Genomic DNA, 97,939 nt, shown 5'->3' on the forward strand with positions numbered 1-97,939 from the left:
AGGGGGTCCCGTTTGCACGCCGATTGACAACGTTCGGCGGCTAGCCCGCGCGTTGCTCGGGTCACGACCCATTGATTTGAGGTAGCGATTATAATTCAGGCGACCACGAAGGAGCCTGAATTTGAGCGGTTTATTCTGATCGTAAGGTACGACAGGCGGCGCTACAAACGCCGCAACCGGATCGATATAGTGTTCGGGCATCTCAAGGACTGGACGCGCGTCGCCACACCCTAGGATCGATGTCCAAAAGCCTCCTTCTGCGCTGTCGCCCTCGTCGGGAACGTCATCTTCTGGCTCTGATCAATGAGTCCTCACCCTAGCGGGAGCTTTTTGGAGGAACGATTAGATCGCCGGCGTCCTGCTAGTGCATAAGCCGTGTCGGCCAGCGTAGTAAATTATCATTCCTCTCAATTCGAGCTGCATGCCACAGCGCGCCGAGCTCGAAATCGATCCAGTCGGCGGCGAACGGGTCGAGACCTGAGCCGGGATAGAGACAGAATTCCCCGAAATAGGGTCGCCCGCCGATGTCGTAGAAATCGATGCGCAGGAAGTCCTGGTCGCGGCCGAGCGCTGCGGCTGCATCGAGCATCGCGGCGAGCGACGGCGGGGGAGGCGGCCGGTCCGGTGCGGGCACCAGTTGCCGCCAATCGCGATCGTGCAGGATCCAGCGATGACGCTCGCCTCGGCCAAGATGCACCTGGACGTGTGTCGCCTCGCCGCCAAATACATAGATTTTGTAGTCGACCGGCAGCGGAAGCGCGCCCCCGAGAAGCGGTTCAGCAAGCATTCCGCGCGGAACGTCGCGATAGGCCCACTCGTCAAGCCAACGGCCATAGGGTCTGCTCAGCCAGCCCGTTGCGACGGACCGGACTTGCGACCATCGCGCAGGACCTGTGTCGGTCTCGAGCACGGCATATTGATTGCAGCCGTGGCGCGCCTTCACAATGGCCGGAAAGGGGAAGGGCGCCGCCTGGGGCAGTTCGGCACCCTCCCAGAGCGTTGGCACGGTCCAGTCACCGCCAAGACTTGCGGCGACCAGTCTTTTGGCGCCAACCTTGTCCATGAGCTGAGTGTGCAAAGCCGACCGGTCGCAGAGCTTGCGCCATTGGACCAGCTCGGTGAAGCGTTGCGGCGCATCGAGGTTCGGTAGTCGATGATGGCGCAAAGCATAAAGAAGTCCGATGCGTTGCCGAGCGAACGGAAGGCCAGGATCAGCCGTTATGGCGGACGGCGCAAATGTAAGAGCAGGCATCAGCGTTGCTCGATGGCGTATTGGATCGGTTTGAAGCTCCCGCCGCAGCTGTCATAGGCCGAGCAGGCGGTGAGGCCGATGATGAGATCCTCCAGTGCCTCGATGCGGATGAAATCGCCCGGCCGTGTGGGTGGCGGCATGACCTTGATCTTTCCCTCAGCTCCTACTGGTACATTCATGAAGAGGTTGAAGGCGACGGGAATGGCGTCGGGCTCAATGCCATGCGGTGCGAGCGCTTCGGCAAGATTGCCGAAGCAGCCCCGATGCACAGGCCGGTCGGGGTAGAAATGGCGGAAGGTCGCTTCGCTGCACGGCGTCAGCAGGAAATCGTGGCAGCCTACGCTGTCCTCGACGATCGCGAGCAGCGGTCGCGAACGGTTCGACCACAGCCGGTTGCCTGCCGTAAGCCGGATCGTCTCCTCATAATCGAATGTCCGGCCGTTCGAGAGTGCCTCGCGCGGGTCGGCCGCGGCGAAAGCCAGCAAATCACCGACCTGTCCGCCTTCGGGATCGACAACACGCAGAACCTCACCTTTGCGCAGGAGGAAGGCGGTGCCGCTGCGCGGTGGTATTGTCTCTGTCATGCGCTCGCTCGCGGATCGCGGAAGGGGCAGCGCCAATCGGGCTCAACCGCCCGCCCGCTATATTGGGCGGCTTCGCTCGTCTCGCCATGCTGGGCCAGCATCGGATTGGTGAATCCCGCGAACGTTTTGTCACGCGCCAGAATCCGCGCCCGCATAGGCTCATACCGGCCGTCGGCGCGCAGTCGCTCAAACTGGTCGTGCAGGTTGAAGATGAGGGCGGGGCGCTCGAAACGCCGCGCCGGCCGCGATGCGTGCGGATGCAGCCCCACCACGAAATAGGCTTCGCCGCCGAAGCTCAGCGAGAAATGGGGATTGTCCGGATCGGCGCAAACGCGCGGATCATAAGCCATGCCTTTCCAGGCGTCCTTGTCGGCGAGCGACTGGAGTCGCGCCCACAGCGCTGCCTCAAAGCCCACCTCGTCGAGATCGCCGGGCCCTTCGAATATCACGGCGAGACTCCGAAGGCCGCTCGGGTCGCTGCGATACGCCCTCGCCCAGTCGGCAAGCGCGCAGTGGATATCGAGATCGTTCCAGCCACTGGTCAGGTCGCGCGCGGCCAGAATTTTGAGATTTTGCCCCGCCATTGCCGACTTCGCCCCGACGCAGGGAAAGTCCGGCGCGGCGATGAAATCCGAGAGGCGATCGGCCAGTGTTGCGTGCAAATTTTGTCGGTCGCCGATGGTCATGGGCTGCAAACGGACGCGTCGCGAAAAGGCTCCGCTTGATCATTTCCAACGCCATCCTGGCCGAGGATCGAGAAAGCCGCCAGCCCGATGCCTCTGTGACCTGAATGCTTGCGCCGTACCTTCTCTGCGCTGTATGCGAAGCTATGGCATCGCCATGGCTTTCGAACTGGCTCCCCTGGGCCCTTCTCTCGGCTTGTTTCGCTGCGCTCACCGCCGTCTTCGCCAAGCTCGGGGTCGAGAAGATCGATCCAAATTATGCCACCTTCATCCGCACGCTGGTGATTGCGGTCTTTATCGCCGCGTTGCTGCTTGTAAGCGGCGGCTTCCAGTCGCCTGCGTCAGTGCCACGACACGCATGGCTTTTTCTTGTCCTCTCGGGGCTGGCGACCGGAGCCTCTTGGCTCTGCTACTTCCGGGCGATGAGCCTCGGCCAGGCGGCCGAAGTCGCGCCGGTCGAAAAAATCAGCGTCGTGCTTGTCGCCCTGTTCGGCGTGTGGTTTCTCGGCGAGCAGCTTTCGCTTCGCGCCTGGCTCGGCGTCGGCTTGATCACTGCAGGGGTCGTTCTGATCGCGTTCCGGCCCGCATGACCGGATGGGCGGTTGACGATGAGCGATTTCTGTATCCTGTGCGGGATTGCTCAATCAGCGGCGTCAACAGCCCAATGTCCAGACCGCCCGCCCCTGAAATACCGAATATTGTCGCGGCGTTAGTGATGGGCAGCAACGGACGAAGGAGTTATCGTTCGAGCATGACCAAGCGGTTCCGGATGTCATCGACCCTGTTGCTGTTCCTGCCGCTGGCAGCTTGCGCCCATTATGAACCGCGGCCCCTCGCGGCCGATCCGCTGAGTGCATCGGTATTGCAGGCACCGCTGAACGATATCGTGTCGCGCGACGCTGCGACCATCGCACGGCCCTATCTGAAACCCGTCGCGCTCGATCTGTCGGCGCCGCTCGATCCGAACGGCATCGCGATCCTTGCCGTTATCGCCAATCCCGATCTCAAGGCGCAGCGCGCGCGCGCCGGGGTAAGCGATGCGCAGGTCTTTGCCGCGGGGCTGCTTCCCGATCCCAGTTTCAGCTTTGGCGTCGATCATATTCTCTCAGGCCCCGACCCGCTCGACAATATCGCCGGCGCACTTGGTTTCAGCCTCAATGCGCTGCGCACCCAGAAGGTACAGCGCGCGCAGGCCGTCGCCGAGGCGCGGCAGATACGCCTCGATCTTGCCTGGGCCGAATGGCAGACCGCGTGCAACGCGCGCCTCCAAGCGGTGCGCGTACTAGCGCTCGAGCAGGCGCTCGCGAATGCCGCGACGAGCGCCGATGCCAGCGAGGCGCTCTTTGGCCGCTATCTGAAGGCGGCGGGGCGCGGCGACATCTCCCCCGATCAGGTTCAATCGTCGCGTATCGCTACGCTCGACGCCCAGAGCAATTTTCGCAGCGCGCAAACGAACCTTGCGACGGCGCGCTCCGAACTTCACCGCCTGCTCGGCCTGCCGCCGGGCTATCCGCTTCAGCTGGCGCCCGCGTCTCTCCCGGCCCCCGTTCCCGATGCCGACCGCCTCTTCGCAATCGCGCTGGCGGGCCGCGATGATCTTGCAGCGTTGCGCGCAGGCTATGACGCGCAAGAATCCGGCGTTCGCCGCGCGATCCTCGACCAGTTCCCGAACCTCGATCTCACGCTCAACGGTGCGCGCGATACCGGCGGCAACAAGCTGGTCGGACCCTCGATCGCCTTCACCCTGCCGCTGTGGAACCGCAACCGCGGCGGCATTGCGATCGCCGAAGCGACCCGCGAGGCGCTCCGCCAGGAATATGATGTGCGTCTGTTCCAGACCCGCGCCGATATCGCCGCCGCCGCATCGGGACTCGCGATCGCGCGTCAGCAATTTGCGCTGCTGCGCGACGGTATGCCGGCACTTGCAACCTTTGCGCTGGCAAGCCGCCGCGCGGCGCAGCGCGGCGATCTGGCACTCGCGACCGCCGAAGTCGCCGAGCAGAGTCTCCGCGACCGCCAATTGCTGCTCCTTCAATCCGAACAGGCGATCGCCGAACAGACCATCGCGCTCGAGCTGCTTGTCGGCGCCCCCCAGGAAGCTTGGACCCTATGATCATCCGCAAATTCCTTATCCTTCCGCTCACTTGCGGCCTTATGCTCAGCAGCTGCCAGTCCCCTGCCGACACCGCAGCGCCCGACCCGGTCGCGACGATCGATGTCGCTCTCGTGACCACAGGCAACATTGACGAGAAAATCACGCTTTACGGCGCCGCCGAGGCGAATGGCGCTGGCAAATATACGCTGTCGGCACCGATGGAAGCGCTAGTCCAAGCGGTCGACGCGCCCGTCGGAACTCAGGTGCGGCGCGGCCAGATATTGGTGCGCCTAAGCCCCAGCCCGACCGCGCGTCTCGATCTCGTCACGGCCTCGGCGAATGCCAGTGCCGCCGACTTGGCGCACGCGCGGGCGCGGCGGCTGCGCGCCGACGGGCTTGTCAGCGATGCCGATGTCGAGACCGCGCGCGCCGCCAAGCAGACGGCCGACGCGGCCCGCGCGAGCCTTGCCACCCGCAATGGCGCGCTGGTTCTCCGCGCGCCCGCGAGTGGCACCGTTGAAATCGTCGGTGCGAGTGCGGGCGAGCTCGTCGCTCCCGGCACGACGATCGTCTCGCTCGTCAAGGAGGGCGACCTGCGCGCGCGCTTCGGTGTCGATCCGGCGATCGCCCGGCGCATTCCCCAGGGCAGCTATGTCGAAATCACCGCCGCAGGCAGCAAAACGCCTTTCAACGTTCCGGTGCTGTCGGTCGATAGCGTCGTCGACCCGGTCACCAAATTGGCATCTGTCTATGTCCAGATCCCCGATGAAAGCGGGGTCGGCGCGGGTGAGAGCCTGACCGGCCGCGTGCTGCTCGGCAATATCCCCGGCGGCATGACCATCCCCTATGCCGCGCTGCTCGACGATGGCGGCCAGCCTTACGTCTTCGTCATCGCCCAGAACGTCGCCAAGCGGCGCGATATCGTCGCCGGTCCGCGCACCGGTGACCGGATCAGCGTTGCGTCAGGGCTGAAACCGGGCGAGCGTGTGGCGACGGCCGGCGTCACCGCGCTTGAGGATGGCATGAAGGTCCGCATTCAGAGCGCGAAGAAGTGACCGACATCATCAGCAAGCACGCTCGGTCGATCTGGCTTGCGGTGATCCTGCTCACGCTCGCTGGCGTCGTATCGGCAACGCGTGTCCCGGTCGGGCTTTTTCCCAATATCGATTATCCGCGCGTCGTGGTGTCGGTCGATGCTGGCGACCGCGATGCCGCGCAAATGGAAGCCGAGATCACCCGCCCGGTCGAGATCGGGCTGCGCGCCGTGCCGGGCGTGACCGGCGTACGCTCGGTCACGAGCCGGGGCAGCGCCGAGGTCGCGCTCAATTTCCAATGGGGCGACGATATGGTCGCCGCCGCCCAATCGACGCAGGGCGCGCTGGCGACATTGTTACCCACTCTCCCGGCGGGAACACGCTTCAACGTCCGCCGCTCCGACCCGACGATCTTTCCGGTAACGGGTTTTGCGCTGACGTCCGACAGCCTTGCGCCCGAGGCGCTGCGGACCCTCGCGGAACTCAAGATCCTGCCGGCGCTGACCTCGGTCGAAGGCGTTGCCGGCGTCGATATCCTGGGAAGCAGCCCCCGCGAGTTCGCGGTCGATGTCGATCCGTCGCGGCTGCAATCGCTCGGCATCAGCCTGAGCGATGTCGTGGCGACGCTTGGCAAGGCCAATATGGTGCAGGGACTTGGCAAGATCGAAGACCGGCATCGTCTCTATCTCGTCCTGCTCGAAAACCGCGTCGCGGACGCAAGCGATCTCGCCGCGGTCCCTGTTAAGGCGGCAGCCGGCGGTTCCGGTGTTGTCACCTTGGGGCAGATCGCGACGATCACGCCCTCGACGGCGCCCGCGTTCAGCCGCGTGACATCGGACGGCAAGCAGGCGGTGCTGGTCAACGTCCGTCAGGCGCTCAAGGGTGACACGGTCGCGATCGTCAAGGCGGTCGACGCGCGCCTCGCCGAGCTCCATCTGCCGCCATCGGTCAAGGTCACGACCTTCTATGACCAGTCCGAGCTGGTCGTCGGCGCGGCCAATGCTGTGCGCGATGCAATCCTCATGGGAGCGGTTCTTGCCGGAATTGTGCTCTTCGTCTTCCTGCGCTCGGGGCGCCTGATGGTCATCACCGGCCTGATGCTCCCCGCCGTGCTTGCGGCAACCTGCCTGCTGCTGTTCGCGCTGGGCATGAGTTTCAACATGATGACGCTGGGCGGCATGGCCGCTGCCGTCGGGCTGGTCGTCGATGATGCGGTGGTGATGCTCGAACATATGATGCGGCGAATGCAGGAGCAGCGTCTGAGCGAACCCCATTCGCTACTCGGCGCCGCGGCCGAAATGGGGATGCCTCTGCTTGGCTCGACGATGGCGACCATTGTCGTTTTCCTGCCGCTCGCGTTCATCAGCGGAGTGACCGGCGGCTTCTTCAAGGCCCTTGCGGTCACCATGGTCGCGGCCCTGCTCATCTCCTTGCTATTCGCTCGCTTCGTCATCCCCCTCGTCGCCGCTCATTGGCTGCGCGACAAGGATGCCGAGTCCGCCGACCGCGCCAATGCCATTCTCGATCCCCTGCTCGATCGCTACGGCCGGGCAAGCGGGCGCGCTTTCCGCCGGCCCGTCCTGTTCGCGGCCATCGTCGCGGCGCTGCTCGCGGTCAGCGGCTATGTCGCATGGCGAAACGTCCCCTCGGGTTTCATGCCGAAGATGGACGAAGGCGGTTTCGTCCTCGACTATAAAGCGCAATCGGGCGCATCGCTCGAAGACACCGATGCGCTATTGCGGCGTGTCGAGACGATCATCAGTGCAACGCCCGAGGTCGCGAGCTATTCGCGGCGAACCGGGGTGCAACTCGGCGGCGGCCTGACCGAGGCTGATGAGGGCGACTATTTCATCCGGCTGAAAGGCGGCTCGCGGCGGAGCATCGAAGCGGTGATGACCGGCATGCGCGAAAAGATCGCCGCCGAGGTGCCAGGACTCGAAGTCGAGCTGATCCAACTGATGGAAGATCTGATCGGCGATCTGACGGCGGTCCCGCAGCCGATCGAGGTGAAGTTGTTCGGCGACGATACGGCGGCGCTTGAAGCGTCGGCAAAGAAGATCGGCGAGCGGATCGGCAAGATATCGGGCGTTGTCGAAGTGATCGACGGCCTGCGCGTCGCCGGTGACGCGATCAGTATCGCGGTCGATCCCGGCGCGGCGGCGCAATATGGGCTCGATCCCGACAGTATCGCCGCGCAGCTCGAAACCGCGATCGGCGGCACCGCCGCGACGCAGGTGCGCATCGGCGCACAGCTAATCGACGTGCGCGTGCGCGCGCCGCAGGACCTGCGAAGTGACGTTGCGCGGATTGAAAATCTCCCGCTCATCGCACCCGGAGGGAGCAGTGTGCGTTTGGCGGCGGTCGCAACAGTGTCGATCCAGAGCGGGCAAAAGCAGCTCACGCGCGAAAATCTTGCGCCTTTTATTGCCGTCACCGCACGGCTTGAGGGCCGCGACCTTGGCTCGGCGATGACCGAAATCAAAGGCGCGGTCACCGGGCTCAAGCTCCCCACCTCGGTTCGCGTCGATTATGGCGGGCTATACGCCGAGCAGCAGAAGAGTTTTACCGATCTGTCGCTGGTGTTCGGTGCCGCGCTGCTGCTCAGCGCGCTGCTGATCACCCTCCTGTTCGAACGCGCCGGGTGGACCGTCGCCGCGATCTCGACGGTGCTGCTCACCGCGGCTGCGGTGATGATCGGGCTGTGGATTATGGGCATCGAGCTCAATATCTCAGCGCTCATGGGATTGACGATGGTCGTCGGCATGGTCGCCGAACTCGTGATCTTCTTCCTCGCCGAGATGGAGCGCGACAAGCCGGTCACCGCGGCGGCGCTGCTCGAAGCTGGCAAGAAGAGATTGCGCCCGATCCTGATGTCGGCGCTTATTGCAGTGCTGACGCTGGCGCCGCTCGCGCTCGGGATCAGTCGCGGCGCCGGCCTCCAGCAGCCGCTCGCTACCGCGATCATCTTCGGTCTGATTGCTGCGGTGCCGCTGGTGCTCTTTTTCCTGCCGGCGGTTATGCTGGCGCTGGCGCCGCGCGAGCCGGCACCTGCGGATTAAGGGACACGCCAGCTCGGATCAGATGATCGCGCGGCGTCGAGGGGTGTGGGGGATGAGCGCCTGCGTCAAGCGGTAGGTCACGCGATAGCCGACGTGGTCCGACAGCATCGTTCCGTCGCGCTCGCGCCCGAACGGCACCGCCATTGCGATCGCTTGAATCGAGGCGCGATAGCCAGGCGAAAAGAACTGCCAATCGCGGCCCTTCTGGAACACTGTGGCGGCGATGGCCGGGACGGCGCGCCCGCAAGGCGCGCCCGACTTGAGGCAGTGCTGCAGCGCATTATCGATGGGCAGGCGGCGCTTGGTGGTCCAGTTCGCCGCGCTGTGGGCTGTCAGGAACGAGCGCCGCTCGGCCGAGCTGGCGTTGAAATCGCCGGCCAATATGACAGGCAGATCGGGATTACGGTAGCGGGCGAGGAAAGCGTCTATAAACTCGACTTGCCGCCGATAGGCGAAAAGCGAACGCGTCTGGCTGACGCCCGAGGATTTTTTGCTGTTCATATGGGTGGTGACCACCGTCACCGGCGTCGCGTTGCCCGGCACCTTGATCGTCACCATCAACAGACCCTTGTTGGCGAGACAATCATAGCCTGCACAGGCAAAGGCGGGGAAAGCCTCACGATGAACTGACAGGATCGGATAGTCCGACGCCAGGACCAATCCCGAGCCGACCTGCTTGCCCGATCGCTCGCCCTTGAAGAAGCTCGCGCCATCGATGAAGGGGCGATCGCTGGCGCGCGGTGCGACTGGGCTCTGGAGATCGCGGGACGGGCCCTCGACAATATAGCGATAGCCGCTGCGCCGCGCTATAGCTTTGGCAGGAGAGGTGAACGCTTCCTGCAGGATGATCACATGCGGCTGCGCGTGCCGGGCGCGCATCGCGAGCAGCCGTGCCTCGATCCGCGTGAAGTCTGCCGTGCGATCGGAGGTGATCGGCCAGGGCAGGCCTTTCACATTATAGGCCATGATCGAGAGTGCGGTCGCTGCGGGAGTTGCCGCGCGGCGCGGCGCGGTCGCTGCGGCTGCGTGCGGGACGACCGCGCCGAGCAGTAGCGGCGCCATTGCCATCAACCCGTGCAGGCGCACCATATTCGTCTCCATCCAGGTCACTCCTTCCGCATCAAGAATTGCTGGTTGACGCCGCGGGAGGCGGCGATCCGCACTTTGCGCGGTCGGTGCGGAAATCGCGGCGCCACGGCGTCAGACTTCCCGGATGCCTGGCTGGCAGGCGGATGAGCTTATCCAGGGGATATGCGATGACGGCGATTGCGACCCGTGCTGCAGCGATTGTGGCGCTGCTGTTTCCCTTTGCTTCGCTGGCACAGGAGGCGTCGCCAAGCGTAGCAGTGACCCATGCCGCGCTCACCGCCACCGAGCGGTCGGCCGGCAGGACGCCAGCCCTCATACTGCCGGCCCCCGCCTCGTCGTCTTCGATACCCGTCGGCTTAGGCGTGCCAGCCGTCGATATGGCAGCGCTCGGGTCAGTGAAGCACCGATCTGCCGGCACCGAGTGGCCGGGCGGGGGCTTCAAGCTGACGGCAATGCGCGGCCGGTCGGTGCCCGCGAACTCCGCCGCGCAGACTTTCGAATATCGGCGTTTCGGGTTGATGGCGCTTGGCTTGGGTGCGACCCAAGAGGTCTCGGCGCGTGACTTGCTAACGCTGGGCGCGACTTATGCGGTCGAGCGCCGGCGCGCGGCCTTCATCGTCGCGCCGCGCAGAAATTATCGCACCGATGAGCGCGCCGTCGCGTTTCACTGGATCCGCGACGATCGCTTCGACGTCGGAGCCACCCTGTTCGACACTGGTCCGGCAAAACGTCGAAGCCCGGTCGAGCGCATCGCCGAACTCGCCGGCGGCGCGCCCCGTGCGGTGCGAGGTTGGGGGCTGATCGCAAGCGTACATCCTGCCGGCGACCCCGAACGCCTGTCGGTCGGCATCGATTTTCGCGCGCAGCAGGACCGCGACATTCAGCACAAGGACGCGCGCGTCCAGATTTTCCTGAGGCAGAAATTTTGACCATGACCAAGGCCCGCCACATCGCGATCATCCTCCACGATTTCTCGACCGGCGGAAGCGAACGCATTGCCATTCGCCTGGCGAACCGCTGGGCCGAGATGGGCCGCCGGGTCACGATCATCTGCGGCACCGAGAAGGGCGCGGCCCGCGCGTTGGTCGGGGCAGGGGTCGCCGTCAGACCCTGTTCGCCCGAGACGATACGTAGCCCCTGGTCGCGGGCGCAACTCGGCTGGCGCATGGCGCGGCTCGTCCGAGCCGAAGCACCCGACATCATTTTCTCGCCGGGTAATTTCCACCTCATCATTCTCGCCTTCCTCGCCCGCCAGCGCTTCGCGAAACGGCCGGTTTTCGTCAGCAAACTCAGCAATCCGATTCGCCGGGGCGGATTCCGGCGCCTCGTAAGCGGGCTCGCCGACGCCGCAATCCGGCTCGCTGCAGCGTCGACGGATGTGCTGGTGGCGATGTCGCCATCGTTGCTCGCGGAGGCGCGGTCGGTGTTTCCCCGCCACAGGCTTGCTGAAATTGCCGAGCCTATCCTTGAAGATCAGTTGATGGAGCCGCACAGTCGGGCAAGCTATGAGCCCGCGCCGCTCATTCTATGCGCTGCGCGCCTCGCGCCGCAAAAGGATCTGCTAACGGCGATCCGGGCCTTTGCCGAACTGCCTCCAGCCCTGAAAGCGCGGCTGCTCATTCTTGGTGAGGGGCCTTTGCGCGGCCGGCTCGAACGTGAGGCGCAGGTTCTGGGTGTTGCCTCGCGTGTCCAGATGCCCGGCCATGTGCCCGACATCACGCCCTATCTGGCGAAGGCCCATCTCTATTTAATGAGCTCGCACTATGAAGGCTATCCTGCCGTTCTCGTCGAGGCGATTGCAGCTGGCGTGCCGATCGTCACAACCGATTGTTCGCTCGCTTTGCCCGAAATCTTTCGCTCGCCCGAGCTGGGGGCGGTTGTCCGCCAGCGTCAACCCGAAGCGATTGCCGCAGCGATCGTTGCGCGCCTGCGCCGATCTCCCCCGTCGCCCGGGGCTGCCCGCGAGGTGACCGATCGGCATAGGCTGGGTGCCTCGGCTGCGGACTATTTGGCGCTCTTCGACCGGCTCGCCGCATGAGCGTGCCGCGCCGCCTGCTGGCCTCGATCCATGACGTCGCGCCGGTCCACGCAGCGCGCCTTGACCGGCTCGTACCGCTTGTCGAGGAGGCAGTAGGGCCGGGACGCTATGCTTTGCTCGTCGTTCCCGATTTCCACCGGCAAGGCTTGCTGACCGCCGACCCGCGGTTCGGGCGGCGCTTGCGCGACTGGTCGGATGCGGGGTGCGAGATCTTCCTGCATGGCTTCACCCATCTCGACGAGAGTGAGCATGTCGGCGCCACCGCGCGGTGGAAGGCAACGCGCATGACCGCGGGCGAAGGAGAGTTTCTGGGACTGTCGACCCGCGATGCCGAGGCAAGGATCGCCGAGGGGCGCGACATGATCGAGCAGCTCATAGGACGGCCTGTTGCGGGGTTCGTCGCGCCCGCCTGGCTTTACGGCGAGGACAGCATTGCTGCTCTCGCGGCGCAGAACATCCGGATGATCGAGGATCATTTTCGTGTCTGGAACCCGCAGAACTCGGCCGTTCTCGCAACGGGCCCCGTGGTCACTTATGCCAGCCGTTCGCCTGCTCGCATCGCGAGTTCGATTCTCTGGTCCCGCCTCGCGACGAAATTGCTGGCGCGGGCGCGCACCGTCCGCCTCGCGGTCCATCCGCACGATGTCGATTCGCCGCGTCTCATGCGCGAAATTACGAGGGCGCTCGCCGCCTTCGCGCTTTCGCATCGGCCGTCCGCCTACCGCGATCTGGTGCCCAGCTGATTTTCAAAATTCCGGATGCGGATTTTGCGCACGCTTGGCGTCACTCCCCCAGGAACCGCTGCCAAAAGGTGATTGATGGCCTCTCAAGCATTGCGTGCAACTCCGGGCACATGGGCCGAGCGCCTCCGTCCCCTGCTTCGGGAGCAGCATCCGTGGCAGAAATTTCTCTCACTTGGCCTGTCGCTCGCGCTGCTGGCGGCACTAGGGTCCAAGCTGGCGACTATCGGCTTCTCCGAGCTTTTGCGGGGCATTCCCGCCTCGCCAATCTTCTGGATTGCCTTTGCCGCCTATTATCTGGCCCTGCCGGCTTCCGAATGGCTGATCTTTCGGCGATTGTGGAACATTCCGCCTGCTGGCTTCGCCGCGCTGCTGCGCAAGCTCGTCAGCAACGAAATCCTGTTCGGCTATAGCGGCGAGGCCTATTTCTACGGCTGGGCGCGGCGTCACGCGAAGATGGCGGCGGCGCCCTTCGGCGCCATCAAGGATGTCAGCATCCTGTCGGCGGTCGCCGGCAATCTCATGACCCTCGTGATGTTGGCGCTCGCATGGCCGGTCGTTGGACAAATCGCTCCTGAATTCCATGGTCGCACCGTGGCGTTGTCCGCAGCGGTGATTATCGGGCTCTCGCTTGCTCTTCTCGCTTTCCGGCAGCGCATCTTTTCGCTTCCCCGCACCGAACTGCGCATGATCTTCGGCATGCATATCGGCCGTTTGCTGCTGACGACATTCCTTTCGGGCGTCATGTGGCACAGTGCGTTGCCCTCGGTGTCGATGGGCTGGTTGCTCATCCTCGCAACGCTGCAACTGCTCGTGACCCGCCTGCCGTTCGTGCCCAACAAGGATATTGTCTTCGCCAGCGTCGCTCTGTTCCTGATTGGTCATGACGGAGCGATCGGAGCGCTGATTGCGATGATCGCCGGTCTGATCCTGCTTTTGCACCTGCTTCTCGGCGCAATTTTGACGATGGCCGAGCTTGCGACGGCTCATCGTTCGTGAAGGCCGCGATAACCCCCATCGCGCTGCTGTTCATTGCGGCTGCGCCCGTTTCGCCCGACCCGTCGCTGGGCAAGGCCGAAGCCGCGTGCCGGCCGAATGAGGCGGGTCCTGCGCTGCTCGTTGGCATAACCGGCCTCAAGGATCGCAAGGGTCTGCTGCGCGCAGAAGTCTATCCCGATAATGACAGAGATTTTCTGGCCGACGATGCGGTCTTGATCAACGCGCGCAAGACATTCCGCAGGGTGGATCTGGACCTCCCCGCATCGGGGCCAGTGACCCTTTGCCTGCGCCTACCCGGTCCCGGTCGCTACAGCCTGTCGGTCCTCCACGATCGCAACCGCAATCTCAAATGGGACAAATTGTCCGACGGCCTTGGCTTCGGCGGCAACCCGAGGCTCGGCTGGTCGAAGCCCAAGGCAGCGTCGGCCTCGGTGCTCGCGGGAGCGGGGCCGACGCGCACCGAAATCGTCATGAACTATCTGAGCGGTCTCAGATACCGGCCCCTGGAGCGCAAATGAAGATTGTCGATGTCTGTGCCTTTTATACGCCGCACGGCGGCGGTGTGAAAACCTATATCGACCGCAAACTCGCGATCGGTGCGGCTCTGGGCCATGAGATCGTCGTCATCGCGCCTGGCTCGCACGATCATGTCGAGCGGCGAACCGGCGGAGGCCGGATCATCCACGTCGCAAGCCCGCCGTTGATTGTCGATCGGCGCTACCGCTATTTCGACGATGCGGCCGCCGTTCATGCCCGGCTCGATGCCGAGCGCCCCGATCTCGTCGAAGCCTCCTCGCCCTGGCGCACCGCCAATATCGTTGCCGACTGGCAGGGAAGCGCGCCGCGCTCGCTGATCATGCATGCCGATCCTTTGGCCGCCTATGCCTATCGCTGGTTCGGCCGGTTTGGCAGCCGCGAAGCGATCGACAAGAGCTTCGACCTCTTCTGGCGCCATTTGCGCCGGCTCGGCGATCGCTTCGACTGTGTCGTCAGCGCTAACCGTCACCTCTCGTCGCGGCTGCAGACGGGCGGAGTGGCCGGCATCGTAACTATTCCGATGGGGGTCGATCCCTGCCTCTTTTCACCGGCGCATCGCGACGTCGATCTTCGCCGCGACCTTCTCGCGCGCTGCGCGCTTCCCGAAAATGCGAGCCTCCTCATCGGCGTCGGCCGCCACAGCGCCGAGAAGCGCTGGCCGTTGGTCATCGACGCCTGCCTTGCCGCATCGCAGCATCGCCCGATTGGCCTCGTGCTCGTCGGCGACGGCCGCGATCGAGGGCGGATCGTGCGTCATATCGGCAATAATCCGCATATTCATCTGCTCGCTCCCGTCGCCGATCGCCTCCTGCTCGCGAAGCTCATGGCCAGCGCCGACGCGCTGATCCATGGGTGCGAGGCCGAAACGTTCGGTCTCGTCGCGGCGGAAGCGGCGGCATCGGGGCTGCCGTTGATCGTGCCCGACGCGGGCGGGGCTTCCGATTTTGTAGCCGACGACAATGGCGAACTATATGCGGCGGGTGATGCGGGCGCCGCGGCCCGGGCGATCGGGCGGCTTCTGTCTCGCGACCGGCCACGGCTGGCCGCGGCAACGGCGCGGCGCGCTGCCGGCATCCCGCTTATCGACGATCATTTCGACGCGCTCTTCAGCCTCTATGGCGAGCGGGCGGCGCCGCTGCGCACGGCCGCCTGATGTCTGCGATCGATCTCTATATTGCGCGGCGGCTGGCGCGACCCTTTCTCGCTAGCGGTGCGACCGTCATATTGCTGCTGAGCCTCGAAAACAGTCGACGGTTGATGGGCTTGCTCGACAATGTCGAGAAGCCGGTCGCGGTGTTGATCAAGCTCATGGTCTATCTCGTTCCCGAATATCTCGGCATCGGCCTTCTGATTTCGGTGTTCGTGGCTGTTGCGGTCGCCTTTCGCGGTTTCGCGATCAGCGGCGAACTCGACATCTTCGCGTCAATCGGTCTCTCGCCCGCTCGGCTGCTACGCGTGCCGCTACTCTTCGGGCTAGCGATTGCCCTCTTACACGTTGGGCTGCGTGCCTATGCCGAACCGGCTGGGGAGCAGCGGCTCGATGCGCTGGGCACCTCGATCGCGATCGGCAACCTCGGGCTGTCGATCGCACCGGGCGAGTTTCTCAGCCCGCGCCCCGATACGGTTTTCCACGTCGACGCCGTCGATCGGCGCACGGGCGAATTCCGCGGTCTTTTCTTGCGCAATCATAATATGACCGTCGCCGCGCGGGACGGCAGGGTCATCAATGGCGGGCGCGACGGCGTGCTGCTGCGTCTCGCCGATGGCCATGTTATCGCCAGCAAACCGGGCGGGCGTCTCGAGATGGCGTCCTTCCAGACGATGGCGATGCCGATCCAACTGCTGGCTCCAAAGTCCGTCCGCGAGAATGCGCGCCACCGCAACGACCGGCTCATGCTGGGCGACCTGATTCGCACCGCCGTCGATGGACCGATCGCTGCCGAGCGCACGGCGGCACGCGCCGCACTCGGCAGCCGTTTTGTGACGGCCGCTTTCATCGTCCTGATTCCCTTCTTCGGCTTTGCGCTTGGGGTTCCGCCGAAGCGATCGACGTCAGCGCTCGGCCTCGGATGCGGGATCCTGCTCATCGTCGGGTTTGTTCAGGCGATCGTTGCCATCGAAGATAGCGCTCATTCGCTGGCGCCGCTGTTTCAATTGATGACCCTCATCGGCTTTGCCCTGGCGGCATTTGTCCTGTTTCGCTTTCAGCGCAGCCAAGGTCCGGGGGCGATCGAAGCGGCGCTCATGTCGGCCAGCCGTCCTGCACGCCAGATTTCGCGTTGGATACCGTTTGATCGCATGATGATGCGGTTGCCTCCCACCCAAAAGTCGATGCTCTCGGTCGGCCGATGACGTCCAATGCCCGCCGGTCCGGCCGATCGAATCCGGGTAAGAGATCGACAAGCAAGGTGCGCGACCGCCCTCACTTTACGTGGCAGGCGGGCGCGCCATTCTGGTGGAACCTGCTCCGCTTCGCCACGCGAAACGGCAGCGATTAAGGCGAGTTTAGTTCAGCTGCGGCGCTGTCTTTGCCGGCAGGGAGCGACCGCGTGCGGCCTTTGTCTGGCGCCAGTCGTAAACCGTCCAGCCGCGCCGCAGGGCGAGGTTAAGCAATTTTTTGGACGGATTGACCGCCACCGCCTCGTCTGCCCATTCGAAGGTCGGAAGATCTGACAGATCGTCCGAAAAGAAACGGATATGGGCGTTGGCGCGGTCGATCTCCTGCCCGGCGAGCCAATGCTCGAGCATGCGTCGTTTGTTTGCGCCATAGCAATTCTCACCCGCAATCCGCGGCGTGAGGTCGCGCCCGCGCCACGTCGATGCGGTGCCCACGATATCTGCGACACCAAGCCGCTCGGCGAGCGCCTCGAGATAGAAGAGATGCGCGGCCGAGGCGATGACGACGCGACGCCCCGCCGCGCGCTCGGCGGCAATGCTCGCGATGGCGTCGGCGTGAATATTATTCGCAATGCTATGCTCGGCATAGGCATCCACGAGGTCGGTCACGAGGTCGAGATCGACCGCGCTTCCGAGCATGAGCCGCTGCATTGCCTGCTTGAGTTGTTTGCGCGTCAGGAGGCGGGCCTTGTAGGCTGCCATGAGACCGACCACCAGCGGGGCGAAGACGAGCCGCCACGGCGCGCGTCGCCGCGCCGCAAAAAGCAGGAACGGCGACCAGGTGCCGTATATGGTGAGCGTCCGGTCGAGATCGAAGACCGACAGCGGGCAGGATGATGACATGAGCGATTTCCTCCGCAGGTAGGACGCCGCCCGAATTATTTTCCGCACTTGCTGCGGATATCACGACGCTGCGGCGTCGTTCGTCCCATGCGGATCGGTTTTCTTTTCAATCATGACCAGATTCACCAGATGGCCCACAGCATGCCGGTCGCGCTTGCCCTTGCGCGGGCGGGCACAGACGCCGAGATCATTGTCGCAACCACCAACGAGCTTCTGGAGCGTGAGGCCGTGCGGCTGATGGGCGGGGCTGTGCCGTCAGGCATCCAATTCGTTGCTCTGCGTCTGCATTCGGCGGCGTCGCGGAGCGTCGATGCGATGTTTGGACCCATTCTCCCCGCCGCCAAATTGCTGGTCTACCGCGACAATCTCGCCTTCTTTCGCTCGCTCGACCTGCTCGTCGTGACCGAGCGAACCTCGCTGATCCTCAAAACGCGCTACGGTCTATCATCGCTCCGTATGATCCTGACCGACCATGGTGCCGGAGACCGGGCGATCGGCTTCGGCAAATCGGCGGCGCTATTCGACCATATATTGGCGGCGGGCCCGAAAATCTGCGATCGCCTCACCCGCGAGGCGGGCGTCTGTCCCGACCGGCTGACGATGACCGGCTATCCCAAATTCGATATCGCGACGGGGGAAGGGCGACCAATCAAGTTTCGCGGCAGCAATCGGCCTGTCGTCCTCTACAATCCACACGTCTCGCCGCATCTCTCGTCCTGGTATAAGCAGGGACGCGCGGTGCTCGACTATTTCCTCGCCACTGACCGCTACAATCTCATTTTCGCGCCGCATATCATGATGTTCGAGCGGCGGATGGCGGTCACGATCGACAAGCTTCGGTTCGGCCTTCCCGGAAAGCTGCGCACCCGCTACGCAGCGGCGCCGAACATTCACATCGATCTTGGCAGCACAGCGTTGACCGACATGAGCTACACGAACGGGGCGGACATCTATCTCGGCGACGTCAGCAGTCAGATTTATGAGTTTCTCAGGACCCCGCGACCCTGCCTCTTTCTGAACTGCCACGGCATCGACGCGGACCACGATCCCAACTTCGCCCACTGGCAGTCCGGGCCGGTGATCTCGGACGCTCGCCATCTCGATCGCGGCCTGGAGGAAGCCGTGAAGGATCATCCGGCACGATATATGGGGGTGCAGCGGCGGCTCTTCGACCACACGTTCGATCTCACCTCCGAGCCATCGTCGGTGCGAGCCGCTCGCGCAATCGCTTCACTCGCGCGCGGCCGTGAAATTGAAGGCCGATCCATCGATGCCGGCCTTGCCCACTGACGCGGCGGAAAAATCGCCGGGACCGGTCCGCCGCATCTACCAGAATCTCGGGCTGCTGCTCGGCGGCAAGGCGGCTGCGGGGCTGATCAGCCTCGTCTATGTCATTGCGGCCGCCCGTATCCTCGGCCCCGAGCAATATGGTGTCCTTGTCCTCGTGAACTATTTCGCGATGCTCGTGGGCGGACTCGTCGCCTTTCCCGGCTGGCACGCGATCGTCCGTTACGGCGTCCAGCCCGCTGAAAATGATCACGCTAAGCTTATCCGCTTGTTGCGCTTTGTCGGCGCGGTCGAGCTTCTGGCCGGGCTGGTCGCGGTGATCGTAGCGGCGCTCGCAGTGCCGATCGTCGGCCCCCTCCTCGGATGGTCGGCGGATGCGCAGGCTCTCGCCATACCCTATTGTTTTGCGGTCCTTGCGACCGTGCGCGCGACCCCCGGCGGGTATCTGCAAATCCTGCGGCGCTTCGACCTTCTTGCACTCCATAATATTGTGACACCGGTGATGCGGCTGCTCGGCACGCTCGTGGTCATCGTCTTCGATCTGGGGCTCACGGCCTTCCTGATTGCCTGGCTTGTCGCTGCGCTGGTTGAGGGCGTGTCGCTTTGGATCGCGGCGATCTGTCTCGCGCGCCGCCATATGCTCGACCAGCCCCTGCTCGGAGCGGTTGCAGACGCTCGGTGCGAGCATGACGGACTTGGCCGCTTCATGCTGACCGCCAACGCCGACATAATGTTGGGCGACCTGACCGGTCGTCTTACCCCGCTGATCGTTGGCGCGATGCTTGGCCCGGCTGCGGCGGGCCTATATTCGATCGCGCACCGCGCAACGATCGTCATTTCCCAGCCCGCGCAGATATTGGGCCAGGCGGCTTATGCCGAGCTAGCCCGGCTGGCAGCCGCAGACGGTGCGAAAACAGCCATTCGCCATGCGCTCGCGCGCTGTGTCGGCATTGCGCTTGCAACGGCGCTGCCTCTGGTCGTCGTCTTGGCGTTCTTCTCGCATGAGGTTGCGGTGCTGATCGCCGGTCCGGCCTTTGCCGGCGCCGCGGCGATCATGATTTGGCTAACGCTGGCCAGGGTCGTGGCGATGGCCGGACCGCCAACAAGTGCAGCTCTAATAGCACTTGGACATCCCGGTTTATCGGTGGCGGCAAATCTGGTTGCCGGGCTGGGCCTTTTGCCGCTGCTGCCGCTATTCACCAGTTCCGCCGGGCTGGTAGGCGCAGGCTATCTCGCATTGCTGCAGGCTGTGATCGCTGCAGGGCTGCTCGGTTTCGCGCTGTGGCGTGTCACCGCCCATTCCGCATGATGCCGCTGCTCTCCACAAGCGCGACGCGCGGTCACACGCCTTTCCTATTTCGCGCATATCGGGCAGACGCTAAGTCTTGCCGCGAGAGCGAAAACGGAAGAGCGCAGGATCTGATGACCGAAGCCTCTGGGCTAGAAGCGATATTCCTGGCCAACCGGCCGGCCTTGTCGCGCTATCTGCGCGTTCGTCTCCGCGGCGACGGCGATGGCGAAGATATATTGCAGGACCTGTGGCTGAAACTCGCGGATATCGATGCCAGCGTAATCGCCGAGCCGCTCGCTTATCTTTACCGCGCCGCCGAGAATCTGGTGCTTGATCGCCGCCGCTCTGCGCAGCGCCGCACCGCGCGCGAGCAGGAGTGGACGAAGGGCCATATCGAGGGCAGCATGGCAGCTCCCCGCGACGCCCAGCCATCGGCGGATCGCCTGCTGGTTGCTCGCGACCAGCTTCGGCGAGTCGATGCGGTTCTTGATACATTGCCCGAACGCACCGCCTTTGCCTTTCGCGCCGTGCGGATTGATGGTGTCCCGCAAAAGCAGATTGCCGCCGAAATGGGGATCAGCCTCAGCGCGGTCGAAAAACATCTGCAACGGGGTTATCGAGCGGTTCTGGAGCTCAAGCAGCAATTGGATGTGGATATCGACGCGCCGCAACGTCAATGGGCCGAAGGAATTGATGATGGCGTCCGGTAGCATTGTTGACGAGGCCATTGCATGGCATGTGCGGCTGCAGAGTCCTGCGGCTGACGGCACATTGTGGGCTGAGTTCACGGCTTGGATGGAAGCCGACCCCGCGCATGCCGATGCGTATGACGCGGTCGCGTTCGCCGACGACCGGCTTTCGGAAGAGCTTGCAGGTGCCGGAACGATCGCGACCCCTTCGCCCCCGGCAAATAATGACAATGAACCTGGCGCGTTGCCATGGTATCGCGGCCGCGCTTTTCTGGCGATCGCCGCCAGTCTCGTTCTGGCCCTTTTCCTGTCGCCTATGCTGCTGAAGTCGCCAGGGATGGAATCGATCGCAGCCCAGCCGGGCGAGACGCGCGAAATCGCGCTGGCCGACGGATCAAAAATCGCGCTCAATGGCGGCACGACGATCGCGCTCGACCGCAAGGCCGAGCGCTTCGCCCGCCTCGAAAGCGGCGAGGCGATCTTCATGATCAAACATGACAGCGCGCGTCCGTTCATCGTTGAAACCGGTGATGGCACACTTCGCGACGTCGGCACGATCTTCAACGTGCGGCAATCCGCCGACGGGCTGGAAGTCGCGGTGTCCGAAGGCAGTGTGCAATACCAGCCGGGCTCCGAGGCCGTGACGCTCACCGCAGGCAAGCAGCTCCGCGTCAAACGCGGAACCTCGAAAGCCATCGTCTCGGCAATCGATCCGGCCACGGTGGGAGGATGGCAACAGGGAAGGCTGAGCTATCGCGATGCGCCGCTCACGACGATCGCTATGGATTTGTCGCGATCTCTCGGCACCCCGGTGACCGTGTCGCCGGACCTCGCAAGTCGCCGTTTCTCGGGCGTTATTCGCATCGATCGTGACGAAGCGCGGCTCTTCCGGCAATTGGAATCCTTGCTTGGCGTCCGTGCGCGTCATAGTGCCAAAGGATGGCAATTGACGCGCTGATCCGGTGACTTGGACCTACTTCCTCCCTGTCGTCGCGATCTCGATCTCGACTGCGAGTCCGGTGTCCGCTGCCGAAAGCCAGCGCTTCGATATTCCGGCCCAACGCCTCGACAATGCCTTGATCACGCTTGGCAACGCGGCGCAGATCTCGATCGGAGGGATCGATCAGCGCCTCGCTGGCGCGCGCAGCAAACCCGTTCGCGGCCGAATGACGATCGCGCAGGCGCTAACCACGATGCTGCGGGGCACCGGTTTCACCTATCAGATCGTCGATTCGCAGACAGTGCGTATCGTCGCAGTCCCGCCGCGCGCGAATCCCAGGCCGGCAGTGCGGAGACCCGTTTTACCCGCAACGCCGCGGCCCGAGGCCGCTGCGCCGCCCACCGAAATCGTCGTTACCGCAACCAAGCAGGGTCAGGCGCTCGACAGCTATCCGGGCACCGCGCACATTCAGTCGGTCGGCAGCGCGGGCCTCGGTGAAAGTCAGGGTACGGCCGCTTTCGTCGCCCGGATTCCGACGCTGACCTCGACAAATCTTGGCCCGGGCCGCAACAAATTGTTCGTGCGCGGTATCGCCGACAGCAGCTTTTCGGGACCAACCCAATCGACGGTAGGTCTCTATCTTGGCGATCTGCGCCTTACCTATAATGCGCCCGAGCCGGATTTGCGCCTATATGACATCGACCGCATCGAAGTGATCGAAGGGCCACAAGGCACGCTATACGGCGCGGGCGCGCTCGGCGGCATCGTCCGGATCGTTCCCAAGATGGCGGACGATGGCGGACTTCATGCGTCGGCGACGGCCGGGCGATCGGCCACGCGCGATGCCGAACCCGGCTATGATCTTGGCGGCATGATCAACATACCGATCGTTGCCGATCGCATCGCCCTGCGGCTCGTCGGCTACAAGCAAGTCGAAGGCGGCTATATCGACAATGCGACGCTGGGCGCGAGAAATACAAATCGGACGCGTATCGACGGCGCACGCGCGAACCTGCGCATCGAGCCCGGAGACAATTGGACGATCGACATCAATGCGCTGCTCCAGAATATCGATACGCGCGATGGCCAATATGCCGAAACCGATCAGCCAATCCGGACTCACGCGGCCAGTATCGCCCAACCGCATGACAATGATTTCAAGGCAGCCAGCGTTGAAATCGCAAAGAACTGGGGTGATCTTAAGCTCATCTCATCGACGGGGATCGTCGACCATGACTTGTCGGAGACCTTCGATGCCACCGGATATGGCGGTAATCCCGACATACAGATATTCGAGGGCCATGAGGCGATCCGCCTGCTGACACACGAGACGCGCCTTTCGCACCGTGCATCTTTGGGCGACAGTTGGGTCGCGGGGTTCAGTCTCGTCCGCAACATCGATCGCATCGACCGTCGCCTCGGTCCGCTCGACGCACCCGTTACGCTGGCGAGGCTGCGCAACCAGAAGACCGAGGTCGCCGTCTTCGGCGAAGCAACGCAGCGGATTGCTCCGCGCCTGTCGGGTACGCTCGGCGGGCGTGTCGTCTTTGCGGAGACGATCGGCGAGTTAATCGGGGGATCGGGCGAGGATTTCGAACCGAAGCGTCGGCAGGTCCGGTTCCTGCCCACCGCGGCGCTGTCTTGGAAACCCAATTCCGATCTTCTGACCTTCCTCCGGTATCAAAGCGGATTCCGCAGCGGAGGGATCGCTATCACTGCTGGACAAGTCAATGCCGCGCAGCGTTTCGATTCGGATTCCATCCACACCGCCGAACTCGGCATCAGGCTCGGGAACGAAAGCGACACGACAGGCCCCCGCTTTTCGGGAGGCATCACGACCTTCTATTCGATCTGGACCGATATCCAGGCTGACCTCATCGGATCCGACGGACTACCCTTTACCGAAAATATCGGACGCGGAACCGTCTATGGCGCGGAGATCAATGCGCGCTGGCGCGCTAGCGATCAGCTGTTCTTCGACGGAGCGCTGTTTGTCAATCGCAGCGCGCTGACCAACCCTTCCGAGGGGCTCGAAGAAGCCGACGAACGGCCGCTGCCGAATATCGCGCGGACAGGCGCGCGTTTCAGCGCTGCTTGGGAAATGCCATTATCCTCCGGCCTGACATTCAAGCTCGACGGCACGGCCCGCCTGATCGGCGCGTCGAGCCTCGGGACGACGGCGCCGCTCATCCTGGAGCATGGCGAAACGACCCAGGTCGACCTGTCCGCGTCGCTCATCACATCGCGAGGCTGGTCCCTTTCGCTTGACGCCACGAACCTGCTCAACGCCAGCGGCAACACCTTCTCCTATGGCAACCCATTCACCGTCGCTGAGGGCAAGCAGATCACGCCGCTGCGACCGCTGACGGTCCGATTGGGCATTCGAGCCGGATTTTGACGTGCGCACCCTCTTGTCAAAGGACAGGCCGATGTTTGAACGACCCATGCCGCGAGAGTTGCGAAATTGAAGAAGATCCTGAAACTGCTGAACTCGGAGCGATTGCTGGCGCGTCGGCCGGATATTCTCCTCACGGCGGCGATAGCGCTCGCGGCGTTCGTCGCGCTCGGTATTTTCAAGCTGGCATCGGAAATCACCGAGGGTGAACTCAATGCCTATGATGCCCCCGGGCTGCATTGGGTGCGCGCCTTATTCGGCGAGAGCAGCGGCATGCGCGCGGCGATGCTCGATCTGACCGCATTGGGCGATGTCACCACCCTGACGCTGGTCGTCATTTTTTCCTCCGGCTTGCTCATGACGCTCAAGCGAGGACAACTCGCCCTGTTCCTCGTCGCCCAATGCGTATCGGGAGCGCTGGTGATGAGCTTGCTGAAGGCATGGTTTGGAAGGGCGAGGCCGACTGTCGTCGAGCATTGGGCCTCATATGGAACTGCGAGCTTCCCGAGCGGCCACGCGGCGAATTCCGCCATCGTCTATTTGTCCATTGCCGTACTCGTCGCCGGATTGGCGCCGAGCCGGTCGAGCCGCATCTATGTCGCTGGAGCGGCGGGATTGCTCGTAGCGTCGATCGGCATTTCGCGTCTGTATCTCGGCGTTCATTGGCCGAGCGACGTCCTCGCCGGTTGGGCTTTCGGCGGTGGATGGGCTCTTCTGTGCTGGAGTATCATGTGGAGGATTGCGCCCCTCAAGGCCCGCGCGGACACCTGATTTATCGATTTCGGGCAATCCCTGATGCTGATGTGAGCGGGGTACCGGCAGGAAACGCTACGATGACGCTCGCGCCTGTACTGGCATCCGCTGTCGCTATCGTCGCGTGGCAGCGATCGAAGATCGCCTTGACGATGGCCAGCCCGAGACCGGATCCATCGGAGTCCAAATTCAGGCGATGAAGGGCTGCAGAATCGCTTTGCGCTCGCTTGCTGGAATGCCAGGGGCATCATCGCGCACCTCGATCTGCGTCCGGCCTCCAAGCTGGCTGACTACCTCGTTGATAAAGAGAGTTCTCGATCAGGTTCCGCAGCAAGAGCGACAGCTCGAAATTGCGCATGGGCACATCAATATCGACATCGCCTACGACGCCCAGATCAACCGAACGCGTTTCGGCGAGTGGCATGAACAGCGCAATGACCGACCGTAATACGGTGCCTAGTTGGGCGGAAGCGTCAGCGTCAGCCGCAGCGTCCAGCATCCTTGCAAGCGCCAGCAATTGCTCGAGCAATATGCGCGCGCGATCCAGCCCGCTCCGCAAGAAAGCAAGGCGTTCGCGCGCCTCGACCGGGAGATCGGTCGTCCCAATTCGTTCGGCTTGTAGGGTCAGTGCGCTCAAAGGCGTGCGAAGTTCATGAGCGGCGTCGGCGACGAAGCGACGCTGCGCAGTCATTGCCCCGCCTAGCCGGGCTGCATTGCGGCCCCTTTACCATAGGACCGTCGGCCGGCCCTTTTCTCCACAGTTTAAAAGGTTGGGACATACCCTGACCGTCCTTGACCGGAAATTTAAGGCGGCACGCACGGGGCTCTCAGGCCGGACGTGGCTAGTGAAAGATCTGGCGCCCCAATTCGATATTCGTCGCTATCGGCAATCATGCCGAGGTGCGGTCCGCGCCTTTCCATCCGACTGGCGGCGCGCTAGAGACGGCACAGGGAACTCTTGTCCCCCCCCCCCTCGCACATGGCGTCACAATTACCGTCGCGGCCAGTTCGTATGTAACTCGTCAATTACATAAACGTGGTTCGCTTGGCCTTGGGCATGATCGTCCGCGATATGCGGATGACTCGCCGGCAGATCGTCATGGCGGTGCGCGACGATGTCCGGATCCTCGCGCGGCCAGATCGCGATCGCGATGAGCGCGCCAACTAAGGCCAGGACCGCGCTGGCGCCCAGCGCCGCGCCCATGCCGGCGCGCGCACCGACCTGTCCGGCGAGCGGATAGGCGAGGAGCCAGCAGACGTGGCTGAGCGCGAATTGCGCCGCGAACAGCGCGGGACGATCGTCGGCCCCCGAGGAGCGGCGCAACAGCCGTCCGCCCGGTGTGATGCTCGCCGCATAGCTAAGGCCGAGCGCGAACCAGCCGCCGAGGATGATGGGCCAATGACTCGTCTCGTCGGAAAACGACCAGGCGATCGCGAGGATCGCGAGGACGATGGTCATGGAGAGCGCCGCCGCAATCATGATGCTGCGGTCGGCGATGCGGTCGAGTAAGCGGGGCAGCAACAGCGCCGCGATCATCGAGCCGCCGCCGAAGGCTGCGAGCGTGATCGCGACCTCGCTCTGGCCAAGCCCGAGCGCGCCGCGCACGAGAACCGGCGTGTTGACGATGACCATCGCGCTCGCCGCCGCTGCCGCGAGCGTCACCGCCAGCAGGCCACGCAGCCGTGGCGTCTTCAGATACTGGCGTGTGCCGCGAGTGGTCTTGTCGTAAATGCCGCCGTTCAGGGCGGTGCCGGACGTGCGCGGCAGCACGACCGACAGGACGAGCAGCGCCGAGCAGGCAAACCCGATCGCGGTGCCCGAGAAGAGCCAATGGAAGTTCATGATGCCGAGGAGAGCGGCGGCGAGCACCGGGCTTGCGAGGCTCTCCATGTCATAGGCCAGCCGCGACAGCGAGAGAGCCCTGGTATAATCCTTCTCGTCGGGAAGAACGTCGGGGATCGTCGCCTGGAAGGTCGGCGTGAAGCCGGCCGAGGCCGACTGGAGAATGAAGATAAGCAGGTAAATCTGCCAGACCTGGTCGACGAAGGGGAGAGTGAGCGCGACAAGGCCGCGTACCACGTCCATCGCAACGAGGAACGCCTTGCGCGGCAGCCGATTGGCATAGGCGCCGACGACGGGTGCCACACCGATATAGGCGACCATCTTGATCGCCATCGCGGTGCCGAGGACGGCGCCGGCATCGGCGCCCGCAATCTCGAAGGCGAGGAGGCCGAGGGCGACGGTCGCAAGGCCGGTGCCGACGAGCGCGATGATCTGCGCCAGGAAAAGATGGCGGTAGGTCCGGTTGGCGAGAACGGCGAGCATGGGCTTGACTCCGCGAGCGGCGATCTTCTGTCTATCCGTCCCCGACCCGATCGCAAGACCGGGCCGGAGTCTGTGGATGCGAGGCGGCCGCGTCAGACGATGCGGCGGATGTCGGTATAGGCGCCTTCGGTGCGCAGCGTAATCGTCACCGGCGCACCCGAGCGGTTGCGCCAGAACCAGCCATGCTTGCCGTCGAAGGCCGCGACGAGTTCGCCGGTCTCGCCGGTCGTTTCCTTGCCCTTGCCATAGCCATGATAGGCGATGCCGGGGGCGTCAGCATGGGTGTCGAAATTGACATGGCCACCCGCGACCGACCAGGTGAAGGCGAGCTTTGCATTCTTCGCCATCGTCGCCTTGATTTCGGCGCCTTGGCCCGGTGCAAGAATGATCTTGGTCGTGTCGGAGCGCTGCGGCGCGCCCGTGGCAGGCGCGGCGGCTGAGGAAGAAGCTGTGGTGGGCACGAGAGGCGCGGCAGCAGCGCCCATTGCGGCGTCCGCGGCCGCTTCTTCGGCGAGCTGGGTCTTGATCTCGCCCATCTGCGTCAGGCCGAGCTGGCGCCCGATGCCCGTCGGGTCGATCGCATATTCGCTGGGAAGGACGATCGCGACGAGGATCGCGCCGGCTGCAGCGGCGGCGATGACGGTCGCGCGCAGGAGCTGGCGGGTGGTCGGCAGGTCTTCGAGGCGGGGCTTTTGACTGTTGAACATGAGGAATTTCCTTTGGATTAGCTGACGGCGTAGCCGGCGAGCTGGTAGCCGACGAGCACGAAGCCCGCGGTCATCAGCAGCACATTGGCGGCGAAGGCATGGCGCATGAAGCTCGGGGTCCGGCGCCAATAGCCCATCAGGATGAGAATGGCGGCGAGCGCGAGCAGCTGCCCGATCTCGACCCCGATGTTGAAGGCGAGCAGGTTCGGGATCAGCCCCTCCTTCGCGATCTCGAATTCGAGGATCTTGGTCGCCAGGCCGAAACCGTGGAAGAAACCAAAGATCAGGGTGGCTGCCTTGGTGTTCGGCTGGAACCCGAACCAGCGTTGATAGGCGCCCAGATTGTCGAGCGCCTTGTAGACGACCGACAGGCCGATGATCGCGTCGATGAGATAGGCGATGGCGCTGATGCCGGTGAGGACGCCGAACAGCATCGTCGTGGAATGACCGATCGCGAACAGCGTCACATACAGGCCGATATCCTTCATCCGGTAGAGGAAGAAGATGACACCGAACAGGAAGAGCAGATGATCGTAGCCGGTGACCATATGCTTGGCACCGAGATAGACGAAGGGCCAGAACAGGACACCGCTGCTTTCCTGGATATAGCCCTTGTCGCCCTCGGCGACGCCATGTGCCCAGGCGTCGGCGCCCGCCGCGAGGGCGAGCAGCAACAGGGCGGCGGCGAGAATGAGGTTTCGGATCGTCGTCCCCGGCGGGGCGATCGTGCGCGTGAACATGCGATAAACTCCTGAAATGGCTATGGCCCCGCGCGCCGGGCAGCGCGCGGGGCATGAGAGTCAGACCGGTTGCGGCGCGGCGGCCTCGGCCGGCGGGGGGGCGTCCATCTTGGCCGCACGTCCGTGGACGAGCCGATAGAGCGCCGGCAGTATGAGCAAGGTCAGGATCGTCGAAGAAACGATCCCGCCGATCACCACTGTCGCCAGCGGCCGTTGCACCTCGGCGCCGGCCCCGACGTTGAACGCCATCGGGACGAAGCCGAGGCTCGCCACCAGCGCGGTCATCAGCACCGGCCGCAATCGGGTCAGCGCGCCCTCGCGGATCGCGTCTTCAAGGCCTGCACCGCTTTCGCGTAGCTGGCGGATGAAGCTCAGCATCACGACGCCATTGAGCACTGCGACCCCCGACAGGGCGATGAACCCGACACCCGCCGAGATCGAGAGCGGCATGCCGCGGATGAGGAGCGCCGCGACGCCCCCGGTGAGCGCGAGCGGCACCCCCGAGAAGACGATCGCGGCATCCTTGCCCGAGCGGAACAGCGCATAGAGCAGCCCGAAGATCAGCAGCAGCGCGGCCGGCACCACGAGCTGGAGCCGTTTTGCCGCCGAGATCAGCTGCTCGAAGGTGCCGCCATAGCTGATCCAATAGCCCGTCTGGACCTCGACCTCGGCATCGACCCTGGTTCTGAGCTCATCGATGAAGGAACCAAGATCGCGGCCGCGCACATTCGCGGTCACCACGACGCGGCGCTTGCCATCCTCGCGGCTGATCTGGTTGGGCCCGATGACGACCTCGACCTTCGCGACGTCGGCGAGCGGCACGAAACCCCGCAGTCCGGCGTCGGGCGCGCCGCCCATCGTCACATCGGCCGAGGGCCCGATTGCGGGCAGCGGGATGCGCAACCGGCCGATCTCGTCGACCCGCTCGCGCATCGCCTCGGGCAGGCGCACGATGATCGGGAAACGCCGGTCGCCCTCGAAAATTTGCCCCGCCTCGACCCCGCCGATCGAGACCCCGACGACATTCTGGACGTCGCCGACGTTGAGCCCGAAGCGCGCCAGCGCGGCACGGTCGGGCGTGATCTGCAGCACCGGCAGGCCGGTGACCTGTTCGACGTTGACATCCTGCGCGCCATCGATCCCCGACGTGACGCTCTCGATCTGCTTGCCGACTTCGAGCAGCGCGTCGAGATCGTCGCCGAAGACCTTGACCGCGACATCGGCGCGGACCCCCGACAGCAGTTCGTTGAACCGCATCTGGATCGGCTGGGTGAACTCGTAATTATTGCCGGGAATCTTCGCGACCGCCGCCTGCATCTCGCGGACGAGCTCGGTCTTGGGTTTTCGGGGATCGGGCCAGTCCTTGCGGTCCTTGAGCATGACGAAGGTATCGGCGACCGAAGGCGGCATCGGATCGGTCGCGACTTCCGCCGTGCCGATCTTCGCCACCACCCGTTCGACCTCGGGAAACTGCTTGATCCGCGCCTCAAGCGCCGTCTGCATCTGCACCGCCTGCGAAAGGCTGGTGCCCGGGATACGAAGCGCATGAAGCGCAATATCGCCCTCATCGAGATTGGGGACGAACTCCGAGCCCATCCGGCTCGCCGCGAAGCCCGAGACGAGAACGAGGCCGACGGCCACGGCAATGAAGGCCGTGCGAAGACGGATCGCCTTGTCGAGCGCCGGGGCATAAGCCTTGCGGGCCCAGAGCATCAGCCGGCTTTCCTTCTCCTCGACCTTGCCGGTGACGAACAGCGCAATTGCTGCCGGCACGAAGGTCAGCGATAGGATCAGCGCCGCGGTCAGCGCCATCACGACGGTGATCGCCATCGGATGGAACATCTTGCCCTCGACGCCGGTGAGCGCGAAGATCGGCACATAGACGAGCGCGATGATCAGCATCCCGAACAGCGACGGGCGGATGACCTCCGATGTGGCCGTTGCGGCGAGCTTGAAGCGTTCATTCCGATCGAGCAGCCGCCCGAGCTGGTGCTGCGCTTCGCCGAACCGCCTGAGGCAATTCTCGACGATGATGACGGCGCCATCGACGATCAGGCCGAAGTCGAGCGCGCCGAGGCTCATCAGATTGCCCGACACTCCGCCGCGCACCATACCGGTGATCGTCATCAGCATGGTGATCGGAATGACCGCCGCGGTGATCAGCGCTGCCCGGACGTTCCCGAGCAGCAGGAAGAGCACGAAGATGACGAGCAAGGCGCCTTCGAGAAGATTTTTCTCGACGGTCCAGACTGCCCGTTCGACAAGGTCGGTGCGGTCGTAGATCGGCACGGCCTTGACGCCGGGGGGCAGCGCCTTGGCGGCAACCTCGAGCCGCTCGGCCGCGGCCCGCGCGACGACGCGGCTGTTCTCGCCCGCCAGCATCAGGACGGTGGCGAGCACGACCTCCTTGCCATTTTCGGTCGCAGCACCGGTGCGAAGCTCTTCGCCAAGGCCGATATCGGCAACATCGGCGACGCGGATCGGAATGCCGTTGCGGTTGCTGACGATGATCGACTTCAGATCGTCGATGCCCGCGGCCTGTCCCGGCGTGCGAACCAGATACTGCTCGCCATAGCGCTCGACATAGCCCGCGCCGCGATTGTCATTGTTGCGATTGAGCGCCTGCACGACGTCGTCGAGCGTGAGCCCATAGGCCGACAGCCGCGCCGGGATCGGGGTCACATGATATTGGCGCTCATAGCCGCCGATGCTGTTGACCTCGGTCACCCCCGGGGTGTTGCGCAGCTGCGGCCGAATGACCCAATCCTGCAGCGTGCGGAGATCCTCGGGCGTGTAAGCGCTGCCGTCGGGCTTTTTCGCGCCCGGTTCGGCCTCCAGCGTGTACATGAAGATCTCGCCGAGACCGGTCGCGATCGGCCCCATTTCGGGCGAAACGCCCGGCGGAAGCTGCTCGCGCGCCGATTGCAGCCGCTCGTTGATCAGCTGACGCGCGAAGTAGATGCTCGTGCCATCCTCGAACACGACGGTGACCTGGCTGAGGCCGTAGCGCGAGATCGAGCGCGTATATTTGAGCCCCGGCAGCCCGGCGATCGCGGTCTCGACGGGATAGGTCACACGCTGTTCGGCCTCGAGCGGTGAAAAGCCCGGCGCCGACGAATTGATCTGGACCTGGACGTTGGTGATGTCGGGGGTCGCATCGATAGGCAGCCGCTGGAAACTCCAGACGCCGATTGCGCAAAGGAGCAGGACGATCGAAAGGACGGCCCAGCGGAACTGGATCGCTCCGGCAATCAGCCGTTCGAGCAGATGCGCCCTGCCGGGCGGCGTGGCGGTGTCAATGGTCATGGCTGGCCCCCGGCTTCTCGATATCGGCGCGGATCAGGAAGGCGCCATCGACGACATAGACGTCGCCGGGCGCCAGCCCGCCGAGCACTTCGGTCCATTCGGGCGTGCGGCGGCCGATCTCCAGCATCCGCACTTCATAGGTGTTGCCGACCTTGGCAAATACGACTTCGAAATCGCGGAAGCGCTGGATCGCCTTTGTCCGGACGGCCAGCGGGACATTGGCCTGCGCGACGGCAAAGCTACCCTCCACCCCCATGCCGGGCCGGAATTCGCGCGACGCGGCGGGTGGCAGATGGACATGCGCCATCATGGTCTGGCTCGCGACGTCGGCCGTCGGCAGGACCGCCTCGACCGCACCCTCGAAGCGTCCTTCACCCGACAGGCTCTTGAGATTGACCGATTGGCCGACCCGCACCCGTTCGGCGTCGCGCGGATAGACGAAGAATTCGGCGTGAAGCTTGGTCGGGTCGGCGATCGTGAACAGCGCGCGGTCCCCGGTGGTGTCGCCGACGTTGACATTCTTCTCGATGATCGTGCCGCTGATCGGCGCCGTCACCGTGTAGATTTGCAGCGAATGGCTCGATTCGACGCGCGCCAGCACCTGGCCGCGCGACACCTGCTGGCCGAGCTTGCCGTTCAGCGAAACGATGAGACCCGGAAGGCGGGCACGAACCTCGGCCTTGCCTTCGGGGGTGATCTCGATCCGTCCCCCCATGTCGATCAGGTCGCTGACCGTCGCAGCTCCCGCCGCCTCGGTCGTGACGCCGCCGGCCTTCGCCGCCTCGGCGTCGATGACGGTCCGCCCTTCATAGGATTGATAGGCCCATTTATGGTTCCTCCCCGCCTCCGATGCGGCCACGCGAACGTCGAAACTGTGCGGCTCGGCGACGACGCCGCTGCCGCGCAAGAAATCTTCCTGCGGGGTGAAGCTGAACCGGTCGACCTTGCCGCCGAGGCGGCCGAGCTCGACCGTCAGTTTCACGTCGGATGGCTTGATCGGCTTGTCGTCGCGAAAGGCATAGACGCGAAACTCGGGCTCGACCCCATCTTCGAAAATGGTGATCTCGAGCGCGAAATAGCCGCTGCGGAGCATCCGCCCGCGATGCGGGCCGCGCTCATATTCACCGGCCGCCGTCGCGGCTTCACCGCTGGCCTCCTTTTTCACCGCGCTGTCGCCGCATGCGGCGAGCATGGCCAGGGCGATGACCGATGCCGCCCCGTACAGATATTTGGTCATCGGATCGTCTCCATTTGGGCAAGAAGGGGCGTATGGCGACCGGTCAGCCGGTCGAGCCGCACGCCGAGCAGGTGAAAGCGCCGGAGCAATTCGACGCGGCGCGAGCGGACGTCGCTCAATGCCGTTTGCGCCTGGCTGTATTCGAGGAAGGTGAAGGCGGTGCCGCCGCGCACCAGCCCGTCGCGGATCAACCGCACCGCCCGCGTCGCGCTCGGCAGGACTTCGGCATCGATGCGCTTTATTTCGGCGGCAATCAGCCCGCGATCGGCCAGGATCCGGTCGATCTCGCGCTCGATCTCGACCCGCGCTACAGCCATATCCGCTGCGATGGCGCGCTGATCGGCCTGGGCGCGGACGACATTGCCGCGGTTGGCGCCTTTGCTCCCGAGCGGGATCGAGCCGCCGACCATGACTGCCAGGTCGTTGCCGTCGCCGAAGTGCCGCAGGCCGACGCGCGCGCTCGGATCGGCGATATTGCCGGTTTCCGCGAGCCGCACCTTCGCCTCGGCGGCTGCGAGTTCGGCGGTCAGGACAGCGACGTCGGCAGCGTCCGCGCGCGGTGGGACTGTGACGTCGAACGCTTGAAAGGCCGCGGGGTCAAGTTTGAAATCGCCGCTGCCACCCCACCAGACGGCAAGGCTGGTGCGCGCAATGCGGGCGGCTTCGCGCGCCTGCTCGACCGCAATTTCGGCCTGAGCGACATTGGTCCGCGCCCGTTCGGCCGTAAACCAGGGATCGAGCGCCCCCGCGACCCGCTTCACGACGTCGAGTTCGACCTGACGGAGATCGGCTAGCCGTGTTTCGGCGACCGGGATCGCCGCTTCCGCAGCGAGCGCCTCGACCCATGCGGCCTGGACGCGCGCGAGGCGGTCGAGCAGGCGGATGCGATTCTGCGCGCCCACGACAGCGACCTCGGCGCGCGCAGCGCCGATCCGCGCTTCGCGCTTGCCGCCGCGTTCCCACGTCCGTTCATACCAGCCCGTCGTCTGTGCCCGGCCGAGCGGCGAATAGGGGCCGGTTCCCGCGAAATCCTCGAAGTCGGCGCCGAGGACGTCGCGGGGCCGGACATCGGCTTGCAGGATGGCGGCATCCGCAGCGTCGAGCCGCGCGGAATTGGCGGCAAGTGCGGGGTCACTCGTCGCGACGCGCGACAGCGCCTCGTCGAGATTTAGCGTCTGGGCCCAGGCAGGCTGCGCGGCGGCAGCCAGCAGGGCGCCTCCGCAGAGCATGACTCGGCGGACGGCACGCGCGCCGGAGCGCGCTCGGTGAAAGCAAAACATCGTATGACAGCCTCGCTGAAAGGCGTGGAAACACCCCGCGCCCCCTTGAGAGCGCCGGAACTCAGGCGTTCAGCGAAGAGAGTCTTGGGGGGCGCTCGGGCTCGATCGCGCGAAGGCCGGCAATGGCGCGTTCCGTGCCGAGCCCCTCGAGGCGTGTCGACGGAGCCAGCTCGGGCGTCGTCGCGGCAGCGGGAAGCAGGATGTTGGATCCGCTGTCGCCATGATGGTGATGCTCGCCATTGGCATCGCCGCCCGATCGATCATGGTCGGAGGGGTCCGGCGCGCCATGATCGGCCTGAACGGCGTCATGATCGTGATCCACATCGACCGGGACCGCGGCGAGCACGCTATGCTGATGTGCGACGGTGGCCGGCATCATGTGCTGAATCTGGTTGCTCGCCTTGACCGGCATCGTCGCCGCATAAACGAAGGTGAGCAAGACGCACAGCGTCGCCACCAATCTGTTCAGGGCAGAGGAGATAGGTCTGTTCAGGGCAGAGGAGATAGGACCAGGCACATTGCGGCGCTTAAAGGGGGGCGGGCCAGTTGACAAGCTAGACGGACAAAAAGCAGGTGCTCGGCGTATCTGTCCGATGGCCGTGTTGGCGCCCGCGCGATTCCATGGACCTCGCAACCCCATCAACAGGTCCTTGACCCTGTAGCTGCTACAGGGTGTAGATGTCGCGCCGACTCGAACGCGAGAGGAAAGCATGACCGAGCCCAGCCCAGCCTTGACGCTGCTCCGCGGTCGCGGAGACGAGGACCGGCGCACGGCCTATGCGGCCGAACGGGAACACCATCGCCGCGCGCGGGACGGCGGCCAATGGGCAGCGGCCTGGAGCCATCTGGAACGCGCGCATATCCTTGCGCAACCCGACTTCCGGCTGCATCTGGTATCGCATGTCGACATGTTGAGGTTTGCGCTCGCGCGCCGTGATGGCCGCGAGGTGGTCGGACAGTTGCTTCGCATCGCGTTGGTGCCGCTCGGGTCGCTTACGGGCCGACTGCCCACGGGGAACATCGGCCGCGCGCGGGTCAGCGCATTCGCACCGATGCCGGTGCCCGACGATCTGCAGTCTTATCTCCAGCAGGATGCGTCATGAACGGCGACTTGCCTGCACCACGCCCGGCTGCTAACCGGCGGGTGATGCGAAATGGCCTCATCCAGTTCTTGTTGCTCATTGCGGCGCTCTTTGCAGGTGTGGATACGCCTGCCATGGCCTTCGACAATGTGCCGGGAACGATGGTCGAGGCGCACTATCAGACATGCGTCGAAGTCTCGAACGACGGCTCCCCGGACGATAACTCGCCGACCGGGAGCGGCAGCGAGCTGATCCATCATCATCACTGTCCTGCCGGCCTGATCGCGGAAGACTCCGCGCTGTCCGCCTCCGCCGTGCTCGCGCGCGACAGCCATTTGTCTCGTGCATCGGCGGCGCTTCTATGTCGGCTTCCGCACAGCGTTCTGAGGGCAACGGCATGGCGATCCGTTGGCCGCTGTTCGTCCGGCGAACGCATAAATGGCTGGCCCTCGTAGTCGGCGTCCAGGCTTTGCTCTGGACGCTGACGGGCTTCTACATGGTGGTCGTCCATATCGACACCATTCATGGCGACCATCTGGTGCGCGCCCCGGCGTCCCAGCCCTTCGACCTCGGCGGCCTGGCAGCGCCGTCGCAGGTCGTCGCGGCGGCGCCAGGGGTATCCGAACTCAGGCTCCAGCGCTTCGCGGGCCGACCGGTCTGGCGCGCCGAGACGCCCGACGGCGCGAGGCTCTACGATGCCCGCTCGGGCGCGCCGCTGCCTGACCTGACAGAGTCCCAGGTTCGGACACAGGCGCGGCGCATCTACACCGGCGACGGCAAGATCGTTTCGGTGCGGCTCCTGACCCACGCGCCGCAGGAAATGCAGTCGCGCAAACCACCCTATTGGCAGGTCGAGTTCGAGGGCTGGAACCGCCCAACACTCTATCTCTCGCCACAGACCGGCGAGCTGATCTCGCGGCGGCATGCACTGTGGCGGATCTTCGATTTCGCCTGGATGCTTCACATCATGGACTATGACGAGCGCAGCGACGTCAACAACCCGCTGCTCCGCGTCGCAACATGGAGCGCCTTCGCGATGGCGCTGACGGGGGCATGGCTGCTGATCTGGTCTTTCAAGCGCCGTAAAAGGAACAAGGCATGAAACGCATTCGGCTGACGCCGCTGTTTTTCCGGCGCGTTCACAAATGGGTCGGCCTGATCCTCGGTCTGCAATTCCTGCTCTGGGCGCTCAGCGGCTCGGTGATGGCGCTGCTCGACAAGGATAAGGTCGGCGGCCACGGCGGCGGAATGTCGCACGCGCATCCGCTGCCTGCCGGGGAGTATTTCAATATCGCGGCCTTGCCGCAGCGCGAGCCGGTCACCGGCGTGATCTTGCGCGATCTCGGGTCGCGGCCGGTTTACGAGCTTCATTCTGCAAAGGGCGTCCGTCTCGTCGATGCGACCAGCGGCGAGCTTGTCCATGTCGACGAACAAATGGCGCGCGACGTTGCCGCGATGATGAACGACGCGCCGATCCGCAAGGTCAGCGTGCTGGCGAAAGCCAATCTCGAATCGCGCGATCATGCCGGCGCGATGTGGCGCGTCGATTTTGCCGATGCCGAGAACAGCAGCGCCTACGTCTCGCTCGACACCGCGCGCTTCCTCGTGATGCGTGGCGACACCTGGCGGACGTGGGACTTCTTCTGGATGCTTCACAATATGGATTATGTGAACCGAAAGAGCTTCAACCACCCGCTCATCATCTTCGTCGCCTTCGGAGCGCTGTGGCTATCGGGAACGGGCTTCTACCTGCTCTTCAAGAGTTTCAGCCGCGCCGATTTCCGCTGGCTGCGCCGGAAGCGCAAGCCCGTCGTCACGCGCAGCCCGGCCTGAACCCCGGCCGTCAATCGTCGATCGAAAAGGCCGCCGAAAGTTCGAACCGCGAGCCGGGATGCGTGAGCCAGGCGTGGCTGACGAGGCGCGAATGACTCCAGGTACGGCGGGTCATTCGCAAGACCGGCTCCCCGTCCGACAGGCCGAGCATGCTATGCGTCCGCGCGTCGGCGATCTCGGCGCGGACCCGGTGCTCGACCCGCTCGAGCGGCGCGGTGCGCGTCAGATACTCGTTCGGCGTCATCCGGGTGAAGTCCATCTTGCCATAGTCGGGGGCGGCCGATGCGAGCACATAGCGTTCCTCGAGCTGGATCGGGAACTCGGCCTCGTGATGGACGATGATCGAGTGGAACAGCTTGGTGCCCACGGGCACCTCGAGCAGTGGCGCCGTCTCGGCATTGGCCCTGATCTCTTCATTTTGCACCACGCGCGCGCGATAGACATGGCCGCGGGCGCGGATTTCTTCGGCGATATTCCGGATCTCGATCATCTGGCCGATCGGCTTCGGCTCGGCGATGAACGACCCGCTGCCTGCTCGGCGGACAAGAACCCCCGCGGCCTGGAGTTCGCGAAGTGCCCGGTTCGCCGTCATCCGCGACACATCGAACTGCTGAACGATCTCGGCCTCCGAGGGCACGCGGTCGCCGGGCTTGAGGAGGCCGTCTCGGACGGCATCGCAAATGCTTTGCTTGATCGCGGCATAGCGCGGGGGGGAGCGGTCTCCACTCTCGTCCGGATCGCCGCGCTGCGCGCCTGTGGAATTGTTTGAAAGCCGAGAGCCGCTGGCAGGCCTGCGAGAGGGAAAATCCATAACTCGTCTATACAGGTTTGACGCACTGAATTCCAAGCGCCCGGGCGGAATTTTTATCGTCTGCCGAGGGAGGCTCTCTCACCACCCATCGGGACAAAGGCTTGGTGCCTTCGCCGAGCCGCCAATCAGTTCGATGATGCTCCGCGCCCCAATCGCGCGATCGCACGCACATAGACGAGCTCGGATATGAGCTCGACCAGCGTCTGCGTCACGATGATGGCGGGCAGCACCGGGAGCGCTCCGGGGACGGCCATCGCCAGCGGCAGCACCACCAGCGAATTGCGCGTGCCGGCGCTGAAAGCGACAGCACGGCCACCAGCCGCGTCCAGCCCTGCGACGCGCGCGACCAGCCAGCCGGCGATCGGGGCGAGCACCGCAAAGGCGATATAAAGAGGCAGCACGCTTGTCGCGGCGGGGATCGCGGCCCCGAGCTGTGGCACGACGGCGGCAATAACGATGAAAAGCACCAGCGCGGTCGCCGGAACGGGAAGGAGGCCGAGCGAGGCGGTTATCCGTTCGCCCGCCGGGCTCCGCCTCGCCCAAAGCTGGCACAGGATGGCCAGGATCAGCGGCAGCGCGATCAGCCACAGGAAGGCGTGGACGAAGGGCCCGGCCTGGACGACGTCGGCCGCGTCGTCACCGAGGAACGCCGCAAGATAGACGGGCAGCAACAGCATCTGCACGATCAGAAGCGCGGGCGTCGAGGCTAGGAGCAGCCGTGCGTCGGCGCGGCCGAGATGCGCGAAGGTCACGACATAATCGATGCAGGGGCACAGCAGAACGATGAGGATCCCGAGGCGAATGAGCGGGTCGTCGGGTGCGAAGGGCATCAATCCGGCAACCAGCAGCGGCACGACGATGAAATTGACCCCAAGCAGCGCTGCCAGAAAACGGACGTCGCGAAGCGCCTGTCCGAGCGCGGCGATCGGAACTTGCAGGAAGGTCACGAACAACATGAAGGCGAGCGCGGGGTTGATCGCCGGCTCGAGCGCCGTCGCGCCCGGAACGAACGCGCCCGCCGATGCGCCGAGTAGAACGACGGCGAAATATATTGCGACCTGATGGGTTTCCAAACGGTCGCGCAGCTCGCTTTGCGTCATATATTAAACGGTCCTCGCGCGGTCGGGCTGAAGTTCGATGCTATGCTTGTCGCGCCTCGTTTCGTTCGAGCCGTTCGGGCGATCATGGCGCGCATCTCAAGCGACCGCGAGATCGTCGTAGATCGTGCAGCAGGATGACGCACCGCCCGCACAATCCGCCTCACAGCGCGCGACGATCAGCGCGAGGGCGCGGTCGAGGGCTTTGAGGTCGGCTATCCGGGCGTTCAACTGCTCGCGATGAAGAGTCACGGCCTCGAGTGCATTGTCGCACGACGACGGGCTCTCGCGGATCGCGATCAGCGTCTTGACCTGGTTGATCGACATGCCGAAGTCACGGCAGCGACGGATGAGCGTGAGGCGCTCGACATCCTGCCGTCGGTAGGAGCGGTGCCCCGCGGCGGTACGGGCGGCTTCGGCAAGCAATCCCACACTCTCATAGTAGCGGATCGTCGGAACCGAGCAGCCCGCCGCTTTGGCGGCATCGCCGATCATCATTTCACGCGTCATGGGAAAGGCCATTCATTTATCGCTTGCACCTCAAGCTACTTGAGGCCGCATAGGCATAATCCTGAGCCGGAAATCTGGGAAGGAAAATGTGATGAAGTGGAAAATGGCTATCGGGCTGGGCGCCGCCTGCGCGGCATGCTGCGCTTTTCCGCTGCTTTTCGGGGCCAGCGCCCTAGGCGCACTCGGAATCGCGAGCGGGAACGGGATCGCCATCCTCATCGGCAGCCTCTTGCTCGCCGCGGTCGCCGCCGCCTATGTCGCACAGCGTCGGCGCCAGCAGGCTCCGGCGACCTGCAAAATCGACGGATCGTGCGGCTGCAAGCCGGAAGGGGCAAATTGATGGCCACGCGCATGGAAATGCCGGAGCAGACTGGCTCGGCCGAAACGGGCGCCGGGGTCGCAGCGACAATGACGTCGTCGGCGGCGGTGCTGAGCTGCGCGGCCTGCTGCGTGCTTCCGCTCGCCCTGCCGGCTGCGGCGCTCGCGGGCGCGGGAGCCGCATTGAGCTGGCTCGAAGGGGCAGCGCCATGGCTGCGCGCGCTCTCGGTGATTGTCGTCGCCGCCGCATGGTTCATCGTCTGGCGGCAGTCCAGGGCAACCGGGCGGAAGGCGGCCGCGTCGACCCTCATCCTGCTCGGCGTTTCGACCTTGCTGACGGCAATTGCGCTCTTGTGGGAACCGCTGATCGAAGCGCCCTTGATCGGCCTGCTGCGCTGATTGGACCGCAGCGCAAACCGCTAGGCCCTGGGCAGGTCCGCCAGGTCGGCGGGCGTCGCGACCGGTTCGTTGCGGTCCTTGCGCTCCGAATAGCGGTCGACGAGCTGGTCGGCATGCCTGCGCGTGAGCACGGTGAAGCGCACCAGCTCTTCCGCGACATCGACGATGCGATCATAATAACTCGACGGTAACATGCGCCCCGCCTCGTCAAACTCCTGCCAGGCCTTGGCGACGCTCGACTGGTTGGGGATTGTGATCATCCGCATCCAGCGACCCAGGATGCGGAGCGTATTGACGCTGTTGAACGACTGCGAGCCCGCCGACACCTGCATCACCGCGAGCGTGCGGCCCTGCGTCGGGCGAACGCCCTTGTAGGCGAGCGGCAGATGATCGACCTGCGCCTTCATGATGCCGGTGATCTGGCCGTGGCGCTCGGGGCTGCACCAGACCTGACCTTCGGACCAGATCGAATGCTGTCTGAGTTCCTCGACCGCCGGGTGATCGTCATCGGCAACCTGGTCGGGAAGGGGCAGGTCGGACGGGTCGAAAATGCGGGTTTCGCAGCCAAAGAGCTGGAGCAGGCGCGCGGTCTCCTCGACGACGAGGCGTGAAAAGGATCGTTCGCGCAGACTTCCGTACAGCAGGAGGATGCGCGGCGCCGGATCGAGCGGCCCGAGGCCGAGTGCGGGTTGCGAGCGAGTATATTCGGGGCTTAGAGCCGGGAGATGGTCTGCGTCGGCGAGGACGCGCAGACGCGTGAAATTTTGTTCGGTCATGAGTGTCAGGCTTCCGAAGGCGTGCTTGCCGGGAACCAGCGCCGTCCGAGACGGAATGCGACGCTGACGAGCAGGATGAGGACGGGGACTTCGACGAGCGGGCCGATGACGGCTGCAAACGCGACTGGCGAGGCGAGGCCGAAGGCGGCGATCGCGACCGCGATTGCGAGCTCGAAATTATTGCCTGCGGCCGTGAAGGCGACCGCAGTGGTTCGAGGGTAATCGGCGTCGATGACCTTGCCCATCCAGAAGCTGATGAGGAACTGCACCACGAAATAGATGGTGAGCGGGATTGCGATCCGGACGACGTCGCCGGGTATACGCAATGTGCGAAGCGCCGCACGGATCAGATTTTCACCAGGCGCAGTCGCAACGAATTGCCGATCACGCTGACCGAAGAGAGCGCCATCGCGGTGGCGGCGATAATCGGCGACAGCAGCAAGCCGAAAACCGGATAGAGCGCGCCAGCCGCGATCGGAATCCCGGCGACATTATATGCGAAGGCGAAGAAGAGATTCTGGCGAATATTCCGCATCGTGGCATGGCTGAGATGCCGCGCCCGGACGATACCCATCAGGTCGCCATGGAGCAGCGTCACTCCGGCGCTCTCGATCGCGACATCGGTGCCCGATCCCATCGCGATCCCGACATCGGCAGCAGCGAGCGCGGGCGCGTCGTTGACGCCGTCGCCGGCCATTGCGACAATTCTCCCTTCCTCGCGAAGGCGCGTTACCACGGCACTCTTCTGTCCGTCGTCAGAACATTCGGCACAACTCGCGGCGTAGATTAGCGGAGTGCGGACCTCGTCAGGGGGTTGATGTTAGGCGGCGAACTTGCGGTGCTGCAAGCGCCGATGTTCGATGGTCTGTCGCTTGATCCTTTCGCGCAGTTTGATGATTGCCGGAGCCCTGCCGAAGTAGGCGTCGGCAGGCGTCACGTTGGCCAGGCTCTCGTGGTATCGCTGGTGATTGTAGTGCTCGACGAAGGTCTCGATGTGGGCTTCGAGGTCGCCGGGCAGGAAGTAGTTTTCCAGCAAGATGCGGTTTTTCAGGGTCTGGTGCCAGCGCTCGATCTTGCCCTGGGTTTGGGGATGACACGGGGCGCCGCGGACATGGCTCATCTTCCGGGCCTCGATGTATTCCGCCAGCTCACCCGCGATGTAGCTGGGGCCATTATCGCTGAGTATCCGGGGTTTGTGCAGCACCGTGGCGCTGTCGCAACCAGAAGCCGCCAGGGCGAGGTCCAGCGTGTCGGTGACGTCCTCGGCTCGCATGTTGGTGCACAGCTTCCAGGCGATGATGTAGCGTGAGAAGTCGTCGAGCACGGTCGACAGATACATCCAGCCCCACCCGATGATCTTGAAGTAGGTGAAGTCGGTCTGCCACATCTCGTTCGGCCGCGTGGTTTTCGTGTGGAACTGATCGGCAGCCTTGATCACGACATAGGCCGGGCTGGTGATCAGGTCGTGGGCCTTCAACAGGCGGTAAACCGTGGATTCCGACACGAAGTAGCGCTGCCCTTCGGTGAAGCGCACGGCCAGTTCCCGGGGGCTCAGCTCAGACTGTTCCAGCGCCAGCTCGATGATCTGGTCGTGGATGCCCGCCGGGATGCGGTTCCACACCCGGCTCGGCGCCGATGGCCGATCTTCCAACGCCTCCGGCCCGCCTTCGAGGTAGCGATCATACCAGCGGTAGAATGTCCGACGAGGGATGCCGAGTTGGTCCAGCGTGCGCTTGGCCGACAGGTGCGACTGCTCGACGGTTCTGATGATCTCGAGCTTCTCGGATGCGGGATATCTCATTCGTCGTTGCCCCCATCCGCGACCATGCTTTTTTTGAGCAGACGGTTTTCCAGTGTCAGATCGGCCACGCATTCCTTCAGGGCCCGGGCTTCGCGGCGCAGGTCCTGGACCTCTCCGGTGGTCGCGGCACGGGCGGTGTCGCCGGCCAGGCGGCGCTTGCCAGCTTCCATGAACTCCTTCGACCAGGTGTAATACAGGCTCTGGGCAATGCCTTCCTTGCGGCATAGCTCGGCGATCGAGGGTTCGAATCCCTTCGCCCGCTCCAGTTTTCCTAGTAATTCCAGTCACTTACGCCAAAAGGCGGCGTAATATGCCGCGTTACGTCGAGCCGCATTTCGTCTCGCGTAATAAGGACGTAATATGATGACGGCGAGCCGACGGGTGTGTCTAGGAAAGGATTGGCGCTTAGCGTGCTGCAACTACCGGATCGGGGCCCAAGCGCGCAGTAGAATGAGTCGGTCCCTCCGATCGGCTGGGTTGCGTCAAAATTGCTGGAGTGGAACGCCAACGGCGTGACCCCTTCGGAAACGGCTGCCCGGCCGAGGCGGAAGAGGACGTTGTCATGTTCTCCGGCAGCGATTTCCACCCACTCCAGCCAAGCGGTTGCGGAGCAGATAGATGTTCAAATCGGTATAGATACGCCGAACCGGGCGGAATATCTAACGCACGGGGAAATCGGACAGGTCTAGCGCGCGTCTGCGATGATCGACTCGCTTCCACCGACGATGTCGGCGGAAGCGTGAAGATGCCCGCGGTTTACGACTCTGCTCGTCCCGGCTCGTTGGGCGCTTCCGGTGACGAGCACCTCATCCGTTCCGGGCTGGACCTGGATCCAGATTTTTAGAATTCTGATCCCTTACGATGTGAATCGCCGGGCAATGTGGCAACCTGTTCACGAAGTCGTCGAGAATCGGCGCCCGGGCGCCAGCGAGCAGCATGGTCGCCCGCCGGTTCAACAGAACCGCAGCCTTGCGTGCCGCGCGTCTTGTCGTGCTGATCATTAGGGGGTGCTCGCAGATAGGCTGTCGTCGTACTGCAAATGATCTTCCCGCAGGTCGGCTTCCCGGCTGCCATAGCGGGCATAGAGGGTCGGAAGTACGAAGAGCGTGAGCAGGGTCGCCGAGATCAGTCCCCCAATCACCACCGTCGCGAGCGGCTTCTGCACTTCGGCGCCCGCGCCGGTCGCGAGCGCCATCGGCACGAACCCGAGGCTGGCGACGAGCGCGGTCATCACGACGGGGCGAAGGCGCATGAGCGCGCCTTGCCTTGCGGCTTCGGCCCGCGCCATGCCCGAGCGCATCAGTTCCTGGATCGACGACACCATCACGAGGCCGTTGAGCACCGCGATACCCGAGAGCGCGATGAACCCGACTGCTGCCGAGATGGAGAAGTCCATCCCGCGCAGGAACAGTGCTAGCACGCCGCCGATCAGTGCCAGCGGAACCCCGGTGAACACGATCGCCGCATCGCGCGACGATCGAAGCGCGCCATAGAGCAGCAGCAGGATCAGGATGAAGCAGGCCGGGACGACGAGCTGAAGCCGGTCGCGTGCGGAGGCGAGATTCTCGAACTGGCCGCCCCATTCAAGGTAGCTGCCGGCGGGGAGGCGAACATCCTTAGCGATGCCGGCCTTGGCGTCGGCCACGACGTCGGAGATCGCGCGGCCGCGGACGTTGGCCTGGACGACGACGCGCCTCTTCCCGTTTTCGCGGCTGATCTGGTTCGGTCCCTCGACGATACGGATATCGGCGACGCTCGCAAGCGGCACGAAGGCGCCGCCCGCCACCGGGACCTGTACCTGTTCGAGCACCGACAGGTCAGCGCGCTGCGCGTCGGACAGCCGGATGACGATCGGGAAGCGCCGGTCGCCTTCGAAGATCGTGCCGGCCTCGCGGCCGCCGATCGTTGCGGTGACGACATCCTGCACGTCACGCGCGCTGACGCCGAGCCGCGCCATCGCGTCGCGGTTCGCCCGAATGTCGAGCATCGAGAGACCTTCGGTTTCTTCGACGCGCACGTCGCTCGCGCCTTCGGTCTTCCGCAAGATTGCGGCGACTTGCTGCGCGGTCGCGTTCATCGCGTCGAAGTCGTCGCCATAGACCTTGATCGCAATGTCACCGCGCACGCCCGCAATCAGCTCGTTGAAGCGCATCTGGATCGGCTGAGTGATCTCATAGGCATTGCCCGGGATCTTGTTCAGTTCCTTCTCCAGCCGCTCGACGAGTTCGGCCTTGGGGAGGCTTGGGTCGGGCCATTCTTTGCGAGGCTTGAGGATCACGAAATTGTCGGTCGCGTTGGGCGGCATCGGATCGGACGCGAGGTCCGCCGTGCCGGTCTTCGAGAAGACGATCGCGACCTCGGGCTGCCTTGCGAGCATCCGCTCGATCGGCACTTGCATGGCCTGGCTCTGTTCGACGGACGTCGAGGGCACGCGAAACGCCTGGATCAGGAGATCTCCCTCGTCGAGCTGCGGCAGGAAGACCTGGCCGAGTGAGAAGAAGGCGAGGATCGCGATGACGAACCCCCCGATGCCCGCGCCGAGGGTGATCTTGGGCTTGCTAATCGCGCGGTCGAGACCCGGCTCGTAGCGTTGCTTCAGCCACGCCATGATGCGGCCCTCTTTTTCTTCGACCCGCTTCGAAAGCCAGATCGCGATCGCGGCGGGGACGAATGTGAGCGAGAGGATGAAGGCGAAAGCGAGCGCGATGATCACGGTCAGCGCCATCGGGATGAAGGTCTTGCCCTCGACCCCGCTCAAGGTGAGCAAGGGCACATAGACGAGGATGATGATCGCCTGCCCGTAGACAGACGGTCGCACCATCTCGCGCGCGGCCGATGCAACGGTCGCGAGACGTTCCTGGACGGTCAGGATGCGGCCGTGGCGATGCTGGAGGTCGGCCATGCGCCGCAGCGCATTCTCGACGATGATGACGGCGCCATCGACGATGAGGCCGAAGTCGAGTGCGCCGAGGCTCATCAGGTTCGCCGAGACGCCGGCGCGCAGCATGCCGAAGCTGGTGAGCAGCATCGTGATCGGGATGACGAGCGCCGCGATCAGCGCTGCGCGGAAATTGCCGAGCAGCAGGAAAAGCACGACAATGACGAGCAGCGCACCCTCGGTCAGGTTCTTGCCGACCGTCCAGATCGTCGAATTGACGAGCTTGGTACGATCGAGCGCCGGCTCGATAACGACATCGGGCGGCAGCGAGGCGTTTACCTCCTTCAGCCGGTCTGCGACCGCGGTCGCGACCGTCCGGCTGTTCTCGCCGATGCGCATGACCGCGGTGCCGACGACGACTTCGGTGCCATTTTCAGAGGCTGAACCCATGCGAACCGCCTGTCCGGTGCGGACCGTCGCCACCTGGTCGAGCGTGATCGGAACGCCCGCGCGCGTTGCGACGACGGTGCGTGCCAGCTCGGCGGTGTCGCGGACCAACGCGTCCGAACGAACGGCGAGCCCTTCGCCATTGCGCTCGACGACGCCGCCGCCGACCGCACTATTGTTGCGTTCGAGGGCTTCGGCGAGCTCGGTGAGGCTGAGGTCGAGCGCGGCGAGGCGCTGCACGTCGGGAACGACCAGATACTGCTTCGAATAGCCGCCGATCGCATCGACGCCCGCGACGCCGGGAACCGTCCGGACGAGCGGCGTGACGATCCAGTCCTGCGTCGTGCGAAGATAGGTCGACTTGTCGGCCTCGGTGACGAGCCGTTCGCCTTCGGGGGTCACATAGCTGCCGTCAGGCTGGAGGCCGGGCTCGCCGGCCTTGTGCGCATCGTCTTTGCGGTGCGCGAGGCGGACCGTCCACATATAGACGTCGCCGAGACCCGTCGCGATCGGCCCCATCTCCGGGCGAACCCCGTCGGGTATATTCTCGGTTGCCTCGTTGAGGCGTTCGCCGACCTGCTGGCGCGCGAAATAAATGTCGGTCGAATCGTCGAAGACCGCGGTGACCTGCGCGAAGCCGTTGCGGCTCAGCGACCTTGTGTGATCGAGGCCGGGGATCCCCGCGAGCGCGGTCTCGATCGGGAAGGCGACCTGCTTCTCGACGAGTTCGGGCGAGAGCGCGGGGGCGCGGACGTTGATCTGGATCTGGTTGTTGGTGATGTCGGGAACCGCGTCGATCGGCAGGCGCGACAATGCTGTCGCCCCGATTATGGCGGCGATGGCGGTGAGCAGGACGACAAGCCAGCGCTTTTCGACCGCCCAGGTAACGATACGAGCGATCATGGCTTAGTCCTCATCGCCTGCTTCGCCCTTGCCGATCTCGGCCTTGAGCGAAAAGCTGTTGGTGATGGCGATCTGCTCGGTGCCCTTGAGCCCGGAGCGGACGATGACATTGGCTCCCGCGCGGTCGCCGAGCACCACGGGGACAGCCTCGAACCCGTCCTTGATACGCACGAACACGACGCTCTTGCCCTCGACGGTCTGGATCGCGGTCGCGGGAACGCTGATCGAGCCGACGCCGCCGCTCGCAGCCAGCGCGACCGAGGCGGTCACGGCTTCGCCGACGCGCCATTGGCCGGCGCGATTGTCGAGGATCGCGATTGCGGGCACGAGCTTCGTGGCCGGATCGAGCGCGGGCGAGACGAAGCTGATCTTGCCGGTCGCCTGGCGTCCAGGCGCGCTCACCGAGACGACGGCGCCGGGCCGGATACGACCGGCGTCGGCGGGCTGGAGGTTCAGCGAGAGCGAAACGCTCGAGAGGTTGGCGATGCGATAGAGTTCTGCATCGGCGGGAACCGTCTGACCGAGCACCACGCTGCGCGCGATTACCTGGCCCGAAATCGGCGCGGTAATGGCAATCCGGTTGAGCTGGCCGCCGCCGCCCCCTGCGGCGGATACCTGCTGCTGCGCGAGTTGATAGGCGATCCTGGCTTCGGTCGCGGCCGTGCGTGCCGCAATCACATCCTGCTCGGGCGACACGCGCTGTGCGAACAGCCGCTCCTCGCGTGCGAGATTGGAGTTGGCAAGCGCTAATCGGGCACGCGTGGCCTGCACCTCGCCCTGGAGCTGCGCGGCCTCGCGGCTCTCGACAATCGCAAGCGTCTGCCCACGGCCGACGCTCTGTCCGAGATTGCGGTTGAGCGCGACGATCCGCCCGCCGATCGCGGCCGACACGGCCTGCGTTCCTTGCGGATCGCCTTCGATCGTTGCGGGCAATTGCAGCGCGCCGGCGCTGCCGATGGTCGGGCTGCCGAGCGCGATCCCCGCGATCTTGATCTGCTCGTTGGTGAGGGTGATCTTGCCCTCGTCGGCATGGCCGGCCTCTTCCTCGCCATGCTCGTCGGCGGGTTTGGCGGTCTCGCCGCCACCGCAGGCGGCGAGGAACAGCGGCAGCGTCGCGGCGAGCAGCAGCTTTCGGTTGATAGTGATAGTCATCGGGTCAATTTCCTTCGAGCGGCGCGGGAGCCGTCAGGCGTTCCAACCGGGCCTTGGCGAGTTGATAGGAGGCGAGGGCTTCGATCGACGCGGAGCGCATCTCGGTCAGCGTCCGTTCGGCATCGAGCAGTTCGAGCTGTCCGAACTTGCCCTCGCGGTAGCCGATGCGCGCAATGCGCGCGGCTTCCATGGCCGAGGACAGAGCGGGGCCGCTCGCGACGCGCGCCGCCGCGGCCGCATTGGCAGCCTCGACTTCGGCGTCGCTGATCTTCTGCTCGATATCGAGCGCGGTGACGCGGCGCTGCGCGTCGGCACGCCGCCGTTCGGCATTCGCCTGGTCGACCGCGGCGCGTCCGTTGTTGAACAGCGGCAGCGGCACCGAGACGCTGAACACCGCAGCGACATCGTTGGTGGCTTCGAGCCGGCGAACGCCCGGCCCGACGGTAAGATCGGGCACGCGCTGCGAACGCGCCAGTTCGACGCCGGCATCCGCGGTGGCGAGGTCGGCATCGGCCGCCGCCAGCGCGAGCGTGCCAGCCGCCGATACAGGGCGGGGCGGACCCATGGTGCCGCTTCCGGGGCCGCCGAGTACCGCGACATCGAGCGGGCCGGTGACCGGGCGGCCAATGCGGCGCGCGAGACTGGCGCGCGCGGCATCGGCGAGGCGGCGCGCTTTCTCGGCCTCGGTTTCGGCGGTCAGGCGCGCGACTTCGGCGCGTTCTTGTTCGAGCGGCGAGGCGCGCCCCGCTTGCACTCTTATGGTCGCGGCGCGCGCCGTGTCGCCGGCGATACGATATTGGTCCTCGGCAATCGCGACACGCACTTCGGCGGCCGAGGCCTGGATATAGAGTTCGGTGACCTGGAACCGGATATCGGCCTGCGCAATCGCCTGCGCGATTTGCGCGCGGTGCGCCGCCGCATCGGCAACCGCGATCCGGGCCTGCCGCTTGCCGCCGAGTTCGAGCGGGATCGCGACGCTTGCCGTGATATCGGCGCCATTGACGCCATTATAGGGCCCGGTGCCGACGAAATTCTCGACTTCGACCGAAAGCGCTGGGTTGGGGCGCAGCCCCGCGACTCGGCGGGCTGCGCTTGCGGCATCAACGTCCGCCGCTGCGGCTTCCGCCGCGGGCGCGCTGCCGCCCGCGAGCGCAACCGCCTCGTCGAGCGTCAGGAGCGGTCCTGATATCTGCCGGCTTTCGGTGCCGACCTCCTGTGCCTGCGCTATCGCAACGCACGATGTGGCTGCCACGAGGGCAACAACGATCCTGTACATAATTCCATCCTCGATTGAGCCGATAGATCGCCGCGCGAATGCGCGAGCGCGTCAAGACGTCAGGCGAGGGGCGGGTCGAGAAGGGGCGGCAGGACGCGCGATGGTCGCTGCACGACCGGCGCGGCAAATAGTGGCCCACGCGCCGGGGCCAGCGGGGCTTCGCTGACCGTCTGATGCTGGTCCGGCGCCATGGGGCAATGATGATGGCCGCTATGGGCGAATTTCTTTGCCGGTTCGCCCGGCACTTGCTTGCCGCCGTCCCTGTCCAGCGAATAGGCGGTGCCTTGATCGGCAATATGCGCGGACGCGGGCTCACAGAATTGCAGGGTGCAAAGCAGCACGCCCACAATCACCAGCAGTCGCATCATCGCACCAGCCATAAAGCCCCCTATCGACCCGTCATCTGTTTGTCGCGGCGTGACATCGCGGCGGCCAGATCGGATGGAATCGCCATGGGTTGGAACGCGCTGACCCGCGCCCGCCCACTATTGCCTGCCGGGATCCGGCCCGTCAGCGATCCCAGAGGGACGAGGGCCAGCCGGAAAATCTGCCCCGCCGCTTCGCGCCAGTCGCCGAGCGCCATCGCGAAACCGAGCATGTGGCCATGCGACGACAGGTGAATGCCGAAGAAGGGCTGCGCAACGATGTGCGCGCGCTCGAGCGCGCGCCAGGCCGCGGGATAATCGCCGGCCCGCCGCGCGGCCCGGTAATGCGTCATCTCGGCGGCGATCAGGCCGGCAGCTTGACGTCGATCCAGCATGCTCGCGACATTTCCCTTTGCGTCGATTCGCCGGCCTTATGCACCCTGTAGCAACTACAGGGTCAAGCCTGACCACGAATCCCTTGTTCCGACAGTTGGCGCAGCTCGGTCCGCGCGCTGCGAAGAATTTCATAGGCCGAATGCAGGAAGAGCGCTGCAATGATGGCGGCCACTGCAAGGTCGGGCCAGGCCTGGCCGGTCCATGCGACGAGACCCGCAGCGATGATTACCGCGACATTGGCGACCGCGTCATTGCGGCTGAACAGCCAAACAGCGCGGACATTGGCGTCGCCTTCGCGAAACCGCGAGAGGACCGCCGCCGAGGTGAGATTGACGAGCAGTGCAACGAAGCCGATGCCGCCCATGAGCTCGGCTTCGGGCGGAACCGCTGTCAGGGCGCGCCACAGCGCGACGCCGATGACGCCGAGCCCGAGCGTCAGCAGGAACAGGCCTTGGGCAAGAGCGATGCGGGTGCGGGCGAGCGCCGTCCAGCCGATCGCGACGAGGCCGGCCAGCGTGATGGTGCCGTCGCCGATGAAGTCGAGCGAGTCGGCCTTCAGCGCCTGGCTGTTGGCGATGAATCCGCCGACGATCTCGATAGCGCCGAAGCCGAGATTTAGGATAACCACGATCCAAAGAGCACGGCGATAGGCCGGGTCCTTTTCCGCGCGCACCGGGTCTCCCGTGCAGCCGCAGCCGTCGCCGTTCTCGGATCCCTCCGCCATCGCGTCTTCACTCCATGGTGGTGGCGCGCTCTTCGCTTTGCCGCCTTCAACTTCGGACGAGGACCGCCTATACATCCTCCAGTCACTGGAGGATCAAGCATAATATGACCAAGCGGCTCGCGATCGGCGACCTTGCCCGGGAGACCGGGACCAAGGTCAACACCATCCGCTTCTATGAAGAGATCGGGCTGCTGCCCGAAGCCCTGCGCACCGCTTCGGGACGGCGAAGCTATGATGCGGCCGACCTTCGGCGGCTCGCCTTCGTCCGCCACGGCCGGCAGCTCGGTTTTTCGATCCCCGAAATCCGCTCGCTGCTGGCGCTTTCGGATCAGCCCGACCGCGATTGCGGCGAGGCTGCGGCGATCGCGCGCGCGCATCTTGCCGATATCGGCATCCGCATCGCGCGGCTCGAAACCTTGCGCTCGGCGCTGACCGAGGTCGCGACCTCCTGCGAGGGCGGCCGGGCCGCCGAATGCCGGGTGATCGAGGCGATCGCGGGCACCGAACTCGCGCTCCAGACCGATTGATCGATCCGACCGGACGCATCCGGGTTCGGGGAAGGAAGGGGCTGGCGCGCGCGACGACTGGCTTCGCCGCGCGCGCCGGCGGATATTATGGCGCCTTGTCGAGCTTGGTGATCGTCCCGGCCTTACCGTTCCAGTCGAGCTCGAACGCGACCTTGTCGCCGACCTTGATGTCCTTCAGCAGCTCGGGCTTTGCGGCGAAGCCCATCGTCATCGGCGGCCATTCGAGTTCGGCGATCGCGCCATGATCGAGCGTGACCTGTCCCTTCGCGCTATCGATTGCGGTCACGGTCGCCGTGCCCTTGCCATGTTTGGTTTCGGCGGGCATCGCCATGGTTCCGGCGTCATCGGCCATCGCGGCCTTTTCTTCGGTCTTCGGCGCTTCGCCCTGCTTGCCGCAGCCGGCAAGTCCTGCGCTGAGCGCGATGCCCAGTGCGATGGCGGTCAAATTCTTCATGTCATTTCTCCTTCGGGTTGAACGGGATGGGCCGCGCGCCTGCGCATCAGCAGATAGGCGGCGGGAATGATGAGCATCGAGAGCAGCGGCGCGGTCAGCATGCCGCCGATCATCGGCGCGGCGATGCGGCTCATCACTTCGGAGCCGGTGCCGGTCCCGACGAGGATCGGGAACAGGCCCGCGAGGATCACCGCGACGGTCATCGCCTTCGGCCGGACGCGAAGCAGCGCGCCCTCGCGAACCGCGGCCAATATGTCGCCATCGCCGCGATCGGCGAGCGCATGCTTGAGGTAGATGAGCATGACGACCCCGAACTCGGCGGCGACGCCGGCGAGCGCGATGAACCCGACCGCGCTCGCGACCGACTGGTTGTAACCGAGCAGATAGAGCAGCCAGAGCCCGCCGGTGAGTGCAAAGGGCAAGGTCGCCATGATGAGCAGCGCCTCGTCCCAGCGGCGGAAGGTGAGGTAGAGCAGGATGAAGATGATCGCGAGCGTGACCGGCACGACCACCTTCATCCGCTCGGTCGCACGAACGAGGAACTCGAACTGCCCGGTGTAGGAGATGCTGACGCCGGGGGGCAGCTCGACATCGCGCGCGATCGCCCGCTGGATGTCGTGCACCAGACCCTGCAAATCGCGGCCGCGGCTGTCGACATAGATCCAGGTCACCGGGCGGCCATTCTCGCTGCGCAGCATCGGCGGCCCGTCGCTGACCTTGACGCTCGCCACCGTCCCGAGCGTGATCTGCTGGCGCGACGGCGTCAGGATCGGAAGGGCCGCGAGCTCGCCGATGCTGTCGCGCATCTCGCGTGGATAGCGGACGCTGATCGGATAGCGCGCGAGCCCCTCGACCGTCTGGCCGATCGTCTCGCCGCCGATCGCGCCCGCGACGATCGCCTGCACGTCGGCGACGTTGAGACCATAGCGCCCCGCGGCGGCGCGATCGATGTCGACGTCGATATAACGGCCGCCAGTCAGGCGCTCGGCCAGCGCCGAGGCGACGCCGGGGACGGTCCTGACTACGCCCTCGATGCGCTTCGCGGTGCGGTCGATCTCGGCAAGATCCGAGCCCGCGACCTTGATGCCGACCGGGCTTTTGATCCCGGTCGCGAGCATGTCGATGCGGTTGCGGATCGGCGGGATCCAGAAATTGGCGAGCCCAGGGACCCGGACCCGCGCGTCGAGCTCCTCGATCAATTTCTCCTCGGTCATGCCGGGGCGCCACTGGTCCTTCGGCTTGAAGCGGATCGTCGTCTCGAACATCTCGAGCGGCGCGGGGTCGGTGGCGCTGTCGGCGCGGCCCGCCTTGCCGAACACGCTTTCGACCTCTGGCACCGTCTTGATCAGCCGATCGGTCTGCTGGAGCAGGCTCGACGCCCGCGCTGCTGAGATGCCGGGAAGCGCTGAGGGCATGTAGAGGAGATCGCCCTCATGCATCTGCGGCATGAACTCGCCGCCGATCTGGGTCATCGGCCAGAGGCTGGTGGCGAAGACGAGGCCGGCGATGAGGAGCGCCTTTTTCGGCCGTTCGAGCACCCAGTCGAGTGCCGGGCGATAGGCGCGGGTCAGCCAGCGGTTGACCGGATTGGCCTGTTCGGCCGGGATCTTTCCGCGGATCAGCCAGCCCATCAGCACCGGGATGAGCGTGATCGAGAGGATCGCAGCGGCCGCCATCGCATAGGTCTTGGTGAAGGCGAGCGGCGCGAAGAGCCGCCCTTCCTGGCCTTCGAGCGTGAAGATCGGCAAGAAGGAGAAGGTGATAATGAGAAGGCTGAGGAACAGCGCCGGGCCGACCTCGGCGGCGGCATCGGTGATGACGCGCCAGCGCTCGGCGCCCTTCAATTCCTCGCCCGGATGATCGCGCTCCCAATGTTCGAGATGCTTGTGGGCATTTTCGATCATCACCACCGCCGCATCGACCATCGCGCCGACCGCGATCGCGATGCCGCCGAGCGACAGGATATTGGCGTTGAGCCCCTGCAGCCGCATGACGATGAAGGCGATGAGGATGCCGAGCGGCAGGGTCAGGATGGCGACCAGCGCCGACCGGGCGTGCCACAGGAACAGCGCGCAGACGAGCCCGACGATGATGAATTCTTCGACGAGCTTCGAGGTGAGATTGTCGACCGCACGATCGATCAGCCCCGAACGGTCGTAGGTGGTGACGATCTCGACCCCCGGCGGCAGGCTGCGCTTGAGCTCGGCGAGCTTGGCGCGCACGCCGTCGATGACCTCGCGGGCATTCTTGCCCTCGCGCATGACGATCACGCCGCCCGCGACCTCGCCCTCGCCATTGAGTTCGGCGATGCCGCGCCGCGTGTCGGGGCCGATCTGGACCGTCGCAACATCGCCGACCGTCACCGGGATGCCGCCGCCGGCGGTGCGGATCGGGACGCTGCGGAAATCGTCGAGCGATTTCAGATAGCCGCCCGCGCGCACGATATATTCGGCCTCGGCGAGTTCGAGGCTGCCGCCGCCGCTTTCCTGGTTTGCGCGCTTGAGGGCGTCTGCCACGTCGGTTGCGGTCACGCCGAAGGCGGCAAGCTTCTGCGGATCGACGATGATCTGATATTGGCGCACCATGCCGCCGATGCTCGCGACCTCGGCGACGCCCGGCACTGACTTCAGTTCGAAGCGCAGGAACCAGTCCTGGAGGCTGCGGAGCTCGGCAAGATCGTGGCGGCCGCTCTTGTCGACGAGCGCATATTCATAGATCCACCCGACCCCGGTCGCGTCGGGGCCGAGGCTCGCCCGCGCGCCGTCGGGGAGCCGGCTCTGCACCTGGCTCAGATATTCGAGCACGCGGCTGCGCGCCCAATAGGGATCGGTGCCGTCGTCGAAGAGCACATAGACGAAGCTGTCGCCGACGAAGCTGTAGCCGCGCACGACGCGCGCGCCGGGCACCGAGAGCATTGTCGTCGTGATCGGATAGGTGACCTGATCCTCGACGATCCGCGGCGCCTGACCCGCATAGGTGGTGCGGATGATGACCTGGACGTCGGAGAGATCGGGCAGGGCATCGACCGGCGTCGTGCGCACCGCGGCGATCCCGAGCAGGGTCAGGATCAGCGCCGCCGCGACGACGAGCCCGCGCGCCGCGACCGAAGCGCGAATGATCTTCGCGATCATTGCGCGGGCTCCAGCGGACGGACGGTGAGGCCGGTCAGGCTCGCCTCGGAATCGAGCAGGAACTGGCCCGACGCGACGACCTTTTCGCCGGGAGCGAGCCCCTGCAATATCTCGGTCTTGCCACCACCTTCGCGTCCAGTGATCACTTCGGCGGGATGGTAGCGCCCGTCGCCCTTCTCGAGCATCACGATGCTGCGCGTGCCGGTGCGGATCACCGCTTCGCTCGGCACCAGCAGCGCCGGTTTGGCATCGCCCCCGAGCGCCACCACCGCGAACATGCCGGGGCGGAGACGCCCGCCGCGATTGGCGAGTTCGACGCGCACCGTCAGCGTCCGGCTGTCGGCCGATGCAGTGGGCAGGATCGCAATGATCCTGCCGGTGAATGCTTCGCCGGGAAAGGCGGTGAGCGTCGCGGTCGCGCGCTGGCCGACCTGTACGAGTCCCGCCTGCGCTTCGGGGAGCGCGGCGTTGAGCCACACCGTGCCGAGCCCCGAGATTTCGGCGAGCGTCTGCCCCGCGGCAAGCGTCACGCCCGCACGCGCGCCCAGCGTCTGGACTACGCCGCCGATCGGCGCGCGGACGGTCATCCGGCCGCCGGTGCGTCCGGTCCGGTCGACTTCGACAATCACGCCTTCGGGCATGCCCATCAACCGCAGCCGCTGCCGCGCCGCCGCAGTGAGGTCGGGACGTCCGAGTTTCTTGACGCTCAGATATTCGGTCTGCGCGCCGCCCCATTCGGGCAATTGCAGGTCGGCGATCGGCGTGCCGGCGCCGATGACGTCGCCGGGCGCGAGGCGATAGACGCGCTCGACGAATCCGCCCGAGCGCGCCTGGACGATCGTGACGTCGCGCTGGTTGAAATCGATGCTGCCGTTGACGTCGAAGGTCGCCGCGAGGCTGCCCATTTCGGCCACGACCACCCTTATGCCGAGGCTCTGCCGCGCGGCAGGATCGACCGACACGCCCGGTGCCGCGCCGCTGCCCTCGTCGGCATATTTGGGCTCGAGCTGCATGTCCATGAAGGGCGACTTGCCGGGCTTGTCGAATTTCTGGTTCGGGAACATCGGATCATAATAATAGAGGATCTTGCGCCCGCCGCTGCCTGCCGCTTCGCTTGGCGCATCGCTCTGACCGCTCTGTCCCAGCCAGTAACCGCTGCCGCCCGCGATCAGCACCGCGGCCAATATTCCGGCGCGCCAACGCGCCGCTGATGTTGCATCGGTCATCGACCTGCCTCCCCATAAATAGTGTTGATCCGGATCGCGTCGCGCGCGACCTCGGCTTCGCGAGCGAGCGCATCGACTTCGGCCTCGGCGAGCGCGAGTGTCGACAGGAGTGCGGTCCCGAGATCGAGCTTTCCGGCGGCGTAGCTGGCGAGATCGAGCTCGGCGCGCTTCTTCGCGAGCGGCACGAGCCGCGTGCGCGCATTGGCGAGTTGTTCATGATGCATGCGGTGATCGGCGAGATCGGCGTCGAGCCCCGCCGCGATGTCGCGCTTGGCGGCCTCACGGTCGAGCCGGGCGCGCGTCGCCTCGCTGGCGCGCGCGGCGATCTTGGGATCCTGCCGCCTTTTCGAGAAGAAGGGCAGATCTACGGTGACGCCAACCGTGACGAGGTCGCCAAAATTGGGCTCGCGCCGCCCATAGGCCGCGTTGACGCTCCAGTCGGGGCGCTTGTCTGCGCGGGCGAGACCGGTCTCGGCATCGGCGGCGAGGGCGCGGGCATCGAGCGCGCGCAGCCTTGGCAGGGCGTCGATTCCGGAGCGCAATCCTTGCTCGTCGATCATTTGCGGCGGCAAGTCTCCCAGCGTGTCGGCGGCTGCGTCGCCGGTAAAGCGCGCGAGCTGCGCGCGGGCGCGGGCAATCTCGGCGGCGAGTGCGCTGCGGCGATCATTGATCGCGGCGCGAAGCTGATCGGGTTCAAGCGCCTGTGCCGGGCGCGCAGCGCCGCTGGCCAGCCGCGCGGTCACCGTCGCTTGAAGGTCTTCAAGACCAGAATCGAGCAGGTCGAGTTCCTTGAGACGCTTCTTGGCGTAGTAAAGGTCGACCCAGGCAAGCGCGGTCGCGAGCCTGATATCCTGCGCGGTGACCGCCTCGTCGGCGCGGGCGATTCCGATGTCGGCCTGCGCACGCGTTGCGCGCGCGCGGCGCTTGGCGGGGTTCGGGAACTCCTGGCTGACGCCGACGACCTGCATCGTGAAGTCGTCGCGATTGAACCGGCCCGCGTCGGGCCCGGTCACCGGGAAATCCTGCAGGACGATATTGAGTTTCGGGTCGGGCAGCCGGTCGGCGGCGATCGCCGCCGATTGGGCAGCATCGATGCCGGCTTCGCGACCCTGCAATTCGGGCGCCTCTGATGCCGCGCGGTCGAGCGCCGTATCGAGCGTCATCGGCTCGGCATGTAGCGCCGCGGGCGTCGGGATAAGCAAAACTGCCGCAAGATATATGCGCATATGTCCCCCTCTTTCGAGTCAGGCGGAAATGTCCCCCGGCACGTCGGCCGGGGGACGGAAGCCGTCAGCCCTTGGAGGGCGACATGCGATGTCCGGGCATGTCGTGCATGCAGCCCGCTGCGTCGGTCTTCATCATGGTGCAGTCGCAGGCCGCCATATTCATTGATGCGTCTTTGACCCACACGCGAACGCGCGGGTTGATATTGGACTTGTTCGGTCCCGGCACCTGGCGGGTCTGCCATTCATAATGACCGCCGCTCGCGTCCTGCGCGGACACGGGAGCGGCAAGGGTTGCGGCCGCGAGCGCGGCAACGACAAAAATCGTCTTCATGGTGAAATTCCTCGGTTGAAAAGCTGGGAGACACGCGCCGGGGAGACCGGCGCGCATCGCGCGTTTCAGCCGCGGAATAGAGGCGGTTCGGGCTCGGGACCGACGATTCGGCCCGTCAAGCGAACGGCAGGCCGCGCGTCTACCGGCGCCGGCCGATAGGCGGCCGCCTCCAGCGAGGCGGCGGGCGCCGCGACCGCCAGCGGCAGCGCGCAGCCCATCTTGGCGATGCAATCGAGGGTCAGGCCCTTGCAGGGTGCGCTATCTTGGGACTTGTCGATTCCCATCATCTCGGCGCATTCGTCGCTCATCGCCGCGGTAGTCGTGGTTGCGGCTGCCGGGATCGCCGGCGCGGAGGCGAACGCGGCTTCCTGTGCCAGGAGGCCGAGGACGGCTCCGACAAGAAGCAGGAAGGTGAGCCAGCGTTTCACGGTAAAAGCATGATCCTTGTCAAACTTGGCGTCAATTCGAAACTGGAGGAAGATCCCGCCGACCTGTTCGCCGGCGGTCCCCTCACGGTTACACCGGGCCCGGTTAATTATGGCCCATCGTCATGGCAGCGGGCGCGAGCAGCATCCACAGCGCCATGGCGATCATCATCAGATTCTCGGTCAGCGATATGAAGCCCAGCGGCACATTGCTGTCGCCGCCGACGCAGGCGCATTTAAGTTCGCGCTTGTCGATATAGACCGCCTTGAAGACAGAGACGGCGCCGATGCTCCCTATGAAGAGCGCGACCGGGATCGAAATCCAGCTCAGCGCGCCGGAAATCATCAGGATGCCCGCGAGCGCCTCGGCGAACGGATAGATGGTGGCGTAGGGCACCCACCGCTTGGCGAGCAGGTCATAGTTCAGGAACATGCTCGAGAAGCTCTCGATGTCGCGGAGCTTGAGGAAGGCAAGCAACGCCATGCTGAACCCGATAAACCATTCGGCGGCACGGATTGTGAAGGGCGTGCCCGACACCGCTTGGCTGGCGGCCAGCGCCATCAGCGCGGTGATAGAGAAGAGCGCGATGACGGGCTTATAGGTAAGCGCCTTAGGATCGCGGACTTTCAGACCGAGATGGCGCCTCAGATCGTCAAGACCGCCGATCCGCTCGCCTTCGATGAAGGTCTGCGGCGTCGTCGCGACGCCATGTTTCGCCTTGAATGCGTCGGTTTCCTCGCGGGTCGTCAGCCAGACATCCTCGACGTCATAGCCGCGGCTGCGCAACAGATGCAGCGCCTTCAGGCCATAGGGGCAGATATGCTGCTCCATCACCATGCGATAGATGGTCGCCCGCGGCTTGCCCGAAACCGCCGCACCAGTGTGCGCTGGCGCGCTTTCGTTCGCGCGCTGAACCTGCATATTCATCGATTCGCCTTTCTTGATTCCCGATCGCTTCCCGCTATATAGGCTCCGTACCATAGTACGGAGTCAAGGCCTTGCGTGACATGACCATCGGCCAGCTTGCCCGGCAGGGCGGCGTCAATGTCGAGACGATCCGCTATTACCAACGCCGCGGCCTGTTGCCCGTTCCGCCTCAGTCGGCCAGCGCCCCGTCGGAAGGCCGAGTCCGGCGTTACGACGAGGCGGTTCTGCGCCGTCTGCGCTTCATCAAATCGGCACAGGCAGCGGGATTTACGCTCACCGAGATCGCCGAACTGCTCGAACTCGACGCGTCGAGCGATCGCGCGCGAGCGCGCGAACTGGCCGACGCGCGCATCGCGGCGATCGAAAAGACGATCGCCGAACTCGATGTGGCGCGGCGCGCGCTCATGGGCCTGTCGCGCCAATGCGCTGCCGCCGACACGCTCCACTGCCCGATCATAGCGGCGTTCGAGCAGATCTAGCCCGACTGGTCTTGGGGGCGGATGGTGCTGACGGCCCGTCTCACCTCCCTCAAACTGGTGTCAATCGGTCGCAAATGGTTCCAGCATCCCGGCTACAAGCGATGGGATGGTAACTCCGGCTGCGACATCGAGCTGAAGGCTAGCGCGGATCGCAGCCGCAGTGTCTCGCCGCTGCCGCGTCCGGAGTTGCGACGGCCGTCCGAAGTGCCTGGGTCAGGCGCCATCGAATCTCCGCGGCTAGGACCGGCATCAGAGCGAACAAATAGGCTTCCACGGGGAAGACCTGACCATAGGGTCAAGCGAGCGATTGCGTCACGTGCACGGCGCCGACCAAGGCTCCGACGAGGGGCAGAAGCGAAAAGCGCCGCTTCTGGATGAAGGTAGGAGCCTTTGGGCGTTCCGGATCAACTTCATCCTGGCGATCTGAACAAATCGGGGAGCCCAATTCCGATGGTTTTACGTCGCCCGAACCATTTTTGAGGGATGAGTCGTTCTGGTGCGTAATCAATGTCAGTAGGGGATGTTGGGTGCTTGAACCCGGAAGCCGTAAGCAGCGGTTTCCGGGCATGCATGTTTTTGTCCTCGACTTCCCCGAAACTCATTTGGGCTGCGCGAAAGGGCAGTTCTTCGAAACAGGGGAAGCATAATGAACAAATTATACTGTTATTCGTCGACGAAGCGCGCAATGCAGCGAAGCTCGATGGCGGCGATTGCGGTGGCGGTCGCGTTTCCCGCGCAGGCTCAGGAAGCCCAGTCGGACGGCCTCGCCGAGATCATCGTAACGGCGGAGAAGCGCGAGGAAAATCTGCAGTCCGTTCCCGTCTCGGTGACAGCGATGACCGGCGAGGCGCTTACGGCAACGGGCATATCAAACGTCGAAGACCTCCAATTTTTTGTGCCGGGCGTGTCGATCACCAACGATTCCATGGCGATCATCAATATTCGTGGAATTGGCACCTCGGCGTTCGGCGTTGCGACCGACCCCAGCACGACAGTCCATTATGACGGCGTCTACATCTCGCGCCCGACCACAAGCTATCAGGATTTGTTCGACGTCGAACGCATCGAGGTGCTGCGCGGACCGCAAGGCGTTCTCTTCGGTCGCAACTCCGCCGGCGGCACACTCAACATCATTTCCAAAATGCCTACGGAGGATTTGACTGGCGCGCTGGGACTCACCGTCGGAAATTACGAGAAGCGCTCGCTGAGCGGCACGATTTCTGGACCGCTTGGAGCGGGCGTCCGAGGCCGCCTCACCTTGCTTGCCAACCAGCGCGACGGCATCTACCGCGACGTCGTCTCGGGACGGCGATACCAAAACGAAGATAATCTCGCTGGACGACTGACGCTTGCGATTGACGCGAGCGACCGTCTTGAGATCGTGTTGCGGGCGGATGCCAGCCGTGATCGCGAGACCGGCGCGCGGTCTGTTCGGCCCTTTTATCCGCAAGGCTTCGTCGATGCGGGGGCGACGATCCCGGCCAATGACAAAGAGGCCGCACTCGACCGCCTGCCGCGTTACGATGTCGATGCCTGGGGCGTGTCCTCGACCATGAACTGGGACGGCGGCCCGGTCACGCTCCGCTCGATTACGGCGCTGCGCAAGAGCAAGGTCGTCCAGGCGCTCGACGTTGACTCGACTGACCTCTTCCTCCGCGATATCGAATTTTACGAACGTTCCCGCAGTTTCACGCAAGAGTTCCAACTTCTCAACAACGATGCGGACAAGCTGCGCTGGATCGTCGGAGCATTCTATCTGAATGAAAAGGGCAACGACGAAATACGGATCATCGAACCGGGTCGTCGGCTCGCGATCCCGGAAAACAATACGACGAATGCATTCGCGCTCTTCGGACAAGCAAGCTACGAACTCATCGACCGCCTGCGATTGACCGGAGGGCTTCGATACTCATACGAAAAAAAGGATTTCGGATATCGTGTCCTGCTGAACGGAAATCAGGTCGATGCCGGTCAGCCCAAATCATCCTGGACCGCCTGGACTCCGAAAATTGGGATCGATTACGACCTTGCCGATGACGTCATGGCTTATGCGTCGGCAACCCGCGGGTTCAAATCGGGTGGATTCCAGCTGGGAGACGGGCGGCCTTTCCTCCCGGAGTATGTCTGGAGCTACGAAGTCGGCTTGAAGTCGACGCTCCTCGATCGCCGGCTTCGAGCTAATTTTTCGGCCTTCTATTATGATTACACCAATCTTCAGGTGGTCGAGTATAATAATGGCGTTGCCAGTACCACCAACGCCGGCAAGGCGACGATCAAGGGCGTTGAAGCGGAACTGATGGCACGGCCGTTCGATCGCCTGACGCTTACATCCACGATCGCTTATCTCGATGCGCGCTACGATGTCTATTTTGACGACGTCGGCGCAAGCCTCAAGGGCAAGCGGCTGCCGAACGCGCCGAAGTGGAACATCACTCTCGGCGGAGAATATAAGGCCTCCCTGGGCGGCGGAATGCTGACATTACGGACCGATATCTCCTGGCGCGACAGCATCTTTTTCAAGCCCAGCAACAATCCGCTTTTTTCCGGAAACGCCACGACCCTTATAAATGGGCGTGTCGCATGGCAGCCGGCGAGCGAAGCGTGGGAAATTGCGCTTTATGGCCGAAATCTCACCAACGAGCGCTATGTGAGCTATAGTACGATCGGGACGGACGCGACGGGTGTCTCGAACCCTACTCTTCCGCTCTACATCTACGGCGAGCCGCGCCAGTACGGATTGCAGCTGCGCTACTTTTTCTGAGGTTCCTCGTCCTGCGAGGTCCCCCGGCGACTCCCCTACGGTCGTCGGTCCCCCTGGGCGCTTGCGCCCGGGGGGAATACTTCCTCTGAACGCAGGACATGATATGTCCCTGTTCTCACCGGCGCCGTTACTTGAACGGCCCTGCTGATGGCACGATGAGCCGGACAGTAAGATGGCACGAACAGATACGGGCTAGTCCCATCCTGAACGTCGGTAGCGCGCGCGATTTCGATGCCCGGCTTTCCCTGTGACGCCGCGAGGATGCAAAGACCAACTGCTTTCGGAGGCCTACGCGTCGTCGGCTGCCTCACGGCAATGGATGGGAGATCGCCTTGATCGCCTTCAGGCCCGTACCGAAGCGGGCAATGGCGACCCTGTTCTGTTCGAGCTCGGCGTAGGGCAGGTAGGAAATGTCGAGATCACCGATCCGGCTGAAAGCCGGGCGTCGGAGCTGAGCGCGGACATCGGCTTCTCGCGCATCGGGTGCAACCAGGAAAAGTGGCGTCGACAAATGAAGATTCTCGCTGCTCAGCGCGAGATCAAGCATGCGGACAATTCCGGAATAAATGGATGTCGAATGCTCGACTTCGAATGCCGCCGCGACCGTAGCCGTCGATTGCTCGAGCCATAAGATGTCGATCAGTCTTATGGCATCGCTTCCTTGAGCGGTTGCGATGGCATGCGGCAAGCTATCGAGGCATCGAGACCCGAGCGGTACACCCTCATGAAGGCGCCCCCGGTCATTTGCCGCTACCCAGACGTCATATCCAAGTGCAAGGCCGAGGTCCCGAAGCCAGGATTGGACTTCGCTATGCGTCCGGTCGCTCTCTTTCTGATTTGCAAGCCCCTTATCGAACTTGTCGGACTGTGAGCGCGTTTCATTCAGCAAGGCCATCCAATCGCGAGCATTTTCGCTCGAACCGCTGAGCGGTGGGGCTGGAAACCGTCCCGATCCGATATCGAACAGCAGCCCTCCTATCGCGCCCAAATCGTTGGAGAGAAGATCCCGGTAGCAATCGTTGAGATCCAGAATGCCCGCGCGCATCGCGAGAAAATGCTCCCAGCTGCCAAGCTTCACATTCGCACCCGTCAGCGCGTTGTAGCCCTTTACGATTGCCGTATTGAACGGAGGCACAAGGGTGGGATGCAGAAAATAGAGAATGTTGGCTACCGCAGGACCCAACCCCTTGATCTTCTGTCTGTCGATTGCGAGGATCCCGGCGACGACCTCCTCGGCGGTATCGCAACAGGAGCAATGGTGAAGAAGTCTGCCAAAAGCTCGTTGATTGTCGGCGTTCTCGTAGATGTCCGGGATTCGGAGTTTGGGCTTCCACAAGAAAGCATGATCCGCACCTTTGAAAATCTGTCGTTGCTCGGCGATTGAATGAACAATGATCTCCAATGACGAGCCCCGATATGCCGCTCCGAAGGTGCCGGCCTCAATTTCGGCGACGACCTGCGAGATTCCTCTTCTGATCGACCGAAAATTCTTCAGTCGTTCCTCCCACAGGAACCAGCTTTGATAGGTCGAGCCGGAATCGCCGCGCCAGCGCTCGATCAGTTCGCGAACAAGATCGCGCTTCATGTTTATAGCCCCCGCTTGATCCATTCCGAATTGCTGTTTTCCACCTGCGGCTTGCCGGCCAAGACAGTTCGCTCGATCCGGCCCTTAGCGAAAGGCGAAACCTTCCGTCCCACCGGCAAGGTGGGCGGGAATGGAAGGTCGAAACGAGCCCGTTCACGCCCGGCGCTGCATAATTGTCGACGACCTCAGTGCCCTGCGTGTTCGCCCGCTCCGCTTGGTTTCTGACTCGCGCCTTCCGCCTCTGTCATGCCCTTCATCATCGCGTCATGGTCCATTGGCGCATTCTGCGTAATAGCCTGATATTGTGCCGGCGACAGGCCAGGGAGTTTTCGGACAAACGCGACCATATCCCAGATGAGACGATCATCATGCGTTTTCCCCCAGGCCGGCATGGCGGTCATCTTGATGCCATGCTTGATGATCCAGAATTGCTCCGCAGCCGAACGTTCCGAACCTTTGAACAAGACGGGCGCTTGCGGATACAGCCCTTGACTCATTTCGGTCTTTTCCATCCCGGGCGCGAGATGGCAGCCGCTGCACATCTCGGTATAGAGACCTGCGCCCGACGCGATCCGCGCCGGAGCCGCCAAATCTGCCGGCACCGCGATCGATCCGGATCGCGCTGCGATGGACTTCTCCCTGAATGTTTCGATGACGCTGTAAGTCAGCCGGTTATGGGGGGCATCGGCCGCTATATTATATAGGCCGAGATAGACGGTGATCGCACCCGCGCCCGCTATCAGGGCAACCGCCAGCAGCGTGAACGTCACGCTCGGCATATGCTTTCGGAAATCGAAAGTTCGAAATCGCTCCATTATCTATCTCCCGCATAACAGGCCTTGAGCTTTGCAGCCGAACGCAATGCGGCGGCTGTGCAACAGATGATACGCACCCCAACAGCTTTGCCCTTGTCACAGACGAGGCAGGCGTTTCCGTACTTGCCGCGACGAGCCATTTCAGGGTGCCCACACCCGCTCGGGCTCATGCGTCCTGCTAGGTGTGGGTTCGGAGAGATCGTGAGGACTAGCCCCTTTTTTGCCCGCTCAGATGCCACCCGCCGGCCGCACCTTCGGCTTGCGTGAGGAGCTGTGGAGATTGAAGATCTGCCACTTTCCGTTGTCCTGTTTGAGGACACTCGTAGCGACGCCATCCCGTTCGATGGTCTCGCCGCTCGCGAGCACAATCGAGAAGCTGTAGGTCTCGGTTGCGATCGCGATATTTCCTTCGCCGCGAACCGAAATCTTGTAATTGCGGAAGGTGAAGGATTTGAATTCCTTGAGTTCGGGACCCATGTGATGGTCGCGATAGTGGGCGAAGTTCCCTTCAACGCCGCCGGACTCGAATATCTGGGCGTCTGGCGAAAAGAGGGCCTCGACGCCGGTCAGGTCCAGTTTCTCCATCGCCGATTTATACTGCGCGAGCGCTGCCGCCGCGCCCTGATAATCCGCAGGCTCGGTCGCCTGAGCCGGGACGGCCACCAGCATGGCCAATGCGATTGCTGTAATCGTCAGTCGTCTCATATCATTTCCCCTTGTTGTGCCGACACTTCACGAGTGCCTCCGGTGGTTTCGATCAGATTCTGGCAAAGCGCAGCCGCAAAGAATTGGCGATGACGCTGACGGACGAGAGTGCCATTGCAGCGGCGGCAATGACCGGCGAGAGCAATAGTCCGAAAATCGGATAGAGCACGCCCGCAGCGACGGGAATCCCGGCGACATTATAGGCGAAAGCGAAGAAGAGATTCTGACGGATGTTCGCCATCGTCGCATGGCTGAGATGCCGCGCCCGCACGATGCCCAGAAGGTCGCCGCGCAGTAGCGTCACACCCGCGCTTTCGATGGCGACATCGGTTCCCGAACCCATCGCGATGCCGACGTCGGCGGCGGCGAGCGCGGGGGCGTCGTTTACCCCGTCGCCGGCCATGGCGACGATCCGGCCCTCTTCGCGCAGCCGCTGCACGACCGCACTCTTCTGGTCGGGGAGGACATCGGCCTCGACGTCGTCGATGCCGAGGCGCCGCGCGATCGCCTCGGCGGTGACGCGATTGTCGCCGGTTAGCATGATGACCTTGATTCCGGCTTCGCGCAGCGCCGCGAGTGCGTCGCCCGTCGTCTCCTTGACCGGATCGGCGATGGCGATGACGCCGGCCGCCTTGCCGCTGACCGCGATGTAGATCGCCGTTGCACCGTCTGTACGAAGCCGGTCAGCCGCCTCGGCGAGTGCGCCCAGATCGACGTCATATTCTTCGAGAAAGTTCGCATTGCCGAGGACGATCGCCTTGTCGTCGACGACCCCGACGATGCCCTTGCCGACCGGCTGGTCGACTCCCGATGGCTCGACGAGCGCGAGGGCGCGGTCTTCCGCCGCTTTGACGATTGCGGCGGCCAATGGATGTTCGCTGCTGCGCTCAAGGCTCGCGGCAATCCGGAGGAGGTCGTTTTCCTCGAACCCTTCGGCGACTTCGATGGCGACGACCGAGGGTCTGCCTTCTGTCAGCGTCCCGGTCTTATCGACGACGAGCGTGTCGACCTTCTCCATCCGCTCAAGCGCCTCGGCATTTTTGATCAGCACGCCAACTTCGGCGCCGCGCCCCACGCCGACCATGATGGACATTGGCGTCGCGAGGCCGAGCGCGCAGGGACAGGCGATGATGAGCACCGAGACGGCGGCGATAAGGCCATAGGCCATGGCGGGCACGGGGCCCAGAAGCGACCAGACAACGAAAGCGGCAATGGCGACGACGATGACGCCGGGCACGAACCAGCCCGAAACGGCATCGGCGAGACGCTGGATCGGCGCGCGGCTGCGCTGCGCATCGGCGACCATCTGTACGATTCGCGCGAGCATCGTGTCGCGCCCGACCTTCTCGCTGCGCATGAGCAGGCCGCCCGTTTGATTGATCGTTCCGCCGACCAGCGCCGCCCCGGCCGCCTTGGTCACCGGCATCGATTCGCCCGTGACCATCGATTCGTCGACCGTGCCGCGGCCTTCTACGACGATGCCATCGACGGGGACTTTTTCGCCCGGACGGATGCGTAGCATGTCACCGACCGCGACGTCCTCGAGCGCGACCTCCTCGTCGCTTCCATCGCTGCGGACGCGCCGGGCGAGCTTCGGTGTGAGGTCAAGGAGCGCGCGGATCGCGCCGCTCGTCGTTTCGCGGGCCCTGAGTTCGAGCACCTGCCCGAGTAGCACCAGCACCGTGATGACCGCCGCCGCCTCGAAATAGACCGCGACCGAGCCATCATCGGCGCGGAACGCAGCCGGAAAGATTTGGGGGACGATCGCCGCGATCATGCTGTAGCCCCACGCGACCCCGGTCCCCATCGCGATGAGGGTGAACATGTTGAGGCTTTTGTTGCGGATTGAGAGCCACGCGCGCTCGAAGAAGGGCCAGCCCGCCCATAGAACGACGGGAGTCGCGAGCAACATCTGGGTCCAGTTGTTCGTCTGGCGACCGACAAATTGATGAAGGCCTGTCAGATGGCCGCCCATTTCGAGCGCAACCACCGGGAGTGCGAGAAGGAGCCCGATCCAGAAGCGCCGCCGCATATCGCGATATTCTTCGCTGGGGCCGCCCGATGCTGTCGGCATGACGGGCTCGAGTGCCATGCCGCAGATCGGGCAGCTTCCGGGGCCGGCGCGCTGGATCTCGGGATGCATCGGGCAGGTCCAGATGGCGCCTTCGGGTGCATCGGCTGCGGCCGGCTCGCGTTTTGCGGCATAAAGATCGGGATCGGCCTCGAATTTGGCGAGGCAGCCTGCGCTGCAGAAATAGTGATGCTTGCCGCTATGCGTCGCGATATGAGGTGTGGTGGCCGGATCGACCATCATGCCGCAGACCGGATCAGTCGTGCTCCCGCTGCCTTTTTCTGCGCCCTGATGATCGTGCATCGCCGCCGCTCCCCGATGAATGCCCGCCTCTTGGCGGGCCAGTACAAACGCCACTGGTCGAATTCACCGTTGGCATCTTACTTGGCGGTTCCGGAACGGAAACCGCTTCTATCGATACGCAACAAGAGCGGTTATCCCTTGGATTTTCTTTGCCCCGTGCCGTCAGGTCCCGGGCTTTCGGGCCTCGATGATCCCGATCGCACCGGTTGGCGTGCGGAACGTCTCAAGCTCGCGAACATCGCAAAAGCCTGCCTCTCTCATCAGCACCGGGAGCAATCCATCGGCGTTGGGCTGGGTGTCCTGGACGCCGTCGAGCTGCTGGATCGTGAGGCGGAACAACAACCGCATGAGGCGGCTGCGCTGTTCCCCATAGTCGGCAACATAGAGTTTGCCGCCCGGCGCGAGCACCTGCCGGGCCTCGCGTAGCAGACGTGCCTTTTCCTCAAGCCCGACCTGATGAAGGACGAGGCAGATCGCAATCTTGGCAGGCGGGGGCCAGTCATCGATCGCCGAAGCCGCGAAAAAGCCAACTCGAAACTCCGGCGGTGGAACAATCTGCGCGGTCTTCGTTCGGGCAATTCGCGTCGCTGCCTCGTCGGGGTCGAAACCAAGATAGCGGACGTCCCGGCTATGGCGAGCGATCGCCAGCGCAAGATTTCCCGTACCCGAGCCGATATCGAGAATGACGTCACCCTCGCCGAGCGCCATATGGCGAACGAGACGGTCGCGCCACACGCGCTCGCGCGTTGTCACCGCGACGCCGAAATCATAAAAGGGCGTCAGGAAGTGATATCCTGCCGCTGGCGTGTAGGATCTTGCTACGGGTTTCGGGTCGGGCATGGCCGTCTCCTTTCGACGCTTTGGCTTGCCGCCGGATTGCGGCCGCAATCGCCGGTCTCGACGAGACGCTTAAGGGCAAACAGGCGCGGCAGTCTTGAATGTTTCGCCGGGGCGACGCGGTGCGAGGCGCATCCGGCTCAGGGCACGATTTCGAACGCGAAGGCACTAAGGCCGGCCGAAGGCGTCACGCCTAGCCATTGAGCGCAGCGGCGCGTGAAGTGCGATTGATCGGCGAAGCCTCCCGCCGCCGCGGCGTCGGCAAGACCTCCGCCGCCGACCAGCGTCCGCACGGCGCGTTGAAGCTGGAGCCATTGCAGCAATTTGGCCGGAGGCACGCCGAAGTCGCGGCTGACGATTTCGCGGAGGCGCGAGGGCGAAAGGCAGGCGACGTCGGCCAAGGCGCGCGCGGTCGACAAATCGTCAGGGGCCGCGAGCACTTCGGACAGGCGGGCATCCACCGGACGCGCCTGCGAGCGGTCGAGATAGTCGGACGCCCAGCGCTTCGCGTCCGCGCCGCTTGCGATGTCACCTAGTCCGGCTGTCTCTATCGGCGTCAACAGGACAGGCGCCGATCCGGCGGACAGCCGGGTGCCGGCACGAAAAAGCGGGTCGAGATAAAATGACCGCACGAGGGCGCCCGGCGGCCCGAGGCGGTGCCGGACATGCGACGCTATCGCAATGGCGTGTCCGGCGGGAACTATCAGGTCGGCATCACCGGAAATTTCGAGGTCGCGTTCGATGGCGAGGCTGATCTGGTGCGCCACATGGTTATGGGGACGGCTGCTCCCGATGCGCGCGTCAATGAGCGCCCAGCCGGTCCCGAGCATGATCGAACCCGACCAAGAGGCGGTGCTTGGGGTCAAACCGGATCGGCGGTGACGAAGGGTTCGAGCGTACCGAACCAGGCAACCAGCGCGAGTATGGCGAGCGCGGCCGACGCTTCGATGATGAGGCTTCTGCGCATGGCTGCAATCGCGAGGTCGGGGTCGGCGTCGACATTGTCGGTATCGGTCCCCGGGACGGCGGCCGCGAGCGCCGGGGTCAGCCGCCAGCGGTTCGCCGCCGCGAGCGCCAGCATCAGTCCGAACAGCGCAAGCTTGGCGAGAAGCAATTGTCCATAGGGCGAGCCGAGGGAACGGCCGAGATTCTCGGCGCCGACGATCATCTGGCTGTTGACGAGGCCGGTGGCGGCGATGACGAGGACGCAGATCGTACCGACGCGCGAGAATTGATCGAGGCTCCGCGCCGCAATTTGGAGTCCGCCCGGCCATTCGCGGACACGACGTGGTGAGATCAGGATCAGGAAGGCGCCGATCGCGCCGATCCAGACCGCCGCTGCAATCAGGTGCAAGATGTCGCTGATCCGGTGCACGGTGCCTGCGGCGCCTTCGGTCGCGCCGGCGTGGCCGGACCAGACCAGACTCGCGACGGCCACCGAGCCCGCGGCCGCGAGTACGGCGGCCGAAGTTGTCGGCCAGCGGACCATCCAGATCGCGACTCCCAGCGCGAGCAGCAGCGCTGCGCTCCGGTAGACCCAGGCTGTGCCGACCTCGGTCTCGCGAACAAGGTCCCAAAAAGGCTGGAGTTCCAGGGAGAGGAGCCCCACACCCTGCATCGAAGCCGCGAGCACGCCCATCCCCAAGATGGAGAGAAGCAGTCCGGCGGCGCAGAGCCATCGCTCTGCGCGCCAGATCGAGGCCATCATCGACTGCGGCGCAAGGCGTTCGCTCCGTGTCAGCGCAAAAAGCGGGAACGCAGCAAGGCCGGCGATGAGCATCAGGTCCGCATAAAGTGCGAACCTGATGCCGATCAGAACGGGGTCCCCCACCGTCTTTTACTTTACGGTGAAGCTGAATTCGCTGCCCATGCGGTGGGTATCAGCGCCCGCCGCCGACCATGTGACCTTGTAGGTTCCGGCTGTCAGCGGCCGCTTGAGCATCAGCATCGCCGACTTGCCCTCTTTGCCCATCATCGACGAGTAAGGCACCTTCATCGGGGCATGATTGGCCATGCCGGGCATGCCGGTCATGACCAGCTCGGTCTTGAGGGTCGAGGCGACGATCTTTTCGTTGAACTGAAGATTGACCGACGTGACCTTCGAAACGGTCGAATTGGCGGCGGGCGTCGAGCTGACGAGCTTGGTGTGCGCGCTTGCCGTGGCCGGCATGAGAAGCAGAGCGAAAGCCGCCGCTGCAGAGGGGAGAAGAGACTTGAACATGAACACCTCCAAATGCGTGTCTGTCCTGCTAATACGCAGGATATCGGCATGGCCCTCAAATATTCCGGAATAATATTCTGGTGTGAGGGGTGAGGCGCTTCGGCGCGTATGTACAATGATGGAAAGGTTTGAAGAGACGATCGATGGATAAGGAGCTTCGCATTTTGAACAGGATCGATCTGCCCGCAGCGCTCGATGCGCTCGATGATCGCATCATGGGCGCATTGGCGATCCGCCGGCGCGAAGCGGTAGCGATGCGCCGCCTGATGGCGCTCGCGGCCTTTGTCTCGCTCGGCGGCGGTGTCTTTGCGGGGAGTGCGATTTCCCAGCCGGCGGTCGCGGCAAGCCCCCTGACCCCATTCGGCCCGCCTAGCGCATTGGTGCCTTCCACCTTGCTGGATGTACAGTAGCGATGCCGTCGCGCCGTCTTCTTCTCTTGGGGCTCATTGCCTTCGCCGCGGCGATTGCCGGCGTGTTCATCGGCCGTCTGGTAGCCGATGCGCCCAAAGCCAGCGAAACCGAACTTCATGCGCTTCTCCACGGCCAACTCGACCTGACCCCGGAGCAGGAAAAGAAACTCGAGCGGATCGAAGCCGACTTCGCCGGTCGCCGCCAGGCGCTCGAACTCGAGATGCGCGCCGCCAATGTCCGGCTCGCGCAGGCGATCGAAGCCGAGCATGGCTATGGACCGCGCGTCACCGAGGCGATCGACGAGACGCATGAGGTGATGGGGACATTGCAGAAGGAAACGCTCCAGCATCTCTTCGCGATGCGCGGGGTTCTCAACCCCGATCAAGCGGAAATGTTCGACAAAAGCGTGGTCAAGGCGCTGACCGCCGATGCGCGGTGAGCGCCGACCTATCGCAATGTAGCGACCAGGATCTGGCGGCCTTTGCGCGCGCGCACCGCGAAGACGCCTATCGCGAGTTGCTGCGCCGTTACAAAACGGGCGTCTACCGGCTCATCGTAAAGCAGATCGGCGATGCCGACGAGGCGATGGATTTGACGCAGGAGACGTTCGTCTCCGGCTTTTCGGCGCTCGATCGCTATGATGGCGAACGCCCCTTCCGCACATGGATCGCCCGTATCGCGCTCAACAAATGTCGCGACTGGGCACGACGGCGAAAGGTGCGCGCCTTTTTCTCCCGCGCGCTCCCGCTCGAAAATGCGCATCACGTAGCAAGCGATGGTCCTGGGCCCGATTCCGCGGCGACCGACAGGCGAGAGCTCGCCAGGGTTCGCGGGGCGATCGATCAGCTGCCGCAGAATTTGCGCGAAGTGTTGCTCCTCCGCGGTGTCGACGAGGTCAGCCAGGCCGAAACAGCGGTCATTTTGCGGGTCAGCGAGAAAACAGTCGAAACGCGCCTCTATCGAGCGCGGACCAGGCTCCGGGAATTGCTCGCGGGAACATCTGCGAGCGCCGAGGGTTGAGGGTTCGACCGCTCGTTCAGGCGGCATCTCCTCATCGTCCGGCATTTTTATTGAGGGGCAGGCGTGCCGCCTGCGTATAGCTTTAGGAACAGTCAGTAACGGTCGGAAAGAATATGCAGATGGAAAGGCGTCGGTTCGTCAGTGGAGCTTTGGGTGGAGGGGCTGCTGCGGCGATGGCCGCATGGTTCCCGGCCTGGGCCCAGCCGGTGTCGTCCGGCATCACCGCGCCGCTTCCGACCGTATCCGGCAATGACATAACGCTGCGCATCGCGCGCCAGACGATGCGCATCGACGGCAAGGTCAGTCGCGCGATCGGGATCAACGGCACCGTGCCCGCGCCGCTCGTCCGGCTGAAGGAGGGACAAAACGCGCGCCTCACCGTCGTCAACGATCTCGACGAGGACAGCTCGATTCACTGGCACGGCCTGATCCTGCCGTTCCAGATGGACGGCGTGCCCGGCGTCAGCTTCCCCGGGATCAAGCCGCGCTCGAAGTTTGTCTATGAATTCCCGGTCGTTCAATCGGGGACCTATTGGTATCACAGCCATTCGGGGCTTCAGGAACAGCTCGGCCATTATGGCCCGATCGTCATCGATCCCGCGGGCGCCGACCCGATCGGCTACGACCGCGAGCATGTCGTCGTCCTGTCCGACCACAGTCAATTGTCGCCCGAGGCGATCTTCCGCAAGCTCAAGGTCAATCCCGGCCATTTCAACATGCAGCGCCAGACGCTGGCGGGCCTGCTTGCCGGCAAGGATCAACCGCTCAAGGAGCGGATCGATTGGGGCAAGATGCGGATGGACCCGACCGACGTCGCCGACGTCAATGGTTCGACCTACACCTTCCTCGTCAACGGCCATGGTCCGCGCGACAACTGGACCGCGCTCTTCAGCCCCGGCGAGCGGGTACGCCTGCGCATCGTCAATGCGTCGGCGATGACGATCTTCAACGTCCGTATCCCGGGCCTCAGGATGACCGTCGTCCAGGCTGATGGGCTCAATGTCGTGCCGACCGAAATCGACGAGTTCCAGATCGCGGTCGCCGAAACCTATGACGTCATCGTGACCCCGGTCGAGGACCGTGCTTATACGCTCGTTGCCGAGGCCAATGACCGCTCGGGCATGGGACGCGCGACGCTCGCACCGCGCGCTGGCATGGTCGCCGAGGTGCCGCCGCTCCGCGAACGGCCGCTCGCGACCATGAAGGACATGGGCATGGGCGACATGTCGGGCGGCGCGATGGCGGGTATGGACCATTCGGGCGGCGATATGGGCGCCATGCCCATGCCGGCGAGCGACCCTTCTTGTCCTCCCGAACATGCCAAGATGGGCCATTGTACGCCAGCGGGGGAAAGCGGCGCGATGGCGGGCATGGATCATGGATCTGGCGGAGGCATGCAGCACAGCATGCGCGACTTCAGTGTCGCGCCGCAGGTCAAGCGCGATCCCAGCGTTCAGACGATCTCGCCGATGCCGATGGATCGCATGGGCGAGCCGGGGCAGGGACTGGAGAATGTCGGGCACAAGGTGCTGACCTACCATGACCTTGTCGCGCTCGAGCGCAACCCCGATACCCGCGCCGCCTCGCGCTCGCTCGACATCCATCTGACCGGCAATATGGAACGCTTCATGTGGTCGTTCGACGGCATCAAGATGTCCGACTATCACGAGCCCATCCCCTTCATCGAGGGAGAGCGCGTGCGGATCAACCTCATCAACGATTCGATGATGAGCCACCCCATCCACCTCCACGGCCATTTTTTCGAACTGGTGACGGGCAAGGGCGACCGGTCGCCGCGCAAGCATACGGTGCTTGTCCAGCCGGGCGGCATCGCGAGCTTCGATTTCACCGCCGACGCGCTCGGCGACTGGGCGTTCCATTGCCACCTTCTCTATCACATGCACGCGGGGATGATGCGCGTCGTCAGCGTCCGTCCGAAGGGAGACGGCGAATGACCCGGGTCGCGCTTCTCCTCGCGGGTATCGCCCCGCTGGCCTTTGCTGTGCCCGCCGCGGCGCAGTCGATGGATCATTCGATGCATGGTGCGGCGCCCGCGCCGACACCCGCTCCCTCGCCAACGCCAGCACCCGTAGCGCAGTCCGCGCCCGAAGCGCCCGCCGAAGGGTCGATGGAGCAGATGGACCATGGGAACATGCAGGGCATGGACATGGAACCCGAGGCTTCAAGCTGCCCGCCCGAACATGCGGCGATGGGTCATTGTACGCCTGAGGCGGAAGCTCCAGGCAAGGGCGCTTCGGACATGGGTGCGATGGATCATGGCGCACCGCAGCCGTCCGATCCCGATTGCCCGCCCGAACATGCCAAAATGGGCCATTGCACCCCGAAGGGCGGATCTGCGGACGCGATGGCGGGAATGGAAGGCATGGCGACCACGAGCAGCGCTAGCGGCACCGATTTGCCGCCGGGCGATGCTACCGCGCCTGCGCCTCCCGGCGACTGGTATGCCGATCGCATTTATCCCCAAGCCGAAATGGAGCATTCGCGCCACGACATGATGAAAGAGAATGGTGCGCAGACCATCGCTTTCATCAGCTTCAACCTTGCCGAATATCAGGCGCGCAAGGGCCGCGACGGGTTCCGCTGGGACGGTGAGGCTTGGTACGGCGGCGACATTAACCGGCTGACGATCAAGAGCGAAGGCGAGGGCGTGTTCGGCGAAGGCATCGAGAGCGCCGAGGTACAGGCGCTCTACAGCCGGGCGATCGGACCCTATTTCAACGCGCAGGCGGGTATCAGGCAGGATCTTGGGCCCGGCCCCGACCGCACCTATGCGACGATCGGCTTCGAGGGGCTCGCCCCCTATTGGTTCGAAGTCGAGGGCGCGCTGTTTCTTTCGAACAAGGGTGATCTGCTCGCCCGGCTCGAAGGCTATTACGACCAGCGCATCACCCAGAAACTGATCCTCCAGCCGATGGCGGAGGTCAATTTTGCGCTCCAGGATGTCCCCGAGACCGGCGTTGGTTCGGGGCTTTCGGATTTCGAGCTCGGGCTTCGCCTGCGTTACGAGGTCGTGAAGGAATTCGCGCCTTATGTCGGCGTCGAATGGGCGCGCAAGGTCGGCGATACCGCGCGTTTTGCCCGCGCCGCGGGCGAGGATGCGAGCGGCGTCAGCTTCGTGATGGGGGTGCGGGCCTGGTTCTAGAAGTTTCGCGGGGTGGCGACACGTCGAGGAGAAATGCCGTGAAACCAGCCTATCGCAGCCTCGCGCTGCAGACGATCGTCAGCGGCGTCATCATGTATCTGGTGATGTTCGTCATGATCGACCGCCTCTCGAGCTTCTACAATAATCTCAACATGCTCTACATGACGCTGATGATGGTCTCGCCGATGGTCGTGCTGATGATCGTCGCAATGCCGGGCATGTTCCCGTCGAAACGTCTCAATACGTTCCTGCTGCTGGGATCGGCAGTTGCCTTCTTCGGGAGCTTCGGGCTCATCCGGACACAGACGACGATCGGCGACACGGCCTTCTTGCGTTCGATGATCCCGCATCACTCGGGCGCGATCCTCATGTGTGAACAGGCTTCTCTCAAAGATGCCGAGATACGCGAACTCTGCCGCGGCATCATCGCGGGGCAGGCGGCCGAAATCGAACAGATGAAATCCATTCTCGCGAGGAAATGACATGAAAAATCTGATGACGCGCCGTCATCTTTTCGGCCTGATTGCGGTCGGATCGGGGATGGCGCTTGCGGCATGCAATTCTGCCTCGGGCCCGGCGGCGACCAGCGATAAGAATGGCGCGGCGCCCGCGCCGGGCGCCGAGACGTCCAGCCCCAAGCGAATGCTCGTTTATCGCGATCCCGAATGCGGCTGCTGCGAAGCTTGGGCGGATATCGCACGCAAGGCCGGTTATGATGTGACTGTCGAGAACCGCGCTGACATGGCCGCCGTAAAGACGCGATATGGTGTGCCTGGCCAGCTGGCGTCGTGCCACACGGCCGTGATCGGCGGCTATGCGATCGAGGGTCATGTGCCGATGCGGCATGTTGCGAGACTCCTCCACGACAAGCCACGCGACATTCGCGGAATCGCCGTGCCCGGCATGCCGCGCGGTTCTCCGGGAATGGAAATGCCGGACGGAAGCGCGGACGCATTCGAAGTGATGGCATTCGGCAGCGACGGCAAGGTTTCTGAATTCCGCGCATGACCTGCCGACACGAAGAGGAGACAGATATGACGAGATTCATTCCCCTAGCGAGCGCCGCCGCGCTGATATTTGCTCTGGCAGGATGCGGCACTGAGCCCGCGCAGCAGAGCGACGTCACACCGGAACAGAGTGAGGTCACTGCCGGTGAGCCGCCCGCAATGGTCGAGACCATGCCCGTAGCGGACGAGCCGCCCGCCGCGTCTGCCCCGGCGGCGCCGACCGAAGAAGCGATGCCTCCGGAGAAATCCCGCCCCAAGCAAGAACCCGCCGCGAAGGCCGCTGTGCCGCCGCGGGCAAAGGCCGCGCCGGAAGCGCCGAAACCTGTCGAACCCGAACCCGATCCTCATGCCGGGCACGATATGGACAAAAAATAAGGAGCATGTGCCGACGCGGCATGTCGCCCGGGCGGTCGAGGACAAGCTGCGCGAAGTGTCCGGCATCGCCGCGCCCGGCATGCCGCGCGGTCGGGCGCTGCTCGATGCCGCAGCGAGAGATATAACCATATGGAATAACCATCTCGTTTATAGCGATGAGTGGTGATTATTTCTGGTCATGCCAAGGCCGCGAAGATAGCTCGGTGGCGAAGCCGAGAGCTTTCGCAAATGGGAGGGGACCATGAGAAAATTGCTTCGCACGAGTGGCTCGATTATCGCCGTCCTGGCAGGCATGTCGGCCGCCGCCGCCTTCGCGCAGGATAACGCCAAAGAGGCGCCGGGGCCAGGCGCGTCGCAGGGCGAAATCGTCGTGACGGGTACGCGGCGGAACGATCTCAAGGCGGCCGATTCCGCTCAGCCGATCGACATCATCACCGGTGCCGAACTGCTCGAAAAGGGCACGGCCGACATGAATGATCTCCTGCGCACCGAGGTCCCGTCGCTCAATGTCCAGCGCCTCGTCAGCAACGACGGCGCCGTTTTTACCCGGCCTTTCTCGCTGCGCGGCCTGCCGCCGGACCAGACGCTGGTGCTCGTGAATGGCAAGCGGCGCCATCGCGGCGCGACGGTCCAGTTCACCAATGTTCCCTATATCCGGGGATCGCAGGGACCCGATCTTTCGGCGATCCCGTCGATCGCGATCGGCCAGCTCGAGGTTCTGCGTGACGGCGCGTCGGCGCTCTATGGATCGGATGCGATCGCCGGCGTCCTCAATTTCGGTCTGCGCCGCGACCGCGAAGGCGGATTGCTGATCGCCCGCTATGGCCAATTCTATAAGGGCGACGGCGAGGATTTCCTCGTCCAGGGCAATGTCGGGCTTCCCTTCACCGACGCCGGTTTCGTCAACATCAGCGGCGAATATGTGAACGCCAGCACGACGTCGCGCGGCATTCAGCGTCCCGACGCGCAGGCGCTCATCGATGCCGGCGTTCAGGATGTCCCGGTCCCGGCGCAGCGCTGGGGAAATCCCGAATCCGAGGCGGCGCGCATCTTCGTCAATGCCGGCATCGAACTGTCGGACGAGATGGAATTCTACACCTTCGGCAACTATAGCTGGAGCCGCGGCACGACGGCCTTCTTTTACCGCAACCCCGATGCCAGCTTCATTTCCACCTCGATTCCGCTCACCAATACGCCCGGAGGACAGCGGTTCAGCTTCCGCCAGCTCTTTCCCGGCGGTTTCACCCCGGATTTCGGTGCCACGGTGACCGATGCGGCGCTGGCGGCCGGCCTCAAGGGCGAATTCTCCTCGGGCCTGACCTATGACCTCAGCGCTTCCTATGGTCAGAACCATGCTTCCTACCGGATCGAAAATACGGTCAATCCGTCGCTTGGCCTCGCGTCGCCGACCTCCTTCAAGCCGGGGCAGCTCGAGCAGCGCGAACTCGCTTTCAATCTCGATCTCACTTACCCCATCGCGATCGGCACCTCCGATCCGCTGACGCTTGCAGGCGGTCTCGAGTATCGGCGCGAGACATATGAGATCACGGCCGGCGACATCGCATCATGGCAGGTTGGTCCTTTCGCGTCGGTCATCGATCCCGATACCGGAAACCGCGTCGGACTGCCGGTCGGCTCGAACGGCTTCCCGGGCTTCAGTCCCATCCAGGCGGGCGAGTTCGCGCGCAGCAACTGGGCCGCCTATACGTCGCTCGAAGGCAATCTCACCGACGCGCTCCAGTTCGGCCTTGCCGGCCGCTACGAGAATTACTCGGACTTCGGCTCGAAATTCACCTGGAAGATCAACGGGCGATATGATTTCTCGGACGTCTTCGCGGTGCGCGGATCGGTCAACACCGGCTTTCGGGCGCCGACGCCGGGCCAGTCGAACGCCTCGCAGGTCCAGACCAACATCGACTCGATAACCGGGGCGCCGCTGACCGCAGGCATTATCGCGCCCAACAATCCGGTGGCGCAATTCTTCGGCGCGACGCCGCTTCGGCCCGAGAATTCGTTCAACGTCGCCGGCGGCATCGTGGTGAAGCCCTCCAATCGCATCACCTTCACGCTCGACTATTTCAACATCAAGGTCGAAGACCGGATCGCCGTATCGGGCAATTTCAATCTCACCCCGGCGCAGCGTGCGCAGCTCGCGGCGCTTGGCATTCCCGGTGGGGATTCCTTCCAGCAGGTGAGCTTCTTCACCAATTCCTTCGACAGCCGCACCCAGGGCGTCGATGCGGTGCTCACCGTGGGCTTCGACCTCGGCGACGGCAAGGCCACGCTCGGCCTCAACGGCAACTATACCAAAACCGATGTCATCAAGGCCTCGCCGGTGATCACTGCGGACCGCGAGCGGCTGCTCGAACTCGAGGGCTTCGTTCCGAAGTGGAAGGGCAATGCGTCCTTCACTTATGCGGGCGAGCGCTTCGGCTTCGTCGCGCGCGCGAACTATTATGGCAAATGGACCGACTATGGCGCCGCACCGGCTGCCGACCAGACGGGCGGCGCCGAACTGCTGGTCGATCTCGAGCTGTCCTACAAGGTTAGCGACATGCTCAAGCTCGCGGTCGGCGGCGAGAATATCTTCGACAATTACCCCGACGTCGAGGCGCGGCAATCCCAGATCAACAACGGGATCCGATATCTCCGCTTCGCGCCGACGGGGTTCAACGGGGGCTTCTGGTACGTCCGCGCGACCGCCTCCTTCTGATCGGTGGCCGTGAGGGCCGTGCGGCGTCTTGTGTCTTCAGCTGGCGTCGGAGCCGAACATCGCGTCGCGGTGGGATTCGAGCACCGCGATAAAGGCCGCAGCGACTTGGGACATCGGCCTCAACTTCGGCGTGAAGAGCATATATTCGAAATGGACCTCCGGCGCGAAATCACGGACCGTAAGGCCCCGCTCGGCATAATCCGCTGCGGTCACGGGGTTGAGAATCGAACATCCGACCCCCTGCATGACAAGCGCGCAGATGGTCATCGCATATTGGGTTTCGATGACCATCTCGCGGTGGACGCCCGCGTCCTCGAAAATGCGGTCGATGCGGTGACGCACGCCGTCCTCGAGCGCGAGCGAAATGAAGGGCTCGCCCTCGAGATCGGCCGGCCGGATGACGTCCTTGACGGCCAAGCGGTGGCCGGCAGGGAGAACGCAGGCGCCGGGGCAGCGCAGGAAGCGCTCCATCCTTATGCCGGGCAATTCGCGCGCCGGCGTCGCGAGCCCGATGTCGAACTGCTGGTTCGCCATCCATTGCCGCACCGTCGAGGAACTGCGGGTCTGGAGCTGAACGGTGACGCCGGGATGTGTCTCGCGAAAGGCCGCGATCACACGCGGCAGGAAACTGACCGCGAGCGCCGGAAGGGCGGCGATCCGGAGCGTGCCGGTCGCCATGTTGCGGATGTCTTCCGCTACCCGCTTCAGGGCCGCAATGCCCGAGAAGCTCCGCTCGACTTCGTAGAAAAAGGCGTCGGCTTCGGGCGTCACGGTGAGCGCGCTGCCGCGCGAACGCAGGAAGAGCTGAAAGCCCAGCTGATGCTCGAGCTCGGCAAGCATCTTGCTCACCGCGGGTTGCGACAGGTTGAGCGACTGCGCGGCCTGGGTGACCGATCCCGAGAGCATCACGGCCCTGAAGGCTTCGAGGTGACGCAGGTTCATCGGACATCGCTCCCTATAGCTATTTCTTATGGCGCTAGCATTGAAAGCCTCGTTTATGAATAGGTCGCACGCATCGCGCCGCTGGTTACCGGCGCTGCTCGCCGCAGGCGCCCTGTTACTCGGCGGCTGCGGCCGCGAGCCCGCCGGCACCGGTGGGCATGAAATCGCCGCGGCGAAGGGATCGACGCTTGCGCGGATTCGCGCGCGCGGAACGCTCAATTGCGCAATTCATACGGGGCAGCTCGGCATGTCCTATCTCGACAAACGCGGACGCTGGCAGGGCTTCTTCGTCGATTACTGCCGGGCGCTCGCCGCTGCGGTCCTCGGCGATGCCCGCAAGGTCCGGTTCATGCCGGTCGCCTCGAACAAGCGCTTCACGATCGTGCAGACGGGCGAGGCCGACGTCCTGTCGCGGACGACGACATGGACGCTGACGCGCGACACCGACCTCGGGGTGAATTTCGTCGGCACCATGTATTATGACGGGCAGAGCTTCCTGGTGCCCCGGCGATCGGGTGTGCGGCTTCCGACGGATCTCGATGGCGCATCGATCTGCATCACCAAGGGGACGACCTCCGAACTCAACACCGCCGAATATTTCGAGCGCAAGGGGCTGCGTTTCCAGTCCGTCGTGTTCGAGAATCCCGAGGAAGCCAAGCTCGCCTTCTTTGCCGGGCGGTGCGACGCGATGACCACCGATGCCTTCACGCTGACCGTGATCCGTCTCGCCGATACCGCGCATCCGGACGATTATGTTGTGCTGCCCGAACGACTCACCAAGGAGCCGGTAGGTCCCGTCGTGCGCAGCGACGACGAGCAATGGTATGAGATCAACAAATGGGTGCTGAACGCGCTCTTTGCTGCCGAGGAAATGGGGGTCACCCGCGCGAATGCAGCGCGCATGCGCATGGCCTCGCGTGACCCCGAAGTGCGCAAGATGCTCGGCGGCCTGCCCGGATTCGGCAAGTCGCTCGGCCTCGACGATGACTGGGCGTATCGCGCGATCGAGGCGACGGGCAATTATGGCGAAATCTTCGACCGGCACATTACGCCGCTCGGCGTCGAACGCGGACAGAATAAGCTCTATCGGGACGGCGGGCTGATCTACCCGTTGCCGATGCGATGACTCATAAACACAGGCGGCTTGCCATCGCTGCGTTACCCTGGCTGCTGATCGCGGGCGGGCTTGTGGTCGCCTACGGCCTGTTTGCGACATTGGCGGACAATCTCGCGGACCGAAACATCCGGACGGGGTTCGGTTTCCTGTTCGACCGGGCGGGTTTCGCGATTGGCGAAACGCTGATTGCTTACGCGCCGGGCGATTCCTATGCCGCGGCGCTGGCGGTGGGTCTTCTCAACACGCTCCTGATATCGGCGCTCGGCATCATCTTCTCGACCTTGCTCGGCCTCGCGGTCTGCATGGCGCGCCTGTCGTCCAACTGGCTGCTTGCGAGGCTCTCCGGCCTTTATATCGAGCTGGTTCGCAATATTCCGCTGCTGCTCCAGATGTTCGTCTGGTACGCCGCGCTGCTGTTCGGTCTGCCCGGACCCGGCCCGGGCGCCGTCGGACCGTTCGACCTCGATAATCGGGGATTGCACCTCCCCGCGCTCTCCTTGGCCGATCCGGGACGGCCGGTCTTTCTCATCGCGATCGTCGCCTGTGCGATCCTGCTGGGTGCCGTGCGGCGAGGAGCCGTTCGCACGCGCACTGCGCTGGCCTTCGCCGGCATCTCCCTGGTGCCGCTCTTGCTGTGGGGCGGGATCGATCTGCCGCGGGCGGGGCGCTTCGGAACCGTCGGCGGATTGTCGCTCTCCACGGAGTTTCTGACGCTGGTCGCCAGCCTTTCGGTCTATGCCTCGGCCTATCTGGCCGAGATATTCCGCGGCGCGATCCTCGCCGTTCCCGCAGGGCAGAGCGAGGCCGCCAAAGCGCTCGGCCTGTCGCCCGCGCAAACAATGGGACGGATCGTGATGCCGCAAGCGCTGCGCATCGCCATACCGCCGATGACGAGCTGGCATCTCAACACGATCAAGAACAGCTCCCTGGGGGTCGCGATCGGATATCCCGAATTTGTCTCGGTGGTCGATACCGTCATCAGTCAGACAGGGCAGGCGATCGAGGGCGTCGGCCTGATCGTCGCGACCTTCCTGCTGCTTTCGCTATCCTTGTCGTTCGTCACCGGCCTCTATGCCCGCCAGTTGGGCTGGAGCGTCGCCGGGCAGCCCGGCCGGAGCATCCAGTCGGCGCCCCTCGAACCCTTTCCGCTGCGCTCGGCGACCGCCTGGCCGTCGTGGATACGGCGCAATCTGTTCAGAGGAGGACGCCAGTCGATACTCACCATCGCGATCCTCGCCATGACCGCGGCTTTCGCCGGCAAGGGGCTCTCGTGGCTGCTGTTCGACGCGACCTTCGCCGGGGGCGCGGCCGATTGCCGTTTGGCCAGCGGTGCTTGCTGGCCATTCCTCCGCGAAAATGCGCGGCTGATATTGTTTGGCACCTATCCCGAAGCCGAGCAGTGGCGGTCCGCAGCAGCGGCGGCCGCGCTGCTTTCATGCCTTGCCTTCTCCTTCGTCCCGCGATTCTGGCGCAGCCGCCTCGGGCTTGTCTGGCTCGGCGCAATCGCCGTGGCGGTACTTCTGCTACGAGGAGGATTCGCGGGCCTTTCCTATGTCCCGATGGAGAAGTGGAGCGGCCTGCCGGTCACATTGCTGCTCGCGAGCCTTGCGGTGGTCGGCGCTTTTCCATTGGCTATACTCCTCGCGTTCGGCCGCAGGTCGGCGCGGCGCGGCATTCGCTGGCCGAGCGTCGCCTTCATCGAGCTGGTTCGCGGAACGCCGCTGATCGGAGTGCTCTTCCTCGCTGCGGTCCTGTTCCCGCTGTTCGTGCCCTCCTATCTCTCGATCGACAGCCTGCCGCGCGTCCAGCTCGCGCTCATATTCTTCACTGCCGCCTATATGGCCGAGGTCATCCGGGGCGGCCTGCTGGCGGTTCCCGTCGGGCAAGCCGAGGCCGCGCATGCTCTTGGCCTCACCAAATGGCAGGCGCGGCGCCATATCCTGTTGCCGCAGGCGCTGAAAGTCAGCGTGCCGGGGCTGGTCAACACTTCGATCAGCGAGGTCAAGAACACGACGCTCGTCCTCATCGTCGGCGTCTTCGATTTGTTGCAGACGACCCGCCTCTCCTACGTCGAGGCGCAATGGCGACCCTATTTCGCCGAAGCCTATCTTTTTACCGGGACAATCTTTTTCCTCCTCTGTTTCTCCCTGTCCCGGCTCAGCATGAAGATCGAACGGAAACTAAACTATGCAGGATAATCACGACAGAAAATGGCCCGGGGAGCCGGCAAGCCCGAAAGGGCGCGCCTGGCAGGATCCGACGCGTGCCGTGCACGGCGGTCCCCGTCCGTGCGATCAGCGGGGCCTCATCAATCCGCCCGTCGACCGGGCCTCCACCATTATCTACGACAGCGTCGAGGCCTATATGGACCGGCACCAGGGTCTCTACGATGAGGTCATCTATGGCCTGTACGGAACGCGAACGACCTTTGCGCTCGCCGAGGCTGTCAGCGAACTTGAAGGCGGCTGCGCGACCGTCATCACCTCGTCCGGAACCAGCGCAATCGCGCTAGCCCTCACGGCTTTCGTGGCCGGGGGCGACCATCTGCTCGTCGCGGACTGCGTCTATGGGCCGACCCGCAAGTTTCTGACCGACGTTCTCGCGCGTTTCGGGGTCGAGGTGGAATATTTCCGGCCCGATATCGGAGCGGAGATTGCCGGGCTGTGCCGCAGCAACACCCGGCTCATCTATATGGAGACCCCGGGCTCGCAGACATTCGATATGATCGACGTCCCCGCGATCACGGCGGTTGCGCGCAGCCGGGGCATATTGACCGCTCTCGACAACACCTGGGCCACGCCGCTCTTCTTCAAGCCCTTGGCCCATGGCGTCGACATCTCGCTTGCTTCGGCAACCAAATATCTCTCGGGGCACTCCGACTGTCTGCTCGGCACGATGACGGCGGCCAGCGATGCCGTCTACCGCCAGCTCAAGGACGCGGCGGCGCGCTGGGGCAACTGCGCGAGTCCCGACAATTGCTATCTGGTCCACCGGGGCATCAGGACGCTCGATGCGCGCCTTGAACGCCACCAGCGCACCGCAGCGACGCTGATCGAATGGTTCGCCCAGCAACCCGAAGTGGTTGCGGTCCGCTATCCGGCTCATCCCGCCGACCCCGGCCATGCAATCTGGAAGCGGGATTTCACCGGTGCTTCCGGATTGTTCGGTGTTCAGCTCGATGGCCTGACCCCGCCCGAAACCAGCGCCTTTTTCAACGAATTCTCGCTATTCCAGCTCGGTTCGAGCTGGGGCGGCTTCGAAAGTCTCGCGGTTCCGGCGTGGCCCGCTCCGATCCGCGATTTTCCCAATGGCGAGGCAGATGGGGCGCTGATCCGCATTCACGCCGGCCTCGAAGCGCCGCAGGATCTGATCGCCGACCTCGCCGCAGCCTTCGCGCGGGTACGAGCGCTCCGCGGCCGGGGGCAGGCGTCATGACCGACGCCTCGGGCCACGCGGCCGTCAGCTTGCGGCAGGTCGACAAATATTATGGCGCCTATCATGCCCTCCGCTCGATCGACCTCGAAATCGCCCCGCGCGAGCGGATCGTGATTTGCGGGCCTTCGGGCTCCGGCAAATCGACGCTCATTCGCTGCATGAACAGGCTCGAGGTGCCCGACTCCGGTGCCGTCCTGATCGAGGGAACCAGGATAACCGACGCGTCGCGGGAGGCCGTTGCGGCGCTCCGCGCCGTCGGCATGGTCTTTCAACAGTTCAATCTGTTCCCGCACAAGACGGTGCTGGAGAATTGCACCCTCGCGCCCGTCCTGCTCGGCGGCTTGTCTCTTCCGGAGGCGGAGGCGCGCGCCATATCCTATTTGGACAAGGTGAGGATTGGCGACCAGGCGGGCAAATATCCGGGGCAGCTCTCGGGAGGGCAGCAACAGCGGGCCGCGATAGCCCGCGCTCTGGCGATGGAGCCCCGGATTCTTCTCTTCGACGAGCCGACATCGGCGCTCGATCCCGAGATGATCAAGGAGGTACTCGATGTGATGACGTCCCTTGCCGGCGAAGGACGGACGATGGTGTGCGTGACGCACGAAATGGGATTCGCGCGCGAGGCGGCCGATCGCATGCTTTTCATGGATCAGGGCCAGATCATCGAAGACGCAAGGCCGGCAGATTTTTTCGCCGCGCCGAAAAGCGAGCGCGCACGGACCTTTCTCGAACAGATACTTTCGCATTGAGCGGCTCAAGCCGGTCGCCCCCAAGCTGTGCCGACCCACTTAATCATGTCATTTCATAAGCAAGCCGAGGGAGGGGCCAGCCGGCTCCTTGCGCGAAAAGGCTCAGGCCGGAAAAAAAATTTCAAAATCGATGAGGGGTAGAGCTTTGGGGTGCGTATCTAATAGGTATCGTGCGCCCCGAATTTCCTTCATAACTAATTGATATGATTCAATAAAATCCTATTGACCTGTATATACATTTGATGCTCTCTGAGGGGAATCAGCCAACCATCAGGGGGTTTCGCTATGATGACCAGGACAATTTTGCTCGCCAGCGCCGCAGCGGTCGCGACCTTTGCAACACCCGCGCTTGCGCAGAGCGGTGCCGCGACGCAGTCGCCCGCCGCCGAGGATGCTCCGAACGGATCGGACATCGTCGTGACCGGCTCGCGCATTCGTCGCCAGGACCTCGCGGGCGTCGGTCCCGCGACCGTCGTCTCGGCCGAGCAGATCGAAAACACCGGCCTCGTCAATATCGAGACGGTGCTGCAACGCCTCCCTGCCAACGCCGGCTTCGCGGGCAACCAGACCTCGGCTTATTGGGCGAACAACGGCTATGGCACGGCGCAGGTAAACTTGCGCGGCCTCGGCATCAAGCGCACCCTTGTGCTGCTCAACGGCCGCCGTCTCGTTGCGGGCGGGACGGGGGCGAACTCGTCGCCCGACCTCAACATGATCCCGGTCGCCGCGCTCGCGCGAACCGATGTGCTGAAGGACGGCGCATCGGCGATCTACGGCGCTGATGCGATGGCGGGCGTGGTCAATCTCGTCACCCGGACCGATTATGAAGGCCTAGGGCTGAGCGTTCGTCAGGGCATCACCGAAAAGGGCGATGGGTCGGATTTCACGGCCGACCTCCTCTGGGGAATTCGCAACGATCGCGGCGGCTTCATGGCGGCCGTCACCTATCAGAAGACAAAGGCGGTCAACATGGCGACGCGTGCGCCCTGCTCGCTCGCCGAAACGACCCCGGGCCAGCTGTCGTGCGTCAACAGCGCCTCGACGATTGGCGGCCGCGCGGTGCTGCCGAACGGGCAGCAGATCAACTTCAATCAGGTGCTGGGCGGCAACGGCAATTTCTTCGAGCCCTACAGCGCGGCGAAGCATAATTTCAATTCGAACCCGTTCCTCAACGCGGTGAGCCCGGTGGAGCGCGTCAGCACGGCCTTCTTCGCCGACTATGACATCACCGACAATATCGAGGCGTTCGGCGAGTTCCTCTATACCTTCCGCAAGTCGAACCAGATCGCGACGCCCGGAACGCTTCGCAACCTCTCGATTGCGGCGAGCAATCCTACCAATCCGACGGGGCAGAATATCGTCCTCATCCAGCGCCGCCTCGCCGAGCCCGGCCCGCGCCAGTTCTTTCAGGAGACCGATACCTGGCAGGGCACGTTCGGCCTGCGCGGCAAGCTGTCCAACAATTGGGGATGGGAAGTCGCGGGTGCGTTCGGGCGCAATACCGCGGTCGACGGCTCGACCAACATCGCCAATCTGGAGCGTGTCCGCAACACCATCGACACGACCAAGTGCAGCCTTGCGGCCGGTGCGACGATCCCCTGCGCTGACTATCTCGGCTTCGGCGACCTGACCCCGCAGGTTCTCGACTACATCCTGTTCACGTCGCGCGATCGCGGCGGCAACGAACTGGCGACGGTCACCGCCGACATCAACGGCGACCTGTTCAAGCTGCCCGCAGGACCCGTCTCCTTCGCGGCGGGCGTCGTCTATCGCAAGGAGAAGGGCTGGCGCGATCCGGATCCGCTGACCGTGCTCGGTATCGCGAATACCAACCAGCAGAGCCCGATCTCGGGAACGAGCATCGCCAAGGAAGCCTATCTCGAACTGTCGGTGCCGATCCTTGCTGACAAGCCCTTCTTCCAGTCCCTCACGCTCGACGGCGCGGTTCGCTACTCGAACTACGACCTGTTCGGCAGCGACTGGAACTACAAGGGTAGCGTCGACTGGGTCATCAACGACAGCTTCCGCCTGCGCGGAACCTATGGAACGGGTTTCCGCATTCCGAACGTCCCGGAGCTGTTCGGCGGCGTATCGGAAGGCAATCTGACGACGACCGATCCTTGCTCGCGCTATTCTACGAGCGGTAATGCAACGCTGATCGCGAATTGCCAGGCATCCGGCGTTCCCGCCAACTATGTCCAGCTTGGGACGACAATCCTGACTACGGTCGGTGGTAACGAGAATCTTCAGCCCGAAAGCTCGACCACCTGGACAGTCGGCACGGTGGTCTCGCCGAAGGGGCTGGTCCCCGGCCTGTCGCTCACCGCCGACTGGTTCGACATCAAGATCAAGGACGCGATCCGTGCGATTCCTGGGTCCACCAAGCTGTCGATCTGCTACGCGAGCCAGAATCTGTCGCATCCTTTCTGCGACGATTTCACCCGAAGCCCGCTGACTGGCGAGGTCACCTTCCTGTCCGCGCAGCCGATCAACACCGGCCGCGAGGAGATGAACGGCCTTGACCTTGGTCTGGTCTATGCGGGCGGTATCGGCAGCGTGAACATCTCGCTCGACGTCAACCTGACCTATCTGAACAAATATGTCGTCCTGCCTTTCCCTGGCGGCGCACCGATCGATTTCGACGGCTTCATCGGCGGCGGCAACGGCGGCTATTCGAAGTGGCGCGGTTATGGCGTGCTGACCGCCGAGAAGGATGGGATCAGCGCGACCTGGTCGACGCAGTGGATCGGCAAAGCGACCGACTTCAACGCGTCGCCCGGCGAAATCGGCTACAGCACGCCCAACGTGTTCTACCACAATCTCCAGGTCGCTTTCGAGATCGACGAGAAGACGCGGTTCCAGGTCGGCGTCGACAATGTCTTCGATCGCAAAGCGCCCTATATCCAGAGTTTCACCGATGCGAACACCGATACGATGACCTACGACCTGCTCGGACGGCGCTTCTACGTCGGCTTCCGCACGGCTTTCTGAGAGCAGGGGCATGGCAATCCGTTGGCCACTGTTCGTCCGGCGAACGCATAAATGGCTGGCCCTCGCGGTTGGCGTCCAGGCTCTGCTCTGGACACTGACGGGCTTTTACATGGTGGTCGTTCACATCGACACCATTCATGGCGATCATCTGGTGCGCTCCCCGGTGACCCAGCCCTTCGACCTCGACGGCCTCGCAGCGCCGTCGAAGGTCGTCGCGGCTGCGCCGGGGGTGTCCGAAATCCGTCTCCAGCGCTTTTTTGGCCAGCCGGTCTGGCGCGCCGAGACCCCTGAAGGCGCGCGCCTGTTCGACGCGCGTTCGGGTGCGCCGCTGCCTGCCCTGACCGAGTCCCAGGTCCGCGAACAGGCACGGCGCATCTTCACCGGTGACGGCAAGATCGTCTCGGTGCGACTATTGACCGAGGCACCTCAGGAAATGCAGGCGCGCAAGCCGCCCTATTGGCAGGTCGAGTTCGAAGGCTGGAGCCGTCCGACGCTCTATCTTTCGCCGACGACCGGCGAGCTCATCTCGCGCCGCCACGCACTCTGGCGCGTGTTCGACTTTGCGTGGATGCTCCACATCATGGACTATGACGAGCGGACCGACGTCAACAACCCGCTGCTGCGCGTCGCAACCTGGAGTGTCTTCGCGATGGCGCTTTCCGGTGCGTGGCTGCTGATCTGGTCCTTCAAACGCCGCAAGAGGAAGCAGGCATGAAACGCATCCGGCTGACGCCGCTCTTTTTTCGGCGCATCCACAAATGGGTGGGGCTCATCCTTGGCCTCCAGTTCCTCCTTTGGGCCTTGAGCGGCTCGGTGATGGCGTTGCTCGACAAGGACAAGGTCGGGGGACACGGCGGCGGGATGAGCCACGCGCATGCCCTGCCCGCGGGAGAGTATTTTGACGTCGCCGCCTTGCCGCGCGGTGATCCCGTAACCGGGGTGGTTTTGCGCGATCTTGGCGCTCGACCGATCTACGAGCTCCGCACCACCAAGGGCGTGCGGCTGGTCGACGCTACGAGCGGCGAGGATATTCGCGTCGATGAAGGGATGGCCCGCGAAGTCGCATCGATGATGAACGAGGCACCAATCCGCAAGGTGAGCGTGATTGCAAAGCCCAACCTCGAATCACGCGACCATGAAGGTGCGATGTGGCGCGTCGACTTTGCCGACGCCGAGAATAGCAGCGCCTATGTCTCGCTCGATACGGCGCGCTTCCTCGTGATGCGCGGCGATACCTGGCGGACCTGGGATTTCTTCTGGATGCTCCACAATATGGACTATGTGAACCGGAAGAGTTTCAACCACCCGCTGATCATCTTCGTCGCATTCGGCACGTTGTGGTTGTCCGGGACCGGATTCTATCTGCTCTTCAAAAGCTTCAGCCGCGCCGATTTCCGCTGGCTGCGCCGTCGCCGCAAGCCCATCGTTACCCGCAGCACGGCCTGAGCCGTCAGTCCCCGACCGCGAAGGCGGCTGAAAGCTCAAAGCGTGTGCCGGGATGGGAGAGCCAGGCGTGCGACACCAGTCGACCGCTACTCCAGGTCTGCCGGGTCATGCGCAGAATCGGTTCCCCCTCGTTCAGACCAAGCACGCCGCGGGTGCGCGCGTCGGGCATTTCCGCGCGGACGCGGTGCTCGACCCGCTCGAGCGGCGCAGTGCGCGTCAGATATTCGTTGGGCGTCAACTGCGTGAAATCCAGTGTGCCATAATCGGGAGCGGCGGATGCGAGCACGAACCGCTCTTCGAGCTGGATCGGGAACTCGGCCTCATGGTGGACGATGATCGAGTGGAAGATCCTCGTGCCCACCGGCACTTCCAGCAGAACGGCGGTGTCGGCGCTGGCCTTCTCCTCGACATTCTGGATGACCCTCGCCCGGTAGTCATGGCCGCGTCCCCGAATTTCCTCGGCGATATTCCGGATCTCGATCATATGACCGATCGGCTTCGGCTCGGCGATGAATGACCCGCTGCCGGCGCGGCGCACGATGATACCCGCCGATTGCAACTCGCGAAGCGCCCGGTTTGCCGTCATGCGCGAGACATCGAACTGTCCGACGAGTTCCGCCTCTGACGGCACTCGGTCGCCCGGTTTCAGACGACCGTCGCGGATGGCATCATGGATGCTCTGCTTGATCGCTGCGTAGCGCGGTGGGGCATCCGATAAAACGCCGTCGGCAGACCGCTGGGCGATGTTCGAATTCAGTCGAGGGGTAAGATCCATCACCCGTCTATACAGGTGAAACCATATAGATTCCAAGCGTTCCAGACTGTCTTGAGGTAAAACTAGGCGCCGTAATTCGAAGCCACCAAGTCGCGCTTCCGTAGGACGCCGCCCGATTCAGTCACATTTTGACGCGGATTGCCCGTGTAAGGGCGATGCCCAGGCGCATCTGAAGCCCGCCGGTCGGTGCGAGCGCCGCAGCGGTCACCGTCCGGCGTCCATCAGGACGATGTCCCAGCCATAATGGCCGGGTGCGCCGAGTCCGGCAACGGCGCGCTCGGCGCTGCCACCCAGATCCCGATACAGGGCGTCCTTGCTGTTCGACGCATCATCGTCGGAGAAATACATCTGGGTAATCAGGCGCTGGTGTCTGCCCCTCACATCGAAGTGGATGTGCGGGGTTCGGCGGCCGATCGGCGAATCATAGGCGGCGGGCTTGATCGTCGTGATCCGCCACTCGCCCCGCGCGCCCGTCCGGATCGAAGCGAAGCCCTGAAAGTCGGGATCGAGCGGGTTCGCGGCACTGTCGTTCGGATGCGCATAGCGACCGAGCGAATTGCACTGCCAGATTTCGAGCCGCGCGCCGCTGACCGGATGGCCGAAACGATCGAGCACGCGCCCCGTCACCTGAATGACATGGCCCTCCGCGCGTTTCTTGTGCCCCTTGATCCAGGTCAGGTCGGCGTCTTCCTCCGCAAGCCGCTGAACCGGATAGAAGGGACCGATCGTCTGGAACGGCGTTGGGTCAAGCTCGGCAGCTCCAGCTCTGGAAGCCGTTATCGCCGCCAGCGCGAGGACCGAGCCGCCGAAGGCCCGGCGCGAGAATTGGGTGTCAGTCATAAAAATATCGCTCCTCGGTGATCTGACCGCCGCGCACGGTGTACAGGGCGATTTCGGTGAAGGGCTGGCGTTCGCCGCTCGCGGGATCGACCAGCACCATGTCCAGAAACAGCGCGAACTGGTCGCCGGTGACGAAGGGGCCGTCGATGCCGATCTCGTCGATCCGGGCGCCACCGAAGCGGGCGCTGCGCTTGATCCGCGTCGCTTCGATCCCCGACACCGCCGTGCTGATGCCGCCGGGTAAAGCCGCGGGTTCGATGCTGGTCACGTCCGGCGACCAGTAACGGTCCCCGGCGGTTTCGAACGCACCGTCGCGCAGCAGTGCCGTAAAATCGCGGGCGATGTCGTGGATAGATGCCATCACCACCCCTTTCAAATGGCGGCGAAGCGGAGCGCGGCGGGCGGCGCGGGATTGACGCGTCGCCTGCCGTGTCTCCGCACCGGCCCACCTATTTCAGGATCAGTTCCTGATATTCGATGCTGCCGAGTTGCTCGCGCATCTTGCCGCGTTCCGCGCTGGCGGCGCCGGCGGTGCGGTCGGTCTGCGACAGCATGGCATTGACCTTCTTGTTGAAGGCTTCCTGCTGCGCGGTCGTCAGATAGTCCTTATATTCGACGATCAGGATCAAGTCGGGCTCACCGGCTCGCGCATTGTTGGTCGCAAGCACATGATAGTCCACGACAATGCCTTCGGCCTTGCCCAGTTCCTGAATCTTTTTCCAGCTGGTGGCGAGCCAGTCCATATAGTTTTCGAACTGGCCGGGCAGCACGTCGATCCGGCCTGCATTCCAAACCGTGCCCGGCCTGTAGCTCGATTCCTGCGCCATCGCGGGCGCGGCCTGCGCGGCGGCGATCAGTATCGCAGCCCCGGCGAACAATGTTTTCATCTTCGTCATCGTCTCTTCCCTCCAATCTTCCCGTCCGGGATCGGGCGGGCGTCTGCAAAAAAACTAGGCCGGCACGGCGTCGGCGGGCGCGCTGTGCCCGCGCAGCCGGTGACGCAGCACCAGGATCAGCGCCGACATCAGCAGCGCGACGACCGAAAAGACGACGAGCGCGAGCTCGAAGCTGCCCGTCGCATCCTTCGCCGCACCCCAGCCATAGGGCGCGAGGAAGGCGCCGATCTGCGACAGCGTGTTGATGGCGGCCGCCCCGACCGCGAGCTCGCGCACATGCAGCGCCTCGGCCCAGCCCGACGATGTCAGCATCGGGATCGCGAAACACACGGCCGCGAAAGCGAGATAGGCGATGCAAGTCAGCAGCGGTGACGGCGACAGCCCCATGACCAGCACCGCGGCGGCAAGGACGATCCCGCACCGGAAGGCCGCGCCCCAGCGGTCGCCGTTCCGGTCAGCATGGTTGCCAAGGACAAGGATCGCCGCGGCCCCCAAAAGACCGCCGAGCGCCACCAGATAGCCGATCGACTTGGTATCGAGCGCCGTCGCCTCTAGCAGGATCAGCGGCGCATTCAGGATGACCGTCGTGATGACGGCGATCAGCAGAAAGCCGATCGCGCCCAGCAGCAGCACGCGCGGATTGCGAAAGGCGCCCAGCACATCGTGGCGGGCGGGGGCGCCGATCCGCGCCTGTTCGCGCGCCAGCTCGGTCTCGATCCACGCCTTTTCGTCGGCTGTGAGCCAGGCGGACGTCGCCGGGGCGTCGGGCAGATAGCGCAGCACCACCAGCCCGAACACCACGGTCGGCAGGCCCTGGACCAGGAACAGCCATTGCCAGCCGTGCAGCCCGCCGGTTTCGTCGAGCGCGAGCAGCCATCCCGACATGCCCCCCATCGCGACCGACGCCAACGGCGAAGCGATGAAGAAGCGACTGACCGCGCGGCTGCGATGGCAGGGCGGAAACCAGCCGGAAAAATAGAAGATGACGCCGGGGTAGAATCCGGCCTCCGCCACGCCGAGCAGGAAGCGGAGCGCATAAAATTGCATCGGTGTCGCGACGAACATCATCGCCGCCGACAGCAGTCCCCAGGTAATCATGATCCGCGCGATCCATCGGCGCGCGCCAAAGCGCACGAGCATCAGGTTCGACGGAATTTCGAACAGCGCATAGCCGAGGAAGAACAGGCCGCCGCCCAGTCCGTAGATCGTGGCGCTGAACCGCAGATCCTCGTTCATCTGCGTCGCCGCGAAGCTGACGTTCACGCGGTCCATATAGGCGAAGAGATAGGCGATCAGGATCAGCGGCAGGATGCGCCAGAACGCCTTGCCCATTGCGGACCGTCCGATTGCCGATACGTGCCTGTGGTTCGCCGCCATGACATGCTCCCCGGCGCAGACACAGGCTTCCCGTCGCCGGAGCCGGAGTAACCGGCCCGCGCCATGCGCCTTCAAAATGTCTGTTATGCCCGCTGCGGACTTTGCATTTCCGTAGCGTCAGCCGTCAATCGGCCCATCGTCAATAAAGCGTCAAGCGCGCGTCAATTCGGCAAGAGGGGTGATGTTTCCAGACGATTGCTGGGCGCAGGGAGCAGGTCGGGCCAGCCATATTTGTCCCAAGCGGCCGCCAGGCCGATGCGCTGGGCAAAGGGAATGAATTCGGGATGCTGCCAGATCCGCCGGATCGGATCGACATCGGCCCAGATCGACAGCAGGCAGAGCGTGTTCGCGGGCGAGATTGCATGGCTAACGGCCTCGAACAGCCGTTCGGGGTAGCCCATGAAGATCGCGGGCAGGACGATCGAGGCGTCGGCGGGGTCGTGCAATTGCGTCTGCATCATGTCGAGCATCGCACAATAGGTCGCGCGATCCTCGTCGCGGCCGCTGCACACGCCTTGCGCCGCGACGTGCCAATAGGCGTCCATCATCGCGGGGGGCATCGGATCGGTCCCGGCGGGCGGGAAAATGACCTTGTTCAGTAGCATGCGGGTTTGCTGATATTGCTCGACGGCCAGATCGTGCTGCCCCGACGCGGCGGTGGCCACCGCGAGCCACATCGACGGAAAGCCGAGGTCGACCATGCGCTGTCCCGCCTCGATCGCTGCGTCGATATCCCCCAGGTTGAACCGGCCGACCGATCGCAGGTTGAACTTGCGGCCATCGACCGGGTCCTGATCGATCGCCGCCTCGACATATTGCATCGCTTCGGTAGTGCGTCCGCAATAGAGCAGGAACGAACCCAGCCGCATGCAGACCGCCGGATTGTTCGGTTCGAGCCGATAGCCCTGGAACGCCAGATCGAGCGCGCCGACGACGTCGTTCTGCGTCCACTGGTGAACGCCGAGCAGCGAATAGGCGTAGCCAAGGCCGGGGGCGAGTCCGATCGCAGTGCGCGCGCAATCGGCCATGCGTTCCGATGCTGCGCGACGATCGAGGCAGGGGGTGTAGACCGCGATCAGTTGGTGCGCCTCGGCCAGCGCGACCCAGGCCTCGGCAAACTGCGGGTCGAGCGCGACGGCCTGTTCGAGCAGATCGACGGCCGTCTCCAACAGCCCGTCGCCAAACACCCGCGCGCTCAACGACCGGCCTTGCAGAAACAGGTCATAGGCCTTTTTGCTGCCGGTCATGCCGCGTGCCGGCGGCGGCGCCATCGCGATGCCCAGGACATTGCCGACCGCATTGGTGACCGCCTGCGCCACGGTCGCCTGCAACGCGAATATCCCGTCGAGCGATCCGTCGTACCGCTGGGCCCAGCTTTCGAAACCCGTCGCCCCGTCGATCAGGTGGATATGGACGCGCAGCCTTTCGCCCTGTCGCTGGACCGAACCCTCGACAAGGTGCGAGACGCGCAGGGCTTTCGCGATGTCGGGCGGGGCCAGCGGCGAATCCCGGAAATGGAAGGACGAGGTTCGCCCGGCGACCAGCAATTGCGGCACCTGTCCCAGCGCCGTGATGAGTTCCTCGACGACGCCGTCGGCGAAATAATCGGGGGCACCGCCCCCACCGACCGATTGGAAGGGCAGCACCGCGATTCTCGTCCGTCCGCCGCCCGCCGCCGCGGCCGGGACGGGGGGCGCTTCGGGACCGCGAGCGGACCATGCGTCGCGCAGCCGCGCGGACGTGTCGCGATCCCCGGCCCGCTCCAGCGTGGCCAGTCCGGCCTCGACCGCCGCATGCAGCCGCCGCTCGGCATCGCCGCTGCGCCGCGCCAGCCACTGGTTGAAGGCGGCGCCGAAATCCATCTGGTCGAGGATCGGTTTCGTCCCGATCGCGTCGATCTGCGCGATCGCCGCAGGAAAATCCCCACTCGCCAGCGCGCGCTCCAGCGCCGCAAGATCGGTCGTGACGGCACCGGGCCGCAGCGCGACGCTGCTGCGCGAGACGTTCAATATGCCCGCTCCGTGCGGCGCAAGCAGCTTGCCCAGATCGAGCAAACATTGGCGCAGGCTGGCCCTGGCGTGGGCCTCGAAGCGGCCGGGCCACAAGAGCTTGCTCAGGAAATCGCGCTCGATCACTTCGTCGCCGACAAGGCATAATATGGCAAGCAAAGCCCGGGCGCGGCGGTTGGTAATCGAAATTTCATGGTGATCGGGCGCGCGGAGTTGAAACGGGCCGAACACAGACGCGTAAGCTGCGGACTGGCCACGACATGGAGTCCCCACCTGTTCCATTGCCCTGTTTGCGCCTCCCCACCGCCGCGCAATATTAGCGCAGGCCCGACCGGCCCGGCAATCGCAATTTCCCGCACAGCGGCTGCAGGGGATGATCGCGCCTCGCCCTGAAATCGTGACCGGCGCAAGCGCGCCGGTGGCATGAGCGGTAAGTTCCGGCCTCGGAGGCTAAACGCGGTCCTATTCAACGATCGCTATTACGCGGTCGCCGTCACCCGGTTTCGCCCGTCCCGCTTTGAGCGATAAAGTCGCCGATCCGCTTCTTCAAATACGCTGTCAATTTCTGCCAACGCATGCAGTTCTGCAATCCCGCCACTAATGGTGATATCGAACTCAAGCGATGCCGAAAGGATAGCGATCTCGCTTTGAAGCCCTCCGAAAAAACGTTGCGCTGCTGTGATGTCGCCAGCCAATAGGATCAGGAATTCGTCACCGCCCAATCGCGCCACAAGATGATCGCTACCGGAAAGACGCACAATAGCCGCGGCCAGTTCGACCAACGCGCGATCGCCAGCCTTGTGACCGAACCGGTCATTTATGCCCTTGAAATTATCTATATCGATCAAGGCAATACAGGCTGCCTCTCCCTTGATCGGAACGCGCTCAATGGCTGCATCGAAGCCGGCGCGATTAGGAATTTTGGTGAGGGGATCCGTCATTGCGAGGCGCGCGATCTCCCGCTCGCGCGCTCGCTGCGCCGTCACGTCACGGACAGTCGCAACTGTTCCGACCACTTTTTCGTCCGACATAACCGCCTTGACCGTCGCCTCGAGCGTGCGACCCTCGAGATTGGTGGGAGCGAAATCGGCGATCTGGGTTTCGGCGGGATCGGCAAGGGCGGCGCGGCATAGTTTAGCCAGGACCGGACCGATCTTCAGCGCAAGCTCGTCGATCAAGGCACCGCGGCAGGACCCAGCACTTAATCCCAGCAGCTCGTCGGTCGCTCCATCGGCCCAACGGCAACTGCCGCCATCATCGAAACTGAGGATCGCGTCGGGGGAATGGTCTAGAATCATCCGCAGCATTTCTTCCCGACGCGCTGCCTCGGCCAACGCCTCCGCGCGCGAGGCAACGAGAGCGGTCACAGGCAGTGCTGTCCCGAGCAAAATGGCGAGATAGGACTGGAAGAAGATCGCTTCGAAAACCGGGCCGCCCTGCACCAAGGCAACCGGTCCGAGATGGTAGACTGCGGCAAGCGCGCCGGAAATCCCAACGATAACCACCCCCGCTTGCGTGGCGTGGTGACACGCCTCGAAGAGGAGACCCGGATCGGCAAAGGCGGGACCCTGGCGGCGCA

General features: G+C 64.2%; 91 protein-coding genes and 1 pseudogene. 43 read left to right on the top strand and 49 right to left on the bottom strand.

The genetic code is table 11. The features are described 5' to 3' along the window. Window positions 1–361: 361 nt before the first annotated feature. The 3 genes from QOL79_RS17995 to gntA are packed head-to-tail and all read right to left on the bottom strand — an operon-like array spanning window position 362 to window position 2,522. Window positions 362–1,252: an ATP-grasp fold amidoligase family protein gene (locus QOL79_RS17995; protein WP_216313940.1), complete on the bottom strand. Its 891-nt coding sequence runs from the start codon at window positions 1,250–1,252 to the stop codon at window positions 362–364. After that, the gene (locus tag QOL79_RS18000; RefSeq protein ID WP_216313938.1) at window positions 1,252–1,836 is read right to left on the bottom strand and encodes a DUF1989 domain-containing protein; all 585 of its coding nucleotides are present in this window, start codon (window positions 1,834–1,836) and stop codon (window positions 1,252–1,254) included. Before QOL79_RS18000 ends, QOL79_RS17995 begins: the two co-directional genes overlap by 1 nt. Beyond that, window positions 1,833–2,522 (bottom strand): guanitoxin biosynthesis heme-dependent pre-guanitoxin N-hydroxylase GntA, encoded by a 690-nt coding sequence (gene gntA / locus QOL79_RS18005; protein WP_216313936.1) that lies wholly within the window; start codon window positions 2,520–2,522, stop codon window positions 1,833–1,835. The genes QOL79_RS18000 and gntA overlap by 4 nt, the downstream gene beginning before the upstream one ends. Before the next feature lie 143 nt (window positions 2,523–2,665). Between gntA and QOL79_RS18010 the strand changes: the two genes are divergently transcribed. The 4 genes from QOL79_RS18010 (at window position 2,666) to QOL79_RS18025 (ending at window position 8,707) form a co-directional block, all read left to right on the top strand. Further along, complete coding sequence (locus QOL79_RS18010; protein ID WP_058455281.1) at window positions 2,666–3,109, top strand: EamA family transporter; 444 nt, start codon at window positions 2,666–2,668, stop codon at window positions 3,107–3,109. Window positions 3,110–3,270: 161 nt separating this feature from the next. Beyond that, window positions 3,271–4,632, top strand: coding sequence for a TolC family protein (locus QOL79_RS18015; RefSeq protein ID WP_231729126.1), 1,362 nt, complete (start codon window positions 3,271–3,273; stop codon window positions 4,630–4,632). Beyond that, entirely contained in the window at window positions 4,629–5,669 is a 1,041-nt protein-coding gene (locus QOL79_RS18020; RefSeq protein WP_058455280.1) for an efflux RND transporter periplasmic adaptor subunit, read from the top strand. Before QOL79_RS18015 ends, QOL79_RS18020 begins: the two co-directional genes overlap by 4 nt. Continuing rightward, window positions 5,666–8,707: an efflux RND transporter permease subunit gene (locus QOL79_RS18025; RefSeq protein WP_156416564.1), complete on the top strand. Its 3,042-nt coding sequence runs from the start codon at window positions 5,666–5,668 to the stop codon at window positions 8,705–8,707. The genes QOL79_RS18020 and QOL79_RS18025 overlap by 4 nt, the downstream gene beginning before the upstream one ends. 18 nt (window positions 8,708–8,725) lie before the next feature. Here the strand turns inward: QOL79_RS18025 and QOL79_RS18030 are convergent, their stop codons facing one another. Then, window positions 8,726–9,808, bottom strand: a complete 1,083-nt coding sequence (locus tag QOL79_RS18030) for an endonuclease/exonuclease/phosphatase family protein (RefSeq protein WP_058455279.1) — start codon at window positions 9,806–9,808, stop codon at window positions 8,726–8,728. Window positions 9,809–9,963: 155 nt separating this feature from the next. Between QOL79_RS18030 and QOL79_RS18035 the strand changes: the two genes are divergently transcribed. From QOL79_RS18035 to QOL79_RS18065, 7 genes are all read left to right on the top strand, one after another. After that, entirely contained in the window at window positions 9,964–10,725 is a 762-nt protein-coding gene (locus QOL79_RS18035; RefSeq protein ID WP_058455278.1) for a hypothetical protein, read from the top strand. Between the two features lie 2 nt (window positions 10,726–10,727). Next, window positions 10,728–11,834: a glycosyltransferase gene (locus QOL79_RS18040; RefSeq protein WP_058455277.1), complete on the top strand. Its 1,107-nt coding sequence runs from the start codon at window positions 10,728–10,730 to the stop codon at window positions 11,832–11,834. Beyond that, on the top strand, window positions 11,831–12,577 hold the full coding sequence (locus tag QOL79_RS18045) for a DUF2334 domain-containing protein (protein ID WP_216313934.1): 747 nt from the start codon (window positions 11,831–11,833) through the stop codon (window positions 12,575–12,577). Before QOL79_RS18040 ends, QOL79_RS18045 begins: the two co-directional genes overlap by 4 nt. A 75-nt stretch (window positions 12,578–12,652) precedes the next feature. Then, window positions 12,653–13,573 carry a hypothetical protein gene (locus tag QOL79_RS18050; protein WP_058455275.1) on the top strand — a complete coding sequence of 307 codons (921 nt, stop codon included), beginning with the start codon at window positions 12,653–12,655 and terminating at the stop codon, window positions 13,571–13,573. After that, window positions 13,570–14,091 (top strand): DUF2141 domain-containing protein, encoded by a 522-nt coding sequence (locus QOL79_RS18055; RefSeq protein WP_058455274.1) that lies wholly within the window; start codon window positions 13,570–13,572, stop codon window positions 14,089–14,091. Before QOL79_RS18050 ends, QOL79_RS18055 begins: the two co-directional genes overlap by 4 nt. After that, complete coding sequence (locus QOL79_RS18060) at window positions 14,088–15,263, top strand: glycosyltransferase (RefSeq protein ID WP_058455273.1); 1,176 nt, start codon at window positions 14,088–14,090, stop codon at window positions 15,261–15,263. Before QOL79_RS18055 ends, QOL79_RS18060 begins: the two co-directional genes overlap by 4 nt. Continuing rightward, complete coding sequence (locus tag QOL79_RS18065) at window positions 15,263–16,462, top strand: LptF/LptG family permease (protein WP_216313932.1); 1,200 nt, start codon at window positions 15,263–15,265, stop codon at window positions 16,460–16,462. The genes QOL79_RS18060 and QOL79_RS18065 overlap by 1 nt, the downstream gene beginning before the upstream one ends. A 153-nt stretch (window positions 16,463–16,615) precedes the next feature. Here QOL79_RS18065 and QOL79_RS18070 read toward each other — a convergent pair whose 3' ends face one another. Next, the gene (locus QOL79_RS18070) at window positions 16,616–17,350 is read right to left on the bottom strand and encodes an HAD family hydrolase (protein ID WP_058455271.1); all 735 of its coding nucleotides are present in this window, start codon (window positions 17,348–17,350) and stop codon (window positions 16,616–16,618) included. A 129-nt stretch (window positions 17,351–17,479) separates the two neighbouring features. Here QOL79_RS18070 and QOL79_RS18075 point away from each other — a divergent pair, with 129 nt between their 5' ends. The 6 genes from QOL79_RS18075 (at window position 17,480) to QOL79_RS18100 (ending at window position 24,723) form a co-directional block, all read left to right on the top strand. Continuing rightward, window positions 17,480–18,640, top strand: a complete 1,161-nt coding sequence (locus QOL79_RS18075) for a CDP-glycerol glycerophosphotransferase family protein (RefSeq protein WP_231729125.1) — start codon at window positions 17,480–17,482, stop codon at window positions 18,638–18,640. Further along, on the top strand, window positions 18,621–19,946 hold the full coding sequence (locus QOL79_RS18080; protein ID WP_058455269.1) for a lipopolysaccharide biosynthesis protein: 1,326 nt from the start codon (window positions 18,621–18,623) through the stop codon (window positions 19,944–19,946). Before QOL79_RS18075 ends, QOL79_RS18080 begins: the two co-directional genes overlap by 20 nt. Before the next feature lie 113 nt (window positions 19,947–20,059). Further along, window positions 20,060–20,638, top strand: a complete 579-nt coding sequence (locus QOL79_RS18085) for an RNA polymerase sigma factor (protein ID WP_082657262.1) — start codon at window positions 20,060–20,062, stop codon at window positions 20,636–20,638. Beyond that, window positions 20,625–21,575: a FecR family protein gene (locus QOL79_RS18090; RefSeq protein WP_283420340.1), complete on the top strand. Its 951-nt coding sequence runs from the start codon at window positions 20,625–20,627 to the stop codon at window positions 21,573–21,575. Before QOL79_RS18085 ends, QOL79_RS18090 begins: the two co-directional genes overlap by 14 nt. A gap of 4 nt (window positions 21,576–21,579) precedes the next feature. After that, on the top strand, window positions 21,580–23,955 hold the full coding sequence (locus QOL79_RS18095) for a TonB-dependent receptor (protein WP_058455266.1): 2,376 nt from the start codon (window positions 21,580–21,582) through the stop codon (window positions 23,953–23,955). Window positions 23,956–24,021: 66 nt separating this feature from the next. Then, a complete protein-coding gene (locus QOL79_RS18100; protein ID WP_231729124.1) occupies window positions 24,022–24,723 on the top strand; it encodes a phosphatase PAP2 family protein in 702 nt (233 codons plus the stop codon). Window positions 24,724–24,952: 229 nt separating this feature from the next. Here QOL79_RS18100 and QOL79_RS18105 read toward each other — a convergent pair whose 3' ends face one another. From QOL79_RS18105 to QOL79_RS18140, 8 genes are all read right to left on the bottom strand, one after another. Continuing rightward, window positions 24,953–25,396, bottom strand: a complete 444-nt coding sequence (locus tag QOL79_RS18105) for a sensor histidine kinase (RefSeq protein WP_082657786.1) — start codon at window positions 25,394–25,396, stop codon at window positions 24,953–24,955. Window positions 25,397–25,696: 300 nt separating this feature from the next. After that, entirely contained in the window at window positions 25,697–27,031 is a 1,335-nt protein-coding gene (locus tag QOL79_RS18110; RefSeq protein WP_058455265.1) for an MFS transporter, read from the bottom strand. Between the two features lie 92 nt (window positions 27,032–27,123). Beyond that, on the bottom strand, window positions 27,124–27,738 hold the full coding sequence (locus QOL79_RS18115) for a hypothetical protein (RefSeq protein WP_058455264.1): 615 nt from the start codon (window positions 27,736–27,738) through the stop codon (window positions 27,124–27,126). Between the two features lie 17 nt (window positions 27,739–27,755). Next, window positions 27,756–28,478: a HupE/UreJ family protein gene (locus QOL79_RS18120; RefSeq protein WP_058455263.1), complete on the bottom strand. Its 723-nt coding sequence runs from the start codon at window positions 28,476–28,478 to the stop codon at window positions 27,756–27,758. Between the two features lie 60 nt (window positions 28,479–28,538). Next, complete coding sequence (locus QOL79_RS18125; RefSeq protein ID WP_058455262.1) at window positions 28,539–31,784, bottom strand: efflux RND transporter permease subunit; 3,246 nt, start codon at window positions 31,782–31,784, stop codon at window positions 28,539–28,541. Beyond that, entirely contained in the window at window positions 31,774–33,021 is a 1,248-nt protein-coding gene (locus tag QOL79_RS18130) for an efflux RND transporter periplasmic adaptor subunit (RefSeq protein ID WP_058455261.1), read from the bottom strand. The genes QOL79_RS18125 and QOL79_RS18130 overlap by 11 nt, the downstream gene beginning before the upstream one ends. Next, the gene (locus tag QOL79_RS18135) at window positions 33,018–34,250 is read right to left on the bottom strand and encodes a TolC family protein (protein WP_231729123.1); all 1,233 of its coding nucleotides are present in this window, start codon (window positions 34,248–34,250) and stop codon (window positions 33,018–33,020) included. Before QOL79_RS18135 ends, QOL79_RS18130 begins: the two co-directional genes overlap by 4 nt. 112 nt (window positions 34,251–34,362) lie before the next feature. Further along, window positions 34,363–34,758, bottom strand: a complete 396-nt coding sequence (locus QOL79_RS18140; protein WP_058455259.1) for a hypothetical protein — start codon at window positions 34,756–34,758, stop codon at window positions 34,363–34,365. 253 nt (window positions 34,759–35,011) lie between these two features. Between QOL79_RS18140 and QOL79_RS18145 the strand changes: the two genes are divergently transcribed. Genes QOL79_RS18145 through QOL79_RS18160 form a run of 4 tightly spaced genes read left to right on the top strand, consistent with a single transcriptional unit; the run spans window position 35,012 to window position 37,216 of the window. Next, a complete protein-coding gene (locus tag QOL79_RS18145; RefSeq protein ID WP_082657785.1) occupies window positions 35,012–35,404 on the top strand; it encodes a DUF3703 domain-containing protein in 393 nt (130 codons plus the stop codon). Further along, entirely contained in the window at window positions 35,401–35,838 is a 438-nt protein-coding gene (locus QOL79_RS18150) for a hypothetical protein (RefSeq protein WP_156416562.1), read from the top strand. Before QOL79_RS18145 ends, QOL79_RS18150 begins: the two co-directional genes overlap by 4 nt. Further along, window positions 35,781–36,485, top strand: coding sequence for a PepSY domain-containing protein (locus QOL79_RS18155; RefSeq protein ID WP_058455258.1), 705 nt, complete (start codon window positions 35,781–35,783; stop codon window positions 36,483–36,485). Before QOL79_RS18150 ends, QOL79_RS18155 begins: the two co-directional genes overlap by 58 nt. Further along, complete coding sequence (locus QOL79_RS18160; RefSeq protein WP_058455257.1) at window positions 36,482–37,216, top strand: PepSY domain-containing protein; 735 nt, start codon at window positions 36,482–36,484, stop codon at window positions 37,214–37,216. Before QOL79_RS18155 ends, QOL79_RS18160 begins: the two co-directional genes overlap by 4 nt. A 10-nt stretch (window positions 37,217–37,226) precedes the next feature. On the opposite strand, the gene hutC (QOL79_RS18165) is transcribed toward QOL79_RS18160, so the two are convergent. From hutC (QOL79_RS18165) to QOL79_RS18175, 3 genes are all read right to left on the bottom strand, one after another. Further along, window positions 37,227–37,910 (bottom strand): histidine utilization transcriptional repressor HutC, encoded by a 684-nt coding sequence (gene hutC / locus QOL79_RS18165; protein WP_058455327.1) that lies wholly within the window; start codon window positions 37,908–37,910, stop codon window positions 37,227–37,229. Between the two features lie 242 nt (window positions 37,911–38,152). Next, window positions 38,153–39,127 (bottom strand): arsenic resistance protein, encoded by a 975-nt coding sequence (locus tag QOL79_RS18170; RefSeq protein ID WP_058455256.1) that lies wholly within the window; start codon window positions 39,125–39,127, stop codon window positions 38,153–38,155. A 96-nt stretch (window positions 39,128–39,223) separates the two neighbouring features. Continuing rightward, complete coding sequence (locus QOL79_RS18175; RefSeq protein ID WP_283420336.1) at window positions 39,224–39,622, bottom strand: MerR family transcriptional regulator; 399 nt, start codon at window positions 39,620–39,622, stop codon at window positions 39,224–39,226. Between the two features lie 103 nt (window positions 39,623–39,725). On the opposite strand from QOL79_RS18175, the gene merT reads away from it, so the two are divergent. Continuing rightward, window positions 39,726–39,974 (top strand): mercuric ion transporter MerT, encoded by a 249-nt coding sequence (gene merT / locus QOL79_RS18180; protein ID WP_058455255.1) that lies wholly within the window; start codon window positions 39,726–39,728, stop codon window positions 39,972–39,974. Beyond that, a complete protein-coding gene (locus QOL79_RS18185; RefSeq protein ID WP_058455254.1) occupies window positions 39,974–40,351 on the top strand; it encodes a hypothetical protein in 378 nt (125 codons plus the stop codon). The genes merT and QOL79_RS18185 overlap by 1 nt, the downstream gene beginning before the upstream one ends. 20 nt (window positions 40,352–40,371) lie before the next feature. Here the strand turns inward: QOL79_RS18185 and arsH are convergent, their stop codons facing one another. The 10 genes and pseudogenes from arsH to QOL79_RS18235 form a co-directional block, all read right to left on the bottom strand. Continuing rightward, entirely contained in the window at window positions 40,372–41,127 is a 756-nt protein-coding gene (gene arsH, locus QOL79_RS18190) for an arsenical resistance protein ArsH (protein ID WP_058455253.1), read from the bottom strand. Window positions 41,128–41,132: 5 nt separating this feature from the next. Further along, window positions 41,133–41,453, bottom strand: a complete 321-nt coding sequence (locus QOL79_RS18195; RefSeq protein WP_283420337.1) for an arsenic resistance protein — start codon at window positions 41,451–41,453, stop codon at window positions 41,133–41,135. A 20-nt stretch (window positions 41,454–41,473) separates the two neighbouring features. Beyond that, window positions 41,474–41,914 carry an HAD-IC family P-type ATPase gene (locus tag QOL79_RS18200; protein ID WP_283420341.1) on the bottom strand — a complete coding sequence of 147 codons (441 nt, stop codon included), beginning with the start codon at window positions 41,912–41,914 and terminating at the stop codon, window positions 41,474–41,476. Between the two features lie 33 nt (window positions 41,915–41,947). Then, window positions 41,948–43,173: pseudogene (locus tag QOL79_RS18205) on the bottom strand (IS3 family transposase); the annotation flags it as partial. Window positions 43,174–43,928: 755 nt separating this feature from the next. Next, window positions 43,929–47,156, bottom strand: a complete 3,228-nt coding sequence (locus QOL79_RS18210) for an efflux RND transporter permease subunit (protein WP_011542721.1) — start codon at window positions 47,154–47,156, stop codon at window positions 43,929–43,931. 3 nt (window positions 47,157–47,159) lie between these two features. After that, complete coding sequence (locus QOL79_RS18215) at window positions 47,160–48,308, bottom strand: efflux RND transporter periplasmic adaptor subunit (protein ID WP_058456029.1); 1,149 nt, start codon at window positions 48,306–48,308, stop codon at window positions 47,160–47,162. Between the two features lie 4 nt (window positions 48,309–48,312). Beyond that, window positions 48,313–49,584: a TolC family protein gene (locus QOL79_RS18220; protein WP_011542719.1), complete on the bottom strand. Its 1,272-nt coding sequence runs from the start codon at window positions 49,582–49,584 to the stop codon at window positions 48,313–48,315. Window positions 49,585–49,643: 59 nt separating this feature from the next. Further along, complete coding sequence (locus tag QOL79_RS18225) at window positions 49,644–49,952, bottom strand: hypothetical protein (RefSeq protein WP_041383326.1); 309 nt, start codon at window positions 49,950–49,952, stop codon at window positions 49,644–49,646. A gap of 20 nt (window positions 49,953–49,972) precedes the next feature. Then, window positions 49,973–50,344 carry a DUF3703 domain-containing protein gene (locus QOL79_RS18230; RefSeq protein WP_011542717.1) on the bottom strand — a complete coding sequence of 124 codons (372 nt, stop codon included), beginning with the start codon at window positions 50,342–50,344 and terminating at the stop codon, window positions 49,973–49,975. Between the two features lie 62 nt (window positions 50,345–50,406). Further along, window positions 50,407–51,069: a cation efflux transmembrane domain-containing protein gene (locus QOL79_RS18235; RefSeq protein ID WP_041383325.1), complete on the bottom strand. Its 663-nt coding sequence runs from the start codon at window positions 51,067–51,069 to the stop codon at window positions 50,407–50,409. 104 nt (window positions 51,070–51,173) lie between these two features. On the opposite strand from QOL79_RS18235, the gene QOL79_RS18240 reads away from it, so the two are divergent. Beyond that, a complete protein-coding gene (locus tag QOL79_RS18240; RefSeq protein WP_011542715.1) occupies window positions 51,174–51,596 on the top strand; it encodes a MerR family transcriptional regulator in 423 nt (140 codons plus the stop codon). Window positions 51,597–51,681: 85 nt separating this feature from the next. On the opposite strand, the gene QOL79_RS18245 is transcribed toward QOL79_RS18240, so the two are convergent. From QOL79_RS18245 to QOL79_RS18275, 7 genes are all read right to left on the bottom strand, one after another. After that, entirely contained in the window at window positions 51,682–52,050 is a 369-nt protein-coding gene (locus QOL79_RS18245; RefSeq protein WP_011542714.1) for a copper-binding protein, read from the bottom strand. Beyond that, complete coding sequence (locus QOL79_RS18250) at window positions 52,047–55,181, bottom strand: efflux RND transporter permease subunit (protein WP_058455290.1); 3,135 nt, start codon at window positions 55,179–55,181, stop codon at window positions 52,047–52,049. Before QOL79_RS18250 ends, QOL79_RS18245 begins: the two co-directional genes overlap by 4 nt. After that, on the bottom strand, window positions 55,178–56,407 hold the full coding sequence (locus QOL79_RS18255) for an efflux RND transporter periplasmic adaptor subunit (RefSeq protein ID WP_058455289.1): 1,230 nt from the start codon (window positions 56,405–56,407) through the stop codon (window positions 55,178–55,180). The genes QOL79_RS18250 and QOL79_RS18255 overlap by 4 nt, the downstream gene beginning before the upstream one ends. Then, a complete protein-coding gene (locus tag QOL79_RS18260; RefSeq protein WP_188235735.1) occupies window positions 56,404–57,633 on the bottom strand; it encodes a TolC family protein in 1,230 nt (409 codons plus the stop codon). Before QOL79_RS18260 ends, QOL79_RS18255 begins: the two co-directional genes overlap by 4 nt. Before the next feature lie 64 nt (window positions 57,634–57,697). Beyond that, the gene (locus QOL79_RS18265) at window positions 57,698–58,021 is read right to left on the bottom strand and encodes a hypothetical protein (protein ID WP_223181177.1); all 324 of its coding nucleotides are present in this window, start codon (window positions 58,019–58,021) and stop codon (window positions 57,698–57,700) included. A gap of 8 nt (window positions 58,022–58,029) precedes the next feature. Beyond that, on the bottom strand, window positions 58,030–58,392 hold the full coding sequence (locus QOL79_RS18270; protein ID WP_058455287.1) for a hypothetical protein: 363 nt from the start codon (window positions 58,390–58,392) through the stop codon (window positions 58,030–58,032). 103 nt (window positions 58,393–58,495) lie between these two features. Next, the gene (locus QOL79_RS18275; protein WP_276203603.1) at window positions 58,496–59,317 is read right to left on the bottom strand and encodes a MauE/DoxX family redox-associated membrane protein; all 822 of its coding nucleotides are present in this window, start codon (window positions 59,315–59,317) and stop codon (window positions 58,496–58,498) included. Between the two features lie 80 nt (window positions 59,318–59,397). On the opposite strand from QOL79_RS18275, the gene QOL79_RS18280 reads away from it, so the two are divergent. Then, window positions 59,398–59,796 carry a MerR family transcriptional regulator gene (locus QOL79_RS18280; protein WP_039578962.1) on the top strand — a complete coding sequence of 133 codons (399 nt, stop codon included), beginning with the start codon at window positions 59,398–59,400 and terminating at the stop codon, window positions 59,794–59,796. A 700-nt stretch (window positions 59,797–60,496) separates the two neighbouring features. After that, on the top strand, window positions 60,497–62,557 hold the full coding sequence (locus QOL79_RS18285) for a TonB-dependent receptor (RefSeq protein ID WP_058800398.1): 2,061 nt from the start codon (window positions 60,497–60,499) through the stop codon (window positions 62,555–62,557). A gap of 307 nt (window positions 62,558–62,864) precedes the next feature. Here the strand turns inward: QOL79_RS18285 and QOL79_RS18290 are convergent, their stop codons facing one another. The 8 genes from QOL79_RS18290 to copC form a co-directional block, all read right to left on the bottom strand. Then, window positions 62,865–64,142, bottom strand: coding sequence for a type II restriction enzyme NmeDI-related protein (locus tag QOL79_RS18290; protein ID WP_011542709.1), 1,278 nt, complete (start codon window positions 64,140–64,142; stop codon window positions 62,865–62,867). Window positions 64,143–64,327: 185 nt separating this feature from the next. Continuing rightward, window positions 64,328–64,921 carry a c-type cytochrome gene (locus tag QOL79_RS18295; RefSeq protein WP_223181176.1) on the bottom strand — a complete coding sequence of 198 codons (594 nt, stop codon included), beginning with the start codon at window positions 64,919–64,921 and terminating at the stop codon, window positions 64,328–64,330. 264 nt (window positions 64,922–65,185) lie between these two features. Next, window positions 65,186–65,626, bottom strand: coding sequence for a YybH family protein (locus tag QOL79_RS18300; RefSeq protein ID WP_283420338.1), 441 nt, complete (start codon window positions 65,624–65,626; stop codon window positions 65,186–65,188). Between the two features lie 88 nt (window positions 65,627–65,714). Next, on the bottom strand, window positions 65,715–68,036 hold the full coding sequence (locus QOL79_RS18305; protein WP_039578973.1) for a heavy metal translocating P-type ATPase: 2,322 nt from the start codon (window positions 68,034–68,036) through the stop codon (window positions 65,715–65,717). Window positions 68,037–68,198: 162 nt separating this feature from the next. Further along, the gene (locus QOL79_RS18310; protein WP_003046415.1) at window positions 68,199–68,876 is read right to left on the bottom strand and encodes a class I SAM-dependent methyltransferase; all 678 of its coding nucleotides are present in this window, start codon (window positions 68,874–68,876) and stop codon (window positions 68,199–68,201) included. A gap of 137 nt (window positions 68,877–69,013) precedes the next feature. Beyond that, window positions 69,014–69,703, bottom strand: a complete 690-nt coding sequence (locus QOL79_RS18315; RefSeq protein WP_003046411.1) for a helix-turn-helix domain-containing protein — start codon at window positions 69,701–69,703, stop codon at window positions 69,014–69,016. 32 nt (window positions 69,704–69,735) lie between these two features. After that, on the bottom strand, window positions 69,736–70,704 hold the full coding sequence (copD, locus tag QOL79_RS18320; protein ID WP_003046408.1) for a copper homeostasis membrane protein CopD: 969 nt from the start codon (window positions 70,702–70,704) through the stop codon (window positions 69,736–69,738). 6 nt (window positions 70,705–70,710) lie between these two features. Then, entirely contained in the window at window positions 70,711–71,094 is a 384-nt protein-coding gene (copC, locus tag QOL79_RS18325) for a copper homeostasis periplasmic binding protein CopC (protein ID WP_011542702.1), read from the bottom strand. 164 nt (window positions 71,095–71,258) lie between these two features. Between copC and QOL79_RS18330 the strand changes: the two genes are divergently transcribed. From QOL79_RS18330 to QOL79_RS18375, 10 genes are all read left to right on the top strand, one after another. Then, on the top strand, window positions 71,259–71,504 hold the full coding sequence (locus QOL79_RS18330) for a hypothetical protein (RefSeq protein WP_137870392.1): 246 nt from the start codon (window positions 71,259–71,261) through the stop codon (window positions 71,502–71,504). A 2-nt stretch (window positions 71,505–71,506) separates the two neighbouring features. Further along, entirely contained in the window at window positions 71,507–71,944 is a 438-nt protein-coding gene (locus QOL79_RS18335) for a periplasmic heavy metal sensor (protein WP_003046401.1), read from the top strand. Then, window positions 71,941–72,525, top strand: coding sequence for an RNA polymerase sigma factor (locus QOL79_RS18340; protein WP_003046398.1), 585 nt, complete (start codon window positions 71,941–71,943; stop codon window positions 72,523–72,525). The genes QOL79_RS18335 and QOL79_RS18340 overlap by 4 nt, the downstream gene beginning before the upstream one ends. Before the next feature lie 119 nt (window positions 72,526–72,644). Next, complete coding sequence (locus tag QOL79_RS18345; RefSeq protein WP_374046507.1) at window positions 72,645–74,480, top strand: copper resistance system multicopper oxidase; 1,836 nt, start codon at window positions 72,645–72,647, stop codon at window positions 74,478–74,480. Beyond that, entirely contained in the window at window positions 74,477–75,688 is a 1,212-nt protein-coding gene (locus QOL79_RS18350) for a copper resistance protein B (protein WP_003046391.1), read from the top strand. The genes QOL79_RS18345 and QOL79_RS18350 overlap by 4 nt, the downstream gene beginning before the upstream one ends. A 92-nt stretch (window positions 75,689–75,780) precedes the next feature. Beyond that, entirely contained in the window at window positions 75,781–76,170 is a 390-nt protein-coding gene (locus QOL79_RS18355) for a DUF305 domain-containing protein (RefSeq protein WP_223181178.1), read from the top strand. A gap of 58 nt (window positions 76,171–76,228) precedes the next feature. After that, window positions 76,229–76,696: a DUF411 domain-containing protein gene (locus QOL79_RS18360; RefSeq protein ID WP_223181175.1), complete on the top strand. Its 468-nt coding sequence runs from the start codon at window positions 76,229–76,231 to the stop codon at window positions 76,694–76,696. A 26-nt stretch (window positions 76,697–76,722) separates the two neighbouring features. Next, window positions 76,723–77,070: a hypothetical protein gene (locus tag QOL79_RS18365; RefSeq protein WP_003046382.1), complete on the top strand. Its 348-nt coding sequence runs from the start codon at window positions 76,723–76,725 to the stop codon at window positions 77,068–77,070. Further along, entirely contained in the window at window positions 77,042–77,236 is a 195-nt protein-coding gene (locus QOL79_RS18370) for a DUF411 domain-containing protein (protein WP_058806627.1), read from the top strand. The genes QOL79_RS18365 and QOL79_RS18370 overlap by 29 nt, the downstream gene beginning before the upstream one ends. 75 nt (window positions 77,237–77,311) lie before the next feature. Continuing rightward, window positions 77,312–79,783 (top strand): TonB-dependent receptor plug domain-containing protein, encoded by a 2,472-nt coding sequence (locus QOL79_RS18375; protein WP_003046379.1) that lies wholly within the window; start codon window positions 77,312–77,314, stop codon window positions 79,781–79,783. A 36-nt stretch (window positions 79,784–79,819) separates the two neighbouring features. Here QOL79_RS18375 and QOL79_RS18380 read toward each other — a convergent pair whose 3' ends face one another. Next, on the bottom strand, window positions 79,820–80,725 hold the full coding sequence (locus QOL79_RS18380) for a LysR substrate-binding domain-containing protein (protein ID WP_003046376.1): 906 nt from the start codon (window positions 80,723–80,725) through the stop codon (window positions 79,820–79,822). Window positions 80,726–80,780: 55 nt separating this feature from the next. On the opposite strand from QOL79_RS18380, the gene QOL79_RS18385 reads away from it, so the two are divergent. The 7 genes from QOL79_RS18385 to QOL79_RS18415 all read left to right on the top strand — a co-directional run bounded on the left by QOL79_RS18385 (window position 80,781) and on the right by QOL79_RS18415 (window position 90,463). After that, window positions 80,781–81,851 carry an amino acid ABC transporter substrate-binding protein gene (locus QOL79_RS18385; protein WP_003046368.1) on the top strand — a complete coding sequence of 357 codons (1,071 nt, stop codon included), beginning with the start codon at window positions 80,781–80,783 and terminating at the stop codon, window positions 81,849–81,851. Continuing rightward, window positions 81,848–84,040, top strand: coding sequence for an ABC transporter permease subunit (locus tag QOL79_RS18390; RefSeq protein WP_223181174.1), 2,193 nt, complete (start codon window positions 81,848–81,850; stop codon window positions 84,038–84,040). Before QOL79_RS18385 ends, QOL79_RS18390 begins: the two co-directional genes overlap by 4 nt. 70 nt (window positions 84,041–84,110) lie before the next feature. Then, on the top strand, window positions 84,111–85,277 hold the full coding sequence (metC, locus tag QOL79_RS18395) for a cystathionine beta-lyase (protein WP_232003384.1): 1,167 nt from the start codon (window positions 84,111–84,113) through the stop codon (window positions 85,275–85,277). After that, window positions 85,274–86,026, top strand: coding sequence for an amino acid ABC transporter ATP-binding protein (locus tag QOL79_RS18400; RefSeq protein WP_039578994.1), 753 nt, complete (start codon window positions 85,274–85,276; stop codon window positions 86,024–86,026). The genes metC and QOL79_RS18400 overlap by 4 nt, the downstream gene beginning before the upstream one ends. Window positions 86,027–86,311: 285 nt before the next feature. Continuing rightward, window positions 86,312–89,017, top strand: a complete 2,706-nt coding sequence (locus tag QOL79_RS18405; protein WP_058457668.1) for a TonB-dependent receptor domain-containing protein — start codon at window positions 86,312–86,314, stop codon at window positions 89,015–89,017. 10 nt (window positions 89,018–89,027) lie between these two features. Further along, window positions 89,028–89,732, top strand: coding sequence for a PepSY domain-containing protein (locus QOL79_RS18410; protein ID WP_058457669.1), 705 nt, complete (start codon window positions 89,028–89,030; stop codon window positions 89,730–89,732). Next, window positions 89,729–90,463: a PepSY domain-containing protein gene (locus QOL79_RS18415; RefSeq protein WP_058457670.1), complete on the top strand. Its 735-nt coding sequence runs from the start codon at window positions 89,729–89,731 to the stop codon at window positions 90,461–90,463. The genes QOL79_RS18410 and QOL79_RS18415 overlap by 4 nt, the downstream gene beginning before the upstream one ends. A gap of 4 nt (window positions 90,464–90,467) precedes the next feature. Here the strand turns inward: QOL79_RS18415 and hutC (QOL79_RS18420) are convergent, their stop codons facing one another. From hutC (QOL79_RS18420) to QOL79_RS18450, 7 genes are all read right to left on the bottom strand, one after another. Continuing rightward, window positions 90,468–91,238, bottom strand: coding sequence for a histidine utilization transcriptional repressor HutC (gene hutC / locus QOL79_RS18420; RefSeq protein WP_137867054.1), 771 nt, complete (start codon window positions 91,236–91,238; stop codon window positions 90,468–90,470). 204 nt (window positions 91,239–91,442) lie between these two features. Beyond that, window positions 91,443–92,078: a dioxygenase family protein gene (locus QOL79_RS18425; protein ID WP_058457671.1), complete on the bottom strand. Its 636-nt coding sequence runs from the start codon at window positions 92,076–92,078 to the stop codon at window positions 91,443–91,445. Next, window positions 92,071–92,439, bottom strand: coding sequence for a nuclear transport factor 2 family protein (locus QOL79_RS18430; protein WP_058457672.1), 369 nt, complete (start codon window positions 92,437–92,439; stop codon window positions 92,071–92,073). Before QOL79_RS18430 ends, QOL79_RS18425 begins: the two co-directional genes overlap by 8 nt. A gap of 88 nt (window positions 92,440–92,527) precedes the next feature. Beyond that, entirely contained in the window at window positions 92,528–92,974 is a 447-nt protein-coding gene (locus QOL79_RS18435; RefSeq protein WP_197410175.1) for a hypothetical protein, read from the bottom strand. A 54-nt stretch (window positions 92,975–93,028) separates the two neighbouring features. Next, window positions 93,029–94,306 carry an MFS transporter gene (locus tag QOL79_RS18440; RefSeq protein ID WP_246553234.1) on the bottom strand — a complete coding sequence of 426 codons (1,278 nt, stop codon included), beginning with the start codon at window positions 94,304–94,306 and terminating at the stop codon, window positions 93,029–93,031. Between the two features lie 206 nt (window positions 94,307–94,512). Beyond that, complete coding sequence (locus tag QOL79_RS18445) at window positions 94,513–96,591, bottom strand: hypothetical protein (RefSeq protein ID WP_058801293.1); 2,079 nt, start codon at window positions 96,589–96,591, stop codon at window positions 94,513–94,515. 248 nt (window positions 96,592–96,839) lie between these two features. After that, window positions 96,840–97,939 (bottom strand): GGDEF domain-containing protein (locus QOL79_RS18450; RefSeq protein WP_283420339.1); only part of this gene is annotated, 1,100 nt, incomplete at its 5' end.

The organism is Sphingopyxis sp. Geo48 (assembly GCF_949769155.1).
Classification (GTDB): domain Bacteria; phylum Pseudomonadota; class Alphaproteobacteria; order Sphingomonadales; family Sphingomonadaceae; genus Sphingopyxis.

Coding starts and splice junctions, on each gene's coding strand:
- QOL79_RS18020 (WP_058455280.1), top strand. CDS start 4,629: ATGATCATCCGCAAATTCCTTATCCTTCCGCTCACTTGCGGCCTTATG.
- QOL79_RS18385 (WP_003046368.1), top strand. CDS start 80,781: ATGAATAGGTCGCACGCATCGCGCCGCTGGTTACCGGCGCTGCTCGCC.
- QOL79_RS18115 (WP_058455264.1), bottom strand. CDS start 27,738: ATGTTCAACAGTCAAAAGCCCCGCCTCGAAGACCTGCCGACCACCCGC.
- QOL79_RS18220 (WP_011542719.1), bottom strand. CDS start 49,584: ATGTACAGGATCGTTGTTGCCCTCGTGGCAGCCACATCGTGCGTTGCG.
- QOL79_RS18015 (WP_231729126.1), top strand. CDS start 3,271: ATGACCAAGCGGTTCCGGATGTCATCGACCCTGTTGCTGTTCCTGCCG.
- QOL79_RS18225 (WP_041383326.1), bottom strand. CDS start 49,952: ATGATGCGACTGCTGGTGATTGTGGGCGTGCTGCTTTGCACCCTGCAA.
- QOL79_RS18125 (WP_058455262.1), bottom strand. CDS start 31,784: ATGACCATTGACACCGCCACGCCGCCCGGCAGGGCGCATCTGCTCGAA.
- QOL79_RS18155 (WP_058455258.1), top strand. CDS start 35,781: ATGGCGATCCGTTGGCCGCTGTTCGTCCGGCGAACGCATAAATGGCTG.
- QOL79_RS18245 (WP_011542714.1), bottom strand. CDS start 52,050: ATGAAGAATTTGACCGCCATCGCACTGGGCATCGCGCTCAGCGCAGGA.
- QOL79_RS18105 (WP_082657786.1), bottom strand. CDS start 25,396: ATGACTGCGCAGCGTCGCTTCGTCGCCGACGCCGCTCATGAACTTCGC.
- QOL79_RS18300 (WP_283420338.1), bottom strand. CDS start 65,626: ATGCTGGTGGCCGTCCCGGCTCAGGCGACCGAGCCTGCGGATTATCAG.
- QOL79_RS18170 (WP_058455256.1), bottom strand. CDS start 39,127: ATGACGCAAAGCGAGCTGCGCGACCGTTTGGAAACCCATCAGGTCGCA.
- hutC (WP_137867054.1), bottom strand. CDS start 91,238: ATGGATCTTACCCCTCGACTGAATTCGAACATCGCCCAGCGGTCTGCC.
- QOL79_RS18135 (WP_231729123.1), bottom strand. CDS start 34,250: ATGCTCTGCGGAGGCGCCCTGCTGGCTGCCGCCGCGCAGCCTGCCTGG.
- gntA (WP_216313936.1), bottom strand. CDS start 2,522: ATGACCATCGGCGACCGACAAAATTTGCACGCAACACTGGCCGATCGC.
- QOL79_RS18040 (WP_058455277.1), top strand. CDS start 10,728: ATGACCAAGGCCCGCCACATCGCGATCATCCTCCACGATTTCTCGACC.
- QOL79_RS18085 (WP_082657262.1), top strand. CDS start 20,060: ATGACCGAAGCCTCTGGGCTAGAAGCGATATTCCTGGCCAACCGGCCG.
- QOL79_RS18355 (WP_223181178.1), top strand. CDS start 75,781: ATGTATCTGGTGATGTTCGTCATGATCGACCGCCTCTCGAGCTTCTAC.
- QOL79_RS18250 (WP_058455290.1), bottom strand. CDS start 55,181: ATGATCGCGAAGATCATTCGCGCTTCGGTCGCGGCGCGCGGGCTCGTC.
- QOL79_RS18010 (WP_058455281.1), top strand. CDS start 2,666: ATGGCATCGCCATGGCTTTCGAACTGGCTCCCCTGGGCCCTTCTCTCG.
- QOL79_RS18295 (WP_223181176.1), bottom strand. CDS start 64,921: ATGCCGAGCGTGACGTTCACGCTGCTGGCGGTTGCCCTGATAGCGGGC.
- QOL79_RS18435 (WP_197410175.1), bottom strand. CDS start 92,974: ATGACGAAGATGAAAACATTGTTCGCCGGGGCTGCGATACTGATCGCC.
- QOL79_RS18425 (WP_058457671.1), bottom strand. CDS start 92,078: ATGACTGACACCCAATTCTCGCGCCGGGCCTTCGGCGGCTCGGTCCTC.
- QOL79_RS18150 (WP_156416562.1), top strand. CDS start 35,401: ATGAACGGCGACTTGCCTGCACCACGCCCGGCTGCTAACCGGCGGGTG.
- QOL79_RS18045 (WP_216313934.1), top strand. CDS start 11,831: ATGAGCGTGCCGCGCCGCCTGCTGGCCTCGATCCATGACGTCGCGCCG.
- QOL79_RS18405 (WP_058457668.1), top strand. CDS start 86,312: ATGATGACCAGGACAATTTTGCTCGCCAGCGCCGCAGCGGTCGCGACC.
- QOL79_RS18260 (WP_188235735.1), bottom strand. CDS start 57,633: ATGCGCATATATCTTGCGGCAGTTTTGCTTATCCCGACGCCCGCGGCG.
- QOL79_RS18290 (WP_011542709.1), bottom strand. CDS start 64,142: ATGAAGCGCGATCTTGTTCGCGAACTGATCGAGCGCTGGCGCGGCGAT.
- QOL79_RS18185 (WP_058455254.1), top strand. CDS start 39,974: ATGGCCACGCGCATGGAAATGCCGGAGCAGACTGGCTCGGCCGAAACG.
- QOL79_RS18365 (WP_003046382.1), top strand. CDS start 76,723: ATGACGAGATTCATTCCCCTAGCGAGCGCCGCCGCGCTGATATTTGCT.
- QOL79_RS18160 (WP_058455257.1), top strand. CDS start 36,482: ATGAAACGCATTCGGCTGACGCCGCTGTTTTTCCGGCGCGTTCACAAA.
- QOL79_RS18050 (WP_058455275.1), top strand. CDS start 12,653: ATGGCCTCTCAAGCATTGCGTGCAACTCCGGGCACATGGGCCGAGCGC.
- QOL79_RS18000 (WP_216313938.1), bottom strand. CDS start 1,836: ATGACAGAGACAATACCACCGCGCAGCGGCACCGCCTTCCTCCTGCGC.
- QOL79_RS18310 (WP_003046415.1), bottom strand. CDS start 68,876: ATGCCCGACCCGAAACCCGTAGCAAGATCCTACACGCCAGCGGCAGGA.
- QOL79_RS18175 (WP_283420336.1), bottom strand. CDS start 39,622: ATGATGATCGGCGATGCCGCCAAAGCGGCGGGCTGCTCGGTTCCGACG.
- QOL79_RS18375 (WP_003046379.1), top strand. CDS start 77,312: ATGAGAAAATTGCTTCGCACGAGTGGCTCGATTATCGCCGTCCTGGCA.
- QOL79_RS18075 (WP_231729125.1), top strand. CDS start 17,480: ATGGCCCACAGCATGCCGGTCGCGCTTGCCCTTGCGCGGGCGGGCACA.
- copC (WP_011542702.1), bottom strand. CDS start 71,094: ATGTTCAAGTCTCTTCTCCCCTCTGCAGCGGCGGCTTTCGCTCTGCTT.
- QOL79_RS18400 (WP_039578994.1), top strand. CDS start 85,274: ATGACCGACGCCTCGGGCCACGCGGCCGTCAGCTTGCGGCAGGTCGAC.
- QOL79_RS18215 (WP_058456029.1), bottom strand. CDS start 48,308: ATGACTATCACTATCAACCGAAAGCTGCTGCTCGCCGCGACGCTGCCG.
- QOL79_RS18410 (WP_058457669.1), top strand. CDS start 89,028: ATGGCAATCCGTTGGCCACTGTTCGTCCGGCGAACGCATAAATGGCTG.
- QOL79_RS18210 (WP_011542721.1), bottom strand. CDS start 47,156: ATGATCGCTCGTATCGTTACCTGGGCGGTCGAAAAGCGCTGGCTTGTC.
- QOL79_RS18255 (WP_058455289.1), bottom strand. CDS start 56,407: ATGACCGATGCAACATCAGCGGCGCGTTGGCGCGCCGGAATATTGGCC.
- QOL79_RS18035 (WP_058455278.1), top strand. CDS start 9,964: ATGACGGCGATTGCGACCCGTGCTGCAGCGATTGTGGCGCTGCTGTTT.
- QOL79_RS18130 (WP_058455261.1), bottom strand. CDS start 33,021: ATGACCAAATATCTGTACGGGGCGGCATCGGTCATCGCCCTGGCCATG.
- QOL79_RS18090 (WP_283420340.1), top strand. CDS start 20,625: ATGGCGTCCGGTAGCATTGTTGACGAGGCCATTGCATGGCATGTGCGG.
- arsH (WP_058455253.1), bottom strand. CDS start 41,127: ATGACCGAACAAAATTTCACGCGTCTGCGCGTCCTCGCCGACGCAGAC.
- QOL79_RS18235 (WP_041383325.1), bottom strand. CDS start 51,069: ATGGCGGAGGGATCCGAGAACGGCGACGGCTGCGGCTGCACGGGAGAC.
- QOL79_RS18145 (WP_082657785.1), top strand. CDS start 35,012: ATGACCGAGCCCAGCCCAGCCTTGACGCTGCTCCGCGGTCGCGGAGAC.
- QOL79_RS18280 (WP_039578962.1), top strand. CDS start 59,398: ATGACCATCGGCCAGCTTGCCCGGCAGGGCGGCGTCAATGTCGAGACG.
- QOL79_RS18230 (WP_011542717.1), bottom strand. CDS start 50,344: ATGCTGGATCGACGTCAAGCTGCCGGCCTGATCGCCGCCGAGATGACG.
- QOL79_RS18275 (WP_276203603.1), bottom strand. CDS start 59,317: ATGAATATGCAGGTTCAGCGCGCGAACGAAAGCGCGCCAGCGCACACT.
- QOL79_RS18335 (WP_003046401.1), top strand. CDS start 71,507: ATGCCGTCGCGCCGTCTTCTTCTCTTGGGGCTCATTGCCTTCGCCGCG.
- QOL79_RS18080 (WP_058455269.1), top strand. CDS start 18,621: ATGCCGGCCTTGCCCACTGACGCGGCGGAAAAATCGCCGGGACCGGTC.
- QOL79_RS18315 (WP_003046411.1), bottom strand. CDS start 69,703: ATGCTCGGGACCGGCTGGGCGCTCATTGACGCGCGCATCGGGAGCAGC.
- QOL79_RS18430 (WP_058457672.1), bottom strand. CDS start 92,439: ATGGCATCTATCCACGACATCGCCCGCGATTTTACGGCACTGCTGCGC.
- QOL79_RS17995 (WP_216313940.1), bottom strand. CDS start 1,252: ATGCCTGCTCTTACATTTGCGCCGTCCGCCATAACGGCTGATCCTGGC.
- QOL79_RS18345 (WP_374046507.1), top strand. CDS start 72,645: ATGGAAAGGCGTCGGTTCGTCAGTGGAGCTTTGGGTGGAGGGGCTGCT.
- QOL79_RS18390 (WP_223181174.1), top strand. CDS start 81,848: ATGACTCATAAACACAGGCGGCTTGCCATCGCTGCGTTACCCTGGCTG.
- QOL79_RS18110 (WP_058455265.1), bottom strand. CDS start 27,031: ATGCTCGCCGTTCTCGCCAACCGGACCTACCGCCATCTTTTCCTGGCG.
- QOL79_RS18305 (WP_039578973.1), bottom strand. CDS start 68,036: ATGCACGATCATCAGGGCGCAGAAAAAGGCAGCGGGAGCACGACTGAT.
- QOL79_RS18415 (WP_058457670.1), top strand. CDS start 89,729: ATGAAACGCATCCGGCTGACGCCGCTCTTTTTTCGGCGCATCCACAAA.
- QOL79_RS18070 (WP_058455271.1), bottom strand. CDS start 17,350: ATGTCATCATCCTGCCCGCTGTCGGTCTTCGATCTCGACCGGACGCTC.
- QOL79_RS18360 (WP_223181175.1), top strand. CDS start 76,229: ATGGCGCTTGCGGCATGCAATTCTGCCTCGGGCCCGGCGGCGACCAGC.
- QOL79_RS18065 (WP_216313932.1), top strand. CDS start 15,263: ATGTCTGCGATCGATCTCTATATTGCGCGGCGGCTGGCGCGACCCTTT.
- QOL79_RS18265 (WP_223181177.1), bottom strand. CDS start 58,021: ATGCGCGCCGGTCTCCCCGGCGCGTGTCTCCCAGCTTTTCAACCGAGG.
- QOL79_RS18030 (WP_058455279.1), bottom strand. CDS start 9,808: ATGGAGACGAATATGGTGCGCCTGCACGGGTTGATGGCAATGGCGCCG.
- QOL79_RS18370 (WP_058806627.1), top strand. CDS start 77,042: ATGCCGGGCACGATATGGACAAAAAATAAGGAGCATGTGCCGACGCGG.
- merT (WP_058455255.1), top strand. CDS start 39,726: ATGAAGTGGAAAATGGCTATCGGGCTGGGCGCCGCCTGCGCGGCATGC.
- QOL79_RS18285 (WP_058800398.1), top strand. CDS start 60,497: ATGGCGGCGATTGCGGTGGCGGTCGCGTTTCCCGCGCAGGCTCAGGAA.
- QOL79_RS18120 (WP_058455263.1), bottom strand. CDS start 28,478: ATGTTCACGCGCACGATCGCCCCGCCGGGGACGACGATCCGAAACCTC.
- QOL79_RS18440 (WP_246553234.1), bottom strand. CDS start 94,306: ATGGGCAAGGCGTTCTGGCGCATCCTGCCGCTGATCCTGATCGCCTAT.
- QOL79_RS18060 (WP_058455273.1), top strand. CDS start 14,088: ATGAAGATTGTCGATGTCTGTGCCTTTTATACGCCGCACGGCGGCGGT.
- QOL79_RS18380 (WP_003046376.1), bottom strand. CDS start 80,725: ATGAACCTGCGTCACCTCGAAGCCTTCAGGGCCGTGATGCTCTCGGGA.
- QOL79_RS18350 (WP_003046391.1), top strand. CDS start 74,477: ATGACCCGGGTCGCGCTTCTCCTCGCGGGTATCGCCCCGCTGGCCTTT.
- QOL79_RS18240 (WP_011542715.1), top strand. CDS start 51,174: ATGACCAAGCGGCTCGCGATCGGCGACCTTGCCCGGGAGACCGGGACC.